This is a genomic window from Streptosporangium sp. NPDC002524 (assembly GCF_040295985.1).
Lineage (GTDB): Bacteria > Actinomycetota > Actinomycetes > Streptosporangiales > Streptosporangiaceae > Streptosporangium.
The window spans coordinates 1-115,343 of the sequence record NZ_JBEOWK010000022.1 but is presented as its reverse complement, the minus strand read 5'-3'; the positions used below and the strand labels follow the sequence as shown (position 1 = coordinate 115,343).

The following is a 115,343-nucleotide window of genomic DNA, read 5'->3' as shown; positions in this document are numbered from 1 at the left end:
TGCTGGCCCGCCACTACGTGGAGTCGCAGCCCACCGTCCACCACGCCCGCGTGGAGATCGAGGAGCACTTCTGGGACCGCGTCCCGGTGTCCGAGGACGTCGCCGGGGAGCGCGGGCGGCACTCCTTCGTCCGCTCCGGCCGGGAGACGCGCACCTGTGCCGTCCACCACGACCGGGACGGCACCACCACCGTGGTCTCCGGGCTGAAGGACCTGGTGGTGCTCAACTCGACCGACTCGGAGTTCTCCGGCTTCGTCGAGGACGAGTACACCACTCTCCCGCCCACCAAGGACCGCGTCCTCGCCACCGCCGTCTCGGCCCGCTGGCGGCACCTGCCCGGAGCGGCGGCACCGGGGACGGCGGCGGCGTCGGGGACGGCGTACGGGGAGTCGTACGACGAGGTGCGCCGCCACCTGCTCGGGGCGTTCGCCGAGACCTACAGCCTGTCGCTGCAGCAGACGCTCTACGCTATGGGCGAGCGGGTCCTGAACGCCCGCGAGGAGGTCTGCGAGGTGCGCCTGGCGATGCCGAACAAGCACCACTTCCTGGTCGACCTCACCCCGTTCGGGCTGGACAACCCCAACGAGGTGTTCCACGCGGCCGACCGTCCCTACGGGCTGATCGAGGGCAGTGTGCTCCGCGACGACGCCCCCGACGCCCGCTTCGCCTGGGAATGAATGGGAGTGACGAACATGGACTTCCTGCGACCCGCCACGTGGGCGGAGGCACTCGCCGCCAGGGCCGACCGGCCGGACGCGGTCCCCATCCAGGGCGGCACCGACATGATGGTCGAGCTCAACTTCGACGTGCGGCGGCCCGGCGCGCTGCTCGACCTGAACCGGGTCACCGAGCTCGCCGGGTGGAGCGAGGAGCCGGACGGCAGGCTCAGGGTCGGCGCGGGCGTGACGTACGCCCGGCTCATCGCCGAGCTGGGCGACCGGCTGCCCGGCCTGGCCCAGGCCTCCCGCACGGTCGGCTCGCCGCAGATCCGCAACCGGGGCACCGTGGGGGGCAACCTCGGCGCGGCCTCGCCCGCCGGTGACAGCCACCCGCCGCTGCTGGCCGGGGACGCGGTCGTCGAGGTCGAGTCCGCGGCCAGGGGCGTGCGGACGATCCCGGCCTCGGACTTCTACCTCGGGGTCAAGCGCAGCGCGCTGGAGGCCGACGAGCTGATCCGGGCGTTCTGGATGAGCCCCGCGAGCGGCCCCCAGTACTTCTCCAAGGTCGGCACCCGCAACGCCATGGTGATCGCGGTCTGCTCGTTCGCGATCGCGCTGCGCCCCGATGAGCGCCGGGTCGGCACCGGCATCGGCTCGGCCGCCCCGACCCCGCGCCGGGCCGTCGCCGCCGAGGAGTTCCTCGCCGCCGAGCTCGACTGGGAGGCGCGGCTCGACCCCGCGCTGCTCGGCCGTTTCGGCGAGCTGGCCGCCGAGGCCGCCTCGCCGATCGACGACGTGCGCGGCACCGCCGGCTACCGGCGCCACGCCATCGCGGTGATGGCGCGTCGCACCCTCACCTGGGCGTGGAACGAGTTCCGCTCCGGACACTTCGAGAGGAGGGCCGGCTGATGCGCGTCACCTTCACCGTCAACGGCCGCACGGAGACCGCCGACGACGTCTGGGAGGGCGAGAGCCTCCTGTACGTCCTGCGCGAGCGGGTCGGCCTGCCGGGTTCCAAGAACGCGTGCGAGCAGGGCGAGTGCGGCTCCTGCACGGTCTACCTCGACGGGATCCCCGTCTGCGCGTGCCTGGTCGCGGCCGGGCAGGCCGAGGGGCGCCAGGTCCGCACCGTCGAGGGGCTCGCCGACGGCGACCGGCTCGACCCGATCCAGGAGGCCTTCGTCGAGTGCGGCGCCGTCCAGTGCGGCTTCTGCACCCCCGGCCTCCTCGTCCAGGCCCACGATCTCATCGAACGGGTCGCGCGGCCGTCCGACGCGGAGATCCGCGAGGCCCTGGCGGGCAACCTGTGCCGGTGCACGGGCTACGAGAAGATCCTCGACGCCGTACGCCTCGCCGCGGCCCGGAAGGCGGAGGCCCGGTGAGCCTCACCCTGATCGGGAACGTCCGCGTGGAAGGCGGCGGTTCGTGAGTTCCGTCTTGGTCGAGAGCGTCCACGCGGAACGCGGTGGCTCGTGAGTTTTCCTCTGGTCGAGAGTGCCCGCGCGGAAGGCAGTGGCTCGTGAGTTTCCCACTGGTCGAGAGTGCTCGCGTGGAAGGCAGTGGTCCGTGAGCTTTGCCCTGATCGAGAGCGTTCGCGTGGAAGGCGGCGGCCTGTGAGTTCCACCCTGATCGAGAACGTCCACATCGCCCCGGTCGTGGGCCCGGAGATCCCGTCGGGGCACATCCACGTCGAGGGCGACAGGATCGTGGCCGTGGGCGCGGGCCCGGCGCCGGACGTCCCGGGAGCGGTCAGGGTCGACGGCACCGGCTGCCTCGCCACCCCCGGCCTGGTCAACACCCACCACCACCTCTACCAGTGGGCCTCCCAGGGGCTCGCCCAGGACGCCACCCTGTTCGAGTGGCTGACGGCGCTCTACCAGGTGTGGGCCGCGATGGACGCCGAGGTCGTCAGGGGCGCGGCGGGCGCGGGGCTGGGCTACCTGGCGCTGTCGGGCTGCACCACCTCCAGCGACCACCACTACATCTTCCCCAAGGGGCGCGGGGACCTGTTCGCCGCGGAGATCGAGGCGGCGCGGGAGGTCGGCCTGCGCTTCCACCCCGCCCGGGGCTCGATGGACCGGGGGAGGTCGCAGGGCGGCCTGCCGCCGGACGTCGTGGTCGAGCGGCTCGACGAGATCCTCGACGCGACGGCCGAGGCTGTCGACACCTACCACGACCCGTCCTTCTCCTCCATGCTCCGCGTCGCGGTCGCCCCCTGCTCGCCGTTCTCCGTCAGCGCCGAGCTGATGACCGAGGCCGCCGCGCTGGCCAGGTCCAAGGGCGTACGCCTGCACACCCACCTCGCCGAGACCCTCGACGAGGAGGAGCACTGCCTGCGGCAGGTCGGGCAGCGCCCGGTCGACTACATGGAGAAACTCGGCTGGCTCGGCCCGGACGTGTGGTTCGCCCACGCCGTTCACCTGAGCGACGGCGACATCGACGTCTTCGCCCAGACCGGTACGGGTTCGGCGCACTGCCCCAGCTCCAACGGCCGTCTCGGCGCCGGGATCGCCCGCGTCTCCGAGATGCTCCACCGGGGCGCGAACGTCGGCCTGGGGGTGGACGGCAGCGCCTCCGCCGAGCTGACCTCGCTCTCCGGCGAGATGCGGCAGGCCCTGCTGTTCCAGCGGGCCAGGTACGGGCCCACCGCGCTCACCGCCCGGCAGGCCCTGGAGATCGCCACCCTCGGCGGGGCGAGGAACCTGGGCCGCGAGGAGGAGCTCGGCTCCCTGGAGGCCGGGAAGCTCGCCGACATCGCCCTCTGGCGTACCGGGGCCTTCGCCTCCGCGGTCGCCGACCCGGTCTGCGCCCTGGTCTTCGGCACCCGGCAGCCCCCGCTGGCCCGGCTGCTGGTCGGCGGGCGGACCGTCGTCGAGGACGACGAGCTGCGTACCGTCGCCCAGGACGAGCTCGGCCGCGCGGGGGGCGAGGCGCACCGGCGCCTCATGCGCCTGGCGGCGGAGCAGGGCTTCGGGATCTCGTGACCCTCCCCGCCGGTGGCCCGGAGGCGTCACCGGGGGAGAGCCGGGCGCCCGCGGTGCCGGGAGCGCCCAAGGCACCCAAGGCATCCAAGGCACCCGAGGCACCCGAGGGGTGCGGACGTTCGGGCGGGGGGACCGGGCGTCGAGGGCGTCCGGGGACGGATGTCAAGATGGTGCTCCGTCTCACCGGGGTCCGGCATCCGCCTCCCGTCCGCTCGTACCGGCCGGGGACGCGTGCCTCCCATCCGTCACCAGGGAGCAGGGTTGTCTGAGTCGTCGGGACACGTCGTGATCGCCCCGGACAAGTTCAAGGGCTCGCTGACCGGCGCCGAGGTCGCCGCGCGGGTCGCGGCGGGCTTCGGGCCCGGCGTCACCACGCTCGCGCTGCCGGTGGCCGACGGCGGCGACGGCACCGTGGACGCCGTCGTGGCCTGCGGGTTCACCCGCGTTGAGGTCGAGGTCACCGGGCCCGTCGGCGAACCGGTCCTCGCCTCCTACGCCTGGCGCGACGCCTCCCCGGCGGAGGGAGCCGTTCCGGGAGCCGACGTGCCGACGGCGGTCGTCGAGCTGGCCGAGGCGTCCGGCCTGCGGCGGCTGCCGGCCGCCTCCGGGCCCGCCGCCCCGTCCGGATCCCCCGCGCACGAGGGCGTCGAGCCGGCCCCGCTCACCGCGACCAGCCACGGCACCGGCGAGCTGATCGCCCACGCCGTACGGCGCGGGGCCCGGCGGGTCGTGCTCGGCCTCGGCGGCAGCGCCTGCACCGACGGCGGCACGGGCATGATGCGGGCGCTCGGCGTCCGCTTCCTGGACGCCGGGGGGCGGGAGCTCCCCCTCGGGGGAGCGGCCCTCCGCGACCTGGAGAGAATCGACACCTCCGGGCTTATCCAGATCGACGGGGTCGAGTTCGTGGTCGCGGGCGACGTGGACAACCCGCTGCTCGGCCCGCACGGCGCCGCGGCCGTGTACGGACCGCAGAAGGGCGCGAGTCCCGACGACGTGAAGCTGCTCGACCGGGCCCTCGCCAGGCTCGCCGCCGTCGCCGCGCACACCCACGGCCTGGTCGGCGCCATCGAGCACGACGGCGTCGTCCGCTCGATGGGCGTGGCCGGTCAGCCGGGCGCGGGCGCCGCCGGGGGAGTGGGCTTCGCCGCGCTGGCCTTCCTGGCGGCCGACTTCCGCCCCGGCATTGACTACCTCCTGGAGCTGCTCGGCTTCCGCGAACGACTCGAGGGCGCGCGCCTCGTCGTCACCGGCGAGGGCTCCCTCGACGAGCAGACGCTGCGCGGCAAGGCGCCCGCCGGGGTCGCGAGCGCCGCCGCCAAGGCCGGGGTCCCGGTCGTCGCGGTCTGCGGGCGCCGCAGCCTCGGCGACGAGGAGCTGAACGCGGCGGGCATCACGGCCGCCTACGCGCTCACCGACATCGAGCCCGACCCGGCCGTGTGCATGTCCCAGGCGGGCCCGCTGCTGGAACGGCTCGCCCGCCGGGTCGCGGAACGGCACCTTTGACAGGCGAGGAACGGAGAGCCGATGAGCGCAAGGGCTGAGGATGTGTCGGATCTGGTCATCCGGTCCCGCCGGGTCGTGCTGCCCGGAGGAGAGGGACCGGCGGCGGTCGCCGTACGGGACGGGAGGATCGTCGGGGTGCACGCCTACGACGACCCGCCGGCCGCCGTGGAGCGGGTCGACCTCGGTGACGTCGCGCTGCTGCCCGGCCTGGTCGACACCCACGTGCACGTCAACGAGCCCGGCCGTACCCACTGGGAGGGGTTCGCCTCCGCCACCCGGGCGGCCGCGGCGGGCGGGGTGACCACGATCGTGGACATGCCGCTCAACTCGCTGCCGCCGACCGTGAACGCGGACGCCCTGGCCGTGAAGCGGAAGGCCGCCGAGGGGCAGTGCGCGGTGGACGTCGCCTTCTGGGGCGGGGCGATCCCCGGCAACGCCGGTGACCTGCGGGCGCTGCACGAGGCGGGCGTACGCGGGTTCAAGTGCTTCCTGTCGCCGTCGGGCGTGGACGAGTTCCCGCCGCTGGACGCGGACGGGCTGCGGGCCGCCATGGTGGAGATCGCCTCCTTCGACGGCCTGCTGGTCGTCCACGCGGAGGACCCCGCGCTGCTCGCCGACCCCGAGGGGCCGGGCTACCCGGAGTTCCTCGACTCCCGGCCGGGTGAGTCCGAGCGCCGCGCCGTCGAACGGGTCGCCGCGCTGGCGGGGGAGACCGGGGTACGGGCGCACATCCTGCACGTGTCGTCCGCGCTGTGCCTGGAACCGCTGGCGAAGGCCCGGCGGGAGGGGGTGCGGCTCACCGCGGAGACCTGCCCGCACTACCTCACGCTGATGGCCGAGGAGGTGCCCGAGGGCGCCACCCAGTTCAAGTGCTGCCCGCCGATCCGCTCCTCGGCCAACCGCGACGAGCTCTGGCGCGGCCTCGCCGACGGGGTCCTCGGCTACGTCGTCTCCGACCACTCGCCGTCCACCCCCGACCTGAAGGTGCCCGACTTCGCCGCCGCCTGGGGCGGGATCTCCTCCCTCCAGCTCGGCCTCACCGCCGTCTGGACCGAGGCGGCCCGGCGCGGGCACGGCCTGGGCGACGTCGTGCGCTGGATGGCGGGGAACCCGGCCGAACTGGCCGGGCTGCGCGGCAAGGGCGCGATCGCGGTGGGCGCGGACGCCGACCTGGTCGCCTTCGACGCCGACGCCGTCCACACCGTGGACGTCTCCGCCCTGCACCACAAGAACCCGGTCACGCCCTACCACGGCAGGACGCTGACGGGGGAGGTACGCACGACGTGGCTGCGCGGCCGGGCCGTGGGTAGGGAACCCCGGGGCGCCCTCCTGTAGGGCCTTCGGAGCCGTGGGGGCCGCGGAACGACCTCCGTGGAACGACCTCGACGACCGAGCGGGCTCCCCGCGAGAAAGGTTCTCTCCTTGACCGAATTCCCGGCCGATCTCCCGGCCGATCCGCCGGCCGGATTCCCGGCCGATCCGCCGGCCGGATTCCCGACCGATCCGCCGGCCGGATTCCCGACCGATCCACCGGCCGGATTCCCGACCGATCCGCCGGCCGGGTTCCCGGCCGGGTTCACCGCGCTGCCCGACCTCGCCCTGCGCACCCTCGGCGGCTCGGTCGTCGCGGCCAACGACGAGTCCTTCGCCGAGAAGGAGAGCCTCATCAGGCCGGGCCGCCCCGGCTTCATGCCGCACACCTTCGGCGCCAAGGGCCAGGTCTACGACGGCTGGGAGACCCGCAGGCGCCGCGAACCCGGCCACGACTGGGCCCTGGTCAGGCTCGGCATGCCCGGCGTGGTCAGGGGCGTCGTGATCGACACGGCCTGGTTCAAGGGCAACTATCCGCCGTACGCCTCCGTCGAGGCCGCCGAGGTCGAGGGCTACCCCACGGCCGCCGAGCTGGAGACGGCCGACTGGGTGGAGATCGTGCCCAGGAGCGACCTCAAGGGGGACGCCGAGCACCTCTTCGCGGTGTCCGGCGAGCGCCGCCACACGCACGTGCGGCTGAACATGTTCCCCGACGGGGGCATCGCCCGCCTGCGGGTGCACGGCGAGGTCAGGCCCGACCTGTCCCTGTACGACGGCCTCGGCCTGGACCTGGCCGCCCTGGAGAACGGCGCGCTCGTCACCGCCTGCTCCAACGAGTTCTACTCCTCGCCCAACAACGCCATCTCGCCCGGCCTCGCCCGTCACCAGGCCGAGGGCTGGGAGACCGCCCGCCGCCGCGACGACGGCAACGACTGGCTGGTGATCCGCCTGGCGGGCTCCGGCGTCGTCAGACTCGCCGAGATCGACACCACCAACCTGGTGTTCAACGCCCCCGCCGAGGTCTCCGTCACGGGCACCGCGGACGGCACCACCTGGTTCCCGCTGCTGCCCAGGACGCGCCTGCTGCCCGACACCCGGCACCGCTTCCGCGTCCGGGACGCGCCCGCGGCCACGTACGCCAGGGTGGACATCCACCCCGACGGAGGCCTGGCACGGATCCGCCTGCACGGCTTCCTCACCGAGGGCTGACCCCGCGGCGGCGCGGGGTCGGTGTCCCGGTCAGTACCAGATGGTGACCTCGGTGCCGGGCGGGACCTGCTGGCCGCCCGCCGGGATCTGGGCGAGCACCCTGCCCTTGCCCAGGGTGCGCTTCAGCTTCACCGTGACCCCCGCGGCGCGCAGCTCGTCCCTCGCCGCCCGGTAGTCCTTGAACACGATGTTCGGGACCACCACGACGTGCCGGCCGCCGTCGCCGGGCGGGGGCTCGCCCTCGCGCTCCCAGGGCCAGCGCCAGTCGCCGCCGCACTGCGACAGGGTGAGCCGGACCACGGCGCCCCTGTCGACCTCGGCCTTGGGCTGCGGGTCCTGGGCGATGACAGTGCACGGCTGGGCGGAGTCGGTCTGCTCGACGAACTCGGGAACGAACCCGGCCCCGCGCAGCACCTGGTCGGCCTGGTCGCGGGGCATGCCCCTGATGTCCGGCATGACCAGGCCCGCGCTCACGACCAGGTCGAGCTTGCTGTTCTCCTTGACCGGGTTTCCCACGGCGGGGATGGTCCGCATCACCTGGCCGCGCGGCACGGTCTCGCTGGCCTGCTTCCTGACGTCGTCGACGAGGAGGGACGACTCCGCCAGCTTGCTCCTGGCCTGCGGTTCGGTCATGCCCACCACGTTGGGCACCGCCACCCGCTTGGGACCCGCCGAGGCGATGAGGATCAGCTTGCTCTGCGGCTCGGCCTCGGTGCCCGCCCCGGGCTCGGTGCGCAGCACGACCCCCTTGGGCACCTTCTCGTCGTGCTCTGCCTTGCCCGTCTCGACCGTGAAGCCGCTCCGCCTCGCCTCGGTGGTGGCGGCCGTCACGTTCTTGCCCACGAGGGTGGCGGGCACCACGATGGAGGTGTTCTGCGAGAACAGCCAGCCGGTCACCCCCACCGCGATCACCATGACCAGGGCCAGCCCGATCAGGAACCAGCGGGCACCCGACCCCCTGCGCGCCCTCGGGGCGGCCTCGTGACGGTCGACGGCCGGGCCGGTGAGCAGGTCGGCGCGAGGCTGGATCAGTGTGTGGTTCGCCGGGGCGGGAGGCGCGGGCGCGGCCATCTCGTGGCCGTGCGGCGGGCCGACGGGGACCGACGGAACCGGGCCGCTCTCCCTGGGCAGCATCCGGTGCGCCTCGACGGCGGCGACCAGCAGGGCGGTGGCGTCCGCCGGACGGTTCGCGGGATCGCGGGCCGTCGCCCTGGCCACCAGGGTGTCGAGCAGCGGGGGAGAGCCGGGCAGCAGCGCCGAGGGCACGGGCACCGTGTCGTGCACGTGCCGGTAGGCCACCGACATCGGGGTCTCGCCCTCGTACGGCTGGCGGCCGGTCAGGAGCTCGAACAGCATGATGCCGGCCGCGTACACGTCGCTGCGGGCGTCGGCGCCGCCGGAGGTCACCTGCTCGGGCGACATGTAGCCGATGGTGCCGATCATGACACCGGTGCGCGTCTGGTTGCTCGCCTCGATCGCGCGGGCCAGGCCGAAGTCGACGACCTTGACCCGGCCGTCGTCGGCGAGCAGCACGTTCTCCGGCTTGACGTCGCGGTGGATGAGGCCGGACTGGTGGGCGGCGCCCAGCGCGGCGAGGACGGGGATCATGACTTCCAGCGCCTCGCGGGCGGGCAGCCTGCCCCGGGCACGGAGCACGTCGCGCAGGGTCCGCCCCGGCACGTACTCCATCGAGAGGTAGACGTTGTCGCCGTCCGTGCCCTGGTCGAACACGTGCACCACGTTGGGGTGCGACAGGCTGGCCACCGACTTGGCCTCGCCGATGAAGCGCCGCACGAAGGCGGGGTCCTCGGCGAGCGAGCGGTGCATCACCTTGACGGCGACCGTGCGGTCGAGCCGGACGTCCAGGGCCAGATAGACGGTCGCCATTCCGCCCCGGGCGATCCGGGACTCAACGCGGTAACGCCCGTCGAGGAGTTTCCCGACCAGGGGGTCCGTAAGCGTCGTGTCCACGAGGCCGAGTTTACGGGCGATTTGGCGCCGACAGGATGCCTGAATCCCAAACCGATGCCGAGACGTGGTGGTTTTCTATCGATGAACCGGGGGTGGGCCGTCGATCGAGGGGGAGGAGGCCTCCGCGTAGCGGCGCCGGGGTATCCGCCCGGCCATCCGCGCCGCCCGGCCTGCGGAGACGGCCGAGCGCATCGCCCCGGCCATCAGCTCCGGACGCCGTGCCCGGGTGACCGCGGTGGCCAGCAGGACCGCGTCGCAGCCCAGCTCCATGGCGAGCGCCGCGTCGCTGGCCGTGCCGATCCCGGCGTCCAGGATCACCGGCACGCCCGCGAACTCCACGATCAGCTCGATGTTGTGCGGGTTGCGGATGCCCAGCCCCGAGCCGATCGGCGCGCCCAGCGGCATCACCGCCGCGCAGCCCGCCTGCTCCAGCCTGCGCGCCAGCACGGGGTCGTCGCCGATGTAGGGCAGCACCGTGAACCCGTCGGCGACCAGGCGCTCCGCCGCGTCGAAGGTCTCGATGGGGTCGGGCAGCAGGGTGCGCTCGTCGGCGATGACCTCCAGCTTGACCCAGTTCGTCTCCAGCGCCTCCCTGGCCAGCCTGGCGGTCAGCACGGCCTCGCCGGAGGTGAAGCAGCCCGCGGTGTTCGGCAGCACCTTGATGTCGCGCCGGCGCAGCACGTCGAGCACCGAGCCGCGCGCGGCCGGGTCGAGCCGTCGCATCGCGACCGTGGTCAGCTCGGTGCCCGAGGCGGCGAGCGCCTGGTCGAGGACCTCCAGGGACGGGGCGCCCCCGGTGCCCATGATGAGACGCGAGGAGAACTTCTCACCACCGATGATCAGATCGTCGGCCGTGTCCATCGTGTACGCCGTGTTCATTGTGTACGCCGTGCCGGTCGTGTCCATCGTGTCCATCGTGTTCGCTGTGTCCGCCGTGTCCGCCGTGTTCGTCATCGCCGGTCAACCTCCCTGAACCGCGGTGAGCACCTCGACGCGGTCGGCCTCCGCGAGCGCCGTCGACTCCCAGGCGCCGCGCGAGACGACCTCGTCGTTCACCGCGACGGCCACCCCGCTCCGCACCCCGGTCAGCCGCTGTACGGCCTGCGCGACGGTCGCCCCCGGGGGCAGCTCGTGCGCGGCGCCGTTGATGGTCACGTTCATCGGTACTCCCGCGGTGTGTACTCCGTGTGCCCCGTGTAGCCGGTGTAGCCGGTGTAGCCGGTGTAGCCGGTGTGGCCGGTGTGTCCCGCGTGCTCCGAGGGGCGGTGTTCCCGCGGAGGGCGCTCCCGGGAGTCGTGTTCCCGGGGACCGGGCTCCTGGGGAGTGCGCTCCTGAAGGCCCCGCTCGTGGGGACCGGGCTCCCGCGAGGTGTGCTCCTGAAGGCCCCGCTCGCGGGAACCGGGCTCCCCGGCGCCGGGCTCCCGCGCGGTGTGCTCCGGGGAGCCGGGCTTACCGAAACGGAGGGGCGAGCAGATCGCGGAGAGCCCCGTACCCGTCCCGTCCGCCTCACCCGTCCCGCTCGCGCAGAGGTCGGCGGTGAGCGGCGCGAGCAGGACCCCGCCCCGGTGGTGCCCGGTGGCCAGGTGCAGACCCGGCACGATCGTGGGGCCGACCAGCGGCAGGTTGTCCGGGGTGCCGGGGCGCAGCCCCGCGGCCACCTCGGCCACCTCCAGCTCGGTCACCCCGGGGACGAGCTCCCGCGCGTCGCGCAGCAGCTCCCACAGCCCCCCGGCGGTGACGCGGGTGTCGAAGCCCATCTCCTCCTGGGTGGCGCCGAGGACCATCTCGCCGTCGCCGCGCGGCACCAGGTAGACGTGCGAGCCGTGGACGACCCCGCGCACGCACCGCCGCAGGACCGGCGCGGGGGAGCGCAGCCGCATGATCTGGCCCTTGACGGGCCGCACCGGGGGCAGCGCCTCCGGGGGCACCCCCTCCATGGCGCCCGACCAGGCTCCGGTGGCGAGGACCACCAGGTCGGCGCCGACGGTCTCGCCGCCCGCCAGGCGTACCCCGGTGGCCGTTCCCGAGGACGTGAGCAGCTCGGCCACCCGGGCGCGTACCAGGACGCCGCCCGCGCGTTCCAGGGCCGCCAGGAGTGCGGTGGTGACCCTCCGGGGGTCCACCCAGGCGTCGCCGCCCGCCAGCAGGCCGCCCCGGACGGCGGGGGCCAGCATGGGCTCCAGGCGGCGGCACTCGCGGCCGGTGAGCCGCTCGGCGGGCAGCCCCAGCCCGATGGTGAAGGCGGCGAGATCGTCCAGCGCGGCCAGGTCGTCGGTGCCGAAGGCGACGTCGAGCGTGCCGTCGGTGCGGTAGTCGAGATCGTGCCCGCTCGCGTCCGCCAGCTCGGCGGCGAAGGCGGGCCAGCGCTCCAGGGAGGCCAGGCCCAGCCGCAGCAGCGGCTCCTCGGTGTAGGTGACCTCGCTGACGGGGGCCAGCATGCCCGCCGCCGCGTGCGAGGCGCCGGAGGCCGGCGCGGGGTCGGCCACCGCCACCCTCAGTCCCCGGAGGGCGGCGCGCCACGCCACGGACAGGCCGATCACGCCCCCGCCGGCGACGAGAAGATCGAAATGGTTCGCCATACGTGCTCCGCTCCCTTCGCCGGCATGACCCGGATCAGGTTCGTGGCGGTCGAGGGCTCGCTCGCGGTCGTTCCCAGGACCTCGCTCGCCCGTGCCGTGCCCGGTCGCGCCCCGAAGCGCGTCTCCTCGCACACCACCGGCTCACAGGTCCCGCTACGGCCGCAGCCCTCCTCTCAGCCCGGTGCGTTCCGGGCTCCCGCGCGTCTTCACCCCCACCTTAAGGGTTCGGGCAACACACTTAGAGCGTCAGATGTGAGGTAAATCCCGTTTTCGTTATCAACGACCGTTGGTAGGAGTACGGGGTTCCCGCTTATGGTCGGGAAGTGTGAATCATGTCGTGGTGGTTGGCGCCGGCCTGGCCGGTGTGCGCAGCGTCGAGGCGTTACGGGCCCGTGGGTTCGGCGGCGAGATCACCTTGATCGGAGAGGAACGGCACCGGCCCTACGACCGCCCACCCCTGTCCAAGGGGGTGCTGCTCGGCGAGACCGACTCCACGGTCGTCGACTCCGACCTCGACGCCCTTGAGGTCGACTTCCGCGCGGGCGTGTCCGCCAAGGGCCTGCACCCCGGCGTGGTGGAGACCACCGAGGGCGAGCTGGCCTACGACGGCCTGGTCGTCGCCACCGGCGCCCGCCCGATCAGGCTGCGCGGCGACGGCCCCCAGCACGTGGTGCGCACCATCGACGACGCGCTCCGGCTGCGTTCGCTGCTCGGCGAGGGGACCACGGTCGCCGTGATCGGCGCGGGCTGGATCGGCGCCGAGGTGGCCACCGCCGCCCGCAGGGCGGGCTGCGCCGTGACCGTCGTCGAGGCCGCCGAGACCCCGCTGGCCGCCGCGCTCGGCCAGGTCGGCGCGCACACCGTCCCCTGGTACGCCGAGGCGGGCGTGGACCTGCGCCTGGGCACGATGGTCGCCTCCGTCGACCACGGGGGGCTCACCCTGGCCGACGGCTCGGCGGTGGAGGCCGACGTGGTCGTCACCGGCGTGGGCGTGCGGCCCGCGACCGAGTGGCTCGCCGGGTCCGGCATCAGGCTCGACAACGGCGTGGTCACCGACGAGCACCTGCGCACCTCGCTGCCCGGCGTGGTCGCGGTGGGCGACTGCGCGGCCTGGTGGTCGCGCCGCTACGGCATCCGCCTCCGCGTCGAGCACTGGGACACCGCCCTGGGCGCCCCGGACGTCGCGGCGGCCACCCTCGTCGGCGACGCCGCGGTCTACGACCCGGTCCCCTACTTCTGGTCCGAGCAGTTCGGCCACATGGTCCAGTACGCCGGCCACCACGACGGCGCCCGCCTGATCACGCGCGGCGACCCCGCGGCCGAGGGAAAGCCCAGGTGGGCGATCTGCTGGGTGACCGACGACGACCGGCTCACCGCGGTGCTCTCCGTCAACCGGCCCCGCGACCTCGTCCAGGGGCGCCGCCTCATCGAGGGCGGGCAGCGCCTCGACGTCGATCGCCTCGCCGACCCTGCGATAGCGTTGCGCGATTGTACGGTGGCGTAACCTCGCCGCCAGGTGTTTGGCGAAGGGCTCGATGTGGTAGTGGTGGATTCGTGACGCTTTCTGTTGCGCAGATCGACCGGGAAACCGACCAGCTGGTGGGCGAGTGGCTCACCCTGACCGAGGTGGCCAGAAGGCTCAACCTGAGCGCCGGTCGCGCCAAGCAACTTCTCAAGGACCGCAAGCTCATCGGAGTGCGCAGGGGCGGTGGCGAGCCACAGGTCCCCGCCGCGTTCCTCGTCGAAGGAGACGTCGTCAAGGGCCTCCCCGGCACCCTCACGGTGCTCCTGGACGCCGGATACGACGACGTCGAGTCCCTTCGCTGGCTCTTCACCCCCGACGACACGCTGCCGGGATCGCCGGTCGACGCGATCGTCGCGGGCCGCCACACCGAAGTGAAGAGACGTGCCCAAGCCCTCGGTTTCTGACGCCCGCCTGTATCTCTGTACGGACGGACGGCGTGACCGGGGAGACCTCGCGGACTTCCTCGACGCCGCCCTCGCGGGCGGGGTCGACATCGTGCAGCTGCGCGAGAAGGGTCTCGAGGCGCGCGAGGAGCTCGATCTCCTCGCCGTCTTCCGCGAGGCCTGCGACCGGCACGGCACCCTCCTGGCCGTGAACGACCGGGCCGACATCGCCTACGCGATCCGTCCCGACGTGCTCCACCTCGGCCAGGACGACCTGCCGGTGCGGGTCGCGCGGGACATGCTCGGCGACGACATCCTCATCGGGCGTTCCACTCACGCCCCCGAGGAGGCGTCCGCCGCGGCCGTCGAGCCCGGTGTCGACTACTTCTGCTGCGGCCCGATCTGGCCGACGCCCACCAAGCCCGGCAGGTTCGCCCCGGGCCCCGGCCTGCTCAGGCACGCCGCGGCCCTGGAGACCGGCCGGCCCTGGTTCGGCATCGGCGGCATCGACCTCGCCAACCTGGACGAGGTCATGTCGTACGGCGTGCGCCGGGTCGTGGTCGTGCGGGCGATCACCGAGGCCGACGACCCCAAGGCGGCGGCCGCGGAGTTCAGGCGGAGGCTGGCCGCCCCCGCCTGAAGGCCTGAAGGGTTGAGGGCCTGAAGGTTCGAAGGCCTGGGGCCCTTTCGCCCGGCCGGGACCGCGTCCCGGCAGGGGACGCGTGCCCGGCCGGGAGAGTAGGTCTGCCGGCCCGCTCACGATCCGGCGCGCCCGCGACCCGGCCTGGTCGCGGACCCGCTGTCAACGGGTCTGCTCGCACGTCTGTCGGCCGGACCTGATTCTCGCCCGGTCGGCCTTCTCGCCGGCCCGCGAGCCGACCCACCGGCCCGCCGACCGGCCTGCTCGCGGGTTCGCCGTGAGCCGGCCGGACGGGCGTCGGGCGCGCGGCCAGGTCCGCCGGTCAGATCCGCCGATCAGGTCCGTTGGCCAGATCCGTCGGTCAGGTTCGCTGGCCAGATCCGTCGGTCAGGTCCGTCGGCCAGATCCGTCGGTCAGGTCCCGAGATCAGATCCGCCGGTCAGATCCAGCCGGTCAGGTCCGGAGGTCAGGTCCGCCGGGAGGTGGCGGCCACCGCGAGGTCGGCCAGGGCCGCGCGGGCCTCGGGAAGGATCGGGGCGCCCTCCAGCGAGCCGAGGGCGTTCTCCAGGTATCCCTTGATCAGGTCCTCGCACGCCACCAGGGCCCCGGTCTCCTCGATGATCCGGCGCAGCCGGTCGATCCCCGCCTCGTCCAGGCCGGGGTCGCCCAGCGTGGCGCGTACCACCTGGGCCTGGGACTCCGAGGCCGCGGCCAGGGTGCGGGCGATGAGCATGGTCCGCTTGCCCTCGCGGAGATCGTCGCCGGCCGGTTTGCCGGTCTCGTCCGGGTCGCCGAACACGCCGAGGATGTCGTCGCGCAGCTGGAAGGCGATGCCCACGGACTGCCCGTACTCCTCGCAGAGCCGGTCGATCCACGGCTCCCTGCCCCGGGCGGCCAGCACCAGGCCGAGCCGGAGCGGCTGCTCCACGGAGTACTTGCCGCTCTTGAAGAGGGCGACCCGCAGCGCGCTGTCGAAGGTGCCCTCGCCGTGCGCCTGCTCCAGAAGATCGAAGTACTGCCCGCACATCAGCTCGGTGCGCATGTCGTCGTGGACCTTCTGCGCCGCCGCCAGCGAGTCGGCCGGCAGGCCGCTGTTCCGCCACATCTCGCCGGACCAGATGAGCATCAGGTTGCCGAGCAGGATGGCCGCCCCCTCGCCGAACTGCTCGGCCGAGCCGTGCCAGCCCGCCTTCCTGTGCAGCTCCTCGAACCTGCGGTGCGCCGAGGGCATGCCCCGGCGCAGGTCGCTGGCGTCCATCACGTCGTCGTGCACCAGGGCGCTGGCCTGGAGCAGCTCCAGCGAGGCCGCGGCGGCGAAGAGCGCGGGATCGTCACCCCCGCCCGCGCCACGCCAGCCCCAGTAGCAGAAGGCGGGTCGCAGCCTTTTGCCGCCCGCGAGGAAGTCCTCGGCCGCCGACACGAGCGGGGCCAGCTCCGGGGCGCTGACCTGCGGGCGCTGTTGTTCGACGAATCGCCGAAGGGAGCGGTCCACCTCGGCCCGGATCGTGTCCAGCGCGGCTGCAGAAGTGATCATCGAATACCTCCAGTGTGGAGACCCTGGGCTTCAGCTCTGGGGGGAAGACGCGGTACGTTGCCGTGCGTTCCGGCAGCGTGACCAGCGGTGATGACGCACCGACCACCGTACGCACGATCGACAAGATCCTCTCCGCCGGTCCGGCGAAGAGGTGGGACGCCTGTGGAGCCGATGTAGCGCACGACACCTCCGGGCTCCTTGCGACTGGCGGTGAGGCAGGAAACCCAATCTACGAAAACTGGAATCCCCCGCCTTCGACGGCGGGAGGAGGTCAGGTAATGAGATTAACGGTCCAAGGGGACATTTCGATCTAGAGGGGTGGTTGTTTTGCACGGTAATTGACACAAGGCCGTTCTACGGGGGGCAGACAAGATCCAGTGGACAAGATCTGATCGGGCACCCGAGCGGCCGGGCAAGTATCCTTGTCCTATGGCTCTGGGTCGCGCATCAATCCTCCCCGATCGTGTCGCCACCGTCCGCGAGCTCCTCGCCGCCGGTGCCCGTTCGTTCTCCTTCGAGTTCTCCCCCCCGAAGACCGACGAGGGGGAGCGTCAGCTCTGGCGCGCCGTCCGCGAGCTGGAGTCGCTGCACCCCACCTTCGTGTCGGTCACCTACGGCGCCGGCGGCAGCACCCGCGACCGCACCGTCGACATCGTCGAGCGGCTCGCCCACGAGACCACGCTCACCCCGGTCGCTCACTTCACCGCCGTCAACCACTCCGTCCGCGAGCTGCGCCACCTGATCGGCCGCTTCGCGGGAGCGGGCGTGCGCAACATCCTCGCCGTGCGGGGCGACCCGCCCGGCGACGTGACGGGCGAGTGGGTGCGCCACCCCGAGGGCGTCCTGTACGCCGAGGACCTGGTCAGGCTCATCCGCCAGTCCGGCGACTTCTGCGTGGGCGTGGCCGCCTTCCCGTACAAGCACCCCAGGTCGCGTTCGATCGAGTCCGACACCGAATACTTCGTGCGCAAGTGCCGCGCGGGCGCCGACTACGCGATCACTCAGATGTTCTTTCGCGCCGAGGACTACCTGCGGTTGCGCGACCGGGTGGCGGCCAGCGGCTGTGACACGCCGATCATCCCCGGGATCATGCCCGTCACGCAGATGAGCACCATCGCCAGGTCCGAGCAGCTCTCCGGCGCGCCGTTCCCGCCGGAGGTGGCCGCGAGGTTCGAGGCCGTCGCCGACGACCCGGCCGCCGTGCGCAGCCTGGGCATCGAGCACGCCGCCGAGCTCTGCCAGACCCTGCTCGACGAGGGCGCGCCCGGCATCCACTTCATCACCTTCAACCGCTCCAGCGCGACCCGCGAGGTCTTCCAGGCCCTCGACCACACCCCGGAGATCAGCCCGCTGCCGGTCTGACGTCCTCGCGCCGTGCCCCCGCTCCCGCCGGGGTACGGCACCCGGTGCTCCTACCGGCCTGGACGGCGTCCGGCGGCCTTGATCGGCGGACCGGTCCCGGGCCGGGATCCGGCGCGGGCGTGCCCGGTCCGGTCGCGGGTCCGGTCCTCCGGGGGAGACGTCCTGTCGTGGACCGTGGACCCGGGGTCCGGGGGCCGGAGATCTGCCCGGTGGCTCAGGCGTCCAGGCCCTCCAGCGGCAGGACGGTCCCGAGGATCGCGTAGCGCTCGTGCCCGCCGGGGAAGACGAACTGCGTGAGCAGGTCCACGAAGCCGATGCTCCGGTAGAGGTGCCGGGCCGCGGTGGGCCGGTCGCGGGTCGAGAGCACGGCGGTGCGCTCCAGGCGGCCCGCGCAGATGCCCGCGATCATCGCCCGGCCGATGCCCTTGCCCTGATAGTCGGGATGGACGTGGATCTCGGCGAGCTCCAGCGCGTCGCCCAGCCAGCCGCGGGCGCTGCCCTCGCCGTGCCTCTCCACGAGGGCCCGCCTGACCACGTCGTGCCACCACTGGCCGGGGACCCCGTGGAAGCCGTAGGCGATGCCCACCGGCGTGCCGTCGGCGCGCTCGGCGAACAGGCAGGTGAAGGCCGGATGGGTGGCGTGGTTTCCCATGATGAGCCTGCGACCGGCGATCTGGTCGGCGGGCGGGCTCATCGCCTCGGTGTAGACGTGGAGGACCGCGTCGAGCCGGAGCGTGAACTCGTCGGGGCCGATCCGTCGCAGTCCGATCACGCGTCGCACCCTAGCAGTGCGGACGTGACGCGGGTCGGCGCGTTGCGCGAGAGCGGTGCCCGGCCTGCACGGCGAGGTTTCCCGGCCTTCACCGCGCGGCTTTCCGGCCTTCACCGCGCGGTTTCCCGGCCTTCGCAGCGGGGTTCCCCGGTCGATCCCGCCCACCGGCGGGCCCGGCCGGGGAGAGGCCTGACCGGCCCCTCCCGGCTTGTGCGAGGGCGTACGAGGTCTCGGCGGCGGTAAGGCGCTCAGGTGCCGTGGGGGGCCGTCACTCGACCTCCACGGGGACCCCGCCGGTGATGCGGACGAGCTCCTCGAAGGAGGTCGGGAAGACGGTGTGCGGGTGCCCGGCGGCGGCCCAGACGACCTCGTGCTTGCTCAGCCAGGTGTCGACCAGGGTCCTGACCGGCGCGGGGTGGCCGATCGGGGCGACGCCGCCGATGGCCTGGCCGGTGGCCGCCCGTACGAAGGCGGGGTCGGCGCGCCGCACCTTCGCCACGCCGGCCGTCCTGGCGATCAGGTCGGTGTCGACCCGGTGGGCTCCGCTGGTCAGCACCAGGAGCGGCTCGCCGTCGGCGTCGAATATCAGGCTGTTGGCGATGGCGCCGACCTCGCAGCCGAGCTGCGCGGCCGCGGTGGCGGCGGTCGGGGTGGCCTCCGCGAAAACGACGATCTCGCCGGGAACGTCGTGCTCGCGCAGGACGGCGGCGACCTTCTCGATGTTCGGATGCAACTTTTCTGGCACGCGGCCACTCTAAACAGATTGACCGTTGATTGCCGCTTTATAACCGGCGGCCTGCACGGGGACCCCGTGCGCTATGGTCCCTTGACCCGATACATAGTGATAAGAGGAGTTGATTGAAAGTGGGGGTTGGACAGCGGCGGGGAGTGGCCGCGCTGATGACGGCCGGGGCCGTGCTCCTCTCTTCCGCGGGCGTCACCCTTTCCGCGGGCGCCGCCGCGGCCCAGGCCTCGGCTTCCCCCGCCGTCGCGGCCGTCGCGGCCGTCACGGCGACGGGGGCGAGCCCGTTCGCCGCACCGGGCAAGACGCTCAAGCTCGGCGCGAAGGGCGCCACGGTGAAGGTGCTCCAGACCCGGCTGGCCGCGCTCGGCTACGCCCCGGGCAGGATCGACGGCCGTTACGGCGGGGCGACCCTGGCGGCGGTCTGGGCCTTCCAGAAGGTCAACGGCGTCACGCCGACCAGCACCGTGGCGCGCCGGACCTGGGCCGCCCTGGAGGCCCCGGTGGCGCCGAAGGTGCTCGTTCCCAACGGGAAGCCGACCCGGGTGGAGGTCAACCTCGCCAAGCAGGTGATGGTCCTCTACGTCGGCGGTGCGGTGAAGCTGATCAGCCACACCTCCTCCGGCAGCGGGATCTCCTACTGCGAGACGGCCACCTGGGAGGGCAGGGCCCAGCGGTTCTGCGGTGACGCCCGCACGCCGACGGGCGACTACAAGACCACCTGGCGCAGGGACGGCTGGCACAAGTCCTACCTGGGCCAGCTCTACAACCCGATCTTCTTCAACGGGGGCATCGCCTTCCACGGCGCGCTGTCGGTGCCGCTGGCACCCGCCTCCCACGGCTGCGTACGGCTGCCCATGCACGTGGCGGAGGTCCTTCCCGGCCTGCTCGGCACGGGGGTGCCGGTGCACGTCAGGGGCAGGTTCGTCCGATAGGCAAGGACTGCTTCGTCCGGTTGGAACGGCGGAGCGGTAGAACGGTAGGACGGCGGAACGGTAGGACGGCGGAACGGTAGGACGGCGGGACCGGCGATCCGGCGGGTGTGACCCCGCCGGTCGTGAACCGGGCCCCGGGAGACGGTGGTCTCCCGGGGCCTTTCGCGTTCTCCCGCTTTTCCCGCTTTTCCCGCGCACCGATCTCCCGGCCCCCTCCGGTGTTTCCTCGCGCGCCCGTCACCCGGGCCCTTCGACGCGCCTTCGCACATCAGGCCACCGGGAACCTCCCGCGTCTCTTAGACACTCGAAGATCGAACTTTTGTTCGCCGTTTTACTTGACAGTATTGGTGATCGAATTTATGTTCGATGTGATGACACGGGGCTCGCGGCTCGTGTCCAAGGGCGGCCGATCAGGTCCACGTCGTCGGCGGAGACGATCGGGCCAGGTCAGGACGGGCGGGGAGAGGGGAAGCTCCTCGTCCGGCCGTCCGGCGGATTTGTCGGTGGGGTCTGCGAGTGTGATACCACCGGCGAAAACGCCGGAGCCGCTCGCGACCAAGGAGGCTGAAGCACTATGACCCCTCGGCTCAGCGATTCCGGTGGGCCCCGGTTGTCCCCCACGGTGCGGGCGCACCTCACAGACGCGCGCGACTGCCTCGAAGAGGCCGCCGCCGCCCGGACCTCCGCCGCGCGCTACGTCGCGGCCCACCTCGCCGCGCTCAGGGCGGCCGCTGCCGTCCTGGCGGCCCGTCCCCGTCCCATGGAGGGCCGCAGGAGGCGCAGGCTGCGCAGTGCCTGGGAGATGCTGCCCGAGGCCGAGCCCCGCCTGGCCGAGTGGGCCCCCTACTTCGAGACGAGCGCGGCCAAGCGGGCCGCGGCCGAGGCGGGCCTGACCCGCACGGTGTCCTCGCGAGACGCGGAGGAGCTCATCTCCGAGGCGGAGCGTTTCGTCACCGCCGTGGAGAAGCTGCTCGGCGTGCCGAGCCAGCCCATGCTTCCCGGCCAGGTCCCCCTAGCCGGTTAGAGCCGGCGCGGCCGCCCACCCGGGGCCGCCGCCCCGGCTCACCGGCGCCGTCCCCGTACGTCCTCGTGCCCACGGGTCCTCCCGGAAGCGCGCGGGACGTACGGGGACGTTTTTCGTGTCACCCGTCCTCGCGCGCCCGTTCGAGCGTCGTCCGTTGGAGCGTCGTCCGTCCGGGCTCCCTGCGACCGAGCGCCTTATTTCCGGATTTCCGGACTTCCGGGCGGTGCCCGCGTCCTCAGGCCGCCGTGGAGTTCTGGCGGGCGGCGCGGTGGCGCAGCAGGAGCATGGCGGCGTCGTCGCCCAGCGGCCTGCCCACGTGGCCGAGCAGGTCGGCGCGGAGGGCGTCCAGCGAGCCCTGGGGGTCGTCGCCGTCCAGCAGGTGCGCCCGCTCCAGCAGCGGGTAGAAGTCGCCCGCCGCGTCGCGCGCCTCGATCACCCCGTCGGTGTAGAAGAGGACCTGGTCGCCCGGCTCGAACGGGATGTGGTGCGGCTGCGGCTCGCTGGCCTTGAGGGCGCTCATGCCCAGCGGGAGCGCCTCGTCCGGCGGGTCGGCGAACCAGATCCCGCCCTCGGCGTCGAGCACCATGGGCGCCGGATGGCCGCAGTTGATGACGGTGATGGTGGAACCGCCGCTGATCTCGGCCAGCACGGCGGTCACGAACTGCTCGCCGGACAGCTCGCGGGTCAGGGCGTTCTCCAGACGCGCCACGACGCCCTGGAGCGTCTTCTCGTCGTGGGCCGCCTCCCGGAAGGCCCCGAGCACCACGGCGGCCGTCTCCACGGCCTCCAGGCCCTTTCCCTGGACGTCGCCCACGATGATCCGTACCCCGTGCGGGGTGGTGACGACCTCGTACAGGTCGCCGCCGATCCTCGCCTCGGCCGTGGCGGAGGTGTAGGAGACGGCGACGCCGATGCCCGGTCCCGCGCGGCGGGGCACCGGGCGCAGCAGCACCCGCTGGGCGGCCTCGGCCACCGAGCGCACGTCGGCGAGCTGGTGTTCGTGGCGCAGCCGACCGGCGCTGGCCAGCACGCTGGCCACGGTGACGCCGAGGATGGCGATGAGGGTGATGTCGGTGCGGGGCATCCAGAGGATGTCGTTGTAGACGCCGAGCGCGAAGCACAGCACCAGGGCGACGACGCCGACCACCGTGGTGCGGGCCAGGCCGCACGCCACGCTGGCGAAGGCCGGGCCGAGAGCGAGCAGCGGCAGGAGGCCGGACGTGGGACCCGAGCCGAAGTCGATCAGGGCCACCACGGCCATCACGACGAACGGCAGGAGTTTCAGGGTGTCCTGGGTCTTGGTGGTGCCGATCGAGGTCAGCAGCCGCAGGAAGGTGCGCGTCTTGGTCGATCCCAGCGACGTCATGACGTCGCGGAGACGGCTTTTCCGGCTGGCTCGAGAGTGATCGAGCCGATCATCTCCCGGAGCCATGTCCACCACATCTCGCTAAACGCATGTTTGCCTTTTCCTACCACAGTGGCGGTGGCCCGGGGCGGGACGAAGGACACGTTCTGCTGAGAGAGCAGGAATCTCTGCGGGGTGGGCACGCCGGTTCCGGCGCACCCACGACCGGTCAGGGGTCGTCAGAAGGACTCGACGGCCCGGCGGGCCTCGGGGTCCAGGACGCCCCAGCTGATGAGCTCCTCGGTGAGCTCGCTGGGGGACTTGTCATAGATCACGGCGAGGGAACGGAGGTCCTCCTGGCGGATGGACAGCACCTTGCCGTTGTAGTCGCCACGCTGGCTCTGGATGGTGGCCGCGTAACGGGCGAGCGCGCCCGCCTTCTCCTTGGGGAGCTGGGCGAGACGCTCAAGGTCGATCACAAGCTTCGGTGTCGGGCCCAGGGGGCTGGGAGCGGCACCTCCCGGCAGCAACTCCGAGACCGGCACCCCGTAGAAATCAGCCAGTTCGGCAAGCTTCTGCACGGTGACAGCACGGTCGCCACGCTCGTAGGAGCCGACGACGACCGCCTTCCAGCGCCCGCGGGACTTCTCTTCGACTCCGTGCAGGGACAGGCCCTGCTGGGTGCGAATGGCGCGGAGTCGTGCACCCAGCGACTTGGCGTACTCAGACGGCATGGTGTGGCCCCCCGGCTCTGTTATGTAGTGCTCTCAACTTGATTGTGCTACCTCGCAACTTATGCCCCGTTCACCGGGTTGGCGCCCGGGGTAGGCACCTTCGGTGACCGATGCGTCGGGGTTCACCCGATAACGCCACGAGGTGTGGTTACGGACAGTGACGGTAAAGCTGTGGGCGCCTAAGGTCAAGCTGATTGGAAAAAAGATGCCGAATCCGGTCCGGTGGGGTCCGCCTCAAACGCCGCACTTGTCCTACTCCACGCCGCGAAACCTCAGGTTTTTCCGGGACTTCAGGAGGATTTCCGCCTCTTCTCCGGGATTCGGGGGGACGTCGTTCCCGGCCTCCGCGGGAGGCGTATGATCTTGAAAGACGCGGCGGCGGGCGATACCCGGTGCGACGGTCCCGCGCGGCCGGGGGCGGGGGTCGGCGTGCCCGCGTGCCCACGTGCCGCGGTCAGGGCCGAACACTGGACATCCGGTCAGCGGACGCCCCGGTTGAGACGCGAGTGGCGGTAGCCGTAGAGGAAGTAGACGACCAGGCCGACCGCCATCCAGATCCCGAAGGCGAGCCAGGTGACGCCGGCCAGGCCGGCCATCACGACGAGGCAGAGGATCACGCCGAGGATCGGCGTGACGGGGAAGAACGGCGTCCTGAAGCCGCGGGGCAGGTCGGGGCGGGTACGGCGCAGGACGAGCACGCCCGCGTTGACGATCGCGAAGGCGAACAGGGTGCCGATGCTGGTCGCCTCGGCGAGCTGGCCCAGCGGGACGAACCCGGCGAGCACGGAGACGAAGGCGGCCACGATGAGGGTGTTGGCGACCGGTACCCGGCGGCGCGGGCTCACCCTCTCGAAGATCCTCGGGATCAGGCCGTCGCGCGCCATGGCGAACAGGATGCGGGTCTGGCCGTACAGCACGGTCAGGACCACGCTCGCGATGGCGATGGCCGCGCCGAAGGAGATGACGAGACCGGGCCAGGTGGCGCCCACGGCCTGTTTCGCGATCACGGCCAGGCCCGCCTCGGTGTTCTCCGGGTCGAAGTCCCGCCACGGCATGGCGCCGACGGCGGCGAGCGCGACCAGGACGTAGACGAGCGTGACGACGCCGAGGGACAGCATGATCGCCAGAGGGAGGTCGCGCCTGGGGTTCCTCGCCTCCTCCCCGGCGGTGGAGGCCGCGTCGAAGCCGATGTAGGAGAAGAACACCTGTGAGGCGGCGGCGGTGACGCCGGCGATCCCCATCGGGGCGAACGGCGCCAGGTTGCCCGAGTCGAACGCGGTGAACGCCACGACGCAGAAGAACGCCAGCACCGCCACCTTGACGAGCACGAAGACCGCGTTGGCGCCCGCGCTCTCGGAGGCGCCGCGCAGCAGCAGCCAGGTGGCGAGCAGGACGATCAGGATCGCGGTCAGGTTGACCACGCCGCCCCGGTCGCCGGGGGAGTGCACGAGGGCCGCGGGGAACGTCCAGCCGAGCAGGTCCCGCAGGAAGGTGTTGAGATATTCGCCCCAGCCCACCGCCACGGCCGCCACCGAGACGGCGTACTCCAGCATCAGGCACCAGCCGCACACCCACGCCACAAGCTCGCCCAGGGTGGCGTACGCGTACGAGTACGACGACCCGGAGACGGGGATCGTGCCGGCCAGTTCCGCGTACGACAGCGCGGAGAACAGGGCGGTGACGGCGGCCAGCAGGAAGGCGACCAGCACCGCGGGGCCCGCCTTGGGCACGGCCTGGCCGAGGATCACGAAGATGCCCGTGCCGAGGGTGGCGCCGACGCTGAACAGGGTCAGCTGCCACAGGGTCATGGTCCTGCGCAGCTCGCCGCCCTCGCCGTGGCCGCCCTCGGCGACGATCTCCTCGGCGGGCTTGGTGCGGAACAGCCCGCGTGCCGGCGACGTCATCCGTTCTCCCCCTCCTGCTGTGGCCCGTGTGGTGATGGTCCGCCCTGCGGGGAGGACGGACCAGACCCGTTTTCCGGAAACCGGGAGATCCGCGGGGAGATTCGTCCAGGAGATCTTCACGTGTCGCGCGGGACCCGGCCTTCCGGGCGGCGAACGGAGGGGGAGGTCAGATGCCGTCGCGTTCGAGCGGGCAGCTCATGCAGCGCGGGCCGCCCCGGCCCCGGCCGAGCTCGCTGCCCCGGATCGTGATGACCTCGATCCCGTTCTCGCGCAGGTGGTTGTTGGTGGTGGTGTTGCGCTCGTAGGCGACCACCACGCCGGGACGCAGGGCCAGCACGTTGCAGCCGTCGTCCCACTGCTCCCGCTCGGAGGCGTACACGTCCTGCGTCGCGCTGAGGACCTTGATGTCGTCCAGCCCGATCGCCCGAGCGATGGCCCGGTGCATGTCCTCCGGGGGGTGGTCGGTGATCTTGAGTTCCTTCTCGTTGTCGCCGGGCTCGACCGTGTAGGAGGGCAGCATGCCCAGCCCGGCGAACTTGGTGAAGACGCCGACGTCCACGTTGGTCATGACCGTGTCCAGGTGCATGAAGGCCCGCGCCTTCGGCATGTCCAGTGCGACGATTCTCGTCGCGGCCCCCCGCTTGAACAGGCTGCGCGCGAGCATCTCGACGGCCTGGGGCTGCGTGCGCTCGCTGATCCCCACCAGCACCGCGCCCCGGCCGATGACGAGCACGTCGCCGCCCTCGATGGTGGCGGGCGCCGCGGGGATGCCGGGCATCCAGACGTTGTAGCCGCCCTCGTCCGGCCGGTCGTAGCCGGACGCGAAGGCCGGGTGGTAGCGGTAGATCGCCTCCATGTTGACGGTCTCGCGGCGGCGGGCCTTCTTCCTCATCGCGTTGATCGAGACGCCGTCGTAGATCCAGCAGGAGGTGTCGCGGGTGAACAGGTGGTTGGGCAGCGGGGGCAGGACGAAGTCGTCCGGCCTGAGCGTGTGGAAGGCGAGGCTCTTGGGGTCGGTGCCCATCTCCACCATCTCGCGCTTGGTGATGCCGCCGGTGAGATAGCGCGGGAGCACGACGGAGTCCATCGAGTCCAGCGCGTTGCGGATCGCGTCGACGGCCATCGGGCCGAAGTAGCGCTCGTCGGCGACGCCGTCCAGGATGTGCTTGCGCGCCTCGGGGATCTCGACCGTCTCGCGGAGCAGGTCGGAGAGCATGTAGACGGTGACGCCCTGGTCGACCAGGAGCTTCTGCCACTCCTCGTGCTCCTCCACGGCGCGCTGCACCCACAGCACGTCGTCGAAGAGGAAGTCGTCCTTGTTCGACGGCGTGAGCCGTTTCAGGGCGAGTTCCGGCCTGTGCAGCAGGACCTGGTGGAGCCGGCCGACCTCGGAGTCGACGTGAAAGGCCATTTCTCTTCCTTCGCGGCTGGAGCGGCTGGTGCTTTTGGCGCTCTTGGCGCTCTTGGCGCTCTTGGCGCTTTTGGGGCGGCTGTGCTTCCCAGTGCGTTCGGTGTTTTCTGGTGCGTTCGGTGCTTTTGACGCGTCCGGTGACGAGCGCCGTGGCCTCGGCGCCGGTGGCGGGGTCGGATGGAGCCGGATGGAGCCGGATCGGGCTGGATGGGGCTGGATGGGGCCGGCCGCCGGGGCCGGTGTTCGAGGCCGCGCCCCGGCCGCCGTCCGGGGCGTGGTCGTCGTGCTTCGCTGGTACGGATGTAAAGCGCATACCCGGAAGAACCAAGGGGAAGTCAGCGAAGATCGTGATATTTATTCACTTTTGAGAAGATTGCTGGGCAGGATCTTCGGCGTTCGGAGAGCGGACCCCTGTTCGGGCGAGCCTTCGCCCGGCTGGTACCGTGAAGGCGTTGACTTCCTTTAAGACCCGTCCCGTGAGGCGGGAAAGGTGGTGTTTCTCCTTGGCCGAGGCCATTTCGCGTTCGCTCCCGCATGCGCAGGGCAACGCCCACGCCGTTCTCGAAGGGCCTGACATCAACCGGGCCCTCATCCGCATCTCCCACGAGATCCTCGAACGTACCAAGGGCGGCGAGAACGTCCTTCTCCTGGGCATCCCCACCCGCGGCGTCCACCTGGCCCGCCGCCTGGCCGCCCACATCAAGCAGTTCGAGGACCGCACGGTGCCCGTCGGCTCCCTCGACGTCACGATGTACCGCGACGACCTCCGGCTGCGCCCCGCCCGCGCGCTGGGCCGCACCGAGCTGCCCGCCGAGGGCATCGACGGCAGGGTGGTCGTCCTCGTCGACGACGTCCTCTACTCGGGCCGCACCGTCCGCGCCGCCCTCGACGCCCTCAACGACCTGGGCCGCCCGCAGGCCGTGCAGCTCGCCACCCTGGTCGACCGGGGGCACCGCGAGCTGCCCATCCGCCCCGACTACGTGGGCAAGAACCTGCCGACCGCCAAGTCGGAGAGCGTCAAGGTCTACCTGGAGGAGAACGACGGCCGCGACGCGGTCCTGCTGCTGAAGGAGGAGGACCGGTGAAGCGGCATCTCATCTCCGCGGCCGACCTGACCCGCGACGACGCCCTGCTCATCCTGGACACCGCCGACGAACTGGCGAAGATCTCGGAACGTTCCATCAAGAAGCTCCCCACCCTGCGGGGCCGCACGGTGGTGAACCTCTTCTTCGAGGACTCCACCCGGACCAGGATCTCCTTCGAGGCCGCGGCCAAGCGCCTGTCGGCCGACGTCATCAACTTCTCCGCCAAGGGCTCCAGCGTCTCCAAGGGCGAGTCGCTCAAGGACACCGCGCTCACCCTGGAGGCGATGGGCGCCGACGCCGTCGTGATCCGCCACGGCGCCTCCGGCGCGCCGTACCGGCTGGCCGGATGGGTGCGCGGCAGCGTCGTCAACGCCGGCGACGGCACCCACGAGCACCCCACCCAGGCCCTGCTCGACGCCTTCACCATGCGCCGCCGCCTGGGCGCGCTGGACGGCAGGAAGATCACCATCGTCGGCGACGTGCTGCACAGCCGGGTGGCCCGCTCCAACGTGCTGCTGCTGGCCACGCTCGGCGCCGAGGTGACCCTGGTCGCCCCGCCGACCCTGTTCCCGGTCCAGGTCGGCTCCTGGCCGTGCGAGGTCTCGTACGACCTCGACGCGGTGCTGCCCAAGTCCGACGTGGTGATGATGCTGCGCGTGCAGCGCGAGCGCATGAACGCGGCGTTCTTCCCCACCGAGCGGGAGTACAGCCGCCGCTACGGGCTCGACCGCGACCGCGTCGCCAAGATGCCCGACCACGCCATCGTGATGCACCCCGGCCCGATGAACCGGGGCATGGAGATCGCGGCCGAGGTGGCCGACTCGCCGCGCTCGACGATCGTCGAGCAGGTCGCCAACGGTGTGACCGCACGCATGGCCGTCCTGTACCTGCTGCTGGGCGGCGCCGACCTCGGGGGAGAGATCTGATGAACGACCGCATCGGGGCCACGCGTGACGGCATCGTCATCAGGGGCGCCAGGATCCTCGGCGGCGAGCCGGCCGACATCCTGATCCGCGACGGCCTGCTGGTGGAGATCGGCCAGGGGCTGACCGGCGGCGAGACCGTCGAGGCCGAGGGGCTGATCGCGCTGCCCGGCCTGGTCGACCTGCACACCCACCTGCGCGAGCCCGGCCGCGAGGACGCCGAGACCGTCGACACCGGCACCCGTGCCGCCGCGCTCGGCGGCTACACCGCCGTGCACGCCATGGCCAACACCGAGCCGGTCGCCGACACCGCGGGCGTCGTCGAGCAGGTCTGGCGCCTGGGCCAGGAGGCGGGCCACTGCGACGTGCAGCCCGTCGGCGCCGTCACCGTCGGCCTGGGCGGCGAGCGCCTCGCCGAGCTCGGCGCGATGGCCGACTCCGCCGCGCGGGTCCGGGTCTTCTCCGACGACGGCAAGTGCGTCTCCGACGCGGTGCTCATGCGCCGCGCCCTGGAGTACGTCAAGGCGTTCGACGGCGTCGTCGCCCAGCACGCCCAGGAGCCGCGCCTCACCGCGGGCGCGCAGATGAACGAGGGCGCGGTCTCCGGCAGGCTGGGCCTGACCGGGTGGCCCGCGGTCGCCGAGGAGGCGATCATCGCCCGAGACTGCCTGCTCGCCGCCCACGTCGGCTCGCGCCTGCACATCTGCCACGTCTCCACGGCCGGTTCCGTGGAGATCATCCGCTGGGCCAAGTCCAAGGGCTGGGACGTCACCGCCGAGGTGACCCCGCACCACCTGCTCCTCACCGACGACCTGGTCGAGGACTCCCCGGTCGGCTCCTACAACCCGATCTACAAGGTGAACCCGCCGCTGCGCACCCGCGCGGACGTCGAGGCGCTGCGCGAGGCCCTGGCCGACGGCACGATCGACTGCGTCGCCACCGACCACGCCCCGCACCCGGTCGAGGACAAGGAGACCGAGTGGGCCGCCGCGGCGATGGGCATGATCGGCCTGGAGACGGCGCTGGCCGTGGTCCAGGAGGCGATGGTCGACACGGGTCTGCTCGACTGGGCCGGGGTCGCCGAGCGCATGTCCCTCGCCCCGGCCAGGATCGGCAGGCTCCAGGGTCACGGGCGGCCGATCGAGGCCGGGGCCCCGGCCAACATCACCCTCTACGACCCGTCGGTACGTGCCGCGGTGGATCCCGCGGGCTACGCTTCCAAGAGCCGCAACACGCCCTACGAGGGCCTGACGCTGCCCGGCCGCGTCGTGGCGACCTTCCTGCGCGGCAGGCCGACCGTCCTGGACGGAAAGCTCACGTGAGGGTCCCCGTCCGCCGCTCCCGGGCGATCGCCGCGACCCTCGCGGCCTCCGGGACCCCGGGAACCCCGGGGATCTCCGGAACCGCCGGGGTCTCCCGGACCGCCGGACCCCCCGGGACCCTCGGGCTCTCCGGGCCCGCCGGGATCACCGGCCCCGCCGGGATCTTCGCGGGACGCGGGAGTGTCCCGCCCGGCGGGGGTACGGCGACCCAACATGCCGGATATTTCATACTTTGCGGAGCTGTAACCGAGATGATCGGGGTGTGTGAGTGACCGCAGTGCTAGTGCTGGAAGACGGCCGCGTCTTCCGCGGGACCCCCTACGGCGCCGAGGGCGAGACCTTCGGCGAGATGGTCTTCAACACCGGGATGACCGGCTACCAGGAGACGCTGACCGACCCGTCGTACCACCGCCAGATCGTCGCGATGACCGCGCCCCACATCGGGAACACCGGGGTCAACGACGAGGACCCGGAGTCGTCGCGGGTGTGGGTGGCCGGATACGTGGTCCGCGAGCCCGCCAGGACGGCCTCCAGCTGGCGCTCCAACCGTTCCCTGGACGACTACCTCAAGGAGCAGGGCGTCGTCGGCATCGCCATCACCGGCACCCGCGCCCTCACCCGACACCTGCGCGAGCGGGGGGCGATGCGGGCCGGGGTCTTCTCCGGGAAGGCCCTGGCGCCGGTCGAGGAGCTGCTGCAGCGGGTGCTGGGCAGCCCCGCGATGGAGGGCGCCGACCTGGCCGGGGAGGTCTCCACCCCCAAGCCGTACGTCGTGCCCGCGATCGGCCCTAAGCGGTTCACCGTGGCCGCCGTCGACCTCGGCATCAAGGCGATGACGCCGCACCGGATGGCCGAGCGCGGCTGCGAGGTGCACGTGCTGCCCGCCTCCGTCACCGCCGGGGAGATCCTCGCGCTCGGCCCCGACGGGGTGTTCTTCTCCAACGGCCCCGGCGACCCCGCCACCGCCGACGGCCCTGTCGAGGCGCTTCGCGGCGTCCTCGACGCGGGCGTCCCGTTCTTCGGCATCTGCTTCGGCAACCAGCTCTTCGGGCGGGCGCTGGGGCTGGGCACCTACAAGCTGCGCTACGGCCACCGGGGCGTCAACCAGCCGGTGCAGCACCGGGGCACCGGCAAGGTGGAGATCTCCGCGCACAACCACGGCTTCGCCGTGCGGGCGCCGCTGGAGGGCGTGTTCGACACGCCGTACGGACCGGCGGAGGTCAGCCACGTCAACCTCAACGACGACTGCGTCGAGGGGCTGCGGCTGCTGGACCGCCCGGCGTTCAGCGTCCAGTACCACCCCGAGGCCGCGGCGGGCCCGCACGACTCGGCCGGCCTGTTCGACGACTTCTGCGCGTTGATGGAGCGCGGGCGGGGAACGGTCGGTGGGGTCGGCACGAGCGCGAGCGTGACCACGAGCACGAGCGCGACCACAAGCACGAGCCCTGAGCGGTCGAGGGGACGAGCGGGCGAAGTGGCCGGCGAGGAGCCGACCACGACCACGAGCACGGAGGGAAGCAAGGGTGCCTAAGCGCACGGACATCCAGTCGATCATGGTGATCGGCTCAGGGCCGATCGTGATCGGCCAGGCCTGCGAGTTCGACTACTCGGGCACCCAGGCCTGCCGCGTGCTGCGCGCCGAGGGCTTCCGCGTGATCCTCGTCAACAGCAACCCGGCGACGATCATGACCGACCCCGAGTTCGCCGACGCCACCTACGTCGAGCCCATCACCCCCGACATCGTCGAGAAGATCATCGCCAAGGAGCGGCCCGACGCGCTGCTGCCCACCCTGGGCGGGCAGACCGCGCTCAACACCGCGATCTCCCTGTACGAGGCCGGGGTCCTGGAGCGCTACGAGGTCGAGCTGATCGGCGCCGACGTCGACGCCATCCAGGCGGGCGAGAACCGCGAGCTGTTCAAGGGCATCGTGGCCAAGGTCGCCGCCGAGCGCGGCCTCAACGCCGAGTCGGCGCGCTCGTTCGTCTGCCACACCATGGACGAGTGCGTGGCCGCCGCGGGCGAGCTGGGCTACCCGCTGGTGGTGCGGCCCTCCTTCACTATGGGCGGGGTCGGCTCGGGCTTCGCGCACGACGAGGAGGGGCTGCGCCGCATCGCCGGGGCGGGCCTCGACGCCTCGCCGACCACCGAGGTGCTCCTGGAGGAGTCCATCCTCGGCTGGAAGGAGTACGAGCTGGAGGTCATGCGCGACCGGGCCGACAACGTGGTGATCGTCTGCTCGATCGAGAACATCGACCCGATGGGCGTGCACACCGGCGACAGCGTCACCGTGGCCCCCGCCCTGACGCTCACCGACCGCGAGTACCAGAACATGCGCGACGTGGCCATCGCGGTCATCCGCGAGGTCGGCGTCGACACCGGCGGCTGCAACATCCAGTTCGCCGTCGACCCGCGCACCGGCCGCATGGTCGTCATCGAGATGAACCCCCGCGTCTCGCGCTCCTCGGCGCTCGCGTCCAAGGCCACCGGCTTCCCGATCGCGAAGATCGCCGCCAAGCTGGCCATCGGCTACACCCTGGACGAGATCCCCAACGACATCACCAAGGAGACCCCGGCGTCGTTCGAGCCCTCGCTCGACTACATCGTGGTCAAGGTGCCGAGGTTCGCGTTCGAGAAGTTCGCCGGGGCCGACCAGACCCTCACCACCCACATGAAGTCGGTCGGCGAGGCGATGGCGATCGGCAGGTCCTTCCCCGAGGCCCTGCAGAAGGCGCTGCGCTCGCTGGAGAAGAAGGGCGCCTCCTTCACCTGGGCCGGGGAGCCGGGCGCCAAGGACGAGCTCCTGGCCGCCTGCCGGGTCCCGCACGACGGGCGCCTGTTCACCATGCAGCAGGCCATCCGCGCCGGGGCCACGATCGGGGAGCTGTCGGAGGCCACCTCCGTCGACCCCTGGTTCCTCGACCAGCTCTTCGAGATCGACGAGGTGGCCGCCGAGCTGCGCGACGCGCCGCAGCTGACCGCCGAGGTGCTGACCCGGGTCAAGCGGTACGGCTTCAGCGACGCGCAGATCGCCGAGCTGCGCGGCGTGACCGAGCCGAGGGTGCGCGACCTGCGCCACGCGCTCGGCGTCCGCCCGGTCTACAACACCGTCGACACCTGCGCCGCCGAGTTCGCCGCCCAGACCCCCTACCTGTACTCCACCTACGACGAGGAGACCGAGGTCCCCTACGGGGAGCGCCCCAAGGTCCTCATCCTCGGCTCGGGGCCCAACAGGATCGGCCAGGGCATCGAGTTCGACTACGCGTGCGTGCACGCCTCCTTCGAGCTGTCGGCGGCCGGATACGAGACCGTCATGGTCAACTGCAACCCCGAGACGGTCTCCACCGACTACGACACCTCCGACCGCCTCTACTTCGAGCCGCTCACCCTGGAGGACGTCCTGGAGGTCGTCCACGCCGAGCAGCAGACCGGTCCCGTGGTGGGCGTCATCGTCCAGCTCGGCGGCCAGACCCCGCTCGGCCTGGCCCAGTCGCTCAAGGACGCGGGCGTCCCGATCGTCGGCACCTCGCCCGAGTCGATCCACCTCGCCGAGGAGCGCGGCGCGTTCGGCAGAGTTCTCGCCGAGGCGGGCCTGCCCGCGCCCAAGCACGGCGTCGCGGTGACGGAGGACGAAGCGCTGGCCATCGCCGCCGAGATCGGCTACCCGGTGCTGGTGCGCCCCTCGTACGTGCTGGGCGGCGCCGGGATGGCCATCGTCTACGACGACGACACCCTCACCGCCTACATGGCCAAGGCGGGCGCGGCCAGCGACCACCCGGTGCTGGTCGACAAGTTCCTCGACGAGGCCGTGGAGATCGACGTCGACGCCCTGTTCGACGGCGAGGAGCTCTACCTCGGCGGCGTGATGGAGCACATCGAGGAGGCCGGGATCCACTCCGGCGACTCGGCGTGCTCGCTGCCCCCGATGACGCTGGGCGGCTACGACATCAAGCGCATCCGCGCCGCCACCGAGGCCATCGCCAGGGGGGTGGGCGTGCGCGGCCTGCTCAACGTGCAGTACGCCATGTCGGCCAACATCCTGTACGTGCTGGAGGCCAACCCCCGCGCCAGCCGTACGGTCCCGTTCGTCTCCAAGGCCACGGCGGTGCCGCTGGCCAAGGCGGCGGCCAGGGTGATGATGGGCGCCACGGTGGCGGAGCTGCGCGCCGAGGGCCTGCTGCCCGCGACCGGCGACGGCGGCACCATGCCGCTGGACGCGCCCATCGCGGTCAAGGAGGCCGTGCTGCCGTTCAACCGCTTCCGCGGCGTAGACATCGTGCTCAGCCCCGAGATGCGCTCCACCGGCGAGGTGATGGGCATCGACGAGTTCTTCGGCACCGCCTACGCCAAGTCGCAGGCCGCCGCGTACGGCTCGCTGCCCACCAAGGGGCGGGCGTTCGTCTCGGTGGCCAACCGCGACAAACGCGCGATGATCTTCCCGGTGAAGGCCCTCGCCGACCTCGGGTTCGAGATCCTCGCCACCGAGGGCACCGCCGAAGTACTGCGCCGCAACGGCGTCCGTGCCAAGATCGTGCGCAAGCACAGCGAGGGGACCGGCCCCGAGGGCGAGCAGACCATCGTCCGGCGCATCCTGGACGGGGAGGTGGACCTCATCGTCAACACCCCGTTCGGCAGTCCCGGCCAGTCGGGGCCGCGCCTGGACGGCTACGAGATCCGCACCGCCGCCGTGCTGCGCGCCATCCCCTGCATCACCACCGTCCAGGGACTCGCCGCGGCCGTACAGGGCATCCAGGCGATCGTCCGCGGCGACATCGGCGTACGGTCCCTCCAGGAGCACGCGAAGCGTTTGCGGAGCGGCTGAGGAGCGGGCCGGTGCCTTAGCGGAGGTGAGGGAGACGCCTGTTACCCCGGTGCAGGTGACCGGCACGGTGCTGACGACGCGCCGCGTCGACGCCTACCATGCGCTGACGGTGGTGGCGCCCGGCATCGCCGAGCGCTTCCGCCCCGGCCACTTCGTCGGGGTGGCCGTCGGCGGGGCGCGGACGTCGATGCTGACGCGCCGCGCCTTCTTCGTCCACGACGTCAAGCCCGACTACGGGGGCACGGTCGAGTTCGTCTTCTCCGTAAGGGGTCCGGGCACGGCCTGGCTGGCCGAGCGCCGGGCCCGCGACACCCTCGACCTGGTGGGCCCGCTCGGCCGCCCGTTCCCGCTGCCCAGGGACCCGGTGACCTGCGTCCTGGTCGGCGCCGAGCACAGCTCGGCGACGCTGTTCACCGTGGCCGACGCCCTCCAGGGGCGCGGCTGCCGCGTCGACTTCGTCCTCGGCGGGGTCTCCGCCGACCGGGTGTTCGGCGCCCTGCGCGCCAGGAGGATGGGGGAGACCACCACGCTGACCACCGAGGACGGCTCCCTGGGTATGCGCGGCCGGGTGACCGACGTGCTGCCCGGGGTGATCGCCGACGTGCGGGCCGACGCCGTCTACGCCTGCGGCCCGATGCCGGTGCTGCGCGGCGTCACCGCGGTGGCGGTCGAGTTCGACATCCCCGTCCAGGTGGCCGTCGAGGAGGGGATGGCGTGCGGGATCGGCGTGTGCATGACGTGCGTGCTCCCGGTCATCGGCGACGACGGTGTAACCCGGATGGTGCGCTCGTGCGTCGAAGGACCGGTCTTCAGGGGCGAGCGCGTCCGCTTCGACGACGTCGGGACGATCCCGTTCGACGCGCTGGGAGCGCCCGGTGGGGGAACGCGGAATGCCGGTTGACATGCGGACGTACCTGGGGCACGTGGAGCTGGTCAACCCCGTCACCACGGCCGCCGGGTGCGCGGCGTCGGGCTCGGAGCTGGCCCAGTTCTTCGACCTCGCCAGGATCGGCGCGCTGACCACCCGGTCGATCACGATGGCCCCCAGGGCGGGCCGCCCGACCCCCAGGATGGCCGAGACGCCCTCGGGGATGCTCAACGCCGTCGGGCTCCAGGGGCCGGGCGTGGACGCCTTCCTGGAGCGCGAGCTGCCCTGGCTGGCCCAGCGGGGGGTGCGGACCGTGGTGTCCATCGGCGGCGGCACCGTGGCCGAGTACACCGCGCTGGCCCGCAGGCTCACCGACGCGCCCGGGGTGACCGCGGTGGAGGTGAACCTGTCCTGCCCCAACATCGAGGACCGGGGCCGGGTCTTCGCCCGCGACGGCGCGGCCTCCGCCGAGGTGATCGCCTCGGTGCGGTCGGTCATGCGCTACGACGTGCCCGTGGTGGCCAAGCTCTCCCCGGACGTCGTGGACATCGTGAGCGTCGCCCGCGCGTGCGTGGACGGCGGCGCCGACGCGCTCTCGATGATCAACAACCCGCTCGGCATGAGCATCGACACCGAGGCCATGCGTCCCGCGCTCGCGGCCGTCACAGGCGGCCTGTCGGGACCGGCCATCCGGCCGCTGGCCGTACGCTGCGTGTGGCAGGTCCACGCGGCCCTGCCCAGCGTGCCCATCATCGGCATGGGCGGCGTGCTGACCGGCAGGGACGCCTTCGAGCTCATCCTCGCCGGAGCCTGCGTCGTCGCCGTGGGGACGGCGCTGTTCCACGACCCCTACGCCTGCCTGCGCATCCTCCGCGAGCTGGAGGAGCTCCTGGCGGCCCGGGGGTTCCACCGGCTGGCCGACGCGGTCGGACTGGCCCACCGCCCGCCGGGGGCGTCCTCCCGGCACCGGATAGATCTTGAGGAGAGTTCCCTGTGACGCCCGCACCCATCGCCGTCGCCCTGGACGCGCCGGACCTCGAGACGGCGGCCCACTGGGCGAGCCTGGTGACCCCGCACGTCACCACTGTCAAGGTCGGGCTGGAACTCTATCTCCGCTACGGCCCCGACGTGATCGCCTCCGTCAGGGGCGCCAGCGGGGTGCGGGTCTTCCTCGACCTGAAGCTCCACGACATCCCCAACACCGTCGCGGGCGCCGCCAGGGCCGTGGCCCGCCTCAAGCCCGCGATCCTGACCGTGCACGCCGCCGGCGGCCCCGCGATGATCCGGGCGGCCGTGGAGGCCATGCCCAACACCCAGATCGCGGCGGTGACGTTGCTCACCTCGCTCTCGGAGGCCGACCTGGAGCAGATGGGCGTCAACGGGCCCTCTGAGGACGCCGTACGCCGCCTGTCGGCCCTCGCCGTCGCCGCGGGCGCCCAGGCCCTCGTCTGCTCGCCGCGCGAGGTCGCCGCGGTGCGCGCCGAGGTCGGGCCCGGCATCACCCTCATCACCCCCGGCGTCCGCCCCGCCGGCGCCGCGAGCCAGGACCAGGCAAGGGTGGCGACCCCCGAGCAGGCGCTGGCCGACGGGGCCGACCTTCTCGTGATCGGCCGCCCGATCACCGGCTCCGCCGACCCGGGCGCGACGGCCGCGGGCATCGCCGCCGCCCTCCGGCGCGTCGCCGCCTCCACGGGACGCGGCGCGTAACCACCGCCGGGGAGGCCGCCTGGCGCGGCGTTTGGCACGGTCCCAAGGAGCCGTGGGGCGTCGCGTCCGGCATGGTCCCGGAGAGCTTCGGCAGGTCCCGGGGAGCCGCGGGGCGCCGCGTCCGGCGTGGTCCCGGGGAGTCGCCGGGCGTCGCGTCCGGCATGGCTCCGGGGAGCCGCAGGGTGTCGCGGGCGCCCTGTCCGGCGTGGTCCCGAGGAGTCGCGAGGTGTGGCTGGGCGTCGCGTCCGGCACGGTCCCCGGGGAGCTGCGGGGCGTCGCGTCGGGCATGGCTCCGGGGAGCTGCGGGGTGTCGCGTCCGGCACGGTCCGCGAGGAGCCGCCGGGTGCCGGGGGTGATCCGTCGTACGGCGCGTTTGGCACGGTCCGGAAACCGGCCGGAGTCGCGGGAGGCACGGTCGGGAAACCCGCCGGCGTCATGAGCGAGGGGCCGGAGAGCCGTCGGGCGTCGCGGGTGGGGTAACGCCGGAAAGCACCCGGTTTCGCGTGTGCGGGGACTCCGGGGACCGCCGGGCGTCGCGGGTGGGACAACCCCTGAAAACTCGGCGTCGAGGGCAGTTTCGTTGACGCAGGGCGACACGGCGATCACGGAAAGTCACGAAGTAGATTTTCTAGGGGGATAAAGTGGCCTTGACGTTGCTTGAAGCGCCATGACCAGCTAGTTTCCCTTCCCGTCCGAGTACATCGACAGGAAATTCGAGGTGACCCGGCGTGGCTCTTCCTCCCCTTACCCCTGAGCAGCGCGCCGCAGCCCTAGAGAAGGCTGCCAAGGCCCGCCGAGAGCGTGCCGAGGTGAAGAACCGCCTGAAGCACGGTGCGGTCTCTCTGGCTGAGGTGCTCAAAGACGGGCAGGCCGACGACGTCATCGGCAAGATGAAGGTTTCGGCCCTTCTCGAGTCGCTTCCCGGCGTGGGCAAGGTCCGCGCCAAGCAGCTCATGGAGCGGCTTGGAATCGCAGAGTCCCGCCGCGTGCGGGGCCTGGGTACGAACCAGCGAGCTTCGCTCGAGCGTGAGTTCGGCGGGGCCGAGAGCTAGTCTCGGTTCATACGACCACGCTCACCCCGCATGGGGGACGGCATCACGGGGGGTTTGGAGTGACCGGAACGTCGTGGTCCGACGAGAGTCGGACCCCGGAGGCAACCGCCGAGGGCGGGGCCGGTCGCTTCACATCCCCAGCCGGAGGTCCGGAGGGGGCGCGAGCCTTCCCCGGCCCCTCGGCCGGTAAGCGCCTGACGGTCCTGTCCGGGCCGTCGGGCGTCGGCAAGTCCACGGTCGTCGCCGAGCTTCGGCGGGCACACCCGGAGGTGTGGCTGTCGGTCTCGGTGACCACCAGGAAACCCCGCCCGGGGGAGACCCACGGGATCGAATACTTCTTCGCCGACGACGAGGAGTTCGACCGCCTCATCGCCTCGGGCGAGCTGCTGGAGTGGGCCGAGTTCGCCGGTAACCGGTACGGAACCCCGCGCGGCCCCGTGCTCGAGAAGCTCGACGCCGGGGTGCCCACGCTGCTGGAGATCGACCTCCAGGGCGCCAGGCAGGTCCGCGCGACCATGCCCGAGGCGCTGCTGGTCTTCCTCGCCCCCCCGACCTGGGGAGAGCTGGAGAAGCGGCTGCGCGGCCGGGGCACCGAGCCCGAGGACGTCATCGCCCGCCGCCTGGCGGCCGGCCGGATCGAGATGGCGGCCGAGCAGGAGTTCGACCTGACACTCGTCAACACGTCCGTCCAGGGCGTATGCCATCGGCTGATAGCCTTATTGGCTGATGCTCCCGAGGATTCGCGCCTCGGACGTTCACCTAGCTAGGGGAAATCACACGTGGCAACCAGCGCCGCCTACTCCGAAGGCATCACCAACCCGTCGATCGACGCCCTGCTCGACATCGTCGACAGCAAGTACAGTCTCGTGATCTTCGGCTCCAAGCGGGCGCGTCAGATCAACGCCTACTACTCCCAGCTCGGCGAGGGCCTGCTCGAGTACGTCGGCCCGCTCGTCGAGACCCACGCGCAGGAGAAGCCGCTGTCCATCGCGCTGCGCGAGGTCAGCGAGGGCCTGCTCACCTCCGAGCCGATCGAGGGCTGAACCACCCCGTGCGGACCCCACTCGTGCGGACCCCGGAGGAAGCCGGGTCTCCCGGCAGGCCCAGGGTCGTCCTCGGTGTGAGCGCGGGCATCGCCGCCTACAAGGCGTGCGAGCTGCTGCGCCTGTTCACCGAGTCGGGCCACGACGTGCGCGTGGTCCCGACCAGGGAGGCGCTCCGCTTCGTCGGCGAGCCGACCTGGGCCGCGCTGTCGGGCAACCCGGTCACGACCGACGTCTGGGAGTCCGTGCACGAGGTGCCGCACGTCCGCATCGGGCAGGGCGCCGACCTGGTGGTCGTCGCGCCGGCCACCGCCGACGTGCTCGCCAAGGCCGCCCACGGGCTGGCGGGCGACCTGCTGACCAACACCCTGCTCACCGCGCGCTGCCCGGTGGTGTTCGCCCCGGCGATGCACACCGAGATGTGGGAGCACCCCGCGACCCGCGCCAACGTGGCCACGCTCCGCGAGCGCGGCTCGATCGTCGTCGACCCCGCCGTGGGCCGCCTGACCGGCGCCGACACCGGCCCCGGCCGGCTGCCGGACCCGAAGGAGATCTTCGAGGTCTGCCGCCGCGTCATCGCCGGACGCCCCGCCGACCTGGCGGGGCGCCACCTGGTGATCTCCGCCGGGGGCACCCGCGAGGCCATCGACCCGGTCCGCTTCATCGGCAACCGCTCCTCGGGCCTGCAGGGCTACGCGCTGGCCCGCACGGCCGTCGCCCGCGGGGCCGAGGTCACCCTGGTGGCCGCCAACGTCGGCCTGCCCGACCCGGCGGGGGCGAGGGTCGTCCGGGTCGAGTCGGCCCTGGAGCTGCGCGCCGCCGTGCTCGACGCGGTGGAGGGCGCCGACGCCGTGGTCATGGCCGCCGCCGTCGCCGACTTCCGGCCCTCGGCGCGGAGCGGCTCGAAGATCAAGAAGACCGCCGGCGAGCCTGACGCCATCCATCTCCTGAAAAATCCCGACATCCTGGCCGAGCTGGGTGAGCGGCGCCGCGAGGGTCTCAAGCCGTACCCGCGGGTGATCGCGGGATTCGCGGCCGAGACCGACGACGTGCTCGCCAACGGGCGGGCCAAGCTCGCCCGCAAGGGCTGTGACCTGCTCGTCGTCAACCAGGTCGGCGACGGCCTCGCCTTCGGCACGCCCGACAACGCGGCCGTGGTCCTGACCGCGGACGGGGAGCAGGTCGAGATCCCCCGCGGCCCCAAGGAGGCCCTCGCCGACACGGTCTGGGACCTCGTCGCCGCGCGCCTGACCTGACCGCCCGCCGTGGACGCCGTGGACGCGCCCGGCCCGGCCGCCTGTCGTGGACCGTATCGCGGCGGGTCCGGCCGTCTGTCGTAGATCGTGTTCCGGTGGATCTGCCCGCTTGGCGTGGATCGCATCGCGGTGGGTCCTACCGCCCGTCGTAGGTCGTATCGCGGCCGGTCCGGTCGCCTGTCGTGGACCGCATTGCGGCGGGTTACGACGACCTGCCACCGGCCGTTCCCGGTGGATCCCGCCCGCCTGTCGTAGATCATCTTCCGGTGGATCCCGGCCCCTTGCCGTGGACCGTTCCCCGATGGATCCCGGCCTCTTGCCGTCGGGCACCTCCCGGCGGATACTGCCTCCGAGATGACCTGCGTTGTCGCGGCTGGGAGGGGTTCCGATCATGCCGGTCGCCGCCGCCGTCAGGGCCCGATGCCGGGCGCTGCTCCCCCCGGGTGAGGAGATCCACTACGTCCTGCCCGCGCTGTCGGTGGGCACCCCGGTCATGGCGACCTTCCTCATTGTGGTCACCGACCGCACCATCTGCGTGATGTCCACCAAGTTCTTCGACCGTGACGCGCCGACCTCGGTGTACGCCACCCACTCCCGGCGCACCCGGCTCGGCCCGCTGGAGTTCTCCGCGGGCGCGGCCATCGAGCTCGGCGGCATGGTGTTCGAGATCGACGAGGAGTACGCCGCGGTGGTCGCCGCCGCCGACGCCGAGGTCTTCGCCCCGGAGACGCTTCCCCCCGACCCGCTGCCCGATCTGTGAGCCGGACACCGCTCCGGCGGGCTTCCGCTCGTGCCGCGATCGAGTCCCGCTCGCGTCGCGGTCGCGCACCGTTCCAGATCCGGGCCGCGGTGAGCCGGGGCTCTTTCCCGTACACGATCTGAGACTTTAGGGTGACATGATCTGAGACGGTTTCGCGGCTCCACATCAGGTGGGGCTAGAATTCGCCGGAGCGCTACTGGTGTCCGCCGACGCCAGAGCCCCCAGACGCCAGCAGCCGCTGCATGAGGAGCCACTGACTTGTCCCGTCGCCTTTTCACCTCCGAGTCGGTCACAGAGGGCCACCCGGACAAGATCGCCGACCAGATCAGTGACGCGATTCTCGACGCCATGCTCAAGGGTGACCCCAAGAGCCGTGTCGCGGTCGAGACACTGATCACCACCGGTCAGGTCCACGTCGCCGGAGAGGTGACGACGGAGACCTACGTCGACATTCCCGGGCTCATCCGGGAGAAGATCCTCGAAATCGGTTACGACGCCTCGCACAAGGGCTTCGACGGCGCCTCCTGCGGCGTGTCGGTGTCCATCGGGGCGCAGTCGCCCGACATCGCCCAGGGCGTCGACGACGCCTACGAGAACCGCGAGGGCGAGGCTGGCGACGACCTCGACCGCCAGGGCGCCGGCGACCAGGGCCTGATGTTCGGCTACGCCTGCCGCGAGACCCCCGAGCTGATGCCGCTCCCGATCCAGCTGGCGCACCGCCTCGCCGAGCGCCTGTCGCAGGTCCGCAAGGACGGCACGGTCCCCTACCTGCGTCCCGACGGCAAGACCCAGGTCACCGTCGAGTACGACGGCGACACGCCCGTCCGGCTCGACACCGTGGTGGTCTCCACCCAGCACGCGGCCGAGATCGACCTCAAGGAGATGCTCGCTCCCGACATCAAGGAGCACGTGGTCGACCCGGTCCTCGCCGGCCTGGAGATCGCGACCGAGGGCTACCGCCTCCTGGTCAACCCGACCGGCCGCTTCGAGATCGGCGGCCCCATGGGCGACGCCGGCCTGACCGGCCGCAAGATCATCGTCGACACCTACGGCGGCATGTCCCGCCACGGTGGCGGCGCCTTCTCCGGCAAGGACCCGTCCAAGGTCGACCGCTCGGCCGCCTACGCCATGCGCTGGGTCGCCAAGAACATCGTGGCCGCCGGTCTGGCCGACCGCGCCGAGGTCCAGGTCGCCTACGCCATCGGCAAGGCCCACCCGGTCGGCGTGTTCGTCGAGACCTTCGGCACCGAGAAGACCGACGTCGAGAAGATCCAGCAGGCCGTGCTGGAGGTCTTCGACCTGCGCCCGGCCGCGATCATCCGCGACCTCGACCTGCTCCGCCCGATCTACTCGGGCACCTCCGCCTACGGCCACTTCGGCCGCGACGGCTTCTCCTGGGAGTCCACCGACCGCTCCGCCGCCCTGCGCAGCGCCGCCGGTCTCTGACCCGCACCGCCTTTCCCGTACGGCCCTCGTGATCTCTTTCGCGGGGGCCGTACGCGTCCCCGGGTCCGTCCCGCCGGGCGGGATGCCGGATCACGGTCGCGAGGTCGACGGCTTATCGCGTTCGAACCGGGCCCAGACGGCGTGGCCGTGGGACTGGGTGCCCTGGCAGCCGACCCGGGAGGCCAGGGCGGTGACGAGGGAGAGGCCTCGGCCGCTCTCGCCGAGGAGAGTGGGGTGGGCGAGGGCGGGGACGGGTCCCTGACCGGAGTCATAGACCGTCACGCGGGTGACCTCGGGCCTGCGGACGACCTCGACGACGAAGGTGCCGTACGGCCGCCCGCTCGCGGTGTGGCGGACGGCGTTGGCGGCGAGTTCGGCGACGACCTGTTCCGCCTCCTGGCCGAATGGGGAGTCGGCCAGGAGGAATCGTACGAAGCGTCGAGCCTCGGGAACCTGGCAGGGACGGCCGGGGAAGGTCCGCCGCCAGGTCATGCCGCCGGGGCGGAGCCGGACCATCGCGTCGATCAACTCCGGGGCCACGCCGTCGTGGGTAGCGGTCATGTGGTCTCTCCTGGTCGGCGGGAATCGTCAGGAGAACGGTGACCTGGTCTTCCGGGGTCGTGAACCTCCGGGTCGCCGACGGTGGATTACCCCACCCGTACCGCCTCTGACCTGCGTGAACGCCTGCTTCGACGGTTGGAGATCTCCACTTCTCCACTGAACTGTCATTCTCTGTGACCATATGAATACGATCCGTGTGTGTCCGAAGGGGTTCGAAGAGGGAGTGAGCGTGCCCGGAGAGGGATATCGGATTCTGCTGGGATGCAGGCGGCGCAGCGAGGCGTTGCGTGCCTGTTCCCTCACGTTCGACCAGATCGCCGACGTGTTCGCTCTGGACCACGCGGTCAGCCCGCTGCGCCTGTACCGCTACGCCCACGGCCGCACGGCGGGTGACGTGGTGGCCGCCTACAACGACCTCGACCCGGCGGGTACCGCCACCCTGCGTGCCCCGCGCTTCTACGACTACGAGGCGTGGCCGCAGGCCGGGCGGCGTCCCGGCGCCGGGACCGTCGCCGTCTTCGCCCGCATCTACCAGACCACGGCGCGGAGTCTGCTCACCGACGAGGTCTACGCCTCCTACGGCGTACGCGACCGGGACCTGCTCGACCGGGCCGACCATCGTCACCTCGACGCGAACCACTCTCGCCAGGTGTCCGCACCGGCCGTCCCGGGCACCAAGGGAACGAAGGCACTTCCCCCACTCGTTCCCGCGCCCGCCCGCTGTGCCGACCTGCTGCGCGCGGTCGGCGCAGAGGAGGCCGACGTGAAACGCCGCGAGCTGCTCTTCGAACTGGCCCTGCTGCTGGGCGGGACACCGGCCCTGGGGCTGCTGCGCCACCTCACCCCGCCGGAACGGGAACGCCTTGCCACGGCCGCCCGGCATCAGGGCCCGATCGACGCGGCCACCCTCGACGTGCTGGAACGGCTCACCGCCCGCCTGTGGGCCATGGACGAATCAACGGGCCCCCTGCGGGTCCTGCCGGTCGCGGAAGCCAAGCGCGCGATGGTCGACGACCTCCTCAAACGAGGCTCCCTCACCCCGGCCCTGCGCGAGCGCCTGCTCCGCGTGTACTGGAGCCTCAGTCACATGACGGGCTGGTGTCACTACGACCTGATGGACTACACGAATGCCGCCCGTCGCTACGGAGAGGGGCTGGTGGCGGGTCATGAGCTGGGTGATCCCGCTCTCCTCGCCCATCTGCACGGGCTGATGGCCGACATGGCGATTTATCAAGCCAAGCCGACCGTGGCAATGGACCATGCTTTCGCGGCCGAGGGGTGGGCCAAGAACAGCGGAAACGGCCTGCAGCAGGCGGCGACCTTCTCCATCGTCGCCCGGGTGCTCTCAAACACGCGGCGCGACGGGGAAGGGCTTCGGATGCTCGACCGTGCCGTCAGGCTGGCGGATGGAAGCCGGAACGGAGCCGAACTCCGACACCTTTTCTGGCTCGAACCGGATCGCATCGCTCGCCACGCCGTGTTCTGCTTCATCAAGGCCGGGCAGTTCGATCGGGCGATAACCGAGGTGGAGCAAAGGCTCGCGAGGATGAGACCCGGTTTCGTCCTGGGCAAAAGCATGCTTCAGCTCGAATGCGCGACCGCGCTGATCAAAAAGCAGGAGATTCCGGCAGCCACCGTCATGATTGACAAGGCCGCGCAGTTCGTCGTGGGGCACAGTTCCGCCCGTCTGGTCCACTCCGTACGGGAGACTCGTGCTCGGCTTCAGCCGTGGGAGGGCAACAAGCACGTCCGGGATCTGGACGAACGGTTGCGGTCGCTGTCCATCCCTGTTTGACATGTTCCGGCACTCTTCCCGGCAGTCGCTTGATTGTCGGACATCATTGAACCTGGGCAAGGTTGGCCGACGTGAACGGAGAGTTCCGCGATGCATCCTGCTTCCGCTCGTGTCGGATCAGCTGTGATCGCCGTTTTGGGGATGTTGACTCTGGGCGCGTGTTCCTCCGATCCTCCAGGGCCGACGGCGGCTCAGGCAGAGGCGACGTTGAAGACCGACGTCGACTGGCTGATGAAGTTGCTCCCTGCGAAAGACGTCAAAGTGACGGATGAGGGGGGAAGGGACATCCCCTGCGGAGAAGGGAAGGTGAAGAGGACCTACGCCGTTACCGGTGTCAACACTTCTGGAGTGGACGGTTCGGTCAACACGCTCAACATGCTGGCCGGTGGTCTGGGCAGGAGGGGCTACAAGGTTTCTTCCGTTGACTGGAGCGCGCCGAGAGATGAGCTGGTGAAGAAGGAGTCGTACGTCAAAATAGTTGCTACATCTTCCCGTGAAAAAGATTTCACTCTTTCAGGGGAAACGGAATGTCTGAGGATGAGTTGACACTGAATTCATCCGAACGGGACGGGTGTGTTCTGGGTTTTGTCCTTGGCGCCTCCGAAAGAAATGTCGAGCAGCGTCGCCGCTCCTCCGGCGGTGCTCAAGTCGCCGCTCCCGGATCCGTTGCGGATAAGCCAGTCGGCGAGGTTCTTCAGCGCCTTCGGGTCCTTGGCCAGCTTGTCGAAGGGGAGCAGGTTGCCGTCCTTGCCGGTGATGGGAGGTTGGCCGAAGGCCGGATCGTTCGGTGGCACCGGGTAGGAGAACCCGTAGCGCTTCAATTCGTGGAAGATCCAGTATTCACGTCCAAGGGTGGCCAGGCGATTACGCTCCTTGAGAGTGTCCAGGCGGGTCTTGTCGAGGTCCTTGTACGAGTCGACGGTCTCGCTCGCGGACTTGCCGATCAGCAACCAGATCAGCTCGCCGGCCGGTTCGAACGCCATGCTCGCGCCCGAGGCGTCCAGCGTGGCGGCGGCCCACTGCGAGATGCCGAATCCCGCGAAGTCGACTCCCAATCCCATGAGGAGGAAGAGTCGATCCCTCATCTCCTGGTCATACTCATCCATTTTCCCCTGGACCTCGTTCGCCGCGGCGAACTGCATGCCGGAGACGTAACCCAGGCTCGCGAAGGTTCTTCCGAGGTGTTTGATGCCCTCCCCGCGGTCCTTGGCGCCCGCCGCGTCCATGAGATGCCTGGAGAAGCGGCCCATTCCCGCGTCGAACGGTTTCATCCGCTCCACCGAGTCGGCGAAGGTCTTGATGAAACGGTAGGTGTCGCCGGGGCTGAGGCGGAACTTCGGATGCAGGCCGGCGGTGAGCGAGGCGGTTTTCTCGAACGCGCTGTCCTTCGTCCGGTTGGCGTCCCCGGCGTCGGCGCCCTCGATGATCTCGGCGGCGTAGGCGCCCGCGAGCATCGACATGAAGATTCTGGCGCCCTTCGCCACCTCCATCGGCCGCCCCTCCGGGTTGCGGAAGTCCGCTGCGGTTCGAAGGTCGCCCATGGTCGTCATGGTGTTGAAGGCGAATCGCACCGCCTCGGGGCCGGGGGAGCGCCTCTCGAAGACGCCGGATCCGGCGGCGAGCATCCGGCCGAACTCCTTCTCCAGATCGAAGGCGATCGCGTCATGCTCGTTGGGATAGAGCGAGACCTGCTCGTTGAGTCCGGAGAAAAGATCCCTGAGATCTCCGGGAGACAGGTCGTTGAACAGTGTCCTGGCCGTTTCCGGGTTGTTGGCCAGAGCGGACAGGAAGTGGCTCAGGTCGGCGGTCCAGCGTGCCGGGTCTCTGCCCTCGGAGGCCTTCTGGACGCGGGGACGGACCACCTCGGTGAACCACCCCGATGGAAACCTTCCGTGGCCGAGCACCAGGCCCAGGTCGGATCCCTGCGTCTTTCCGAGATTCTCCGGCTCCCAGGCCGGGCCGAGTGTTTTCGGTCGCCGGGCCACCGCCGTGGCAAGAGCCTCCCCCATGGTCTTCCAGTGTTTTTGAGCGGATTCTCCGTGATAGTGATTGAGCTTCCGAAGCGCGGCGGCCGCGCCCTTCGGACCGAGGGCGGCGAAGAATCCCGCGGTGAAGTCGGCGTCCTTCCGCCTGTCGGCGAGCCGGTCGAAGATCCCGTCATGGAAGTTTCCCGACGAGTACGGAGTCGGGTGCCCCGAAGCGATGAGGGTCTTCGCGAGCTTTTCACCCTCGTCGGTGGCGAGGGTGCGCGCCGTGAGGGCCTTCTCGTCGAAGGCCGTGAACCCTCCGCCCCCGGGTCGCGGCGGACTCGTTCCTGTCAGGTCCACGGTCCAGTCCTCCAGGAGGTCGGGCTCCTGGATCAGCTGGTTGCGCCTGCGTAGCCGCGGGATCTCCTGATCCAGCCAGCCCTCGATCTCGCGGATCCGCAGGGCCGCTGACCGGTCGACGTCCACCGAGGAAAGCATCCTGAGGATTTCCGAGATCTCCTCGCCCACGACTTTCCGCGCCTGCTCCAGCGACGCGATGAATCGCTCCATCAACTCCGGATTGATTCCTGAGTATTCATCCGGAGATGACCCGTTTCCCGATGATGCGGGCGGCGTTGGCCTCATGCGGAGAGTCTCCTACCGAAGGCTCGAAGGCGAACCACGACTTCACCATAGGCACCGGGATCGCAGCCGGATAGGAGTCCGATTGTTTTGGGGCGTCGTGAAGGGGCGCTAGATGGTCTGGGTTTCTCCGTCGAGGATTTTCCTGATTTCCGTCCTGACACGGAAAGACGCTCGGGATCGTCCCGGGCGGCGAGTCGCCGGTCGGCGTGGTCCCCGGCGCGCTCGGCGCGCCGGTCCCGCTCCGGCCGCTCGTCCGAGGCGGTCGCGGCGGCACGCGGCCCCGGCCCTGGTCCCGCTCCGGCCGCTCGCCCGGAGCGGTCGCGGTGGCATGCGGCCCCGGCCCCGGCCCCGGCCCCGGTCCCGGTTCCGCCGGGCGTGGGCCTGGGTGCTCCGCTCCCTCGCGCGGGGCCGCCGGGCCGCCTAGGGTCTGCCTCATGTCCTCACCGTCCCCTCGCCTGCTGCTGCGCGACGCGCGGCTGGGTCCCGGCGGCCCGCTCCGCCATGTCCTGATCGTCGGCGGCCGGGTCGCGGAGGTGGCCGAGGAGCCGCCCCCCTGCGACGAGTCGGCCGACGTCGGCGGCGGCACCCTCCTGCCGGGCCTGTGGGACGCGCACGTGCACTCCGCGCAGTGGGCGCAGGCCCGGCGCAGGATCGACCTGACCTCGGCGCGGTCGGCGCGGGAGGCGGTCGATCTCGTCGTCCCGCGGGCGAGTGTGTCCGGGTTCACGGTCGGGTACGGCTTCCGCGACGGCCTGTGGCCGGACGCGCCGCACAAGTCGCTGCTCCAGGCGGCGGCGCCCGGCCGTGCGATCGTCTTGGTCAGCAACGACCTGCACACCGCCTGGTTCAGCCCGGCCGCGCTGGCGGCGGTCGGCAGGGGCGAGCACCCGACGGGGGTGCTGCGCGAGCGCGACTGCTACGACGCGATGGCGGAGATGCCCCCGCCGCCCCTGGACGAGCTGGACCGCTGGGTGGCCGATGCCACCACCGCCGCCGCGGCCAGGGGTGTCGTCGGCGTGCTGGACTTCGAGTTCGCCGACAACGTCACCGACTGGACCAGGCGGGTCCGGTCGGAGCGGATCGACGTCCGGGTCGCCTGCTCGATCCCGGTGAACCGGCTGGAGGAGGCGATCGGCCGCGGGCTGCGCACCGGCGAGCCCGTCGCCGGTGCGGGGGACCTGCTGGAGGTCGGGCCGGTCAAGACGTTCGTGGACGGGTCGCTGAACACCAGGACCGCCTACTGCGAGGACCCGTACCCCGGCGGCGACACGCGCGGGCTGCTGGAGACGGCGCCCGAGGAGCTGTACGGCGTGATGGCCCTCGCCGCCGCGCACGGGATCGACCCGGCGGTGCACGCGATCGGCGACCTGGCGGTGGACATCGCGCTGGACGCGTTCGAGCGGGCCGGCTGCCCGGGGAGGATCGAGCACGCGCAACTGGTCCGCCCGGAGGACTTCGGGAGGTTCGCCCGGCCCGGCCTGGTCGCGGGCGTGCAGCCCGCCCACGCGCCCGACGACCGCGACGTGGCCGACCTGCACTGGCCGGGACGGACCGGCAGGGCCTTCGCCTACGCCGACCTGCTCGCGGCCGGGGCCGTCATCGAGCTGGGCTCCGACGCCCCGGTCGCGCCGCTCGACCCGTGGGACGGGATCGCCTCGGCGGTGGCCAGGACCGACGACGAGCGGCCGCCGTGGCACCCGGAGCAGGCGATCCCGCTGCCGGTCGCGCTCGCGGCGGCGGCGAGGGGACGCGCCGGAGTGCGTCCCGGCGACCCCGCCGACCTGGTGATCACCGAGTACGACCCGGCCGGGCTGGACGGCGACGGCCTGCGCCGCATGCCGATCCTCGGCACCCTGCTCGGCGGCCGCTGGACCCACCGCCGCTCCATCTGATCCGGCTGATCCGGTGATCTCGTCGTCCGGGCCCGCCGCTGCTCCAGCTGTTCCGTCTGATCCGTTTGATCGGCTGCCGAGGGCGATCTCGTCTGGATCTACCTTCGCCCCATCCGATCCGGTGGGCTCATCGCCGTTCCATCCGCTCCGTCCCACCGGCTCCCGGCGGCGACCTCGGCGTCGCCGCGAACGCGGCCTTGGAACTCCGCCTGATCCATCCGGTCCGTCCCCGGCGGCGGTCCCGCCCGGCCCGCCTTCGTCTTCCCGGGCCGGGAGCGGCTCACCTTCCCGGCCGTCGTCTGGGTGGGTGCCCGGGTCTGGTAGGACAGGTGGGTGACCCACGCCAGCCCCTCGCCGGACGACGACGCCCTGCTGCCGCTCGACGCCGTCCGTGAGCGACCCGCGCCCGGCGGTCCGGCACGGGCGCGGGGCGCGGCCGTCAGGAGCGCCAGGACCACCAAAAGCGCCAAGAGCGCCGGGGCCGGCAGGGTCGTCGGGGCGGCGGGGATGGCCAGGGCTGCCGGGGTGGCCGAGCCGGTCAAGGGGGTGCCGGAGCCGGCCGCCGAGCTGCCGGTCGCCCGGGTCGTCGTCGACACACCACTGCCGCACCTCGACCGGTTGTTCGACTATCTCGTCCCCGCGCCCCTGGACGCGGCAGCCGTGCCGGGGACCCGGGTCCGCGTCCGGTTCGCGGGCAAGCTCGTCGACGGCTTCCTGCTGGAACGGGCCGAGGACACCGAGCACGAGGGCAAACTGACCCGCCTGGAGCGGGTCGTCTCCGCCGAGCCCGTGCTCACCCCGGAGATCGTCGCGCTGGCCCGCGCCGTGGCCGACCACTACGCCGGGACCCTGGCCGACGTCCTGCGCCTCGCCGTCCCGCCCCGCCACGCCAGGGTCGAGGCCGAGGCCCCCGCCCCGGTCCCCGCCGCCCAGGAGCAGGCCCAGAGGCAGGCCCAGGAGCAGGCTCAGGGACCGGCTCAAGAACAGGCTCAGGGGCCGGCGGGGGGTGACGCGGGACCGTGGACGGACTATCCGGAAGGGGAGGCTTTCCTCGCCGCCCTCGCGAAGGGAGGCTCCCCCCGCGCGGTGTGGACCGCCCTGCCGGGAACCGGGGAGAGCGGGCCGGGGTGGCCGGAGGCGGTCGCGGTTGCCGTACGGGAGACCCTGCGCGGGGGCAGGGGCGCCCTCGTGGTGCTTCCCGACGGGAAGGACGTGGCCCTGCTCGACGCGGCCCTGAGCGCCGTCCTGGAGCCCGGCGCGCACGTGGCGCTCACGGCCGACCTCGGGCCCGCCGAGCGCTACCGGCGGTGGCTGCGGGTGGCCAGGGGACAGGTGCGGGTCGCGGCCGGGACCAGGGGCGCGGCGTTCGCCCCGGTCAGGGACCTCGGGCTCGCGGTCGTCTGGGACGACGGCGACGACCTGCACTCCGAGCGGCTCGCCCCCTACCCGCACGCCAGGGAGGTCCTCGCCCTGCGCGCCCACCAGGCGCGGGCGGGCCTGCTCATCGGGGGGTACGCCCGCACGGCCGAGGCCACCCAGCTCATCGCGGTGGGCTGGGCCGGGCCCATCGCCGCGGCCCGCGGGACGGTCAGGACCAGGGCGCCGAGGGTCCGCCCGGCGGGGGAGGACGCGGAGCTGGCCAGGGACGAGGCCGCGAGGGCCGCCCGGCTGCCCAGCCTCGCCTGGCGGACCCTGCGCGCCGGGCTGGAGAGCGGCCCCGTGCTGGTGCAGGTCCCCCGGCGGGGCTACCTGCCCGCGCTGGCCTGCCAGGGCTGCCGGGCACCCGCCCGCTGCGGGCACTGCGGGGGCCCGTTCGCGCTGCGCGCCGGCCACGTGGCCCCGTACTGCCGCTGGTGCGGCCGGATCGCGGGGGAGTGGCGCTGCCCGTCCTGCGGCGGCGCACGGGTGCGGGCCCTGGTGATCGGCGCCCGGCGCACCGCCGAGGAGCTGGGGCGGGCCTTCCCCTCGGTGCCGGTCAGGACGTCGGGCAGGGACGGGGTGCTCGCCACGGTCGGCGCGGGGCGTGCCCTGGTGGTGGCCACCCCGGGGGCCGAGCCGGTGCCCGAGGGGGGGTACGCCGCCGCGGTGCTGCTGGACGGCTGGGCGCTGCTCGGCCGGCCCGACCTGCGCGCCGCCGAGGAGACGCTGCGCCGGTGGATGAACGCGGCGGCCCTGCTGCGGCCCTCGGCCGAGCTGGTCGTGCTGGCCGACTCCTCGCTGGCCGCCGTGCAGGCTCTGCTGCGCTGGGATCCGGTCACCCATGCCGAGAGGGAACTAGCTGACAGGACAGAACTCGGTTTCCCCCCGGCGGTGAAAATGGCGACGCTCACCGGATCTCCGGCGGCGGTGCGGGAAATGCTCGGGGAGATGACCCTGCCCCCCGAGGCGCAGGTGCTCGGTCCCGTCCCGGTGGCCGCTCCCAAGGGGGATCAAGTGCGGGAACGCGCCATGGTGCGGATCGCGCGGGGCTCCGGATCGGCGCTGGCCGCGGTGCTGAAAGGGGCCGCCGGAGTACGCTCCGCGCGCAAGGCTCCGGAGGTGGTCAAGGTATGCATTGACCCCCTAGATGTGATTTGAGTAGTTTCCCCGATTCGCGGTGCTGGCAGTAAGCCGTTAATTTTCCCCTGTGTCGATCGAATGGGTGAATCGGGCCGTAGACGACCTGCGCGCGTGGGGGCGTGCGCACGGCCTCGACGTTGACGTGGACGAGGTGCGGCTGCTCTGCGACTACGCGAGCGACTACCTGGACGTGAACGAGCTGGGCGACTTCACCCCCGTCGCCTTCGAGGAACTGCTGCTCAACATCTATCCGCGCAAGGTCATCGCCCCCCCGGAGAGTGCCCCCGAGACCGTCGCCGCCGCCCGTACCCTGGTCGACTTCCTGCTCGCCACCGAGGAGATCGGCGGCAAGATGGCGGTCCGGATGAGGAGCGTCCTCGACCGCATTGAGCCCGAGATGCCCATCGCCCTCGCCGACACCTCCCGGTTCGGCATGGCCAAGAGCCTCTTCAGCGCGATGGGCGCCGACTCGCTGGAGCGGGCCCCCGAGAGCACTGAGAGCGGTTTCCTCTCCGTCTCGGCGGTGCAGGAGGAGCCCGCCGTCGACCACTGCGACTGCCCCGGCTGCTCGCCGCTGCCCGCCGTGCGCCTGGCGCCCCGCGAGGCGCTCGCCACGAACGCCCTGCGGGTACCGCTGCTCACCGACGCGCGCAGGCTGGTCCAGTGGATGCTCGCCGGGGGCCGCACCCCGACCGTGAAGGGCCGGCTCAGGGTCCGCGACGCCGCCGAGGCGACCGCCCAGCTCTCGGTGGCCGACCCCGGCCTGCTGTGGGAGCTCGCGGTGCACACCGGCCTGGTCACGGTCGAGGGCACCGCCATCTTCGACGGCGAGGACTTCGACCCGCTCGACATCTGGGCCGCGACGGTCGAGTTCGTCGTCGAGAAGGAGACCGGCGGCGCCGTGACGGGCGACGTCTCCCTCGACGAGGAGCTCTACGGCCTGTGCGACATGCTCTACCGCCTCCAGGCGCCCGTGCCGATCTCCCTCGTCAGGGAGTACCTGGTGGAGATCGGCCTCGTCGAGGAGGGCGAGATCGACATCCCCGAGGCCGTCAGGCGGCTCGCCTACTGCGGGATGGCCGAGCCGGGCGACGAGCTGCTGGAGCTCACCCCGCTCGCCCTGTGGGGACTGCACGAGCTCTACACCGACCTGGGCATGGAGGCGCCCGAGGCGCCCGACCTGACCACCGCCGACGCGCCCGAGCTCATCGAGGGGCTGCTCTCCGGCATGCCCGCCGAGATGGCCGAGGCCGACATCGGGGGCTGGCTGGAGAACAGGACCCCGGCGCAGGCGGTCACCGAGCTGCTCGGCTCCGTCTCCGGCGCGCCATCGGTCGCGAGGGGCGTCGCGGTGACGATCGTCGACCGCCTCGGCCCCGACGCCGAGGAGGCGGTGCGCGCCTTCCTGGAGGAGCCGGAGCTGCGCCCGCACGCCATCCACTGGCTGAGCACGCGAGGGCTCGCGGCCCCCGCGCTCACCCAGGAGGAGGTGCTCTGGATGAGCGTGGACATGCTCGCCCTGGCCATGCCCGCCGCCGAGGAGGATCCGGAGACGTTCGCCGAGAACATGTCCGCCTCCGGCCCCCCGTCACACGTGATCGAGGAGATGTGGCGGGTCGACCATCCCGAGGTCGTCGACGTCCTTGAGCTGCTCGGACGCTCCCTGAGAGATCACGGAGCGGCCAAGGCGGCCCGCAAGGCGGCTTTCAAGGCACGTTCCCGCGCCATCGGCTGAGCCGTGTATGCGTGAGGCGCGAGTGCAGTAAGTTTCACGGGTGGCAAAGAGCGGGAACAGTGGGAACGTCTTCGACATCGGCGAACTGCGCAGGCTGGTCGACGAGCTGGGAACGGCACCACGCGAGCTGCGGGCGGCCGTCCTGGAGGAGTCCGTCACCGCCACGGGCCGCGGCTGCCCCCCGCGCGGCGACGCGCTGAGCTTCCCCCCTGTCGACCTCGCCGCCGACGCGGAGCTGGCCGCGTACGTGCCGCACGTGCCGCTGGTGATCGACGCCCAGCGCCTGGCCGCCTGGACCGGCGCCCGCCAGGTGACCCCCGAGGGCCTGCTGCCCGACCCGTTCGCGCCGTGCGCCGAGCTCGGCCTGCCGGGTCCCGGCCGCCTGCACCTGCTCTGGGTGGTCGCCGTCAACACCGGCATGCTCCGCATCTCCCGGGGCCAGGTGACGCCCGGCCCGCTCGTGCTCTCCCCGGACCTGCCGCCCCGCGCGCTGCTGGGGTTCTGGGACGGCGTGGTCATGGACGTCCTCGACCGTGCCGACGACGACCTGACCGGCTCCCCGGTGATCGACGACCACCTGGCCGAGATGCTCGCCACGCTGTACGCCGTGCGCGAGGGGCTGACCACCGCGACCCTGGTGAAGGGCATCCTGCAGTCGCACCAGGTGGCCTGCGGGGCCCGCCAGGCGGAGATGCGGGTGCTGGCCCGCGAGCTCCCGGCCCGGCTGGAGTCGGCCCTGTCGCTCCTGGGCTACTGCGGGCTCGTCGAGACCTCGCGGGCGGGCCGGCCCCGGCTCACCCCGCTCGGCATGTGGGCCGTCCGCCAGGACCTGATGCGGGAGGGCCACGACGCGCCGACGGGCGCCGAGGTCGCCGTCTTCACCGACCTCGGCGCGGCCGAGCTGGTCGAGGCGATCATGGAGGGCTCCGCCGCGCCCAGCGCCGTCACCGTGTGGCTGGAGTCCCGCCACCCCGAGGCCGCCGCCCGCGAGCTGGTCAAGGTCGCCGCCTCGGGCACGGCCAGCCGCCGGGGCGCCGCGGGCACGATCCTGGAGGAGCTCGGCCCCGAGGCCGAGGCCCCGCTCAGGGAGGCGCTCTCCGAGCCCGCCATGTGGCGCTACGCCGCCTCCTGGCTGCACATCCGCGACCTGCCCGCGCCCGCCCTCACGCCCGCCGACAACACCTGGCTCGCGGTCGACTCGCTCGCCTCGCTCCTGGAGCGCGGCGACGCCTCCGAGGCGATCTGCGAGTTCGACGCGCTGGAGCCCGGCGAGGACCTCGTCCGCGTGATCGAGGAGATGTCCCTGGTGGACCACCCCGACACCTTCGCCGTCCTGGACCTGCTGGGTTCCCGCCACGGCGACGCGGCGGTGGCCAAGTCCGCCCGCAAGGCCGCGATGAAGGCCCGCTCCCGCTGACCTTCTACCGCTCCCGCTGACCCGCTCCCGCTGACCTGCCACCGCTCCCGCTGACCCGCTCCCGCTGACCCGCGCTCGCTGATCCGCGCCCGGTCCGGGAGAAGGTCCCGTGCCGGTCCGGGAGAAGGCCCGGGGGAGGCGGCCGCCGCCCTTAGACTGGGGCAATCCCCTGGAGCGTGAGGAGATCCCTGTTGGCCATTCAGCCGATCCGCCTTTTCGGCGACCCGGTGCTGCGCACTCCGGCCGAGCCGGTCAAGGACTTCGACAAGGAGCTGCGCAAGCTCGTCAAAGACCTCACCGACACGATGATGGACGCGCCGGGAGCCGGTCTGGCGGCGCCGCAGATCGGAGTCGGGCTGCGGGTCTTCACCTATTACGTGGACGACCGGCTCGGGCACCTGATCAACCCCAACCTCGACCTGTCCGACGACAAGGACGAGGAGGGGGAGGAGGGCTGCCTGTCGTTCCCCGGCCTGTCCTTCCCCACGCCCCGGTCGATCCGGGCCGTGGCGACCGGTTTCGACATGCACGGCGAGCCGGTGACCCTGGAGGGCACCGACCTGATGGCCCGCTGCTTCCAGCACGAGACCGACCACCTGGACGGCGTGCTGTTCATCGACCGGATGGACCTCAAGCAGCGCAAACTCGCCATGAAGGCGATCCGCGAGGCCGACTGGAACGGGCTGTCGGCCCCCGCGTTCAAGATCTCCCCGCACGCCACCCAAGGGAAGGCTCTGTAGGAACCTTGCGCCTGGTCTTCGCCGGAACCCCGGACACCGCCCTGCCCTCGCTTCGGGCCCTGATCGACTCGCCTCGCCACGAGGTCGTCGCCGTCGTCACGCGCCCGGACGCCCAGTCGGGCCGGGGCCGCAAGGTCCACCCGAGCCCCGTCGCCGAGCTCGCCGAGGAGGCGGGCATCGAGGTGCTCAGGCCGCCCAAGGCGGGCGACCCGGCCTTCCTCGACCGGCTCGGGGAGCTCGCCCCCGACTGCTGCCCGGTGGTCGCCTACGGCGCGCTCCTGCCGCAGGCCACCCTGGACATCCCCCGGTACGGCTGGGTCAACCTGCACTTCTCGCTGCTGCCGGCCTGGCGCGGCGCGGCACCGGTGCAGCACGCCGTGCTCCACGGCGACGCGATCACCGGCGCGGCCACCTTCCAGATCGTCAAGGAGCTGGACGCGGGCCCGGTCTACGGCGTGGTCACCGAGGAGATCCGCCCCGCCGACACCAGCGGGGAGCTGCTCGCCCGGCTCGCCGAGTCCGGTGCCGGGCTGCTCGCCGCCACCCTCGACGGGATCGAGGACGGCAAGCTGGAGGCCGTTCCGCAGCCCGCGGAGGGGGTGAGCCTCGCCCCGAAGATCGGCGTCGACGACGCCAGGGTCGACTGGGCCGCGCCCGCCATGCGGGTCGACCGCCTGATCCGCGCCTGCACCCCGGCCCCGGGGGCGTGGAGCGAGTTCCGCGGCCAGCGCGTCAAGCTCGGTCCGGTGCGACCGGCTCCCGACGCCTCCGGCCTGGCCCCCGGCCAGATCGCGGCGTCCAAGAACTCCGTCCTGGTGGGCACCGCCACCTACCCAGTCGAGCTGGGCGAGGTGCAGCCGCAGGGCAAGCGCCTGATGGGCGCGGGGGAGTGGGCCCGCGGCGTGCGGCCCACCGACGAGGATCGGCTGGCCTGAAGATCATGAGCAGTGGTAACGGCCGTAACGTCCCGCGCGGCGGAAGCCGCGGCTCGGCGAACCGCCCGCGCGGCGCCGGGGGCGGGGGCAGGGGCGGACGCCCGCCCAAGCCGGTCCGCGACGAGGCGCGCAACGCCGCGTACGACCTGATGCGCGCCGTCGACGAGCGCGACGCCTACGCCAACCTGCTGATGCCCGCGCTGCTGCGCGAGCGCCGCCTGTCGGGGCGCGACGCGGGGCTGGCCACCGAGCTGGCCTACGGCACCCTGCGCGGCCTCGGCACCTACGACGAGATCATCGCGGCCTGCAGCGACCGGGCGCCGGAGGACGTCGACCCGCCGCTGCTCGACGCCGTCCGCCTGGGCGTGCACCAGCTGCTCAAGACGCGGGTCCCCCCGCACGCCGCCGTCGGCACCACGGTCGACCTGGTGCGGCTGCGGGTGGGCATCGGCGCCTCCAAGTACGCCAACGCCGTGCTGCGCAAGGTCTCCACCCGCTCGCTGGAGCAGTGGATCCCGATCGTGGCGCCCGACCCGGCCGCCGACCCGGTGGGGCACCTGGCGGTGGCGCACAGCCACCCCAGGTGGATCGTCGACGCCCTGCGCGACGCCGTGGGCGGAGACTTCGACGAGACGGCCGCCCTGCTCGCGGCCGACAACGAGCGTCCCAAGGTGACCCTGGTCGCCCGTCCCGGCCGCTCGTCGGTGAAGGAGCTCCTCGACGCGGGCGCCGAACCCGCCAGATACTCCCCGTACGCGGCCTACCTGTCCGAGGGCGACCCCGGGGCGGTCCTCGCCGTGGCCGAGTCGCGCGCGGCCGTCCAGGACGAGGCCAGCCAGCTCGTCGCGCTGGCCCTGACGCGGGTCCCGGTGGAGGGCTCCGACTCCCGCTGGCTCGACCTGTGCGCGGGTCCCGGGGGCAAGGCGGGCCTGCTCGACGCCATCGCGACCCGCGGCGACGAGGCGGCCCTGGGCGGCCCCGGTCCCGGCTCCGGTGCCGGTGCCGGTGCCGGTGCCGGTGCCGGTGAGCCCGTATCGGCCGCGGCGCCCGCCTCGGCCGCGGGCACGGTGTCAGGCGCGGGTCCGGTCGTGGGTACGGCTTCGGGCGCGGTCCCGATCTCGGGCGTGGGTTCCGGGTCGGGCGCCGGGCCGGTGGCCTTTCCCGGCGGGGCGCGGCTGCTCGCCGCCGAGCTGCAGTACCACCGGGCGCGGCTGGTGTGGCAGACGACCCGGCAGGCCGCGGTGATCACCGCGGACGGCACCGCGCCCGCCTGGCGGCCGGGGTCCTTCGACCGGGTCATGCTCGACGCCCCCTGCACCGGCCTGGGCGCGCTGCGCCGCCGCCCCGAGGCCCGCTGGCGCCGCGACCCCCGGAGCCTCCCCGAGCTGGGCAGGCTCCAGCGCGCCCTGCTCGACTCGGCGATCGACGCGGTCCGGCCCGGCGGCGTCGTCGCGTACGTGACCTGCTCGCCGCACCTGGCCGAGACCGTCACCGTGGTCGGCGACCTCCTGCGCCGCCGCGACGACGTCGAGGCGCTGGACGCCCGCGACTACCTCCCCGAGGTGGAGGGGCTGGGCGAGGGGCCGTACGCGCGGTTCTGGCCGCACCGGCACGGCACCGACGCCATGTTCCTGGCCCTGCTGCGCCGCCGCTGAACGAGGCGGCCGGGGGGCGCCAGGGGGCGCCAGAGGGCATCGTCGCAGCTCAGGACGTACGACCTGGGCATATATGGGCGCCGCGCGCTGTTCGACTGGATATAACTGCTTCCGACGGGACACGGGGGTGTCCAGATGTGCGGAATCTGTGGATGGGTGGACTTCGAGCGCGATCTCCGGGAGTCACGGGCCACCGCGCAGGCCATGACCGACACCATGGCCTGCCGGGGACCCGACGACGAGGGGCTGTGGATCGCCCCGCACGCCGCGATGGGGCACCGGCGTCTGGCCATCATCGACATCGAGGGCGGGCGCCAGCCGATGATCGCCGACGAGGACGGGCAACCGCTCGCCGTCCTCACCTACAGCGGCGAGATCTACAACTTCGTCGAGCTGCGCGCGGACCTGGCCGCTCGCGGTCATCGCTTCCTCACCCAGAGTGACACCGAGGTCCTGCTGCGGGCCTACGTCGAATGGGGCGAGGGTCTCGCCGAACGGCTGAACGGCATGTTCGCCTTCGGGATCTGGGACACCCGCCGCGAGGAGTTGCTGCTCGTCCGGGACCGGATGGGCATCAAGCCGCTGTACTACTACCCGCTGCCGAACGGCGTGCTGTTCGGCTCCGAGCCCAAGGCGATCCTCGCCAACCCCGTCATCGCGACGCCCACGGTCGACGCGGACGGCCTGCGCGAGCTGATCGCCTTCGTCAAGACCCCGGAACGCGCCGTCTACCAGGGCATGTACGAGGTCCGCCCCGGCCACACCGTCCGGGTGACCCGCGACTTCCTGTGCCGCCGTCCCTACTGGCGGCTGGAGTCCCACGAGCATCCCGACGATCTCGCCACCACCGTCGGGACGGTGAGGGAGCTGCTGGACGACATCGTCACCCGCCAGCTCATCTCCGACGTGCCGCTGTGCACCCTGCTCTCCGGCGGCCTCGACTCCAGCACCGTCACGGCGCTCGCCGCGCTCGGCCTGGAGGACCAGGGGGCCGGGAAGGTCCGGTCGTTCTCCGTCGACTTCACCGGGTACAGCGAGAACTTCAAGCCCGACGAGATGCGCGACACTCCCGACACGCCGTACGTGCACGACGTCGTACGGCACATCGGCGCCGACCACACCGACATCGTCCTGGACTCCTCCGACCTCATGGACCCCGCGGTGCGCGCCGCGGTCCTGAGGGCGCGTGACCTGCCGATCGGCATCGGGGACATGGACACCTCCCTCTACCTGCTGTTCCGCGCCATCCGGGGCCGTTCCACGGTGGCGCTGTCCGGCGAGTCGGCCGACGAGGTCTTCGGCGGCTACCGGTGGTTCTTCGACCCCGAGGCGGTCGCCGCCGACACCTTCCCGTGGCTGGTGTCTCCCGGGTTCGGGCGGTTCGCCGGGGTGGGGGCCCTCCTCGACGAGGACCTGACCCACAAGCTGGACATTCCCGGCTACCGCGCGGACAGCTACCGGCAGGCGATCGACGAGGTGCCCCGGCTGCCCGGCGAGGAGGGCCTGGAGCGGCGCATGCGGGAGATCTCGTACCTGCACCTCACCCGGTTCGTGCAGATCCTGCTGGACCGCAAGGACCGGATGAGCATGGCCGTCGGGCTGGAGGTCCGGGTGCCGTTCTGCGACCACCGGCTGGTGGAGTACGTCTTCAACGCCCCCTGGGCGATGAAGACCTTCGACGGGCAGGAGAAGAGCCTGCTGCGCGCCGCCGCCGCGGACGTCCTGCCGCCCTCGGTCGTCGGGCGCCGCAAGAGCCCCTACCCCTCGACGCAGGACCCCTCCTACGAGGAGGCCGTCCGCGCGGAGGCCTCCCGGCTGATCGCCGACGGGAACATGGCCGCCGCGTCGCTGATCGACCCGGCGAAGGTACGGGGCCTGATCGACCGGCCCGAGTCGGCCGGTGGGCCTTCGGGCACCCGGGCGTCGCTGGAGGGGCTGCTGCAGTTCAACGCCTGGCTGGAGAGGTACCGCGTCCGGGTCGACATCTGACCCGCGCGGCCCGCGCCGCCGTGCCTCTGGCCCGCCTCGGTTCCGGGCTTCCGGGTCCCGGGGTCTGGGCCCGGGGGCCGGGGTTTGGCAGGGGAGACCCCGTCGAAAGGAGAGCGTCCCATGGCCGACCTGGGACTGTCCGAGCTGCTCATCATCGTGGCGGTGTTCGTCCTGCTGTTCGGCTCCGCGAGGCTGCCCGGCGTGGACAGATCGGTGGGCCGCTCCCTGCGGGTCTTCAAGGCCGAGGTGAACAGGCCGGACGACCCCCCATCGCCCCCGGGAGAGACCCGCGGGAGCGACGGGAGCGACGGACGGGACGAGCCGCCGCCCGTTCCGCCCGCCTCCCCACGATGATTCGAGGCGACCCCGGCCGTCAGCGCGGCCGGGGGATGTAGAGAAGTCTCATCCCGTCCCGGCCGGCGGAGCCGTCCCTGGCCAGGTCGGTGAGGATCCGGCCGTGGAGGTCCATCACGCTCGCCGCGTGCCCCTCGCCGTGGCGGCGCCACACCAGCAGACGGTCCTCGTCGTACCAGCGGATCGGATACCGCAGGCTCGTCTCGATCCGGACGAGCGGGGTCCGGGCTTGGCCCACAGGGACGACGGACGGCGGCCGGGCTTCGGTCCCGCAGGGGCGACGGACGGTGGCCGGGCTTCGCCCTACGGGGCGGACGGGTGGCGGGCCCTCGCCGCTAGAATCGGCCAATCATGGCCGTACAGATCTCGCCCAGCATCCTGTCCGCCGACTTCGCCCGCCTCGCCGAGGCGGCCGCGGCGGTGCCCAACGCCGACTGGCTGCACGTGGACGTCATGGACAACCACTTCGTGCCCAACCTGACCCTCGGGCTGCCGGTCGTCGAGTCCCTGCTCAAGGCGACCTCGACGCCACTCGACTGCCACCTCATGATCGAAGACCCGGATCGCTGGGCCCCCTCGTACGCCGAGGCCGGGGCCGGGAGCGTCACCGTCCACGTGGAGGCGGCCAAGGCCCCGGTCCGCACGCTGCGCCAGATCCGTCAGGCAGGCGCCCGCGCGGGCCTGGCACTGAACCCCGCCACCCCCGTCGAGCCGTACGAGGACCTGCTCGGCGAGCTCGACATGCTGCTGCTGATGACCGTCGACCCCGGGTTCGGCGGGCAGAGGTTCCTCGACATGGTGCTGCCCAAGATCCGCAGGACCCGCGAGCTCGTCGACCGGCACGGCGGCCAGGTGTGGCTCCAGGTGGACGGCGGCGTCTCCGACGCGACGATCGAGCGCTGCGCGGAGGCGGGCGCCGACGTCTTCGTGGCGGGCAACGCCGTCTACGGCGCCGAGGACCCGGCCCGCGCGGTCGACGCCCTGCGCGCCCTGGCCACCGGGCGCTGACCGGCCGACCGAAAAACCCGAAAAAACCGGAAAAACCCGAAGAACCGGCTGACCCGAAGAAACTGGACAACCGGAGAACCGGCCGGCCGGTGGGGGGCGGTTCTCCGGGCGGGACCAGCCGTCCGGCCGTGAGAGCGGCCGACCGACGAAGGGCGGGCCCCACGTGGGGCCCGCCCTTCGCCGTCCGAAATCCACCGAGGCCCCCCGAAATCCACCGAGATCCACCGAGGCCCGCCGAGCCCCGCCGCGATCCTCGGGAGGCCGTGATCGGCCACGGCGGACCGGGACGCTGCCGGGACGACGGGAGACGGAGGCAGGGGAACGAAGACCGGGGGAACCGGGGAAGGGGCGGCGCGGTCAGCCCTGCAGGGCCGGGTCCAGCACCACGTCCTGGCCGTGCACGGTCGGCTGCTCGGGGAAGTGGCAGGCGGTCAGGTGACCCTCCTTGTTCCCCTCCAGCCTGACCAGCGGGGGCTCCTCGGTCGCGCACTTGTCCTGGGCCTTCCAGCAGCGGGTGCGGAAGCGGCAGCCGGACGGCGGGTTGATCGGGGAGGGCACGTCCCCGGCCAGGCGGATGCGTTCGCGCGGCTCCCCGTCCTCCAGCACCTCGGGCACCGCCGACAGCAGCGCGTGGGTGTAGGGGTGGCGGGGGCGCTCGTACAGGGAGGCGCGGTCGGCGACCTCGACGATCTTGCCGAGATACATGACCGCGACCCGCTGGGAGAAGTGCCGCACGATCGCGAGGTCGTGCGCGATGAACAGGAACGCGATGCCCATGTCCCGCTGGAGCTGCTGGAGCAGGTTGACGACCTGCGCCTGGATGGAGACGTCGAGGGCGGAGACCGGCTCGTCCGCGATGATCAGCTTGGGGTTCAGGGAGAGCGCGCGGGCCACCCCGATGCGCTGCCGCTGACCGCCGGAGAACTCGTGCGGGAAGCGGTTGAAGTGCTCGGGGTTGAGCCCGACGATCTCCAGGAGCTCCCGCACCCGGTTGTCCCTGCCGCCCGGGGGGTTGATGCCGTTGATCTCCATCGGGCCGCCGACGATGGTGCCCACCGTGTGCCGGGGGTTCAGCGACGAGTACGGGTCCTGGAAGATCATCTGGATCTCGGCCCGGATCGGCTTCAGCTCCCTGCGCTTGGCGTGGCCGATCTCCCGCCCGGCGTACTTGATGCTGCCCGCGGTGGGCTCCAGCAGCCGGGAGGCGAGCCGCCCGGCGGTGGACTTGCCGCAGCCGGACTCGCCGACCAGGCCGAGCGTCTCACCGGCGTGCACGGTCAGGTCGATGCCGTCCACCGCGTGGACCTTGCCGACCTGGTGCTTGAAGATGACACCGCCCATCACCGGGAAGTGCTTCTTCAGGCCGGACAGCTCCAGCAGCGCCTCGCCGCGGGGTTCACCGGTTGTCTCGCTCACTTTTGGATCTCCCTCTTCTGGGCGAGGGTCAGGTAGCACGCGTCGCCGTGGCCGCGGTGCGGGGACAGTTCGGGCCGCTCGGAGCGGCACAGCCCGGGACCGGCCAGCTCCATGAAGTCGCACCGGGGGTGGAAGGGGCAGCCGGACGGGACGTTGATCAGGCTCGGCGGGGTGCCGCGGACCGGCCGGAGAGGCACGTCCACCGGGGCGTTCAGGCGGGGCATGGAGGCGAGCAGACCCCAGGTGTAGGGGTGGCGGGGCTCGTGGAGGACCTCCCTGACGGTCCCGCGCTCGACCGCCCGCCCGGCGTACATCACCAGCACGTCGTGCGCGGTGTTGGCGACCACGCCGAGGTCGTGGGTGATCAGGATGATCGAGGCCCCCGTCTGGTCCTGGAGCTCCTTGAGCAGGTCCAGGATCTGGGCCTGCACGGTGACGTCCAGGGCGGTGGTGGGCTCGTCGGCGATCAGCAGGTCCGGGTCGCACACCAGCGCCATCGCGATCATCGCGCGCTGCCGCATGCCGCCGGAGAACTGGTGGGGGTAGTCGTCCACCCTCGTCTTCGGCTGGGGGATGCCGACCCGCGTCAGCATCTCGATCGCGCGGTCCCTGGCCTCGGAGCGGCTCGCGCCGGTGTGCTTGCGGTAGACCTCGGAGATCTGCTTGCCGATGGTGTGGTACGGGGAGAGCGAGGTCAGCGGGTCCTGGAAGATCATCGCGACCTTGTTGCCGCGGAGCTTCTCCATGGTGGACCGGGAGGCGCCGATCAGCTCCTCGCCGTCCAGCCGGATCTCCCCGCCGATCTTGGTGGTCTCCGGGTTGTGCAGGCCGAGCACGGTCAGGTTGGTCACCGACTTGCCCGAGCCGGACTCGCCGACGATGCCCAGCGTGGTGCCCTTCTCCACGTCGAAGGAGAGCCCGTCCACCGCGTGGACGACGCCGTCCTCGGTGTGGAAGTCGACGGTCAGGTCACGGACCGAGAGGAACGGAGTTGACACTTTCTTCAAGGCTCCTAGCTCAGCCGCACGCGGGGGTCGATGAAGGCGTACATGATGTCGACGACGATGTTGAAGACGACGATCGCGGCGGCCGCGACGAGCACCGTCGCCATCAGCATGGGCAGGTCGGAGTTGGTGACCGCCTTGACCGACAGCTGGCCGAGCCCCTGGAGGCCGAAGGTCTGCTCGGTGATGATCGCGCCGCCGATCAGCGCGCCGAGGTCCACACCGAAGATCGTGATGATGGGCGTCAGCGTGCCGCGCATCGCGAAGCGCATCACGACGCTGCGGCCGGACATGCCCTTGGCCCGCGCGGTGCGCACGTAGTCCTCGCTGAGCTGCTCCACCATCGTCGAGCGGGTCATGCGGGTGTAGTTGGCGGTGAAGATGATCGCCAGCACCAGCCACGGCAGCAGCAGGCCGGTGGCCCAGCCGACCGGGTCCTGGGTGAACTCCACGTACTTGGGACGCCAGAAGATCTGGTTCTGGTAGACGAGGAAGTACAGGGCGAGGGTGCCGATGAAGTAGATCTGCACGGAGGCGCCGATGAGGGACGACACGCTGGCGATCTTGTCCAGCGGCTTGCCCTGCCGGAGCGCCGCGATGATGCCGGTGGCCACGCCGAAGGTGAGGAAGACGACCGCGGCCCCGATGGTGAGCGAGATGGTCAGCGGGAGCCGGTCCAGGATCGTCTCGAACACCGGCGCGCGGTTGACGAAGGAGAAGCCGAGGCAGGGGGCGGGACAGTCGCCCAGGCCCCCGTAGTCGCGGCCGACGAAGATTCCGGCCAGCCAGGCCACGAACTGGGCGAACAGGGGCTGATCCAGTCCCAGGTTGTGCCGCGCCTGCTCCAGCAGCTCCGGCGGGCAGACCTTGCCGCAGGCGAGTCTCGCCGGGTCGGCGGGCACGGCGAAGAAGAGGAAGAACGTGACCGCGGAGATGATCACGAGTGTGACCGCGGCGCCGAGCATGCGGCGAGTGATGAATGGAAGCATTGCCTGTTTTCCCGAGGTGGCTGGGACCGCTGGGGCCGGTGAGGCCCCTGGCCGTGGCCCGGCGAGGATGTCGTCATCCCCGCCGGGCCACGGCCGTCGGTTCTCCTACGGTTTCGTGAGCCGTTACTGCTTCACGAAGATGCTGTTGGGCGAGACGACCCATGACTGCGGGTCGATCTCGGCGCCACCGACCTTGGAGCCGTGGAGGGTGTTGGCGATCCGGTTCTCGGCGACGACCAGCGGGGTGATCGTCTCCTGGATCTTCTTGTCCAGCGCCATCCACGCCTTGTTCTGGGCGTCGATGTCGGTGAGGGCGGTGATCTCCTCCATCTCCTTGGTGACGGCCTCGTCCTTCAGGTGCGAGTAGTTCGGCGCACCGTCGGCGATCGGGCCGAAGATGACGGGCAGGACCGTCGTGCCGGACGGCCAGTCGGCGCCCCAGCCACCCCAGTACAGGTCGAACTCGTTCTTCACCTTGCCGATGGAGTCGTAGTAGGTCTTACGGTCCAGGGGCTTGGCCACGACCTTGATGCCGGTCTTCTCCAGGGCGTTCTTGATCACGACGGTGATCTGCTCCTGGAGCGGCGTCTGGTTGTAGGCGTAGACGATGGTCGGCGTCGGGTTGGTCGACTCGGCGAGCAGCTGCTTGGCCTTCTCGACGTCGCCCTCGGGCTTGGTCTCCTTGCCGAACAGGTCGTAGGACTCGTAGCCGACCGTGGTGTTCTCGTTCAGGATCGTGGTGGGCAGCGCCGCCGCGGCCGGGCCGCCGTAGACCTGCTGGATCTGCTTGGACGGCCACGCGTGGTTGATGGCCTGGCGGATCTTGGGGTCCTTCACCCGGTCAAGGTTGAAGTAGTAGTAGTTGCCGTACGGCGAGGGGCTCTTCATCAGGCGGGGGGCCAGGCTGGCGTCGCCGAGCACCTGCTGCAGACGCTCCGGCGGGACGGTCGCGTAGAAGGTGAACGCGGTCTGGTCCGGGCCGGTGTCGGCGATCAGGCGGTCGGTGATCTGCAGGTTCTCCTGGCCGAACTCCAGACGCCAGGCGTCGGGGTAGGCGCCGCGGATCGGGTCGGTGGCGGGGTCCCAGTTGGGGTTGCGCGCCAGCTCCATCGACTTGTCGACGACGTGGCTCTTGATGATGTACGGGCCGCTGGAGACGGGCTTCTTGTCGTACTGCTCCTTGGTGTCCTTCTCCTTCGGCACGATGCCGTAGCCGCCCATGGCGAAGGCGTAGTTGGCGTCGGCGTGCGGGGACTTGAACTTGTAGACGATCGTCTTGTCGTCCGGCGTCTCGATGCTGTCAAGGCGCTTGCCGTCGTACGGGCCCTGGTAGGCCTTCTTGTGGTCGACCTCGGTCAGCCACTGCTGGATGTAGGTCGGGCCCTGGGTGACGAACGAGGCGAACGTCCGCTCCATGCTCCACTTCACGTCCTCGGACGTGATCGGGGTGCCGTCCTCCCACTTCACGCCGTCCTTGAGGGTGAAGGTCCAGGTCTTGCCGCCCTCGGAGGAGGTGCCCGAGTCGGTGGCGAGGTCGCCGACCAGCTTGTAGTCGCCGGGGCCGACGCGCTTGTAGCCGGTCAGGGTACGGCCGATGAGCAGGCCGAAGTTCGACATCGTGTTGACGTAGACCTGGGCGGGGTCGAGGTGGCCGATGTCGTCACGGTCGATCATCGTGACGGTGCCGCCCTTGACGACGCCCTCGGGCTCGATCGCCGGGCCCTTGGAGTCGTCGGCCGTGCCGACGGTGATCGTCGGCGGCTTGTAGGACGGGGCGGCGGCGGGAGCTCCCTCGCTGGGCGCGCCGGACGCGCCGCTGGGGGCCGCGGGCGCGCCCTGGTTGCCCTGGGCGCAGGCACCGGTGAGTGCGAGTGCGCCTATGGCGAGTACGGCCATCGCTGACCGCGTACGGACTTTCATCTTTCTCCTATTTCCGAACTAGCGCTTGAGCTTGGGGTCGAAGGCATCGCGAACCGAGTCACCCAGGAGGTTGAACGCGATCACGAAGATCAGGAGGGCGACACCGGGGAAGATCAGGTAGGTGATGTCGTTCTGGTAGATCTCGGTGCCGCGGCGGAACATGCGGCCCCAGTCGGGAATGGGCTCGATCATGCCGACGCCCAGGAAGGACAGCGCCGCCTCCGCCGTCACCAGCGCGGGGAGCAGCAGCGTCGACTGGATCAGGATCGGGGTCCAGAGGTTCGGCAGCAGTTCCTTGAAGACGATCCTGGCGGGGGAGGCTCCGGTGACCTTCGCGGCCTCGACGAACTCCCGCTCGCGCAGGGAGAGCACCTGGCCGCGCAGCAGGCGGGCGAGGCCGGCCCACTGGAACACCGTCAGCGCGATCACGAGGGTGACCGCCCGCAGCCAGATCGGCGTCTCCTCGTCCGGCCTGACGAACAGGTTCTCCACGACCGGCATGAACGCGATGATGAAGAGCACCGAGGGGAACGACAGGACGATGTCGATCAGGCGGCCGATGAAGTAGTCGGTCTTGCCCCCGGCGTACCCGGCGACGATGCCCATCACGATGCCGATCGCCGTCGCGATGATCGTCGCGGTCACCGCGATCGACAGGGAGGTCCTGATCCCGTAGACGAGCTGGGTGAACACGTCACGGCCCAGGCCGGGCTCGATGCCGAACCAGAACTCCGAGCTGATGCCGCCGTTGGGCAGGATCGGGTAGCCGTAGTCGTTCAGCAGGCCCGGCGTGTCCTGGCCGTACAGGACGTAGGGGTCCTTGCCGTACAGCCAGGCGATGACCGGCGCGAGGAGCGCGACCAGGAAGAAGAAGATCACCACCACGGCCGAGGCGATGCCGGTACGGTCACGCCGGAAGCGCAGCCACATCAGCTGCCCGGGGGAGCGGCCCACCGTCTCCGGTGTCTTCGCCGCCAGTACCTCCCCGGTCGTGGTCGTGGCTGGTGCAGGGATGGTCATCGTGCGGGGGCTCCCAACGAGCATGACTGAGCGGGATCCCTGGAACCATTGCAAAGCCGCCCATGACAATCAATGGGCTGGTCATTACTCATTTTTTTGTTGTATAACGTCCACCTGTTTGTGGCTGCAATTCCGTTGACGTGGATAGGGGGTGACGTGGGAAGATAGGGCTCCCGAAGGCCGGTTTTCACGGATTTGTGACACATTCATGACGTGTCCGTGACGGCTTTGTCCGGGTATGGACCTGCTTGTGTCACAAGCCCGATACAGTGTTACAGGCTCAAGACACGGGGTGTGCCGGGCCGCTTCGCGGGGTAACCCTCCTCTTGCCGCGAGGCCGGGAGGTGTAGAGCATGGATCACGGCCTGTTCGGACCCGATTCGGTGACCTGGAAGGTTATGGGCGAGCGGATCCTGCTCGTCGCGGGCTTCCGCGCGCTGCTCATGCAGGGCCTGCACCCCCGGGCGATGCGCGGGGTCGCGCAGAACTCCGCGCTGATGGACCCGGCCGAGGCCTGGTCCCGCTTCGTGCGCACCACCGAGTTCGTCCGGGTGCGCATCTACGGCACGACCGAGGAGGTCGCCCGCGCCGGGGCCAGGGTGAGGAAGATCCACGCGAGCCTCACCGCCCTCGACCTCGACACCGGCGAGCGGTTCCGCCTCGACGACCCCGACGCGCTGCTCTGGGTCCACGTCGGCGAGGTCGACTCCTACCTGTCGGTCGCCCGGCGCGCCGGGGTGCGGCTGACGGACGAGGAGGCCGACAGGTTCGTCGCCGAGTGGCGCCGCGCGGCCGAGGTGGTCGGCCTGCGCGCCGAGGACGTGCCCGGCTCGGTCGGCGAGATGGACGACTACATCCGGGCCCGCCGCCCCGGCCTCTACTTCGTCCCCGAGGTGGCCCACCCGCTCCTGCGGTCGCTCAACGCGCCGCTCCCGGCCCGCCTCACCCCGCTCAAGCCGATGTTCCCCATGCTCACCGTGCTCGCCTTCGCGACCCTGCCGCGCTGGGCCCGCAGGCTGTACGGCCTGCCCGCGACCCCGCTGGGCGACCTGTGGGCGACGGCCTCCCTGCGGACCCTGCAGACCGGGATCGGCCTGGTGCCCGAGCCGGTGCGCTACTCCCCGGACGCGCGGAGGGCGCGCAGGGCGGTGGCCGAGCGCGCGGCATGACCGTCGCGTGACCACTGGGTAACCGCGGCGGCGTAACCATGGCGGCGTGAGTGCACCAAGTGCTCGGTCGTTCCACATCATGGAAGGTGTGCCGCCCGGTTTTCCGGACATGGCACACTGGTAGTGGTAGTGGAGGGCGAATCGCCCGCGGTGCGCCCTCCGCGAGAACAAGAAGCAGAGCAGCGTGCTCCGGGGTCGGTGAAATTCCGAGCCGGCGGTTACAGTCCGCGACCCGGTCGAAGCCATCGACCGGTTGACCTGGTGAAACTCCAGGACCGACGGTTAAAGTCCGGATGGGAGGAAGCGCGCGAGCGGAGAGTGTCTTCGGGCACCCTCCGCTGATCGGGTGTATGCACCCGTTGATCCCCCGGGGCCCGCCGTGGCAAAAAGCTACTGGCGAGTAGGAGACCTCGGGTGACTGATCCGGCGCGGACGCGCCAAGTGGCCGGGCGCGCCCCTCACGGGCGCGGCGCCGTCGGCCCCTGCCGTTTTTCGTGTTACCTACGTTCCCCGTCCGGCCGTGTCCGGCCCCGACGTGGCGACATATCCCCTTTATTCCCCATATCCCCCTTTTTCGGCCTCTTTTCCGGCGCGCCCCGCCTCCCGGAGGCACGCCCTTCCCGACCCCGCCTGTCCGGGCTCCGCACGCCCGGATCCCGCACGCCCGGATCCCGTACGCCCGGATCCCGCATGTCCGGATCCCGCGCGCCCGGATCCCTGCCGTCCGGGCTCCGCGCCTCCGGGCTCCGCGCCTCCGGGCTCCGCGCCTCCGGACCCCGTACCTCCGGGTCCCGCACGTCCGGATCCCGTACCTCCGGACCCCGGACGACCTTCCCGTGCCCGGCCGTCCGGGCGGTCCCCCAGAAGGAGCTGTGAATGTTCACCGGAATCGTCGAAGAACTGGGAGAGATCGCCGGGATCGAGCCGCTGAGCGACGCGGCCCGGCTGTCGATCCGCGGCAAGACGGTCACCTCGGACGCCGGGCACGGTGACTCGATCGCCGTCAACGGCGTCTGCCTGACCGTGGTGGACGTCGAGGGCGAGGTGTTCACCGCCGACGTGATGAAGGAGACCCTCGACCGCAGCTCCCTCGGCGCGCTGGGCCCCGGCTCCCCGGTCAACCTGGAGCGCGCGGTCCGCGCCGACCAGCGGCTGGGCGGGCACATCGTGCAGGGCCACGTGGACGGGACGGGTGTCCTGCTCTCGCGGGAGCCCGCCGAGCACTGGGAGGTCGTGCGGATCTCCCTCCCGCCGGAGCTCGACCGCTACGTGGTCGAGAAGGGCTCGATCGCGGTCGACGGCATCAGCCTGACCGTCATGGGCGTGGGCTCCGGCGGCTTCGCGGTCAGCCTGATCCCCACCACCCTCGGCCTGACCACCCTCGGCGCGAAGCGGCCGGGCGACCCGGTGAACCTGGAGGTCGACGTGATCGCCAAGCACGTGGAGAAACTCGTCGGCGCGTACACCACGACAGAGCAGGCAGAGCAGGCAGGGCAGGTGGAAAGGCCGTGAACCACCTCCAAACAGAACCCGAGGCCGCCGGGACCGGGAGCCCGCGGCGAGACCCGGCCGGAGGTGCCGGAGACACCGGCCGGATTCGGCGACCGGCCCAAGGAGCGGCGGCCGCAGGCCGTGCCCCCCACCGAGGAGACCCCGTGATCAAGCTGGACCCGGTCGAGCGGGCGATCGCCGACATCCGCGAGGGCAGGGCCGTCGTGGTCGTCGACGACGAGAACCGCGAGAACGAGGGCGACATCATCTTCGCCGCGTCCAAGGCCACCCCTGAGCTGCTCGCCTTCACCATCCGGCACAGCAGCGGCGTGGTCTGCGTGCCGATGCGCGGCGAGGACCTCGACCGGCTCGGCCTGCCGCTGATGGTCTACGACAACAAGGAGCGCCTGCGCACCGCGTACACGATCAGCGTGGACGCCAGGGACGGGGTGAGCACCGGCATCTCCGCCGCCGACAGGGCCCGCACGATCCGCGCCCTGGCCGACTCCGCGACCGAGCCGTCTGAGCTGGTGCGGCCGGGGCACGTCTTCCCGCTCCGCTACCGCGAGGGCGGCGTCCTAGCCCGGCGCGGCCACACCGAGGCGTCCGTGGACCTCGCCAGGCTCGCCGGGCTGAGCGAGGCGGGCGTGCTCGCCGAGGTCGTCAACGACGACGGCACCATGATGCGGCTGCCGGAGCTGCGCGACTTCTGCGACGAGCACGACCTCGCGCTCGTCTCGATCGAGCAGCTGGTCGAGTTCAGGCGCAGGACCGAGCGGATGGTGACCAGGGTTGCCGAGACGCGGCTGCCGAACAGGTACGGCGAGTGGCGGGCCTACGGCTTCGCGAGCGCGCTGGACGGCGGCGAGCACCTGGCCCTCGTCCTCGGCGACATCGACGACGGCGAGAATGTCATGGTCCGGGCGCACTCCGAGTGCCTGACCGGCGACGTGCTCGGGTCGCTGCGGTGCGACTGCGGGGTGCAGCTCGACCACGCCATGGCACGGATCGCCGAGGAGGGGCGGGGCGTGGTCGTCTACCTGCGCGGGCACGAGGGACGCGGGATCGGCCTGCTGGCCAAGCTGAGGGCGTACAGCCTGCAGGACGCCGGCAGCGACACCGTCGACGCCAACCTGGAGCTCGGGCTGCCGGTGGACGCCCGGGAGTTCTCCAACGCCGGGCAGATTCTCGCCGACCTGGGCGTGAAGTCGATCCGGCTGCTCACCAACAACCCGGCCAAGCTGCGCGGCATGGACGGCTACGGCATCAAGGTGCTCGGCCGCGAGCCCATGCCGGTGGCGATGAACCCGTACAACGAGAAATACCTGTCGGCCAAGCGCGACCGCCTCGGCCACGAGATTCCCAGGGAAGAAGAAGCATGAGCGAACGAGCAGGCCGGGCGAGCGGGCGCGGGGTGATCGCGTGAGCGGCGAGGGGCGGCCGGTGGCCGGGGCCGTCGAGGCGAGGGGGCTGACCGTCGGCGTCGTCGCGGCCCGCTGGCACGAGAAGATCACCGATCAGCTCGTGGCGCGGGCCGAGCGGGCCGGGGGCGACAGCGGCGCGGAGGTGACCGTGGTGCGGGTGGCCGGGTCGCTGGAGATCCCGGTCGTGGCGCAGGCCCTGGCCAGGAAGTACGACGCGGTCGTCGCCCTCGGGGTCGTGATCCGCGGTGAGACCCCCCACTTCGACTACGTGTGCGACTCCGTCACCTCGGGCCTGACCCGGGTCTCCCTCGACGAGGAGGTCCCGGTCGGCAACGGCGTGCTGACCTGCGAGTCCCTCGACCAGGCCCTCGACAGGGCGGGGCTGCCCGGCAGCCACGAGGACAAGGGCTACGAGGCCACCGTCGCCGCCCTGGGGACGGCGCTGCTGCTGCGGGAACTCCGCTCCTAGTCCCGCCTCGCGGGACCGCCCCGCCGTGCCTCGTGATCGGCCCGGCGGGGCCGTGCGGTAGGTTTCCCTCGGCACCGTGACCAGCCGTCACAGCCGTTCCGACCGGTGGTTTCCCGAAGGATCGTGATCTGAGAGTGAGCCCGGAGAGCGTCTCCCCGCCCCCGCTGCCCGTCGTGTGGCGGCCCAGGAAGGGGCGGATCGCGGCCTACGGCTTCGCGGGCCTGATCATGTTCGGCGCGGTGCTGATGGCGGTCTTCCTGTCCGAGCCGTTCACCCTGGCCGACAGGATCGCGATGATCGGGCTGGGCGGGGTGGTCGCCTGGGTCCTGCACCTGCTGGGGCGGGTCCGGGTGGAGGCCGACGAGGAGGGCGTCACCGTCGTCAACCCGCTGCGGACGCACCGCTACGAGTGGCCCGAGGTGCTGGGGGTCACCCTCGTCGACCACGAGCCCTGGGCGAAGATCGACTTCACCGACGGGGCCACGGTCGGCGCGATGGGCCTGCAGGGGTCGGAGAAGGACCGCACGGTCCGCCAGGTCCGCGAGCTCGCCGCCCTCATCAGGGAGCGCGGAGAGGCGTCGGAGACCCGCTGAGCCGCCGTACGAGGGCCCGGGGCCCGGATCCCGGCTCCGCGCCGGACGGCGCCGGACGAGGGCCCAGGGGCCGGATTCCGGCCCGCGCCGGACGAACCGGGCCCGCCGGTGATCGAGCCGCCGCCGCGTGAGCGCCCGGGGCCGGGGCCGGGATCCCGCGCTCAGGTCTCCTCGGCGAACCGCTCGGCCTTGTCGGTGTCGCCCGCCACGAGCAGGGTGTCGCCGCTCTGGATCACCGTCTCCGAGGTGGCGTACGTGAACTTGCCGCCGGGTTTCTTGACCCCGACCACGGTGACCCCGTACTTGCTGCGGACGCCCAGGGCGCCCAGGCTCTTGCCGTCCGCCCACCGGGGCGCCATGGTCTTGATCATGGCGTAGTCCTCGTCGACCTCCACGTAGTCGAGCATCCGCCCGGTGACCAGGTGCGCGACCCGCTCGCCCATGTCGTGCTCGGGCTGCACCACGTGGTGCGCGCCGACCCGCTGCAGGATCCGGCTGTGCTGCAGGCTGATCGACTTGGCCCAGATGTCGGCCACCCCCAGGTCGGCCAGGATCGAGGTGGTCAGGATGCTCGCCTCGATGTCGGTCCCGATGCCGACCACGGCCCGGCCGAACTCGCCGATGCCCAGCTGGTCGAGCGCGTCGGGATCGGTGGAGTCGGCGCACACCACGTGGGTGAGCCGCCCGGAGAACTGCTGCACGTTCTTGGCGTCGCTGTCGACGCCGAGCACCTCGACGTCGCGGCCCACCAGCTCCACCGCGAGCGCGCCGCCGAACCGGCCGAGACCGATCACCACGACCGCGTCGCCGCGGTCTCTCTTGTCAACCAACGAGGGGACGCTCCTCCGGGTATCGGAACCGACGGGTCTGGACGTGCAGCGCCAGCGCGGCGCCGAGGGTCACCGGGCCGAGCCGCCCGACGAACATCAGGAGGGTCAGGATCAGGTGCCCCATGGTGCCGACGTCGGCGGTGATCCCGGTCGACAGCCCCACCGTGCCGAAGGCCGAGATCACCTCGAAGAGTACGCGGTCCAGCTTGAACGGGGTCACCGTCATCAGCGCGAACGTGCCCACGGCGACCGACGCCACGCTCAGCAGGGCGATCGTCAGCGCCTGCCGCTGGAGCTGCTCGGGGATGCGGCGGCGGCCCGCCGAGACGTCGGGCTCGCCGCGCAGCTCGGCGATGATCACGAACCCGAGGAGCGCGAACGTCGTCACCTTGATGCCGCCGCCGGTGCTCGCGCTGCCCGCCCCGATGAACATCAGCACGTCGCTGATCAGCCAGGAGTTCTCGCTCATCTGGGAGGTGTCCACGGAGTTCAGGCCACCGCTCCGGGTCATCGCGCTGTGGAAGAACCCGGCCATGATCCGCAGTCCGGGGGAGAGGCCGCCCATCGTGCCGGGGTTGTTCCACTCGGTGACGGTGACGGCCACCGCCCCGCCGAACAGCAGGACGGCGGTCATGCCCAGCGTGATCTTGGCGTGCAGCGTCCAGCGGGCCGGGCGGCGCCAGTTCTGCCGCAGCACGGCGTAGACGGGGAAGCCGAGCCCTCCGGCGACCACCGCCAGGATGAGCGGGAGACAGATCCACGGATCGGTGACGAACCGCATCATGCTGTCGGGCCAGAGCGCGAACCCGGCATTGGTGAACGCCGAGATCGCATGAAAAATCCCGTAATAGACGGCGCGGCCGACCGGTTCCCCGTACCCGATCACGAAGCGGGCGGCGAGCACCGCGGCGGTCAGCGCCTCGGCGACCAGCGTGACCTTGGCGACCCCCACGATCACCCGCCGCACGTCGCCGGGACCGAGGGTCTTGGTCTCGGCCTGGGTGTTGAGACGGGCGCGCAGGCCGAGCTTGCCGGAGACGACCACCGCGAGGATCGAGGAGAGCGTCATGATCCCGAAGCCGCCGATCTGCATCAGCACCAGGAGCACGATCTCGCCGAAGAACGACCAGTGCGCCGCGGTGTCGTGCACGGCGAGCCCGGTCACGCACACCGCGGAGGTGGCGGTGAACAGGGCCGACGTCCACGAGGCGCTCTGGTCCCCCTCGACCGCGACCGGCAGCGACAGCAGCCCCGTGCCGGTGAGGACCACCGCCAGGAACGCCACCACGACGACTCTGGACGGGGTGTTGATCTGGTCGAGCAGGTTCTTCACAGGGGGTGACAATACTTCTTTCCGGGAGGGCGGCAGTATGCCCTCCGGCTCGCCGGTCTCCGAGATCTCGGCGAACCCCCGCCGCGTGACCGGCGCGCCACCGGGTTCCCGGCGATTGCCGGATCCGGGGGCGGCGTGATCACACGAGGACCCGGCCGCCGGGCGTAGCCTGAGGTGGTGGTGAGGCGGACAATCGAGGCATCTGATGTGGAGTCGCCCGCGCAGCTGGCGGAGCTGCTCGACGAGCGGTCGTACCTGGCCGGTACGGGGCTCGTCACGGCGGCCTTCCTCGCGCTGCGGATGGGCCGCCCGCTGCTGCTCGAAGGCGAGGCGGGAGTCGGCAAGACCGAGCTGGCCAGGACCCTGGCCGAGGTGCTCGGGGCGCCGCTGATCCGCCTGCAGTGCTACGAGGGGCTCGACGCCTCCCAGGCGCTCTACGACTGGGACTTCGCCCGCCAGCTGCTGCACCTGAAGGCGGCGGAGGCGGGCGGTGTCACCGACGCCGCCCGGCTGGAGGGCGAGGTCTACGACCGGAGGTTCCTGATCGCCAGGCCGCTGCTGAAGGCGATCGAGACCCAGCCCGCGGTGCTGCTCATCGACGAGGTCGACCGGGCCGACGTGGAGTTCGAGGCGATCCTGCTGGAGGTGCTCTCGGACTTCGCGATCTCCGTCCCCGAGCTCGGCACCATCCGCGCCGCCCGGCCGCCGGTGGTCGTGCTCACCTCCAACCGCACCCGCGAGGTGCACGACGCGCTGAAGCGGCGCTGCCTCTACCACTGGCTGGAGCACCCCTCCTTCGACAGGGAGGTGGCGATCCTGCGCAGGCGGCTCCCCGAGTGCTCGGGGAGCCTGGCCGAGCAGGTGGCCACGGCGACGGGACGGCTCCGCGAGGCCGATCTGATCAAGCCGCCGGGGATCGCCGAGACCCTCGACTGGACCGAGGCGCTCCTCGCCCTCGGCGCCCGCGAGCTCGACCCCGACCTGGCGGCGGCCTCGCTGGGCGCCCTGCTCAAGCACAGGGAGGACCACGAGACGGTGCTCGGGAACGGATTCTTCGGTGCGTCCCGGCGCTGACGACCCGCCCCCCGCGAAGGTTCCCCCCGACGCGGGGACCCCACCCGTCACCGGGGCCCCGTCCCCTGCCCTCCGGACCTCCCCGCTCTCCCCGGCCTCCCGGACTTCCCCGACCGGAACCGAGACCGGGGCGGGGGCCGAGGCCGGGGAGGACCTGGTGGCGGTCATGACCGGTTTCGCGAGGACCCTGCGCGCCGCCGGGGTGCCCGCCGACCACGAGCGCACCCAGAACCTGCTGCGCGCGCTCTCCCACCTGGACGCCTCCAGGCCCGACGACGTCTACTGGGCGGGCCGGATCACGCTGTGCGCCTCGGCCGACGACCTGCCCCGCTACGACCGGGTCTTCCGGGCCTACTTCGGGGGACTGCGCGCGGGCCGCGCGAGAGCCGCGGCGATCACCGTCACCCGGCACACCGCGGCGCGGCCGGGGGTGCGCGCCGACCGGGGGGAGAGCGGTGAGCCCCCGGCCCTCGCGGCGACCGCGAGCGCGACGGAGGTGCTGCGCACCCGCGACGTGGCCGGGATGACGGCCGCGGAGCTCGCCGAGGCGCACCGGCTGCTCGCCCTGCTGCGGGCGGGCAGGGAGCGGCGCCCGTCGCGGCGTTTCCGGCCCTCGCGCCGGGGGCGGCTGGACGGCAGGGCGACCATCCGCGAGACCCTGCGCAGGGGCGGGGAGACCGCCGGGCTGCGCTACCGCGCGCACCGGACCAGGCCCCGCAGGGTCGTGCTGCTGATCGACGTCAGCGGCTCCATGACCCCGTACGCGGACACGCTGCTCCGGCTCGCCCACGCGCTGGTCAGGGCGGAGCCGAGGGCCACGGAGGTGTTCAGCGCGGGTACCCGGCTCACCCGGCTCACCTCCGAGCTGCGCCACCGCGACCCGGCGGCCGCGATGGCCGCCGTCTCCCGGGCCATTCCCGACTGGAGCGGCGGCACCCGCCTGGGGGAGGAGCTCCGGCGGTTCCTGGCGCTGAGCGACGCGGCGGGAGCGGTGGTGGTGATCGCCTCCGACGGCTGGGAACGCGGCGACGTCTCGCCGCTGGGGGCGGAGATGGCCCGGCTGTCCAGGACGGCCCACCGGGTGATCTGGGTGAACCCGCACAAGGGCAAGGAGGGCTACGAGCCGCTCACCGCCGGGATGCGGGCCGCGCTTCCCCACATCGACGACTTCGTGGCCGGGCACAGCCTGGCCGCGTTCGAGGAACTCGCGAGGCTGCTGGGAGGCACGCATGCGTGACGTCTTGTCACAGATCCTGAGGTGGTGGGAGGCGGGGGAGACGTTCGGCCTCGCCACCGTGGTCGACACCTTCCGCAGCGCGCCCCGCCCGCCGGGGGCGTCCATGGCGGTGCTCGGCGACGAGGCCGAGGGCAGCGTCTCCGGCGGCTGCGTCGAGGGCGCCGTCTACGAACTGGCCAAAGAGGTGGTCTCCTCGGGCGCGCCCGTCCTGCAGCGGTACGGCGTGAGCGACGACGAGGCCTTCTCCGTCGGCCTGACCTGCGGCGGCATCCTGGATATCCTCGTCGAGCCCGTCTCGAAGGAGACCTTCCCCGAGCTGGGGGCGGTCGCCGCCTCGGTGCTGCGGCGCGAGCCGGTGGCGGTGGCGACCGTCCTGTCGGGGCCGGGCGTGGTCGGCACCCGCCGGGTCGTCTGGCCCGACCGCTCCTCCGGCTCCCTGGGCGTGACCCGGCTGGACGACGCGGTGGACGACGACGTCCGGGGCATGCTGGCACAGGGGCTGACGGGCGTGCGCAGGTACGGGGCCCGGGGGCAGCGGCGGCTCGACGAGCTTTCGGTCTTCGTGCAGTCCTTCGCGCCGCCGCCCCGGATGCTGGTCTTCGGCGCGATCGACTTCGCCGCCGCGGTCGCCAGGGTCGGCAAGTTCCTCGGCTACCACGTGGTCGTGTGCGACGCCCGGCCGGTCTTCACCACGGCCAAGCGCTTCCCCGAGGCCGACGAGGTGATCGTCAAGTGGCCGCACGACTATCTCACCTCGACCGTCGTGGACGAGCGGACCGCGATCTGCGTGCTCACCCACGACCCCAAGTTCGACGTACCCCTTCTCGAGGTCGCCCTGCGCACGTCGGCCGGATACGTCGGCGCGATGGGCTCGCGCCGCACCCACGAGGACCGGCTGGCCAGGCTCGCCCAGGCTGGGCTGGGCGAGGCCGAGCTGAAGCGGCTCCGCTCGCCGATCGGGCTGGACCTGGGCGCGCGTACGCCCGAGGAGACGGCGATCTCCATCGCCGCCGAACTGATCCAGCTGCGCTGGGGCGGTTCCGGCCGGCCGCTGACCGACGGTTCCGGCAGGATCCACGGCGAGGGACCGGGCGGCGCGTGAACGAGGACGCGGAAACCCCGGCGGGAATCCCGGCGGGAACCTCGGAGGGGCCCGAGGCGGGACCTCCTCGGGAGGCGTTCGCCAAGGGCGCTGCCGAGGGCACTGCCGGGGACACGACAGGGGACACGGCCGGGGAGACGGCCGAGGACACAGCCGAGGACACGGCGGGGGAGCCCCGGGGCCCGGCGGGCGGGCGGCCGGTGAGCGCCGGGCTGCTGCTGGCCGCCGGGTCGGGCTCGCGGCTCGGCACTCCCAAGGCGCTGGTGGAGTTCCACGGGGAGCGGCTGGTGGACCGGGGGGTGCGGGCGCTCCACGACGGAGGCTGCCGTCCCGTGGTCGTGGTGCTCGGCGCGGCCTCCGTACGGGTGCGGGGAGCGGTGACCGTCCACAACCCGCACTGGGACTCGGGGATGGGTTCCTCGCTCAGGGCCGGCCTGGACGCGATCCCCGCGACCGCCGGGCACGTGGTGATCGCCCTGGTGGACCAGCCGTTCGTCGGCCCGCGGGCGGTGCGGCGGCTCGTCGACGCGGCGGCGGAGGGCGCCTCGGTCGCCGTCGCCACCTACGGCGGCGCGCGGCGGAATCCGGTGCTGATCGCCAGGGAGCACTTCGAGGAGGTCGCGAGGCTCGCGACCGGCGACGCCGGTGCCCGCCCGTTCCTGAGGGCCCACCCCGAGCTGGTGGTCGCGGTCCCCTGCGACGACGTCGCCGACCCCGCCGACATCGACACCCCGGCCGACCTGTCCGCACTCCGGGCCCGCCCGGACCCCGCCACCTGAACCACCTCAAGCCACGCGAGCCGTGTGAGCCGCCGAGCCGGGTGAGCCGTCGGATCCGTTGAGCCCGAGACGATCCTGGCCCGAGCCCTCAAAGCGTGTGAGCCGTCGGACCCGCCAAGCCTGAAACGGTCCCGGCCCGAGCCGTCCCGGACATCGAGGTCACCCTCGCCCGTGCCGTCCGGACCTCCCGGACCTCCCGAACCCCCGGTCTCCTAGGCCGCCAGGCGCAGTGAGGCGACGGCGGCGCGGTGGTCGCTGCCCGCGGCCCGCTCGACGCCCGCCCTGGTGGCGATCATGCCTCGGTAGAGGATGTGGTCGGGCCGGGTGACGGGGAAGGACGCGGGCCAGGTGAAGCCGAAACCCGTACCGGCCTCCTGCTGGGCGTCCGACAGCGGCGGCACCAGGCCGGAGCGCTTGCGGTCGGTGGTGGCGGTGTTGAGGTCGCCGAGCAGCAGCAGGTGCTCGCTGTCGTCCTTGTCGATCATCCTGCGGGCGTAGGAGAGGGTCTCGTCGCGCTGGGCGGTCTGGCCGGGGCGGGCGGAGGCGAGGTGCATGACGTACACGGTGAGCCTGCCCTTGGGGGTGACGACCACCGCGCGCAGCGCCCGTGCCCAGTCGAGGCCGATGTCGGCCTTGCGGGACTCGGCGATCGGGAAGCGGCTCCACAGGCCGACCGTGGCGATCCGGTAGCGGTAGGGGAAGCGGTCGTTGAGGACCTTCGCGGCCGGGCCGCCGACGGTCAGCTCCTGCACCGCGACCAGGTCGCGGTCCTTGGAGACGGACCGTATGGCGTCGGCCGAGTCGGCGTTGGTCGCGCCGACGTTGAGCGTGGCGACCGACAGGTCGCTGGGCCCGCCCGGCGGGCTGCGCAGCAGCGTCGGGCCGAACATGAGGCCCCACACGGTCGCCGGGACCAGCGCGGCGAGGATCACCTGCCAGGAGCGGGTGGCCAGCGCGCAGACCAGCAGGACCGGCACGGCGACCCCGAGCCAGGGGAGCAGGCTCTCCAGCACGGGTGTGAAACCGCCCAGCTCAGGCAGGAGCCGGTGCCCCCCGAGAATCAGGGCGAGCGTTCCCGCCGTCACGACGATCGACTGCCTCAGCACACCGCTCCTCGTCCACCCTCCGAGGGGCATCCGCCCCCGGAACGTCCGCCCCTCCGGGGTCCCCTACCCCGGAATGCGTAGGCTACCGGCCCGGCGGCGACGGCGCGGGGCTTGGTGCTTCGGCGGTGAGTCGATAACCTTTGTCGCCGAGACAACGGAACAACATTCGGTTTCGTCGGCACCGCGGAAGGACGATCTCACGATGCGCATCGGTATGGCCCTGAACTACTCGGGGGGCTTCAAGGAGACGGTGGCCGAGCTGGCCGACTACGAGAAGGCCGGTCTCGACATCGTCTTCGTCGCCGAGGCCTACAGCTTCGACGCGGTGAGCCAGCTGGGCTACATCGCCGCGAGGACCGAGAGGCTGCAGATCGCCTCCGGCATCCTGCCGATCTACTCCCGCACCCCCGCCCTGCTGGCCATGACCGCCGCGGGCCTGGACTACGTCTCCGACGGCCGCTTCACCCTCGGCCTGGGCGCCTCGGGCCCGCAGGTCGTCGAGGGCTTCCACGGCGTCCCGTACACCGCGCCGCTCGGCCGCACCCGCGAGGTTATCGAGATCTGCCGCCAGGTCTGGCGGCGCGAGCGCCTGACCTACGAGGGCAGGCACTACACCGTCCCGCTCCCCGCCGGGGAGGGGACCGGCCTGGGCAAGCCGCTGAAGCTCATCAACCACCCGGTCCGCGAGCGCATCCCCGTCGTGATCGCCGCCATCGGGCCCAAGAACGTCGAGCTGTCCGCCGAGCTGGCCGAGGGCTGGGAGCCGATCTTCTACGTCCCGGAGAAGGCCGCCGACGTGTGGGGCGCCTCCCTGGCGGCGGGCAGGGCCAGGCGGGACCCGGCGCTGGGCGAGCTGGACGTGATCGCCCAGGCCTCGCTCGCCATCGGCGACGACGTCTCGGGCTGGCTGGAGCTGGGCCGCCCGATGGCGGCCCTCTACATCGGCGGCATGGGCGCCAGGGGCAGGAACTTCTACAACGACCTCGCCCGCAGGTACGGCTACGAGAAGGAGGCCGAGCAGATCCAGAACCTCTACCTGGACGGCAAGAAGGACGAGGCCGCCGCGCTCGTGCCGTACGAGCTGCTGGAGAAGATGTCCCTGATCGGCCCCGAGGGGCACGTCCGCGAGCGCCTGCAGGCCATGCGCGAGTCGGGCGTCACGACCGTCAACGTCACCCCGCTGGCCGGCACGCACGAGGAGCGCGTCCGGCTCATCGAGAGGGTCAGGGAACTCGCCTCCTGATCTCCGTTCCCCCTGGCCGGTGGGCGGACACACATCCGTCTTCCCGTTCCCCCGTCTCTCGGCGGACGGGTAAGCGACCGGCGCGGACACCCGGCCAGCGGGGCGACATCCGGTCAAAGTGGTTAATAGCATGCGTGCCATGACCGCCACCCACAACCGTCGCCGCGCGAACCTCGCGGCCCTGCTGCCCGCTCACGAGGCGGACGCGATCCTGGTCACCGGCGGCGTGAACGTGCGCTACCTGACCGGGCTGGCCAGCTCCAACGCGGCCGTCCTGGTCAGGGCGGACGCCACCGCCACGCTGGCCACCGACTCCCGCTACATCGGGGCCGCCCGGCGCGTCTGCGCCGACATCGAGGTGATCGAGGAGTCCGACGTCGCCGGGGCCCTGCTGCCGGAGAGCGGCCGGACGGGCATCGAGGCCGACCACATGTCCGTCGCCGACTACTTCCGGCTGGGCGGGGAGCCCCTGCGCCTGTCCAAGGTGGTCGAGTCGGTGCGCATGGTCAAGGACGACGCCGAGCTCGGCCTCATCCGTACCGCGTGCGAGCTCACCGACCGCGCCTTCGCCGAGGTCCTGCCCGAGCTGCGTCCCGGGCTCACCGAGAAGGAGGTCGCCAGGGCGCTGGAGCGCCGCATGGTCGAACTGGGCGCGGACGGGCTCGCCTTCGACTCGATCGTCGCGAGCGGGCCCAACGGCGCGGTCCCGCACCACTCGCCCTCGGACCGGCCGCTGGAGCGCGGGGACCTGGTCACCATGGACTTCGGGGCCCTCTACCGGGGCTACCACGCCGACATGACCAGGACCGTGGCGATCGGCGAGCCCGCGGGGTGGCAGCGCGAGCTGTACGACCTCGTCCGCGCCGCCCAGCGGGCCGGCCGCCTGGCCGCGAGGGCCGGCGCCGCGCTCCACGAGGTGGACGCCGCCGCCCGGGACCTGATCAAGGAGGCGGGGTACGGGGAGTTCTTCAAGCACGGTCTCGGCCACGGCGTCGGGCTGCAGATCCACGAGGAGCCGTTCCTGTCCCCGAGAAAACCGGAGGACACCGCGGAAAGGCCGGAGGACCTCGGGGAGCCGGGACGATCTTCACGAGAGCCGGAGCGCGACCATGAGCACGCTAGACTAGAGGATCGAGTTCCGGTAACCGTTGAACCCGGGGTTTACCTTCCCGGCAGGGGCGGCGTCCGCATCGAGGACACGCTCGTGGTGCGCGACGGCGGGCCGGAACTTCTCACACGGACGACCAAAGAGCTGCTCGTCCTTTAAGAGCGGCCGTACGCAGGAGAGACTAGTGGCGACGACGAACGACCTCAAGAACGGCCTGGTGCTCAAGCTCGACGGCGGTGAGCTCTGGGCCGTCGTGGAGTTCCAGCACGTCAAGCCCGGCAAGGGCGGCGCGTTCGTCCGTACCAAGCTCAAGAACGTGCTATCGGGCAAGGTCGTCGACAAGACCTTCAACGCGGGCGTCAAGGTCGAGGTGGCCAACGTCGACAAGCGCGAGATGCAGTTCTCCTACATGGACGGTGACGACTACGTCTTCATGGACACCGAGAACTACGACATGCTCCACGTCACCAGGGTGGCGGTCGGCGACTCGGCCAACTACCTCCTGGAGAACATGCTGGCCACCGTGGCGATCAACGAGGGCAACGTCCTCTACGTCGACCTGCCCGCGGCCGTCGAGCTGATCGTCGCCGAGACCGAGCCCGGCCTCCAGGGCGACCGCTCCACCGGTGGCACCAAGCCCGCCACGCTGGAGACCGGCGCCGAGATCAAGGTGCCGCTCTTCATCACCACCGGCGAGAAGGTCAAGGTCGACACCCGCACCGGCGATTATCTCGGCCGCGCCTGATGTCGGCACGAGGTAAGGCGCGCAGGCGCGCGCTGGACATCCTCTTCGAGGCCGAGGCGCGTGGCGAGGACCCGCTCAGCGTCCTCGCCGAGCGTCTCCAGCGGGCCGAGCCGCCCGTGAACGAGTACACCACGACGATCGTCGAGGGCGTGTGCAGGCACCGGGCGCGCATCGACGAGCTGATCACCACCTACTCCGAGGGCTGGACGCTCGACCGCATGCCGGCGGTCGACCGCAACCTCCTGCGCGGCGGCACCTACGAGCTGCTGTGGATGCCCGACGTCCCCGAGGGCGTCGTCATCAGCGAGTGGGTCAGCCTGGCCTCCGAGCTGTCGACCGACGAGTCGCCGCAGTTCGTCAACGGGCTGATGGCCCGTTTCAAGCAGCTCAAGCCCTCCCTGGCGCTCTAGCTCTAGCTCTAGCCGCCCCGCTCCGGCCGCCGTCACGGGGAGCCCGGACCTCCGGTCTCCCCGCCCGGCGCCCCCGTCCCCGCCCCGGCGCGCCGCCGCCCCCGCCTCCGCCCCGGCGCGCTCCCGTCTCGCCTTCACCGGAAGCACCCCCTTCCCCGCCGGTTTCGTCCGCGGGGCTCCGCCGTGCTTACCCGCGGGACCGGTCCTCTTTCCTCCCGGCTTGCCCGCGGGACCGGACCGCGCCCGGAAAAAGACTCGATCAAGCGCGAGTATGGATGGTCCTTGGGCCGCGCCGGGGGGCGCGCGACGTAGGCTGGGCTTGTCGTTGGACATTCGGGGCGAACACCCTGTCCTCCGGGCAAGAAGGAAAGCCTTCTCGCCCTGTCGGTTCAACCCGTTAGGGTTGGGGTGTCCCGCGGCAGCCATGCGGGACCTGTGGTTTCGAACGCGGCAGGGCGTGCCGTGTCTGCGCGGGGAGGCTCGGGGTGACCCGGGCCGCAGAACCGCGAACCGACAGACCCGACCGGCGGTCGGGTGCTGAAATCCGTGGCTCCGGCCGCGGAGGACGTCAACGTACGAGGAGGCGATCTGAAGTTGCACGCCGTAGGCATCTCACGGCAGGCGGGCACTCCCGCGGTCCGCACGGCGGTCGTGTGGGACGTCCTGAGTGCCGTGCTGGCCGAGCGGGTGGCCGCGACAGGCCGTGAGCGGCTCGACATCGTCGACGCCGGAGGCGGCACGGGGGGTTTCGCCGTTCCCCTGGCCGACCTCGGGCACGCCGTGACGGTCGTCGACCCCAGTCCCGACTCGCTCGCCGCGCTGGAGCGCCGCGCGGCGGAGGCGGGGGTGGAGGTCCGAGCACTGCAGGGCGACGCCGCGGACCTGCAGGAGCTGCTCCCCGCCGGCGGCGCCGACCTGGTGCTCTGCCACAGCGTGCTCGAGTACGTGGAGGATCCGGCCGGCGCGATGAAGGCGATGGCCGGCCTGCTGCGCGAGGGCGGCGTGATCAGCGTCCTCGCCGCCAACCCGCTCGCCGCCGCGCTCCACCGCTCCATCGCGGGCAGGTTCGACGAGGCCCGCCAGGTCCTGGACGACCCCGAGGGCCGGTGGGGAGATCGCGACCCCACGCCCAGGCGGTTCACCCGCGAGGCCCTGGAGCGGCTGCTCGCCGTGACGGGCTTCGCGCCCGGCGAGGTCCACGGCGTGCGGGTCTTCGCCGACCTGGTGCCCAGCAGGCTGCTCGACGGCGAGCCCGGGGCCGCCCGCGCCCTGGTCGCCCTGGAGCAGGCGGCGGCCGCGCACCCGGTGCTCCGCGACATCGCCACCCAACTACACGTCCTTGGCCACCGGTGAACGCCGCGTCGAACGCCTGTTCCCGTAGAATGACGCCGTGTCGAGAAAGCAGCAGATACCGCGTCCGGGTTCCGATCTGGGGACGGACGACACCGGCTGCCCGATCCTCCACGTCGACATGGACGCCTTCTACGCGGGCGTCGAGCTGCGCGACCGTCCCGACCTTCGGGGCACCCCCGTCATCATCGGCGCGCCCGGGGCGCGCGGGGTGGTGCTCAGCGCCACCTACGAGGCCCGGAGGTTCGGGGTGCACTCGGCCATGCCCATGACCCGGGCCCGGCGGCTCTGCCCCCAGGCGGTGATCATCCCGCCCAGCCGGGGCAAATACTCGGAGGTCTCCCGGCGCGTCATGGAGATCTTCCAGACCTTCACCCCCGAGGTCGAGCCGATCGCCTCCGACGAGGCGTTCCTCGACGTCGGCGGGGCCCGCAAGCGTCTCGGCCCGCCGGCGGCGATCGCCCGGATGATCCGCGAGCAGGTCGAGCGCGAGCAGGGCATCACCTGCTCCGTCGGGGTCGCCGGCAGCAAGTTCGTGGCGAAGCTCGCCTCCCAGCACTGCAAGCCCGACGGCCTGTTCGTGGTGCCCGCCGACCGGGTGGTCGACTTCCTGCACCCGCTCCCCGTGGCGGCCCTGTGGGGCGTCGGGGAGCGCACCGAGGGGTCACTGGCCCGCCTGGGCATCAGGACCGTCGGAGACCTCGCCCACGTCCCGGTGGACACGCTCCAGCGGGAGCTGGGCCAGGCGGCGGGCGCGCACCTGGCGGCACTCGCCTGGGGGCGCGACGAGCGCCCGGTGACCCCCGACGTCCCCGACAAGAGCATCGGCGCGGAAGAGACTTTCGCCACAGACATCGCCGACCCCGCGGAGATCCGCAGGGAGCTGCTCCGGCTGTCGGAGCGGGTCGCCGCGAGGCTCAGGCGGGGCGGCAGCGTCGGCCGCACGGTCAGCGTCAAGCTCCGCCGGGCCGACTTCACCACCATCTCCCGGTCGCGGAGCCTGCGCGAGCCCACCGACGTCGCCAAGATCCTGTACGACGTCTCCTGCGCCCTCTACACCGCCTCCGGCCTGGAGAACGTCCGTCTGAGGCTGGTCGGCGTACGGGTGGAGAACCTCAGCCCGGCGGCCGGCGCGACCCGGCAGCTCGGCCTCGGAGAGCGCGAGACGGGCTGGCGGGAGGCCGAGCAGGCGATGGACAGGGCGGCCCGCAGATTCGGTCAGGACGCAGTCCTTCCGGCCTCCCTTGTTCGCCCTCCGTTTGATGGAATAGATCCATGAATCCGCCTCCGGTTTGGACTACGTTGGACGTTTTCTTTCGTCTACGTCTACAGCCTCGTATTCTGGGGATAACCGACCGCGAGGTTCGGACACCCCGTGTCGTCCGTCACCGTCTTCCCCGTCCTGGGGCTGTCCTTGGGAGGCGCCGTGCCGCTCTCTGAGCACGAGCAGCGCTTGCTCGACCAGATCGAGCAGGCCCTCTACGCCGAGGACCCGAAGTGGGCCAATACCGTCAGGATCAGTGATCCCCGCAGCCACTACAGGCGTCGCCTGGTGAAGGCCTTCATCGGCTTCATCCTGGGTGTCGTCCTGCTGATGGTCGGCGTCGTGATCAACAACGTCCCGCTCGGCATCCCGCTCGGCGTCGGCGGTTTCGTGGTCATGCTCGCCGCATGCCTATGGGGTCTGTCCAGCTGGAAGCGTATGAACGGTTTCGGCGAGGCCAACGCGGCCACGCCGGCCGATCAGCCGCGAGGCAAGGGAGGGCGCCGGGCCGGCTCCCGCCAGAGCTTCATGGAGCGGATGGAGGAGCGCTGGCGCCGTCGACACGACGAACGCTAGCCCGGCAGGGTCCGCCGCCGTCCACGGCGGCTCTCCCTGACGGATCCCCCCTGTGACGACGGGCCACTCCCGGTACGGGAGCGGCCCGTGTCATCCACCGGGTCCGCCCGCATGCCCCGGCGACCCGGTTTCGCCGTTCCTTTTCGCAGGTGGGGCCCCTCCGGGCGAAGGCCCACCGGCCGGACACGAGCGGGGTCGGCCATCCCCCTCAACGATCGAGGTCCGCTCCCACCCGCGCTCCCCGAGCCGTCGTCTCACGCTTCCGGAGCACCCGCGCCCCACGGATCCCGTTGCCCTACACCTCTGAGGGCCGGGGTCCGTCGTCCCGGGCCCCGGCGACCCGGAGGCGGACACCCGGCTTTTGAACGATCTACCCGGGCCCGCCGCCCCATCCTGAAGGTTACTGTTCCGTACCTCCCGGCGGCCTCACAGACCTCCAGCGGCCGGGGATCCCGGCCCGCGCACCCGGCCGCCGTCCCCTCGATGATCGGGACGCGGTCGTGCGCGTCCCGATCACCGAGGGGCGCTAGGCGCCCTTCCTGACCGGCCTGCGGAGCCGGATGTTCTCCAGGCGGTCGAAACCGTCCAGCACCCGCCCGCCCAGCGCCCGCATCCGCAGGAGCGTGGAGGGCGGCAGCAGCACGGCCCTGATCCGCCTGCCGCGGGTCACGGTGGCCGCCAGCGCCCGCCGCACGCTCCGCATGTCCTCGCGGAGGGTACCGATCTCGCCCGGGGTCCTGGCGTAGAGCGTCCGCTCCACCGCCGAGGCGATCCTCGCCAGCGCGGCGGCCGCCTCCGGCTCGAACCGGTACTGCTCGGCCAGCCGCCCGGCCAGCGCGCGCGGGCTCTCGCTCGCCTGCCGGGACATCCCGTAGTCGCACAGGGCGTCGTCGAGCTCGGCCCACGCGACCGTCACCGCCGGCTCCCGGCGGATCTCCCTGACGGCCGCGGGGGAGGCGGCGCCGCCGGGATCCGGGACGGCCGGACCCCCGCCCGCGGGGTCCGCGGCCCGCCGGGTGTAGGACCTGCCGCGGCGGACCCGCAGCTGCCAGCGGACCAGCGCGGGGATCAGCGCGACCAGCAGCGCGATCGCGACCCCGATGCCGATCTTCGCGGCGAGCGGCGTTCCCTCGTCCACCGGGGTCAGCGCGCCGCCGAACTCCCTGTCGAGGATCTCGTCGCGGCGGTCGTTCGCCGGTCCGGTCGGCGAGTCGGATCCGGTGGGACCCGACGACGGCGCCGCGCTCGGCTCGTCGGGGGCGTCCGGCGCCACCTCGGGCAGGGTGTAGGACGGCACCGTCGCGCTGCCCTGGCCCGCCCCGCCCGCCGGGGTGGGCTCGAAGCGGAGCCACCCGGTGCCCTCGAAGTACAGCTCGGGCCAGGCGTGCGAGTCGTGGGTGCGCACCTGCCACCCGTCGGAGGTGACGCTGCCCCCGGTGTAGCCGATGGCGACCCGGGAGGGGATGCCCAGGACGCGCGCCAGCACCGCCATGGAGGCGGCGAACTGCTCGCAGTAGCCGGTCCTGTTGCGGATCAGGAAGTCCGTCAGCGCCGGCCCGTTGTGCCCCTGGGTGGCCAGGCTGTAGGTGAACCCGCCGCTCTCGGTGAAGAACTCCTGCAGCTGGATCGCCTGCTCGTACGGGCTGGCACCCCGCTCGGTCTCCTGGAGGGCGAGCTGCCTGATCTCGTCCGGCAGGTTCTCCGGCAGCGCCAGGTACCGTTCCCTGATCGCCGCCGCGGGCGGGGCCGCCGCCTTGAGCCGGTCCACGGTGGGCTTGGGCTCGGCGGTGACGGCCTGGTACGTCAGGCCCCCCGCGGTGTTCCGCGTGGAGAAGACCATGAGCGTGTCGCGGTCGGGACGCCAGTCGCCCGCCACCGTGACCCTGGACACCGGGTAGGGCAGGGGCAGGAAGCTCAGCCTCCTGACCTGGTCGCTCACCGTGACGGTGAGGTTCGCGGGCGTGACGGGCACGCTGGAGCTCTGGCCGGGGGGCGAGGGCATCGGCGCGTCGGAGGTCCGGTCCTCGGGACGGCCCCTGGGCTCCGACATCGTCCACTGCTCGCCGTCGAAGATGTCGAGCGAGTACATCCTCAGGTAGCGCGGCGTGCTGTCGCTGGCCCGGTAGGTCAGGACGGTGGAGTTCTCCGGCAGCGACAGCTGGCCGCGCAGGTTGACCATGGGGTTCGGGATGCTGATCGAGTTGCCGCCGCCCCTGCCGTTGCCCACGCCGAAGCTGAACAGCGGGTTGGGCTCCATGGTGGGCAGCAGCGCGGGCAGCAGGACGGCGAGCGCGATCGCGGTGAAGCCGATACGCCTGCCGGAGAGCCGCAGGGCCCCGCTGTCGGAGGGCGTGGGCCGGGTGACGGTGAAGGACGACGTGCGGCGCACCAGCACCGCGCGGCCCCAGTGGCTGACCCGCTCCCGCCCGTCGGCGACGAGGATCCCCAGGTAGCCCAGGGCCCCGATGATGAACGCCGGCCAGCTGATCGGCTCGGCGACCACCGCCGCCGGGACCGTGAACAGCGCCAGCAGCGGCAGCCCGGTGAGGGCCGCCCTGCGCAGCCGCGCGGCCAGCAGGTCCACCAGGACGGCGATCAGGCCGACGCCGCCGCAGGTGAGCAGGACGATGCCGGTGCTGTCGGGAACCGGGGCGGCGAACCGCTGGATGTCGGCGAAGCCCGTCGTGAGCAGCCTGTCGAGCCTGGCGACCGAGTCCCAGGTGGGGACCACCCGCGCCCACGCCTCGTCCCCGGCGAACGTCGCCGTCAGGTAGATCCACACGGCCAGCACCTGCGCGGGCGGCGCGAGCCAGCCGGGCAGCGTGTAGTGGCCGGCCAGCGCGCCGATCCCGGTCACGACCAGGATGGCGCCCAGGCTCGACCAGAACCAGGCGCCGCCCTGGAAGAGCGGGTAGAGCGCGATCGCGACCGCTCCGGTCGCCACACCCGACGCGATGGAAAGTCTCATGAGCCACCCCTGCTCGCCGCGAACCGTCCGCGTTGCGCGACGTCCGGCCACACGCTCGCGACCGACGCGCCGGCGGGCAGCCGCACGACGCGCCAGCCCGTCCCGGTGAACACCGACCGCGCCGCCTGGAACTCCTCGTCCTCGCCCAGCTCGGGACGCTCCCACGCCTCCACGTCCAGCATCACGGCCACGCCGGTCACGTTGCCGTGCCTGGCCCTGGACAGCTCCTGGGCCTGGTCGAGGTCCATCTTGCCGAGCACGGCCACGATCAGGCCGTCGCCGCCGCCCTGCCGCAGCGCGCCGACGCCGTACTCCAGCGACCGCGCCGTGCTGGCCCGTACGACGGCCAGGGTGTCCAGCAGCGACAGGCTGAGCCCGCTGTCGGTGAGGTGCTCGGCGCCCTGGTCGGTGACCAGGCGCAGGCCGAGACCCTCGTGGGCGAGGTGCACGCCGATGGAGGCCGCGGCCGAGACCGCCGCCTCGAACGACGAGCGCGGGCCCTCGCCCCGGTGGGCGTAGCGCCGGGTGTCCAGCAGCAGCGCGCCCCTGCTCTGCCACTGCTGTTCCTCGCGCCGCACCATCAGCTCGCCGTGCCTGGCGGTCGAGCGCCAGTGCACCCGCCGCAGGTCGTCGCCCTGGCGGTACTCGCGCGGCGCGACGTCGTCGTCCCCGGCCGCCGCTACGCTCCTGGTACGGCTGTCGCCCCCGCCCGTCCACTCGCCCGCCAGGCGGACGTGGGGCAGGGCCACCACCTGGGGCGTCACCATCAGCGTGTCGCTGATGGTGAACGACCTGGTCAGCTCGACCAGGCCGAAGGGGTCGCTGATCCGGATGGAGAGCGGCCCGATGCCGAACCGCCCGCGCAGGTCGGAGCGGACCCGGTAGTCGATCTCCCGGATCCCCTGCGCCTCCACCCGGTCCAGGACGAACCTGGGCCGGGCGCCGAGGGCGTAGGGGACGGTGTCCTCGATCATCAGCAGGCCGGTCGGCAGCCGGGTGACGTTCTCCAGCCGCAGCGTCACGGTGGCCTCGCTGCCCACCTCGGCCCTGGGCGGGTCCAGGCGCCGGGCGCAGCTCAGCCGGTAGCGGGTGCGGGCGACCACCATGGCCGCCAGCAGCGGCAGCGAGACGATCAGCACGCCGATCCTGAGCAGGTCGTGCTCGCCGAGGATGAAGGCGCACAGCAGCGCCGCGACGCCGGACGCGAGGAAGGACCGGCCGCGGGCGGTGAGCGCCTTGAGGCCGGAGGTCACCGGGCCTGGGCCTCGGGCACGGGCACCCGGCGGACCAGGTCGGCGATCACCTGCTCGGGCGGGCGGCGCTGCCCCTGGGCCTCGATGCTGGGCAGCAGCCGGTGCGCCAGGACGGGGACGCACAATTCCTGCAGGTCGTCGGGGATGACGTAGTCGCGGCCCGCGAGCGCGGCGTGCGCCCGCGCGGCCCTGACCAGCTGCAGGGTCGACCGGGGGGAGGCGCCCAGCCGCAGGTCGGGGGACTGGCGGGTGGCGGTCACCAGGTCGATCGCGTACTTCTTGATCGGCTGGGAGACGTAGACGCCGCGCACCGCCTCGATCAGCGCCTTCACCTGCTCGGTGGTGGCCACCGGCTCCAGCTTGTCCAGCGGGGAGGCGGCGCCGTGCACGTCGAGCATCTCCAGCTCCGCGGAGGGCGCGGGGTAGCCCATCGCGATCCGGGCGGTGAACCGGTCGCGCTGCGCCTCGGGAAGGGGGTAGGTGCCCTCCATCTCGATCGGGTTCTGCGTCGCGATCACCATGAAGGGGGAGTCGAGCCGGTAGGTCGCGCCGTCGACGGTGACCTGGTGCTCCTCCATGCACTCCAGCAACGCCGACTGGGTCTTCGGCGACGCCCGGTTGATCTCGTCACCCACCACGATGTTGGCGAAGACCGGGCCGGGCTTGAACTCGAACTCCCTGGTCTGCTGGTTGTAGGCGCTCACTCCGGTGATGTCGCTCGGCAGCAGGTCGGGGGTGAACTGCACGCGGCGCACCGGGCAGTCGATGGACCGCGCCAGCGCCTTGGCGAGCATGGTCTTGCCGACTCCCGGCACGTCCTCGATGAGGAGGTGCCCCTCGGCGAGCAGTACGGTCAAGGTCAGGCGGACGACGTCGCTCTTGCCCTCGATCACCGATTCGATCGACTGGCGGATCCGGTGCGCGGTGACGACAAGATCATCGAGCTGTGGTGAGACGTCATGGGTTACTGCCACCAGGCCTCCATGAGGATGCGGCGGTTGCGCGCCGGGGGGTTGCCGTTGCGGAATCTTTGCGATCCCGTTACTCATTCTGCTTACCGACACTACGGCGCCGTACGTTCCCTCGGCGACTTTATGTGGTCATCAGGGCGGATTCCGGGTAAACAGCCCTGGTGTGCGCGGCGACTGTCGCGATCCTGTACGGGCGGTGTGCCGACCCGGTGACGAGGCGGTGATCCGCCTTCCATCATTCTTCACCGCTCTCCGGTTTATTTCATGATCTTTAGCCTATTCGGCGCCCTTACCCGACACGCCCACGGTGCACGAGGGGCCGCTTACCCCCTCCACTCCGCACCACCCCATTTGAACTGGGGAAATGGCGGCGAAACCCGTCGTGAAGAGGCGTGGAATCAGTTGACGGTGGAGAGAAGTGGAGTATGGTGGTGCGCAGTGGAGGGCAGGGCTGCGACGCCTGGCGCTCCGCTGGGCACGGGAGGTGAGGCCGGTGTTCCTCGGCACCCACCACCCGCGTCTCGATGACAAGGGACGGCTGTTCCTGCCGGCGAAGTACCGCGAGGAGCTGGCGGAGGGTCTGGTGATCACCAAAGGCCAGGAGCGCTGCCTCTACGTCTTTCCCGTAGAGGAGTTCCAGCGCATAACCGAGGCTCTGCGCACCGCGCCGGTCACCGCCAAGGCGGTCCGTGACTACAGCCGCGTCCTCTTCGCCAGCGCCTCCGACGAGGTCGCCGACAAGCAGGGCCGGATCACCGTTCCACAGGCTCTGCGCGAGTACGCCAGCCTGCGCCGCGACTGCGTCGTCATCGGGGCCAACACCCGGCTGGAGATCTGGGCCGCGGACGCCTGGAGCGCCTATCTGGCCGACCAAGAGCAGGCTTTTGCCGATCTGTCGGAGGAGGTGCTGCCAGGGATTCTGTGACTCCACGGTCGACTCATCGGTAAAACGTCGTTCGGCGAGGTCTCCACCCGCAACCACCTGCCCGTCAGCTGATGCACCTTCCCCGGTGTCAGGTGACGGGCGGACACGCGGGTGCGGATGGGGACCTGGCCGGACGGCCCCGGGGGTGGGGGCCAGTTTCAAGACACCGGTGAGCGTCCGCCGCGCGTCCACGGGACGAGGCGGGAAAGAGGGGGGTTGCGCGTCATGCGCGCCGAAAATCACGACCATGATCTCCAGACGTCTGGGGGTCACGTCCCCGTCATGCTCGACCGGGTGCTGGAGTTGCTCGCTCCGGCGCTGGCCCGCCCCGCTCCCGTCCTCGTCGACGCCAACCTCGGCCTCGGCGGCCACGCGGAGGCGCTGCTCGCCGCGCACCCCGCGCTCCACCTGATCGGGATCGACCGCGACTCCACCGCCATCGAGCGCTCCACCGCCAGGCTCGCCCCGTACGCCGATCGGACCACGCTGGTCCGCGCGGTCTCCGACGAGCTTCCCGAGGTGCTCGCCGAGGTGGGGCACCCCCGCGTCGACGCCGCGCTGTTCGACCTGGGCGTCTCCTCCCCGCAGCTGGACGAGGCCGAGCGTGGTTTCGCCTACTCCTACGACGCGCCGCTGGACATGCGGATGGACCGCGACGAGGAGCTGACGGCCGAGGTCGTGGTCAACACCTACCCGGCCGCCGCGCTGATCCGGATCCTGCGGGATTACGGAGAAGAACGATTCGCCCCGCGTGTCGCGCACTTAATCATCAAGGAAAGGGCCAGAGAGGCCATAACGTCTACCAAGCGGCTTGCGGAGATCGTCAGGACGGCGATCCCGGCCGCTACTCGCAGGACCGGGGGAAACCCCGCCAAAAGGACTTTCCAGGCGTTGCGAATCGAGGTGAACGCGGAGTTGACGGCGCTGGAACGCGCGCTCCCGGCCGCGCTCGACGCATTGACGCTGGGCGGGCGCGTCGTCGTGCTCGCGTACCACTCCCTTGAGGACCGGCTGACGAAGCAGGTCATCACCGCGCGGACCAGGGAAACCGGCCCTCCCGGCCTGCCGGTCCCGCTGCCGGCTCACCAGCCGCGGTTCGCGCTCCTGACGAGGGGGGCCGAGCTTCCGAGCGAAGAGGAGGTGGCCCGCAACCCGCGGGCGGCCTCCGCCCGGTGTCGGGCGGCAGAGAGGATCCGTGAGGCAGTTGACGAGGAGTGAGACAGACGTCCGTCGCGCCGCGCCCAGCCGCGGCGCGCGCCCTGTGCGCGTCCCCCGCGCGGTGCCGCAGGGATACGGGACCAGGCCTGCGAGACCGGCCGGGCCTGCGCCCGCAGCCGCTCCGGCCGCGCAGCTCAAGGCGCCCGCGGCGCCCCGCCGCTCCCGGCCGCCGAGGGCTCCCTTCCTGCTGCTCGTGGTCGGCCTGCTCTGCGGCGGCCTGGTCAGCCTGCTGCTGCTGAACGCCGTGCTCGCCCAGGACTCCTTCAGGGCCAACGGGCTGCGCAAGGAGATCAGCGACCTGCGCATCCAGCAGGAGAGCAAGAAGAGCGCGATCATGAAGCAGGAGATGCCCGAGGCGGTGGCGAGGAACAACGAGCTCCAGGGGCTGGGGTCCGACTGGGACACCTTGCGTGTCATCGATCCCGACAAGCCCGCCGTCGGCGTCGCCGGTGACGTCCGGACGCCCGCGGGGCAGGAGCGAGTGCCGGGCACGGGCCGGTGAGGGAGAGCGGCGGACCGGGTCCCGGACAGGGCCGCGGTGGTTCCGCCGGAGGGCCGGCCGGAGGTTCGGGCCGCCGCTCTCCCGGCGGTCCCGGCCGTACGGCCAGGCCCGGCGGTTCCCCGGACGTTCCCGGCAGGCCGGGTAAGCCGGGCAGGCCGGGTTCCGGCGACGCCGGGCCCTCCGGGGCTCCCGGCGTGCCCGACCCCCCGGGGCCCGCGTCCCCGCGCAGGTCTCCCGGCTCGGGGAGGCCCGCTCCGGGCGGCTCCGGCCGCGCGGGTTCCCCGGGCGGCGCCCGGGAGGCCGACGGGCCGGGCAGGGCCGGTCCCGGCCGTGCGGGGGGTCCTCCCGCGGAGCCGGGCAGGCCGTCCGCCGGTTCCGGCAGGGGCGGTTCTTCCGCCAGGGGGCAGGGGGCCGACGGGCCGGGCAGGCCGGGTGCCTCCAGGGGACGGCCGTCCCCGGCCGACGGCCCCGGCAAGGGCAGGCCGGGCTCGGCCGGGAGACCGCCCGCCCAGGGCGGTTCCGGCAGGCCACCGGCCCCGGAGGGCTCCGGCAGGCCCGACAGATCTGACAAATCCGATAAATACGACAAGTCGGCTAGGCCGGGCAGGCCGGGCTCGGCGGCGAGGCCGCCGGCCGCGGGCCCGTCCGGCAGGTCCGGCTCCCCGGGCAGGCCGGGCCCGGCGGGCAGGTCCGGTCCCGGCGCGCGGCCGCCCGACCCGCTGGGCTGGGTGCGGTCCGTGCCGAGGCGCGGGGGCGAGCGGCCCGGGGACCACGATCACACCCGCACAATGACACGTGGTGGCGGCGGCAGGCCGCCCCGTCCTCCGGCGCGCCCGTCCGCGGTGCTGCGCCTGGGCAATCCCCGCAGGCGCATCGGCATCGGCCTGATGGCGATGACCTTCGTGCTGTCCATCTTCGCGGGACGGCTCATCCAGCTCCAGGGCCTCGACTCGAAGGTCTACACGGCGGAGGCGGCCAAGCAGCGCGTGCAGGGCGAGAAGCTGCCCGCCAGGCGGGGGTCGATCACCGACGTCAACGGCCACGAGCTCGCGCTCACCCTGGAGGCCCGCGAGATCTTCGTGGACCCGTCGGAGGTCTCCGCCGCGCAGCGCGACCGGGTGGCGACGATCCTGGCCAAGGAGCTGGGCACGCCCAAGGAGCCGATCGCCGCCAAGCTGGCCCAGAGCACCAGCCACTACCAGCAGCTCGCGGCGGCCGTCGACCCGGCGCTCGCCCAGCGGATCATGGCGTACGACCTCAAGGGGGTCGGCAGCAAGCACCGCTACCGGCGCGACTACCCGGGCGGTGACCTGGCGGGCACCCTGCTGGGGTTCGTCGGCACCGACGGCACCGGGCTGGCCGGGCTGGAGAGCACCTACGACAAGCTGCTCGCGGGCCGCGACGGCGAGCAGATCATCGAGACGGGCGCCAGGGGGCAGCGCATCCCGATGACCCGCAGCACCGTCCGGGCGCCCGTCGAGGGCAGGGACGTGCGGCTCACCATCGACCGCGACGTCCAGTGGGCCGCGCAGAAGGCGATCGGCGAGCAGGTCAAGGCGACCGGGGCGCGCACCGGCAGCGCCATCGTGATGGACACGCGGACCGGCCGGGTGCTCGCGATGGCCAACGCGCCCGAGCTCGACCTGAGGAACTGGATGAACGCCCCCGACACCGACCGGGTCAACCGGTCGGTCACGGACGTCTTCGAGCCGGGCAGCACCAACAAGGTCATCACCGCCGCGGCGGCGCTGGAGTCGGGGGCCGTGCGGCCGGAGAGCCTGTTCACGGTCGCCGACGAGATCAGGTGCGCCGACCGGGTGCTGAAGGACTCCCACCCACACCCCACCGAGCGCCTGACCTTCTCCGGCATCGTGGCGACCTCCAGCAACGTGGGCACGATCCTCGCGACCCAGAAGATCGGCGACGAGAAGCTCCACTCGATGCTCCAGCGCTTCGGGTTCGGCGCGAAGCCCGGCACCGGGCTGCCGGGGGAGGAGGCCGGGCTCCTGCCCGACTGGAAGAGCTGGTCGGGCAGCCAGCGCTGCACGATCGCGTACGGCCAGGGGGTCTCGGTGACGGCGCTGCAGACGGCGAGCGTCTACCAGACCATCGCCAACGGCGGGGTGCGCGTCACCCCGCAGGTCGTGGCCGGCACCACGGGGGAGAACGGCGCGTTCACGCCGTCGCCGCCGGGCAAGCGGACCCGGGTGGTCGGCGAGCGCACCGCGCGGGAGGTCGCCACCATGCTGGAGGCCGCGGTGAGCGAGGAGGGCACCGGCAACCTCGCCGCGATCGACGGCTACCGGGTGGCGGGCAAGACGGGCACCGCGATGCGCTACGACACCAGATGCCAGGGCTACTGCGGATACACCGCGACGTTCGTCGGCTTCGCCCCCGCGGACAAGCCCCGGCTCGTCGTCCTGGCGGTGCTCCAGGACCCCCAGGAGGGCCACTACGGCGGGGAGATCGCCGCGCCGGTCTTCAAGCAGGTGATGACGTTCGCGTTGAAGAGCGGGAAGATCCCGCCGACCGGAACCACTCCGTCCCCGGTGCGGATACGCGCCGGAGAGTGACGAGTGAAGGTACGCTCTCGCCGTGCATCCCCCGTCGTCAATGCGACCCTCAACCAGTTCACCCCGTCCGCTCTCGGGGCTGGCGAGCCTCATCGGCGCGCCCTCGGGCACGTCGCGAGCCCCGCTGGCCGCGGTGTCGGGGATCACCATCGACTCGCGCCAGGTGTGCCGGGGAGATCTCTACGTCGCGCTGCCGGGGGCCACGGCCCACGGGGCCGACTTCTCCGCCCAGGCCCTCGCCGCGGGCGCCAGCGCGATCCTGACCGACGAGGCGGGCAGGCGGGCCGCGGTCGCGACCGGCCTGCCGGTCCTCGTCGTGCCCGATCCGCGCGCCCTGCTCGGGCAGGTCTCCGCCTGGGTGTACGGCAACCCGGTGGCGGACGTGATGGTCGTCGGGGTCACCGGCACCAGCGGCAAGTCCACCGTCTCCTTCATGCTGGAGGCCGGGCTGCGGGCCGCGGGGCACAGTCCCGGGCTCGTCGGGGGCGTGGAGATCCACGTCGGTGAGCTGCGCCTCACGCCGAGGCTCACCACGCCGGAGGCGAGCGACCTGCAGGGCCTGTTCGCCCTGATGCGCGAGCGGGGCGTCACCGCCGCGGCGATGGAGGTCTCCAGCCACGCGCTGGCGCTCGGCCGGGTCGACGGGGTGTTCTACGACGTGGCGCTGTTCACCAACCTGTCCCAGGACCACCTCGACTTCCACCGCGACCTCGACGACTACTTCGCGACGAAGGCCCGGCTGTTCACCCCCGAGATGAGCCGCGTGGGGGTCGTCAACGTCGACGACGCCCACGGGCGGGAGCTCCTGGGCATCGCGAAGATCCCGATGACCACCTTCTCCGCCGAGGGCGCCGTCGAGGCCGACTGGCGGGCCGTGGACGTGCGCCTGGGCCCCGAGGGCAGCGCCTTCACGGTCGTGGGCCCCGGAGGCGTCGAGGAGGCCGCGTCGGTCGCCCTGCCCGGCCCCTTCAACGTGGCCAACGCGCTGGGCGCGATCGTCGCGCTGGTGGAGGCGGGTGTGCCGCTGCGGGCCGCGGTGGCGGGCGTCGGTACGCTGGCGGGGGTCCCCGGCCGGATGGAGCGGGTGCCCGGCGGCGAGGACTTCCAGGCCATCGTCGACTACTCGCACAAGCCCGGCGCGGTCGAGTCGGTCCTGCGCTCGCTGCGCGAGGTCACCGAGGGCAGGCTCGTCATCGTGCTCGGCTGCGGAGGTGACCGTGACCGTGGTAAACGCCCAATGATGGGAGAAGCCGCCGCAAGACTGGCAGATGTGGCTATTCTCACCAGCGACAACCCCCGCTCTGAGGACCCCCTGCGGATCCTCGCGGAGATGATGGACGGAGTTCTCGGCGTGTCCCAGGACGGGCGCGCACATGTGATCATTGAGCCGGACCGCGCCGCGGCCATCGACCTGGCCATCGGCCGGGCGGGTCTCGGTGACGTCGTCGTCGTGGCCGGCAAGGGCCACGAGCAGGGCCAGTACATCGGAGACCAGGTGCTTCCCTTCGACGACAGGCAGGTCGTGGCCGACGCGATCGCCAGGCGCAGGGACCGCACCGGGCGCCGAAGCACGTATGGAGAGTAGGGAAGACGCATCATGATCCCGTTGCCGCTGGCCAGGATCGCCGAGATCACCTCGGGGGCCCTCGCGGGCATGGCCGATCCACGCGCGGTGGTGCGCGGCCCGGTCGTCACCGACTCCCGCGCCGTCGAACCGGGGTCGCTGTTCGTCGCGATCAAGGGCGAACGGGTCGACGGGCACGACTTCGCCGCCCAGGCCGTCGCGGCCGGGGCGGTCGCCGTGCTCGCCTCCCGGCCCGTCGACGCGCCCGCCGTCATCGTGGGCGACACCGTGGCCGCCATGACGGTCCTGGCCACCGCGGTCTGCGCGGCCCTGCCCGCGGCCACGGTGATCGGCCTCACCGGCTCCGCGGGCAAGACCACCACCAAGGACCTGCTGGCCAGGCTCACCGCGAGGATCGGCCCGACGGTCGCCACGTCCGGCTCGTTCAACAACGAGATCGGCCACCCGCTGACCGTGCTGAAGTCCGGCGAGGACACCCGCTACCTGGTGCTGGAACTCGGCGCGAGGAGCGCGGGGCACATCACCCACCTCACCCGCGTCGCCCCGCCGAGGATCGGCGTGGTCCTCAACGTCGGCACCGCCCACCTGGGCGTCTTCGGCGGCAAGGAGGAGATCGCCAGGGCCAAGGGCGAGCTGGTCGAGGCGCTGCCCGCCGAGGGCGTGGCCGTGCTCAACGCCGACGACCCGCTGGTGGCCGCGATGGCCGCCCGCACCGGCGCCCGCGTCACCTGGTACGGCCGGGCCGAGGGCGCGACCGTGCGGGCCGAGAACGTCACCGTCGACGAGCGGGGACGCGCCTCCTTCACGCTGCGCACCCCCTCCGGCGCCGCCCCGGTCGTCCTGCGCCTGTACGGCGAGCACGCGGTGGAGAACGCGCTCGCCGCCGCCGCGGCCGCCTACGAGCTCGGCCTGCCGGTCGCCACCATCGCCGAGGAGCTGTCGGAGGCCGAGCCCCGCAGCCGCTGGCGGATGGAGGTCACCGACCGCGCGGACGGCGTGACCGTGATCAACGACGCCTACAACGCCAACCCCGACTCCATGCGGGCCGCCTTCGGCACGCTGGACGCGCTCGCGGGCGACCGCCGCCGCTTCGCGGTCGTCGCCGCGCTGCGCGAGCTGGGTGACGAGAGCGCCGCGCTCAACGAGGGCCTGGGGCGCCTGGCCGGGGGCGCGGGCCTCACGGGCCTGTTCGTCGTCGGGCCCGACGCGGACCCGGTCCTGGCCGGGGCGAGGGCCGCCGTACGGGACGCGGGCCGCGTGCCGGCCGTCTCCGGCGCGCACGCCGGGCCGCACCACGGGACGGGGGGACCGCCGGGCGCCGGCCCGGACGGCGGCCCCTCGCCCGTCGCCGCGTTCGGCGAGGACCTGGGGGCCGGTGGCGGCGTCCCGGCCGCCACCCGGGTCTCGCACGCCGCCGACGCCGCCCAGGCGGGCGCGGAGCTGGCGGCGATGCTGGCGCCCGGCGACGTCGTGCTGGTGAAGGGGCCGCGCGCGGCGGGGCTCGAACGCGTGGCCGCGGCGCTGCTCGGGGGTGACCGCCGATGAGGGAGATCCTCGTCGCGGCCGCGGTCAGCCTGCTGCTGTCCATGCTGGGCACGCCGCTGGCGATCCGCCTGTTCTCCCGGCGCGGCTACGGGCAGAGCATCCGGGAGGAGGGACCCTCCGGCCACCACGACAAGCGCGGCACCCCCACCATGGGCGGCACCGTGATCGTGATCGCCGCGCTGGTCGGCTTCGCCTGCGCCCACCTGTACAGCTTCACGCCCCCCACGGTCTCCGCCGTCCTCGTGCTGTTCCTGATGACGGGACTGGGCGCGGTCGGCTTCCTCGACGACTTCATCAAGATCTACAAGCAGCGCAGCCTCGGCCTGCGCAGCGGTGCCAAGGCACTGGGCCAGCTCATCGTCGGCGCGGTCTTCGCGGTCCTGGTGACCCGCTTCCCCAACGCGTACCTGATCACCCCGGCCGAGACGCGCCTGTCGTTCCTGAGGGACTTCGGCCCCTCCATCGGCCTCATCGGGTTCACCATCTGGGTGCTGGTCATGATCGTCGGGTTCTCCAACGCGGTGAACCTCACCGACGGCCTCGACGGCCTGGCCAGCGGCGCCACCGGCGTGGTGCTCGCCTCGTACGTGCTGATCGGCAACTGGCAGCTGCGCAACAGCTGCACCACCCAGCTCGGGCCCAACTGCTACTGGGTGCGCGACCCGCTGGACCTGGCCGTGGTCGCCGCCGCGGTGCTCGGCGCGCTGGTCGGGTTCCTGTGGTGGAACGCCCCGCCCGCGAAGATCTTCATGGGCGACACCGGCTCGCTCGCCCTGGGCGGCGTGCTCGCCGGGCTGGCCATCACCACCAGGACCCAGATCCTGCTGATCATCCTCGCCGGGATGTGCGTGCTCATCACCATGTCGGTGATCATCCAGGTCGGGTTCTTCAAGATGACCGGAAAACGGGTCTTCAGGATGGCCCCGCTCCAGCACCACTTCGAGCTGAAGGGCTGGGCCGAGACGACCATCGTGGTCCGCTTCTGGCTGATCGCCGCCCTGTGCGCCGCGGCCGGGCTGGGGATCTTCTACGTGGAATGGATGCCCAGGCTGTGAACGGTCGGACGAGGCTGGCACGGCCGGCGGGCGCGGCCGGGGAGGGCGCGTGATCTGCGTCGCGGGCCTGGGGGTCTCGGGCGTCGCCGTGGCCCGCACGATGGCCGGGCGCGGCGAGAAGGTCGTCGTCCTGGAGGGCCGCGACGGCGAGCGGGCCAGGGCGACCGCCGCCGAGCTGACCGCGCTCGGCGTCGAGGTCCGCTTCGGCGAGCCCGCCGAGCCCCCCGCGGGCACCTCCCTGATCGTCACCACCGGCTGGCCGCCGCACCACCCGCTGCTCGCCGCCGCCGCCGCGGCCGGGATCGAGGTGATCGGCGAGGTCGAGCTGGCCTGGCGGCTCCGCCCCGAGGGCGCCGCCCCCTGGCTCGCGCTGACCGGCACCAACGGCAAGACCACCGCGGTGCGGATGCTCACCTCGATGCTCCTGGCCGCGGGCCACCGGGCGCTCGCCGTCGGCAACGTCGGCACCCCGGTGGTGGAGGCCGTCACCGGGCCCTCGGACGTGCTCGCGGTGGAGCTGTCCAGCTTCCAGCTGCACCGCGCGCCGGGCATCGCCCCGTACGCGGCCGCGGTGCTCAACGTGGCGCCCGACCACCTCGACTGGCACGGCTCCATGGAGGAGTACGCCCGCGTCAAGGGGGAGATCTTCGCCAGGGCCGCGACGGTCGTGCACAACGCCGACGACGAGTGGGCGGCCCGGCTCGCCGCGCCGTACGGGAGCACCGGGGTGGCGCGGAGCGTGGGCTTCACCCTCGGGGTGCCCCGGCCCGGCCAGCTGGGCGTGGTCGAGGACCTGCTGGTGGACCGGGCGTTCGTGGCCGAGCCGGAGCGCAACGCCGAGGAGCTCGCCTCGCTCGCCGACGTCCGCCCGTTCGCCCCGCACAACGTGGCCAACGCGCTCGCCGCCGCCGCCCTGGCCAGGGCCTACGGGGTGCCCGCCGCCGCCGTCCGTCAGGGGCTGCTGGACTTCGTGCCCGACCCGCACCGGATCGCGCACGTGGCGAGGGTCGCCGAGGTCGACTACGTCGACGACTCCAAGGCCACCAACCCGCACGCCGCCGCCGCCTCGCTGGCCGCCTACCCCTCGATCGTCTGGGTCGCCGGGGGGCAGCTCAAGGGCGCCGACGTCGGCGAGCTGGTACGCCGCGCCGCCCCCCGGCTGCGCGGCGCGGTGCTCCTGGGCGCCGACCGCGAGCGAATTCGCGAGGCTCTGGCGCGACACGCCGGGAATGTTCCGGTGGTGGAGGTCGCGGGGCAAGACACTGGGGTCATGGACCGTGTCGTCACCGAAGCCGCCAGGCTCGCCGCCCCCGGAGACACCGTGCTGCTGGCCCCGGCCGGCGCCTCTCTGGACATGTTCGCCGGTTACCCCGCCCGAGGGGAGGCGTTCGCCCGGGCCGTGCACCGTCTCGCCGAGGGGCACGACGGGGGAGCGGCGTGAGCGCGACCACCCAGGAGGGGGCGCCCGCCCACAAGGGAGCGCCGGCCCCCAAGGGAGCGCCCGCGCGGGAGGGCGCGCCCGCGCGGCCCGACGGGTTCCGCGAGCACCTGCTCGCCTTCCGCGAGCTGCTCAACCGGCCGCTGACCTCGTACTACCTGATCCTGGGGTGCAGCGCGCTGCTGCTCACCCTCGGCCTGATGATGGTGCTGTCGGCCTCCAGCATCGAGGCGCTGCAGGAGACGGGCGACCCCTTCTACTGGTTCTTCAAGCAGTCGATCTCGGCGGCGCTCGGGCTCCCGCTGATGTGGATCTGCGCGCAGCTGCCGCCGAGGTTCTTCAGGCTCGCCGGCCTGCCGCTGATGGCGCTGTCGATCCTCGGCCTGGTGCTGGTGCTGTTCGTCGGCACCTCCCACCTCGGCGCCCAGCGCTGGATCGACCTCGGCCCCATCTACCTGCAGCCGTCGGAGCCCGCCAAGCTCGGGCTGATGCTCTGGGGCGCCGACCTGCTGGCCCGCAAGGCGCGCAACGGCACGATCGAGTGGCGCAGCCTGTTCATCCCGCTGATGCCGGGCACCGCCATCCTGGCCGTCATGGTCATGCTGGGCAGCGACCTGGGCACCACGCTGATGCTGATGCTGATCTTCCTGTCGCTGCTGTGGGTGGTGGGGGCGCCGCTGAAGCTGTTCGGCGGGATCCTCGCGGTGGCCGCGCTCGCGGCCATCGTCATGATCAGCACCGAGGGCTACCGCTCGGACCGGATCACCGGCTGGCTCGACCCCTGGGGCAACGCCCGGGACACCGGCTACCAGGCCGTGCAGGGGCAGATCGCGATGGGCAGCGGCGGCTGGTTCGGGCTGGGCCTGGGCTCCAGCAGGCAGAAGTGGAGCTGGATCCCGCACTCGGAGAGCGACTTCATCTTCTCCATCCTCGGCGAGGAGCTCGGCCTGATGGGCACGCTCGTCGTGGTCGCCCTGTTCGGGCTGCTCGGCTACGCGGGACTGCGGGTGGCGACCAGGGTCAAGGACCCGTTCGTCCGGCTCGCCTCCGCCGCCGCGGTCGCCTGGATCACCGGCCAGGCGATCGTCAACATCGGCGCGGTCATCGGCGTGCTGCCCATCACCGGCATCCCGTTGCCGCTGGTCTCCTACGGTGGATCGGCCCTGCTGCCCACCCTCGCCGCCCTGGGCATGCTCCTGTCGTTCGCCAAGCAGGAACCCGGCGCCCGCGAGGCTCTCGCGGCCCATGGCCCCGGACCGGTGGCGCGGGGCCTAAGCTGGCTTGGCCTGGGTGGTCCGGCCGGGAGACGACGGCCGGGCCGCGGAAGACGATAAGCGAAAGGACCGACATGAGGGTGGTCCTCGCCGGTGGCGGGACGGCCGGTCATATCGAACCGGCGCTGGCCCTGGCCGACGCGTTGCGCCAATTCGACCCGAACATCGGGATCACCTGCCTCGGCACCGAGCGCGGTCTGGAGACCAGGCTGGTGCCCGCCCGGGGATACGACCTGCAACTGGTCCCCGCGGTGCCGCTGCCCAGGGCCCTGACGCCCCAGCTGCTGAGCGTGCCCGGCCGCCTGGCGGGCGCCATCAACGCGGCCGCCGGCATCATGGACCAGGTCAAGGCGGACGTCCTGGTCGGCTTCGGCGGCTACGTGGCGACCCCCGCCTACCTCGCGGCGCGGCGGCGCGGCGTGCCGATCGTGGTGCACGAGGCCAACCCGCGCCCCGGCCTCGCCAACCGGCTGGGTGCGCGCCTCACCGAGCACGTGTTCACCGGCCACCCGGACACCCCCCTGAACCGCGCCGAGCACATCGGGATCCCGCTCCGCAGGGAGATCGTCAACCTGGACCGGCTGTCCATGGGCGACAAGGCCCGGTCCTGGTTCGGCCTGGAGGCCGACCTGCCCACGCTGCTGGTCACCGGCGGCTCCCAGGGGGCCCGCTCGCTCAACCGGGCGGCCCTCGCCGCCGCCCCCGCGCTGCGCAGGGCCGGGGTGCAGGTGCTGCACGTCATCGGCCCGAAGAACACCCTGGAGGAGGAGCCGCCGCCGGGCGACCCGCAGTACGTCGTGCTGCAGTACGTCGACCGGATGGACCTGGCCTACGCCGCGGCCGACTTCGCCCTGTGCCGCAGCGGCGCGATGACCTGCGCCGAGCTGACGGCCGTGGGGCTGCCGGCCGCGTACATCCCGCTGCCGCACGGCAACGGCGAGCAGCGGCTCAACGCGACCCCGATCGTGCGGGGCGGCGGCGGCCTGATGATCGACGACGCGGAGCTGTCGGCGGAGTGGATCGTCGGGAACGTGCTGCCCATCCTGTCCGACCCCGAGCGCGTGGTCGCCATGTCGGACGCGGCCTCCAGGATGGGCAGGAAGGACGCCGACGTGACGCTGGCGCGCAGGGTGTTGCAGATCGCGGCGCTGGGGAGGGGCTGAATGGGCACCGGAGGGATCACAGCGGAGATCACCGAGCGGGTCGCGGAGCGGCCCCGGCGCGGCGGGCGCGAGACCGCCGGAGGCGGACGAGGACCTGACGCGGGGCGGACGCCCCCGCGCGGCGAACGAGGAGGGGTGAGCGGCCGATGAGCCTGGTCAAGCTGGTGGATCCGGTCGCGGCCGGCGACCTGGGACGGGTCCATTTCATCGGGATCGGCGGTTCCGGCATGTCCGGGATCGCGCGCATCCTGCTCAAGCGGGGCGTGCCGGTCTCCGGCAGCGACGCGCGGGGCTCGGACATGGTGACGGAGCTGCGCGACCTGGGGGCCAGGGTCAACATCGGCCACGCCGCCTCGCACGTCAAGCACGTCGACACCGTCGTGGTCTCCACCGCGATCCGCGACTCCAACCCCGAGCTGGGCGAGGCGCTCCGCCAGGGCCTGCGGGTCATCCCCAGGGCCGCGGCGCTCGCGTCCGTCATGGCGGGCAAGACCGGCGTCGCGCTCGCCGGCACCCACGGCAAGACCACCACGACCTCGATGCTCACCGTGGCGCTGCAGAAGTGCGGCATCGACCCCTCGTACTGCGTGGGCGGGCAGCTGGTGACGACGGGCCTGGGCGCCGACGAGGGCTCGGGCGGGGTGTTCGTCGCCGAGGCCGACGAGAGCGACGGCTCCTTCCTGATGCTCGCCCCCGACATCGCCGTGGTGACCAACGTCGAGCCCGACCACCTGGACAACTACGGCGATCCGCGCGCGGTCCACGACAGCTTCGCCAGGTTCGTCGAGCGCGTCACCGGCACCATGGTCCTCTGCGCCGACGACCCCGGCTCCGCCGCGCTGATCCCGATCGCCCGCGCCCGCGGCCTGAAGGTGATCACGTACGGCGAGGCGGAGGACGCCGGCCTGAGAGTGAGCGGGATCGTTCCCGAGGGGCTGGGCATCACCTTCACGATCGCGGGGCGCGGGGAGGTCAGGCTCGCGGTGCCCGGCCGCCACAACGCGCTCAACGCCGCCTCCGCCATCGCCGTGGCCGAGGAGCTGGGCGTCTCCTTCGACGAGATCCGCGACGGCCTGGCGGCCTTCACCGGTGCCAAGCGCCGCTTCGAGGCGAAGGGGGAGGCGGGCGGGGTGGCGGTCTTCGACAGCTACGCCCACCACCCGACCGAGCTCGCCGCCGACCTGCGCGCGGCGCGGGACGTGGTGGCGTCCTTCTCCGGGGACGGCAGGGTCATCGCGGTCTTCCAGCCGCACCTGTACTCGCGCACGCGGTTCTTCGCCGACGAGTTCGGCGCCGCGCTCGGGCTGGCCGACGAGGTCGTCGTCCTGGACGTCTACGGGGCCCGCGAGGACCCCGAGCCCGGCGTGTCGGGGGCGCTGGTGGCGGGCAAGGTGCCGCTGCCCGCGGAGCGGGTGGCCTACGCCCCCCACCGCGACGGCGTGCCCGCCCTGGTGGCGGGCCGGGCCAGGCCCGGTGACATCGTCCTGACCATGGGCGCGGGCGACGTGACGGAGCTGGGCCCCAGGATCGTGGCGGAGCTGGCCGCGCGGTGACCCACGTCGGCGGGCGCCGGTCGCCCGAGGGGGAGTGGCGATGAACGGGGTGTGGCGGTCGGCCTTCCTCGCCCTGCTCACCGTGGGGGTGGTGGGCATCGCCGCGTGGCTGGTGTTCTTCTCCCCGGTGCTCGGGGTGCGGGAGATCCAGGTGGCCGGCAACGCGGGCCTGTCCGCGGAGCAGATCCGGCGGGCGGCCGAGGTGGCCGCGGACATGCCCCTCGCCACCGTCGACGTGGCCGAGGTCGAGGGCAGGATCGGCAGGATCCCGCAGGTCGAGTCGGTGACGGTGAGCCGCGCCTGGCCGGGCACCCTGCGCGTCGAGGTCGTGGAGCGCTCGCCGGTGGCGGTGGTGCCGGTCGGCGAGCGATCCGCGCTGATGGACCGCCACGGGATGGTCACCGAGGTCAAGGACGTCGCGCCCCCGGCGCTGCCCGTGCTGCGGGTGTCCCGCCCCGGACCCGCGGATCCGGCGACCGTGGCGGCGCTCACCGTCCTCACCGCGCTGCCCGACAATCTCGCCCGCAAGGTCGCCGAGGTGCTCGCGCCGTCGGCGGAGACGGTCTCGCTGCGCCTCAAGGACGGCCGCGCGGTCGTGTGGGGCGGCGGCGACCGTCCAGCCGACAAGGCGCGGATCCTTGTTACGCTGCTCAAGCGTCCGGCCGACACCTATGACGTCAGTTCGCCTGACGTCGTGACGGTCAGGTGATCTCATCGGATGGCGGGCGTTCCCGGAGCGTTCCCGGAAAAGGACGGCCCGCGACACGCTGAACGCGCTGCGGCGCGGTTAGTTGACCCGCCAGGAGCGCAACTCCTACTGTCCGTATCACTCCTCAGGTTGACATAAAGCTAAATCTCAACTTGAGGGTGAGGGTTTTGGAAACGACGGCACGGGCCCCGTGCCGCATGAAATTGCAAGTCAACGAGCGGAAAGGCCCCTCGTCGTGGCAGCACCGCAGAACTACCTCGCGGTCATCAAGGTTGTAGGAATCGGCGGAGGCGGAGTCAACGCCGTCAACCGGATGATCGAGGAGGGACTCAAGGGCGTCGAGTTCATCGCCATCAATACCGACGCCCAGGCGCTGCTGATGAGTGACGCCGACGTCAAGCTCGACGTCGGGCGCGAGCTCACCCGCGGCCTCGGCGCGGGGGCCAACCCCGAAGTCGGGCGCAAGGCGGCCGAGGACCACCGCGAGGAGATCGAGGAGGTCCTCAAGGGGGCCGACATGGTTTTCGTCACGGCCGGTGAGGGCGGCGGCACGGGCACCGGAGGCGCCCCGGTGGTGGCCAACATCGCCCGTACGCTCGGCGCGCTGACCATCGGTGTGGTGACCCGGCCCTTCAGCTTCGAGGGACGGCGCAGGGCGATGCAGGCCGACGCCGGCATCGAGACCCTCCGCGAGGAGGTCGACACCCTCATCGTGATCCCGAACGACCGGCTGCTGTCGATCTCCGACCGGCAGGTGAGCGTGCTGGACGCCTTCAAGGCGGCCGACCAGGTGCTGCTCTCCGGTGTCCAGGGCATCACCGACCTGATCACCACCCCCGGCCTGATCAACCTCGACTTCGCCGACGTGAAGTCGGTCATGTCCGGGGCGGGCTCCGCCCTGATGGGCATCGGCCACGCCCGCGGCGACGACCGCTCGGTCGCGGCGGCCGAGATGGCCGTCTCCAGCCCGCTGCTGGAGGCCAGCATCGACGGCGCGCACGGCGTGCTGCTCTCGATCGCCGGTGGCTCCGACCTCGGCCTGTTCGAGATCAACGAGGCGGCCCAGCTCGTCTCCACCGCCGCCGCGCCGGACGCCAACATCATCTTCGGCACGGTCATCGACGACGCCCTCGGCGACGAGGTGCGCGTCACCGTGATCGCGGCCGGGTTCGACGAGCCCGCTCCCGAGCCCAAGCCGGTCCCGCAGCCGGCCGCGCGCCCGCAGTCCGTCTCGCGCCCGGCCCAGCCGTCCTCGGCGGCCCCGGTCCGCCCGCTGGCGCCCACGGTCAAGGCCGAGCCCCGTCCCGAGCCCCGCCCCGAGCCCAGGGTGGAGCACGCGCCGCCCCCGCCGATGCGGCCGGTCTCCAGCCCGCAGTCCTCGCAGGCGGAGCCGGCGCCCCAGCCGCAGCAGATCTACCCGGTCCAGCAGGCGCAGCCGTCGGCGGAGCACGCCGAGCCGCACCGGATGGAGGAGCCGCACTCCCCGCCGCTGTCGATCCCGCGCCCGGCTCCCGAGCCCTCGCAGCCGACGCCGATCTCGGCGAGGGCCACCGACCCGGCCCGGCGCCGGCCGGTGATCTTCGAGGAGCAGGAAGAGGAGCTGGACGTCCCCGATTTCCTGAAGTGACATCTCTCACGGCGGGGGCGGTGACGGACCGCCCGGCCGTGCCGGGAAGAATGGGCTCCGCCGGTTTGCCAGTGTCCGAGCGGCGGAGATGTGACGGAAACAACACGACGTGACGAGATCGCGGCCGGGCTGGCCCGGGTCGAGGCGGAGATCGCCGAGGCCTGCCGGGCCGCCGGCCGTCACCGCGAGGAGATCACCCTCATCGCGGTGAGCAAGACCTACCCCGCCTCCGACGTGCGGTTCCTCGCCGAACTCGGGATCACCGACGTCGGGGAGAACCGCGACCAGGAGGCCGCCGCCAAGGCGCGCGAATGCGCCGGGCTCGGCCTGCGCTGGCACTTCGTCGGTCAGCTGCAGACCAACAAGGCCCGCTCGGTGGCCGGCTACGCGGACGTCGTCCACTCGGTCGACCGCCCGCGCCTGGTCACCGCGCTCAGCAGGGAGGCGCTCGGCGCGGGACGCCCGCTCACCTGCCTGGTGCAGGTCGCGCTCGACGGCGACCCCGCGCGGGGCGGGGCGAGACCCGAGGAGGTCGAGGCCCTGGCCGACGCCGTCGCCGGGGCCGAGGGCCTCGAACTGGGCGGGGTGATGGCGGTCGCGCCGCTGGGCGAGGAGGCGGGCGGGGCGTTCGCGAGGCTGCGGGAGATCGCGCTGTCGGTGCGGAAGACCCACCCGGGCGCCGGTGTCATCTCGGCGGGAATGAGCGGGGACATGTCCCAGGCGATCGCCAACGGCGCGACACACCTGCGTGTTGGTACGGCGTTGCTCGGTCGCAGGAAGCCCTTCGTCAGGTAATGTCCCTTCAAGTGGACCTTGGCGTCCGCGATCCGGACAGCGGTCGAACGGTGGTGAGCTCAAGGCGGTCGGGCTGGCCCCTCGGGCACATCTGAAGTAAGACGGAGGAAGAAGTAGCGATGGCCGGCGCGATGCGCAAGATGGCGGTCTACCTCGGTCTTGTTGAGGACGACCGCTACGAGAGATACGACAGCTACCCCGACGACGAGTACGAGGAGTTCGACGACGCGCGCCGCGAGGGCGACGAGCGCCCTGGCACGGTCCACGACCTCCAGGACGACACCGACCCCGGCGTGCCCGCTCCGAGGCCCGCGACGGCCCTCCTGGAGCGCCGCACGACCGATCTGGCGCGCATCACCACGCTTCACCCGCGCACGTACAACGAGGCGCGGACCATCGGCGAGCACTTCCGCGACGGCACCCCGGTCATCATGAACCTGACCGAGATGGTTGACAGCGACGCCAAGCGCCTCGTCGATTTCGCGGCAGGTCTCGTCTTTGGCCTACACGGCAGCATCGAACGTGTTACCAACAAGGTGTTCCTGTTGTCCCCAGCCAATGTCGAGGTGACCGCCGAGGACAAGGCCCGAATCGCGGAACGCGGATTCTTCAACCAGAGCTAGAGTTCCACCATGAACAGTGACCGGCCCGACAGGTCCCGACAGGACAGTGGACGGCAGAGCGGAGTGGAGGCGGGTACGGACCGTGGGGATCGTTAGCGGGATCTTGGTCTTCGTCCTGTCCATCTACCTCATCCTGCTGATCGGCAGAATGATCTTCGAGACGGTGCAGGCGTTCGCACGTCAGTGGCGCCCCACCGGCATCGTCCTGGTGCTGGCGGAAGCCGTATACACGGTGACCGATCCACCTCTCAAGTTCCTCCGCCGTTTCATTCCACCACTCCGGTTGGGTACGGTGGCCTTTGACCTAAGCTTCACAGTGCTGTTCATTGTGGTCTTGGTCTTGATCCAACTCGTGTCCGCGCTTTGATCGGGTACCGTCCCCCCGGACAGACTCCAAGCGCGCCAAGGAGACCGAAATGCCGCTGACGCCCGCCGACGTGCGGAACAAGCAATTCAGTACGACCCGACTCAGGCCGGGTTACGACGAGGAAGAGGTAGACGCCTTCCTCGATGAGGTCGAGTCCGAGTTGGACCGTCTCATACAGGAGAACGAGGAGCTCCGCGCCAAACTGGCGGAGTGCCTGCGGGGCAAGGTCCCCGGCGGTATGGGCATGGCCATGGCGCCCGCCCCCATCGCCGAGCCCAAGCCCGAGATGATGATGCAGCAGCCGGAGCCGATGCGCGCTCCCGAGCCGGTGCAGCATCAGCAGCCCGTTCCCGTCGGAATGGGGATGCCTCCGGCCGAGGACAACATGGACACCGCGGCCCGGGTGCTCGCCCTCGCGCAGCAGACCGCCGACCAGGCCATCGCCGACGCCCGCCGCGAGGCGGACGAGACGGTGACCCGGGCGCGCCGCGAGGCCGACGACATCCTCGGCAAGGCACGTCGCCAGGCCGAGCAGGTCATCGGCGACGCGCGCGCACGGGCGGAGACGCTGGAGCGCGACGCGCAGGAGCGGCACCGTCAGGCCATGGGCTCCCTGGTGCAGACCCGCGACGAGCTGGAGCGCAAGGTCGAGGAGCTTCGCAGCTTCGAGCGCGAGTACCGCAGCCGTCTGAAGCTGTACCTGGAGAACCAGCTCGCCGAGCTGAACGTCGCGGCCGAGGGCAGCGGCGGGTTCCCGATCGTGAGCGGGCCTCCGGCCATGTCCCACGCGGTGGCTCAGGGCGGTCAGCCGACCCTCCAGAGCGCGCCCAACCCGTTCGGCGGCGATCCCTCGCAGCATTCCGGCGCCTTCCAGGGCGTTGACGGTCCTCACAACGACCGCCGCTAAGGTGTCGGGTCATCCTCTTGACCCGCATCCGGGAGTCTCTCTGTGATCCTCATCAGCGCCGGTTTGGTACTCACGGCCATCGTCCTGCTCATCGCGGGGTTCGTGCTGGCCAAGCCGTTTCTGGTCATCTGGTCGATCGCGGTCAGCATGCTGTCCGCAGTCTTCCTGGTGATCGGGGCGTTGCTGCGCCGCCACGAGTTGTTCCCCGGCGGGGACGCCGGGGCCTCTCAGCCCCTTCCCCCGAAGGGACCGATGCCGGCCGGGCCGCTCCCCGCGCCGCACGGCATGCCGGCTCAGGCGCACGGCATGCCGGTCCAGCCACACGGCATGCCGGCACATATGCCGAACCAGCCCTCCGCGCCACAGCAGATGATGGTGCGGCCCGGGACGCAACAGGTGCCCGCCGCTCCGACCCAGCCGCGACGCGGTCCGGTGGCCGCGCCGGCCACCGCCGCCGCGGCGAGGCGGGGCGCCCTGGACCCCGAGGCGATCGTGCTGGTCATCCCCGGACGCAAGCGCTACCACGTCGCGGGATGCCGCCAGCTGACCGGTAGGGAGCACGAGGAGCTCACCTACGAGGAGGCGCGGGAGGAGGGCTTCACGCCCTGCACCACGTGCCTGCCCGCGGACCCCGTCTCCGGTGCCCCCGGCACCTCCGGGACCCAGCCGCGCGAGACCTCGGCCGGGGTACGCACGATCGAGGCGCCGCTGAGCGTCTCGCACGAGTCCGGTTCCCCCGGCGACGCCCGCGAGCCGGCCCCCCAGGAGGCCACGGCCCGCTTCACCGCCCCGTACCGCCCCGCGCGGCCCGCGACCCCGTCCGGCGGTCAGCAGGCCCCCGGAACGCGTCCCGAGTCCCAGCGTCCCGAGTCTTCGCGGCCTGAATCCCAGCGCCTCGAGTCCCAGCGGTCCGAGTCTTCGCGAGTTGAATCTCAGCGGCCTGAGTCTCGGCGGCCCGAGTCTCAGCGGTCCGGGGCCGAGAGCCCGCAGGCTCGCTTCGAGGCCTCGCAGACCAGGTCTGAGCCGTCGCCGTCGTCGCCGTCGTCGGCGTTCCCCAATTCTTCGGTGACCCCGGTCTCTCCTGGGTCTCCGGCGGCGGGACGCGACGCCGCGCCCGCCACCGGGCCGGAAGGCTCCGGGACCGGGCGCGAGAGCACCGCGTCCCGCCAGGAGGCCGCGTCGCGGCAGGAGGCCCGGCGGTCCCCGCAGGAGCCCGTCGTCCCGGTCGCCCGGCCCTACATCCAGTCTCCCGAGCCGCGGTCGCGGCCCCAGGAGCCCGCGAGCTCCTCGGCCCGCCCGGCGGAGCAGCCGACCCGCCCGGCCGGGATCCAGCTGCCGAAGATCCCCGAGATCCCGCACGCCGCGTCCGAGGCCACCAGCTGGTTCAGCCGCGACGTGGTCGCGCAGGCCTCCGAGCAGGAGGGCCGGAAGGCCTCCGCCGGATCCGCGGGCACCTCCACCACGTCCGGCTCCGCGAAGGCCGGGCCCGAGACCGGCCCGTCGGCGGCCTCCCGGCCCGCCGGGAGCGAGCCCGGCGCCTCAAGCTCCCCGCCCTCCTCCGGTACGTCCGCCACGGCCGCCTCCGCGAGCCGGGCCGAGGCGCCCGGGACCGCCGAGCCGGAGACCTCCGCGCGTACGAAGTCCGAGGCCACCGAGCACGGCGAGGCCGAGCAGACCAGGCCCGCCACGGCCAGGCCGGTCGCGAAGACGGAGCCGGCGAAGGCCGGGCCCACCGGGAGCGGCCCCGCCAAGGCGGGGTCCGCCGCCGCCGAGCCCGCGAGGTCCGAGCCCGCCGACGGGAAGGCCGGCGCAGCGGCCGTGTCCGCGGGCGAGACCTCGTCCAGGAAGCCGGAGTCCAAGGAAGCGGAAGCCTCCACCACGAAGGCGGAGACCGCGACCGCCGGGCGGGACGCCTCCCCGGAGCCCTCGGGTTCCGGGCGGGAGGCCACCGCCGAGGGCGACACCCCCGAGCCGGTGGAGCCGGCCGAGACCGCACCCGGGCGCGCCGGGCGGCAGGTAGCGGCCGACTCCACCTCCGCGAAACCCGTTCCGGCACCCGAGGCCACCGCGTCTCGTGACGAGCGCGCCGAGCGCGACGGCCACGACGACCGTGGCGACGACGCCTCTCCCGGCGGCACCCCCGCGACCGAGGACCGTCCCGTGGCCCAGGGGCGGGAGGCGGACGGCGAGACCGTCACGGTCATCGTCGGCACCCGCCGCTTCCACGACTCCGACTGCCCGCTCGTCAAGGGCGCCAGCGTGGGCGGCAGCGGCATCGAGACCACGTCCCGGGCCGAGGCCGAGAAGGCCGGTCTGAGCAACTGCCCGATCTGCCGGATCGACCGCCGCACCTGAGCCGACCGGGCACCGGGCTGACCGGGCACCGGCCCGGTCACCTTTCGAGTCACCCGGTCGTCAGGCCCGTCACCGTCGTGAGCCGGAAGCCGTGAACGAGAAGCCGTGAACGAGAAGCCCTGCACCAATCTCATGCTCGTCTCGATGACGTTGACCCGGTTGAAGCGCGTCGTGTGTTCGCAGATGCCCAGCGCCTCCTCCTCGGTGATGATCAGCGCGGCCCG

The 115,343-nt window shown here is 72.0% G+C and carries 97 protein-coding genes, 1 pseudogene and 1 riboswitch (1 of these 99 running past the window's edge); of the genes and pseudogenes, 73 read left to right on the top strand and 25 right to left on the bottom strand.

The window, feature by feature from the left end:
* The 7 genes from pucL to alc form a co-directional block, all read left to right on the top strand.
* On the top strand, positions 1-677 hold the 3' portion of the coding sequence (gene pucL / locus ABT053_RS32030) for a factor-independent urate hydroxylase (protein ID WP_350974074.1). Its footprint begins 244 nt before the window's first position; only the last 677 of its 921 coding nucleotides appear in the window; its start codon lies beyond the left edge, outside the window; its stop codon occupies positions 675-677.
* A gap of 15 nt (positions 678-692) precedes the next feature.
* Positions 693-1,568, top strand: a complete 876-nt coding sequence (locus ABT053_RS32025; protein ID WP_350974073.1) for an FAD binding domain-containing protein — start codon at positions 693-695, stop codon at positions 1,566-1,568.
* Positions 1,568-2,041: a (2Fe-2S)-binding protein gene (locus tag ABT053_RS32020; protein ID WP_344745015.1), complete on the top strand. Its 474-nt coding sequence runs from the start codon at positions 1,568-1,570 to the stop codon at positions 2,039-2,041. The genes ABT053_RS32025 and ABT053_RS32020 overlap by 1 nt, the downstream gene beginning before the upstream one ends.
* Before the next feature lie 231 nt (positions 2,042-2,272).
* Positions 2,273-3,643 (top strand): 8-oxoguanine deaminase, encoded by a 1,371-nt coding sequence (locus tag ABT053_RS32015; protein ID WP_350974071.1) that lies wholly within the window; start codon positions 2,273-2,275, stop codon positions 3,641-3,643.
* A 261-nt stretch (positions 3,644-3,904) separates the two neighbouring features.
* A complete protein-coding gene (locus tag ABT053_RS32010) occupies positions 3,905-5,146 on the top strand; it encodes a glycerate kinase (RefSeq protein WP_350974069.1) in 1,242 nt (413 codons plus the stop codon).
* 21 nt (positions 5,147-5,167) lie between these two features.
* On the top strand, positions 5,168-6,481 hold the full coding sequence (gene allB / locus ABT053_RS32005) for an allantoinase AllB (RefSeq protein WP_350974067.1): 1,314 nt from the start codon (positions 5,168-5,170) through the stop codon (positions 6,479-6,481).
* Between the two features lie 87 nt (positions 6,482-6,568).
* The gene (alc, locus tag ABT053_RS32000) at positions 6,569-7,666 is read left to right on the top strand and encodes an allantoicase (protein ID WP_350974065.1); all 1,098 of its coding nucleotides are present in this window, start codon (positions 6,569-6,571) and stop codon (positions 7,664-7,666) included.
* A 30-nt stretch (positions 7,667-7,696) separates the two neighbouring features.
* Here alc and pknB read toward each other — a convergent pair whose 3' ends face one another.
* The 4 genes and pseudogenes from pknB to thiO all read right to left on the bottom strand — a co-directional run.
* Positions 7,697-9,637, bottom strand: a complete 1,941-nt coding sequence (gene pknB, locus ABT053_RS31995; RefSeq protein WP_350974064.1) for a Stk1 family PASTA domain-containing Ser/Thr kinase — start codon at positions 9,635-9,637, stop codon at positions 7,697-7,699.
* A gap of 75 nt (positions 9,638-9,712) precedes the next feature.
* On the bottom strand, positions 9,713-10,516 hold the full coding sequence (locus ABT053_RS31990; protein ID WP_502991914.1) for a thiazole synthase: 804 nt from the start codon (positions 10,514-10,516) through the stop codon (positions 9,713-9,715).
* 81 nt (positions 10,517-10,597) lie between these two features.
* Complete coding sequence (gene thiS, locus ABT053_RS31985) at positions 10,598-10,798, bottom strand: sulfur carrier protein ThiS (protein ID WP_344745009.1); 201 nt, start codon at positions 10,796-10,798, stop codon at positions 10,598-10,600.
* A 293-nt stretch (positions 10,799-11,091) separates the two neighbouring features.
* Positions 11,092-12,216: pseudogene (gene thiO, locus ABT053_RS31980) on the bottom strand (glycine oxidase ThiO); the annotation flags it as partial.
* A 325-nt stretch (positions 12,217-12,541) separates the two neighbouring features.
* Between thiO and ABT053_RS31975 the strand changes: the two are divergent.
* Genes ABT053_RS31975 through thiE form a run of 3 tightly spaced genes read left to right on the top strand, consistent with a single transcriptional unit; the run spans position 12,542 to position 14,764 of the window.
* A complete protein-coding gene (locus ABT053_RS31975) occupies positions 12,542-13,720 on the top strand; it encodes an NAD(P)/FAD-dependent oxidoreductase (protein WP_350974061.1) in 1,179 nt (392 codons plus the stop codon).
* Between the two features lie 50 nt (positions 13,721-13,770).
* Positions 13,771-14,145 (top strand): Rv2175c family DNA-binding protein, encoded by a 375-nt coding sequence (locus ABT053_RS31970; protein ID WP_344745006.1) that lies wholly within the window; start codon positions 13,771-13,773, stop codon positions 14,143-14,145.
* Positions 14,123-14,764: a thiamine phosphate synthase gene (thiE, locus tag ABT053_RS31965; protein ID WP_350974059.1), complete on the top strand. Its 642-nt coding sequence runs from the start codon at positions 14,123-14,125 to the stop codon at positions 14,762-14,764. The genes ABT053_RS31970 and thiE overlap by 23 nt, the downstream gene beginning before the upstream one ends.
* Positions 14,765-15,230: 466 nt before the next feature.
* Here thiE and ABT053_RS31960 read toward each other — a convergent pair whose 3' ends face one another.
* The gene (locus ABT053_RS31960) at positions 15,231-16,298 is read right to left on the bottom strand and encodes a polyprenyl synthetase family protein (RefSeq protein WP_350974058.1); all 1,068 of its coding nucleotides are present in this window, start codon (positions 16,296-16,298) and stop codon (positions 15,231-15,233) included.
* Between the two features lie 429 nt (positions 16,299-16,727).
* Here ABT053_RS31960 and metF point away from each other — a divergent pair, with 429 nt between their 5' ends.
* Entirely contained in the window at positions 16,728-17,660 is a 933-nt protein-coding gene (metF, locus tag ABT053_RS31955) for a methylenetetrahydrofolate reductase [NAD(P)H] (RefSeq protein WP_350974057.1), read from the top strand.
* A 214-nt stretch (positions 17,661-17,874) separates the two neighbouring features.
* Here metF and ABT053_RS31950 read toward each other — a convergent pair whose 3' ends face one another.
* Both ABT053_RS31950 and ABT053_RS31945 read right to left on the bottom strand, forming a co-directional pair.
* On the bottom strand, positions 17,875-18,432 hold the full coding sequence (locus ABT053_RS31950; protein WP_350974056.1) for a GNAT family N-acetyltransferase: 558 nt from the start codon (positions 18,430-18,432) through the stop codon (positions 17,875-17,877).
* A gap of 268 nt (positions 18,433-18,700) precedes the next feature.
* Positions 18,701-19,177 (bottom strand): YbaK/EbsC family protein, encoded by a 477-nt coding sequence (locus ABT053_RS31945; protein WP_350974055.1) that lies wholly within the window; start codon positions 19,175-19,177, stop codon positions 18,701-18,703.
* A 119-nt stretch (positions 19,178-19,296) separates the two neighbouring features.
* On the opposite strand from ABT053_RS31945, the gene ABT053_RS31940 reads away from it, so the two are divergent.
* Entirely contained in the window at positions 19,297-20,109 is an 813-nt protein-coding gene (locus tag ABT053_RS31940) for a L,D-transpeptidase family protein (RefSeq protein ID WP_350974053.1), read from the top strand.
* A 574-nt stretch (positions 20,110-20,683) separates the two neighbouring features.
* A complete protein-coding gene (locus ABT053_RS31935; RefSeq protein ID WP_350974051.1) occupies positions 20,684-21,133 on the top strand; it encodes an SAV_6107 family HEPN domain-containing protein in 450 nt (149 codons plus the stop codon).
* A gap of 235 nt (positions 21,134-21,368) precedes the next feature.
* Here ABT053_RS31935 and ABT053_RS31930 read toward each other — a convergent pair whose 3' ends face one another.
* From ABT053_RS31930 to ABT053_RS31915, 4 genes are all read right to left on the bottom strand, one after another.
* A complete protein-coding gene (locus tag ABT053_RS31930) occupies positions 21,369-22,499 on the bottom strand; it encodes a PP2C family protein-serine/threonine phosphatase (protein WP_350974049.1) in 1,131 nt (376 codons plus the stop codon).
* 218 nt (positions 22,500-22,717) lie between these two features.
* Complete coding sequence (gene bldD / locus ABT053_RS31925; protein ID WP_329424589.1) at positions 22,718-23,212, bottom strand: transcriptional regulator BldD; 495 nt, start codon at positions 23,210-23,212, stop codon at positions 22,718-22,720.
* A 479-nt stretch (positions 23,213-23,691) separates the two neighbouring features.
* Positions 23,692-25,116 carry an amino acid permease gene (locus tag ABT053_RS31920; protein ID WP_350974047.1) on the bottom strand — a complete coding sequence of 475 codons (1,425 nt, stop codon included), beginning with the start codon at positions 25,114-25,116 and terminating at the stop codon, positions 23,692-23,694.
* 166 nt (positions 25,117-25,282) lie between these two features.
* Positions 25,283-26,527: an arginine deiminase gene (locus tag ABT053_RS31915; RefSeq protein ID WP_350974045.1), complete on the bottom strand. Its 1,245-nt coding sequence runs from the start codon at positions 26,525-26,527 to the stop codon at positions 25,283-25,285.
* 503 nt (positions 26,528-27,030) lie between these two features.
* On the opposite strand from ABT053_RS31915, the gene pyrR reads away from it, so the two are divergent.
* From pyrR to metK, 14 genes are all read left to right on the top strand, one after another.
* Complete coding sequence (gene pyrR / locus ABT053_RS31910; protein ID WP_350974043.1) at positions 27,031-27,612, top strand: bifunctional pyr operon transcriptional regulator/uracil phosphoribosyltransferase PyrR; 582 nt, start codon at positions 27,031-27,033, stop codon at positions 27,610-27,612.
* Complete coding sequence (locus tag ABT053_RS31905) at positions 27,609-28,538, top strand: aspartate carbamoyltransferase catalytic subunit (protein WP_350974041.1); 930 nt, start codon at positions 27,609-27,611, stop codon at positions 28,536-28,538. Before pyrR ends, ABT053_RS31905 begins: the two co-directional genes overlap by 4 nt.
* Positions 28,538-29,857, top strand: coding sequence for a dihydroorotase (locus ABT053_RS31900; protein WP_350974039.1), 1,320 nt, complete (start codon positions 28,538-28,540; stop codon positions 29,855-29,857). The genes ABT053_RS31905 and ABT053_RS31900 overlap by 1 nt, the downstream gene beginning before the upstream one ends.
* A 268-nt stretch (positions 29,858-30,125) precedes the next feature.
* Entirely contained in the window at positions 30,126-31,388 is a 1,263-nt protein-coding gene (carA, locus tag ABT053_RS31895; RefSeq protein WP_350974036.1) for a glutamine-hydrolyzing carbamoyl-phosphate synthase small subunit, read from the top strand.
* On the top strand, positions 31,381-34,677 hold the full coding sequence (gene carB, locus ABT053_RS31890; RefSeq protein WP_350974033.1) for a carbamoyl-phosphate synthase large subunit: 3,297 nt from the start codon (positions 31,381-31,383) through the stop codon (positions 34,675-34,677). The genes carA and carB overlap by 8 nt, the downstream gene beginning before the upstream one ends.
* Before the next feature lie 49 nt (positions 34,678-34,726).
* Positions 34,727-35,578, top strand: coding sequence for a dihydroorotate dehydrogenase electron transfer subunit (locus ABT053_RS31885; RefSeq protein ID WP_350974136.1), 852 nt, complete (start codon positions 34,727-34,729; stop codon positions 35,576-35,578).
* Positions 35,568-36,542, top strand: coding sequence for a dihydroorotate dehydrogenase (locus ABT053_RS31880; protein ID WP_344749601.1), 975 nt, complete (start codon positions 35,568-35,570; stop codon positions 36,540-36,542). The genes ABT053_RS31885 and ABT053_RS31880 overlap by 11 nt, the downstream gene beginning before the upstream one ends.
* Positions 36,539-37,252, top strand: coding sequence for an orotidine-5'-phosphate decarboxylase (gene pyrF, locus ABT053_RS31875; RefSeq protein WP_350974030.1), 714 nt, complete (start codon positions 36,539-36,541; stop codon positions 37,250-37,252). Before ABT053_RS31880 ends, pyrF begins: the two co-directional genes overlap by 4 nt.
* A gap of 728 nt (positions 37,253-37,980) precedes the next feature.
* A complete protein-coding gene (mihF, locus tag ABT053_RS31870; protein WP_030909986.1) occupies positions 37,981-38,304 on the top strand; it encodes an integration host factor, actinobacterial type in 324 nt (107 codons plus the stop codon).
* Positions 38,305-38,498: 194 nt separating this feature from the next.
* Positions 38,499-39,071 (top strand): guanylate kinase, encoded by a 573-nt coding sequence (gene gmk, locus ABT053_RS31865; RefSeq protein ID WP_350974135.1) that lies wholly within the window; start codon positions 38,499-38,501, stop codon positions 39,069-39,071.
* 12 nt (positions 39,072-39,083) lie between these two features.
* A complete protein-coding gene (gene rpoZ, locus ABT053_RS31860) occupies positions 39,084-39,347 on the top strand; it encodes a DNA-directed RNA polymerase subunit omega (RefSeq protein ID WP_030909981.1) in 264 nt (87 codons plus the stop codon).
* A gap of 8 nt (positions 39,348-39,355) precedes the next feature.
* The gene (gene coaBC / locus ABT053_RS31855; protein WP_350974028.1) at positions 39,356-40,603 is read left to right on the top strand and encodes a bifunctional phosphopantothenoylcysteine decarboxylase/phosphopantothenate--cysteine ligase CoaBC; all 1,248 of its coding nucleotides are present in this window, start codon (positions 39,356-39,358) and stop codon (positions 40,601-40,603) included.
* A 391-nt stretch (positions 40,604-40,994) separates the two neighbouring features.
* Positions 40,995-41,363, top strand: coding sequence for a hypothetical protein (locus ABT053_RS31850; protein WP_350974026.1), 369 nt, complete (start codon positions 40,995-40,997; stop codon positions 41,361-41,363).
* Positions 41,364-41,621: 258 nt separating this feature from the next.
* A complete protein-coding gene (gene metK, locus ABT053_RS31845; RefSeq protein WP_350974024.1) occupies positions 41,622-42,809 on the top strand; it encodes a methionine adenosyltransferase in 1,188 nt (395 codons plus the stop codon).
* A gap of 90 nt (positions 42,810-42,899) precedes the next feature.
* On the opposite strand, the gene ABT053_RS31840 is transcribed toward metK, so the two are convergent.
* Entirely contained in the window at positions 42,900-43,370 is a 471-nt protein-coding gene (locus ABT053_RS31840; RefSeq protein ID WP_350974021.1) for an ATP-binding protein, read from the bottom strand.
* 229 nt (positions 43,371-43,599) lie between these two features.
* Here ABT053_RS31840 and ABT053_RS31835 point away from each other — a divergent pair, with 229 nt between their 5' ends.
* Both ABT053_RS31835 and ABT053_RS31830 read left to right on the top strand, forming a co-directional pair.
* Complete coding sequence (locus ABT053_RS31835) at positions 43,600-45,165, top strand: NsdA family TPR-like regulatory protein (RefSeq protein WP_350974019.1); 1,566 nt, start codon at positions 43,600-43,602, stop codon at positions 45,163-45,165.
* Between the two features lie 123 nt (positions 45,166-45,288).
* Positions 45,289-45,711, top strand: coding sequence for a hypothetical protein (locus ABT053_RS31830; protein ID WP_350974017.1), 423 nt, complete (start codon positions 45,289-45,291; stop codon positions 45,709-45,711).
* An 8-nt stretch (positions 45,712-45,719) separates the two neighbouring features.
* On the opposite strand, the gene ABT053_RS31825 is transcribed toward ABT053_RS31830, so the two are convergent.
* Entirely contained in the window at positions 45,720-47,702 is a 1,983-nt protein-coding gene (locus ABT053_RS31825; RefSeq protein WP_350974015.1) for a hypothetical protein, read from the bottom strand.
* Between the two features lie 509 nt (positions 47,703-48,211).
* On the opposite strand from ABT053_RS31825, the gene ABT053_RS31820 reads away from it, so the two are divergent.
* From ABT053_RS31820 to ABT053_RS31780, 9 genes are all read left to right on the top strand, one after another.
* Positions 48,212-49,669 (top strand): amidohydrolase, encoded by a 1,458-nt coding sequence (locus tag ABT053_RS31820; RefSeq protein ID WP_350974013.1) that lies wholly within the window; start codon positions 48,212-48,214, stop codon positions 49,667-49,669.
* Positions 49,670-50,002: 333 nt separating this feature from the next.
* Positions 50,003-52,246 carry a primosomal protein N' gene (locus ABT053_RS31815; protein ID WP_502991909.1) on the top strand — a complete coding sequence of 748 codons (2,244 nt, stop codon included), beginning with the start codon at positions 50,003-50,005 and terminating at the stop codon, positions 52,244-52,246.
* 49 nt (positions 52,247-52,295) lie between these two features.
* Positions 52,296-53,963 carry a hypothetical protein gene (locus ABT053_RS31810; RefSeq protein WP_350974011.1) on the top strand — a complete coding sequence of 556 codons (1,668 nt, stop codon included), beginning with the start codon at positions 52,296-52,298 and terminating at the stop codon, positions 53,961-53,963.
* Between the two features lie 40 nt (positions 53,964-54,003).
* The gene (locus ABT053_RS31805) at positions 54,004-55,380 is read left to right on the top strand and encodes a hypothetical protein (RefSeq protein WP_350974009.1); all 1,377 of its coding nucleotides are present in this window, start codon (positions 54,004-54,006) and stop codon (positions 55,378-55,380) included.
* A 191-nt stretch (positions 55,381-55,571) separates the two neighbouring features.
* Positions 55,572-56,120: a peptide deformylase gene (def, locus tag ABT053_RS31800; protein ID WP_350974007.1), complete on the top strand. Its 549-nt coding sequence runs from the start codon at positions 55,572-55,574 to the stop codon at positions 56,118-56,120.
* A 5-nt stretch (positions 56,121-56,125) separates the two neighbouring features.
* Positions 56,126-57,055, top strand: coding sequence for a methionyl-tRNA formyltransferase (gene fmt, locus ABT053_RS31795; RefSeq protein WP_350974005.1), 930 nt, complete (start codon positions 56,126-56,128; stop codon positions 57,053-57,055).
* A 5-nt stretch (positions 57,056-57,060) separates the two neighbouring features.
* The gene (locus ABT053_RS31790; protein ID WP_350974003.1) at positions 57,061-58,710 is read left to right on the top strand and encodes an RsmB/NOP family class I SAM-dependent RNA methyltransferase; all 1,650 of its coding nucleotides are present in this window, start codon (positions 57,061-57,063) and stop codon (positions 58,708-58,710) included.
* Between the two features lie 135 nt (positions 58,711-58,845).
* Positions 58,846-60,699 carry an asparagine synthase (glutamine-hydrolyzing) gene (asnB, locus tag ABT053_RS31785; RefSeq protein ID WP_350974001.1) on the top strand — a complete coding sequence of 618 codons (1,854 nt, stop codon included), beginning with the start codon at positions 58,846-58,848 and terminating at the stop codon, positions 60,697-60,699.
* 120 nt (positions 60,700-60,819) lie between these two features.
* Entirely contained in the window at positions 60,820-61,053 is a 234-nt protein-coding gene (locus tag ABT053_RS31780) for a twin-arginine translocase TatA/TatE family subunit (protein ID WP_350973999.1), read from the top strand.
* Between the two features lie 19 nt (positions 61,054-61,072).
* On the opposite strand, the gene ABT053_RS31775 is transcribed toward ABT053_RS31780, so the two are convergent.
* The gene (locus ABT053_RS31775; protein ID WP_350973997.1) at positions 61,073-61,291 is read right to left on the bottom strand and encodes a hypothetical protein; all 219 of its coding nucleotides are present in this window, start codon (positions 61,289-61,291) and stop codon (positions 61,073-61,075) included.
* A gap of 113 nt (positions 61,292-61,404) precedes the next feature.
* Between ABT053_RS31775 and rpe the strand changes: the two genes are divergently transcribed.
* On the top strand, positions 61,405-62,061 hold the full coding sequence (gene rpe, locus ABT053_RS31770) for a ribulose-phosphate 3-epimerase (RefSeq protein WP_350973995.1): 657 nt from the start codon (positions 61,405-61,407) through the stop codon (positions 62,059-62,061).
* Positions 62,062-62,418: 357 nt separating this feature from the next.
* Here rpe and ABT053_RS31765 read toward each other — a convergent pair whose 3' ends face one another.
* The 5 genes from ABT053_RS31765 to ABT053_RS31745 all read right to left on the bottom strand — a co-directional run bounded on the left by ABT053_RS31765 (position 62,419) and on the right by ABT053_RS31745 (position 68,410).
* Positions 62,419-63,402, bottom strand: coding sequence for an ABC transporter ATP-binding protein (locus ABT053_RS31765; protein ID WP_350974132.1), 984 nt, complete (start codon positions 63,400-63,402; stop codon positions 62,419-62,421).
* A gap of 71 nt (positions 63,403-63,473) precedes the next feature.
* Positions 63,474-64,475 (bottom strand): ABC transporter ATP-binding protein, encoded by a 1,002-nt coding sequence (locus tag ABT053_RS31760; RefSeq protein WP_350973993.1) that lies wholly within the window; start codon positions 64,473-64,475, stop codon positions 63,474-63,476.
* A 14-nt stretch (positions 64,476-64,489) separates the two neighbouring features.
* Positions 64,490-65,470, bottom strand: coding sequence for an ABC transporter permease (locus ABT053_RS31755; RefSeq protein ID WP_350973991.1), 981 nt, complete (start codon positions 65,468-65,470; stop codon positions 64,490-64,492).
* Positions 65,471-65,593: 123 nt separating this feature from the next.
* Complete coding sequence (locus ABT053_RS31750) at positions 65,594-67,390, bottom strand: ABC transporter substrate-binding protein (protein ID WP_350973989.1); 1,797 nt, start codon at positions 67,388-67,390, stop codon at positions 65,594-65,596.
* 18 nt (positions 67,391-67,408) lie between these two features.
* Positions 67,409-68,410, bottom strand: a complete 1,002-nt coding sequence (locus ABT053_RS31745) for an ABC transporter permease (RefSeq protein ID WP_350973987.1) — start codon at positions 68,408-68,410, stop codon at positions 67,409-67,411.
* A gap of 353 nt (positions 68,411-68,763) precedes the next feature.
* On the opposite strand from ABT053_RS31745, the gene ABT053_RS31740 reads away from it, so the two are divergent.
* The 5 genes from ABT053_RS31740 (at position 68,764) to ABT053_RS31720 (ending at position 73,556) form a co-directional block, all read left to right on the top strand.
* Entirely contained in the window at positions 68,764-69,579 is an 816-nt protein-coding gene (locus ABT053_RS31740; protein WP_350973984.1) for an oxygenase MpaB family protein, read from the top strand.
* Positions 69,580-69,759: 180 nt separating this feature from the next.
* A riboswitch (FMN riboswitch) is annotated at positions 69,760-69,890 on the top strand.
* Positions 69,891-70,455: 565 nt separating this feature from the next.
* Positions 70,456-71,091 (top strand): riboflavin synthase, encoded by a 636-nt coding sequence (locus ABT053_RS31735; protein ID WP_350973982.1) that lies wholly within the window; start codon positions 70,456-70,458, stop codon positions 71,089-71,091.
* Positions 71,092-71,234: 143 nt separating this feature from the next.
* Positions 71,235-72,452 (top strand): bifunctional 3,4-dihydroxy-2-butanone-4-phosphate synthase/GTP cyclohydrolase II, encoded by a 1,218-nt coding sequence (locus ABT053_RS31730; RefSeq protein ID WP_350973980.1) that lies wholly within the window; start codon positions 71,235-71,237, stop codon positions 72,450-72,452.
* Positions 72,453-72,492: 40 nt separating this feature from the next.
* Positions 72,493-72,963, top strand: coding sequence for a 6,7-dimethyl-8-ribityllumazine synthase (gene ribH, locus ABT053_RS31725; protein WP_350973978.1), 471 nt, complete (start codon positions 72,493-72,495; stop codon positions 72,961-72,963).
* A 134-nt stretch (positions 72,964-73,097) separates the two neighbouring features.
* Positions 73,098-73,556 carry a PH domain-containing protein gene (locus tag ABT053_RS31720; RefSeq protein WP_350973977.1) on the top strand — a complete coding sequence of 153 codons (459 nt, stop codon included), beginning with the start codon at positions 73,098-73,100 and terminating at the stop codon, positions 73,554-73,556.
* Positions 73,557-73,717: 161 nt separating this feature from the next.
* Here ABT053_RS31720 and ABT053_RS31715 read toward each other — a convergent pair whose 3' ends face one another.
* Entirely contained in the window at positions 73,718-74,386 is a 669-nt protein-coding gene (locus tag ABT053_RS31715) for a potassium channel family protein (RefSeq protein ID WP_350973975.1), read from the bottom strand.
* The gene (locus tag ABT053_RS31710; protein WP_350973974.1) at positions 74,379-75,719 is read right to left on the bottom strand and encodes a TrkH family potassium uptake protein; all 1,341 of its coding nucleotides are present in this window, start codon (positions 75,717-75,719) and stop codon (positions 74,379-74,381) included. Before ABT053_RS31710 ends, ABT053_RS31715 begins: the two co-directional genes overlap by 8 nt.
* A 177-nt stretch (positions 75,720-75,896) precedes the next feature.
* On the opposite strand from ABT053_RS31710, the gene ABT053_RS31705 reads away from it, so the two are divergent.
* The 4 genes from ABT053_RS31705 to ABT053_RS31690 all read left to right on the top strand — a co-directional run bounded on the left by ABT053_RS31705 (position 75,897) and on the right by ABT053_RS31690 (position 79,911).
* Entirely contained in the window at positions 75,897-76,793 is an 897-nt protein-coding gene (locus ABT053_RS31705; RefSeq protein ID WP_350973972.1) for an AAA family ATPase, read from the top strand.
* A gap of 166 nt (positions 76,794-76,959) precedes the next feature.
* Positions 76,960-78,030, top strand: a complete 1,071-nt coding sequence (locus tag ABT053_RS31700; RefSeq protein ID WP_350974130.1) for a vWA domain-containing protein — start codon at positions 76,960-76,962, stop codon at positions 78,028-78,030.
* On the top strand, positions 78,023-79,132 hold the full coding sequence (locus ABT053_RS31695) for an XdhC family protein (protein ID WP_350973971.1): 1,110 nt from the start codon (positions 78,023-78,025) through the stop codon (positions 79,130-79,132). The genes ABT053_RS31700 and ABT053_RS31695 overlap by 8 nt, the downstream gene beginning before the upstream one ends.
* Before the next feature lie 200 nt (positions 79,133-79,332).
* Positions 79,333-79,911, top strand: a complete 579-nt coding sequence (locus tag ABT053_RS31690; RefSeq protein ID WP_350974127.1) for a nucleotidyltransferase family protein — start codon at positions 79,333-79,335, stop codon at positions 79,909-79,911.
* 212 nt (positions 79,912-80,123) lie between these two features.
* On the opposite strand, the gene ABT053_RS31685 is transcribed toward ABT053_RS31690, so the two are convergent.
* Entirely contained in the window at positions 80,124-81,017 is an 894-nt protein-coding gene (locus tag ABT053_RS31685) for an endonuclease/exonuclease/phosphatase family protein (protein WP_350973970.1), read from the bottom strand.
* 202 nt (positions 81,018-81,219) lie between these two features.
* Here ABT053_RS31685 and ABT053_RS31680 point away from each other — a divergent pair, with 202 nt between their 5' ends.
* From ABT053_RS31680 to ABT053_RS31650, 7 genes are all read left to right on the top strand, one after another.
* On the top strand, positions 81,220-82,260 hold the full coding sequence (locus tag ABT053_RS31680; protein ID WP_350973967.1) for an LLM class F420-dependent oxidoreductase: 1,041 nt from the start codon (positions 81,220-81,222) through the stop codon (positions 82,258-82,260).
* Positions 82,261-82,390: 130 nt separating this feature from the next.
* Entirely contained in the window at positions 82,391-83,527 is a 1,137-nt protein-coding gene (locus tag ABT053_RS31675; protein WP_502991906.1) for a M24 family metallopeptidase, read from the top strand.
* A 25-nt stretch (positions 83,528-83,552) separates the two neighbouring features.
* A complete protein-coding gene (gene efp / locus ABT053_RS31670; RefSeq protein ID WP_344747378.1) occupies positions 83,553-84,113 on the top strand; it encodes an elongation factor P in 561 nt (186 codons plus the stop codon).
* On the top strand, positions 84,113-84,523 hold the full coding sequence (nusB, locus tag ABT053_RS31665; RefSeq protein WP_344747379.1) for a transcription antitermination factor NusB: 411 nt from the start codon (positions 84,113-84,115) through the stop codon (positions 84,521-84,523). Before efp ends, nusB begins: the two co-directional genes overlap by 1 nt.
* 594 nt (positions 84,524-85,117) lie before the next feature.
* The gene (locus ABT053_RS31660; RefSeq protein ID WP_350973964.1) at positions 85,118-85,876 is read left to right on the top strand and encodes a class I SAM-dependent methyltransferase; all 759 of its coding nucleotides are present in this window, start codon (positions 85,118-85,120) and stop codon (positions 85,874-85,876) included.
* Positions 85,877-85,913: 37 nt separating this feature from the next.
* Positions 85,914-87,152, top strand: a complete 1,239-nt coding sequence (locus ABT053_RS31655; protein ID WP_350973963.1) for a DNA polymerase IV — start codon at positions 85,914-85,916, stop codon at positions 87,150-87,152.
* 147 nt (positions 87,153-87,299) lie between these two features.
* Positions 87,300-87,713, top strand: a complete 414-nt coding sequence (locus tag ABT053_RS31650; protein ID WP_344747391.1) for an SCO2097 family morphological protein — start codon at positions 87,300-87,302, stop codon at positions 87,711-87,713.
* 526 nt (positions 87,714-88,239) lie between these two features.
* Here ABT053_RS31650 and ABT053_RS31645 read toward each other — a convergent pair.
* Genes ABT053_RS31645 through ABT053_RS31635 form a run of 3 tightly spaced genes read right to left on the bottom strand, consistent with a single transcriptional unit; the run spans position 88,240 to position 92,908 of the window.
* Positions 88,240-90,681 carry a transglutaminase TgpA family protein gene (locus tag ABT053_RS31645; protein WP_350973961.1) on the bottom strand — a complete coding sequence of 814 codons (2,442 nt, stop codon included), beginning with the start codon at positions 90,679-90,681 and terminating at the stop codon, positions 88,240-88,242.
* Positions 90,678-91,934 carry a DUF58 domain-containing protein gene (locus tag ABT053_RS31640; RefSeq protein WP_350973959.1) on the bottom strand — a complete coding sequence of 419 codons (1,257 nt, stop codon included), beginning with the start codon at positions 91,932-91,934 and terminating at the stop codon, positions 90,678-90,680. The genes ABT053_RS31645 and ABT053_RS31640 overlap by 4 nt, the downstream gene beginning before the upstream one ends.
* Positions 91,931-92,908, bottom strand: coding sequence for an AAA family ATPase (locus tag ABT053_RS31635; RefSeq protein WP_350973957.1), 978 nt, complete (start codon positions 92,906-92,908; stop codon positions 91,931-91,933). Before ABT053_RS31635 ends, ABT053_RS31640 begins: the two co-directional genes overlap by 4 nt.
* 490 nt (positions 92,909-93,398) lie before the next feature.
* On the opposite strand from ABT053_RS31635, the gene mraZ reads away from it, so the two are divergent.
* The 18 genes from mraZ to ABT053_RS31545 all read left to right on the top strand — a co-directional run bounded on the left by mraZ (position 93,399) and on the right by ABT053_RS31545 (position 115,119).
* Positions 93,399-93,830 (top strand): division/cell wall cluster transcriptional repressor MraZ, encoded by a 432-nt coding sequence (mraZ, locus tag ABT053_RS31630; RefSeq protein WP_344747384.1) that lies wholly within the window; start codon positions 93,399-93,401, stop codon positions 93,828-93,830.
* A 225-nt stretch (positions 93,831-94,055) separates the two neighbouring features.
* On the top strand, positions 94,056-95,048 hold the full coding sequence (gene rsmH / locus ABT053_RS31625) for a 16S rRNA (cytosine(1402)-N(4))-methyltransferase RsmH (RefSeq protein ID WP_350973956.1): 993 nt from the start codon (positions 94,056-94,058) through the stop codon (positions 95,046-95,048).
* Positions 95,049-95,091: 43 nt separating this feature from the next.
* A complete protein-coding gene (locus tag ABT053_RS31620; RefSeq protein WP_350973954.1) occupies positions 95,092-95,550 on the top strand; it encodes a hypothetical protein in 459 nt (152 codons plus the stop codon).
* Positions 95,551-96,392: 842 nt separating this feature from the next.
* Positions 96,393-98,123 (top strand): peptidoglycan D,D-transpeptidase FtsI family protein, encoded by a 1,731-nt coding sequence (locus tag ABT053_RS31615; protein ID WP_502991913.1) that lies wholly within the window; start codon positions 96,393-96,395, stop codon positions 98,121-98,123.
* Between the two features lie 40 nt (positions 98,124-98,163).
* Positions 98,164-99,708, top strand: a complete 1,545-nt coding sequence (locus tag ABT053_RS31610; protein ID WP_350973950.1) for a UDP-N-acetylmuramoyl-L-alanyl-D-glutamate--2,6-diaminopimelate ligase — start codon at positions 98,164-98,166, stop codon at positions 99,706-99,708.
* A gap of 12 nt (positions 99,709-99,720) precedes the next feature.
* Positions 99,721-101,253: a UDP-N-acetylmuramoyl-tripeptide--D-alanyl-D-alanine ligase gene (locus ABT053_RS31605; protein ID WP_350973948.1), complete on the top strand. Its 1,533-nt coding sequence runs from the start codon at positions 99,721-99,723 to the stop codon at positions 101,251-101,253.
* The gene (gene mraY, locus ABT053_RS31600; RefSeq protein WP_350973947.1) at positions 101,250-102,308 is read left to right on the top strand and encodes a phospho-N-acetylmuramoyl-pentapeptide-transferase; all 1,059 of its coding nucleotides are present in this window, start codon (positions 101,250-101,252) and stop codon (positions 102,306-102,308) included. Before ABT053_RS31605 ends, mraY begins: the two co-directional genes overlap by 4 nt.
* Positions 102,309-102,357: 49 nt before the next feature.
* Complete coding sequence (gene murD / locus ABT053_RS31595) at positions 102,358-103,749, top strand: UDP-N-acetylmuramoyl-L-alanine--D-glutamate ligase (RefSeq protein WP_350973946.1); 1,392 nt, start codon at positions 102,358-102,360, stop codon at positions 103,747-103,749.
* Positions 103,746-105,080 (top strand): putative lipid II flippase FtsW, encoded by a 1,335-nt coding sequence (gene ftsW, locus ABT053_RS31590; RefSeq protein ID WP_350973944.1) that lies wholly within the window; start codon positions 103,746-103,748, stop codon positions 105,078-105,080. Before murD ends, ftsW begins: the two co-directional genes overlap by 4 nt.
* Positions 105,081-105,094: 14 nt before the next feature.
* Positions 105,095-106,183 carry an undecaprenyldiphospho-muramoylpentapeptide beta-N-acetylglucosaminyltransferase gene (gene murG / locus ABT053_RS31585; RefSeq protein WP_350973943.1) on the top strand — a complete coding sequence of 363 codons (1,089 nt, stop codon included), beginning with the start codon at positions 105,095-105,097 and terminating at the stop codon, positions 106,181-106,183.
* A gap of 146 nt (positions 106,184-106,329) precedes the next feature.
* Positions 106,330-107,736: a UDP-N-acetylmuramate--L-alanine ligase gene (murC, locus tag ABT053_RS31580; RefSeq protein ID WP_350973940.1), complete on the top strand. Its 1,407-nt coding sequence runs from the start codon at positions 106,330-106,332 to the stop codon at positions 107,734-107,736.
* 40 nt (positions 107,737-107,776) lie between these two features.
* Positions 107,777-108,445, top strand: a complete 669-nt coding sequence (locus tag ABT053_RS31575; RefSeq protein ID WP_350973939.1) for a cell division protein FtsQ/DivIB — start codon at positions 107,777-107,779, stop codon at positions 108,443-108,445.
* Positions 108,446-108,680: 235 nt separating this feature from the next.
* Complete coding sequence (gene ftsZ / locus ABT053_RS31570) at positions 108,681-110,072, top strand: cell division protein FtsZ (protein ID WP_350973937.1); 1,392 nt, start codon at positions 108,681-108,683, stop codon at positions 110,070-110,072.
* Positions 110,073-110,162: 90 nt separating this feature from the next.
* On the top strand, positions 110,163-110,867 hold the full coding sequence (locus ABT053_RS31565) for a YggS family pyridoxal phosphate-dependent enzyme (RefSeq protein WP_350973936.1): 705 nt from the start codon (positions 110,163-110,165) through the stop codon (positions 110,865-110,867).
* A 119-nt stretch (positions 110,868-110,986) separates the two neighbouring features.
* Positions 110,987-111,490 (top strand): cell division protein SepF, encoded by a 504-nt coding sequence (locus ABT053_RS31560; protein ID WP_329093101.1) that lies wholly within the window; start codon positions 110,987-110,989, stop codon positions 111,488-111,490.
* Positions 111,491-111,572: 82 nt separating this feature from the next.
* Positions 111,573-111,857 carry a YggT family protein gene (locus tag ABT053_RS31555; RefSeq protein ID WP_350973934.1) on the top strand — a complete coding sequence of 95 codons (285 nt, stop codon included), beginning with the start codon at positions 111,573-111,575 and terminating at the stop codon, positions 111,855-111,857.
* A gap of 49 nt (positions 111,858-111,906) precedes the next feature.
* Positions 111,907-112,764 carry a DivIVA domain-containing protein gene (locus tag ABT053_RS31550; protein ID WP_350973933.1) on the top strand — a complete coding sequence of 286 codons (858 nt, stop codon included), beginning with the start codon at positions 111,907-111,909 and terminating at the stop codon, positions 112,762-112,764.
* Between the two features lie 42 nt (positions 112,765-112,806).
* Positions 112,807-115,119, top strand: a complete 2,313-nt coding sequence (locus ABT053_RS31545; protein WP_350973932.1) for a hypothetical protein — start codon at positions 112,807-112,809, stop codon at positions 115,117-115,119.
* The last annotated feature ends 224 nt before the right edge of the window (positions 115,120-115,343 follow it).

Bases quoted from the DNA above. Each gene is read 5' to 3' on its own strand.
- ABT053_RS32025 (WP_350974073.1), top strand. From the start codon at position 693: ATGGACTTCCTGCGACCCGCCACGTGGGCGGAGGCACTCGCCGCCAGG.
- ABT053_RS32020 (WP_344745015.1), top strand. From the start codon at position 1,568: ATGCGCGTCACCTTCACCGTCAACGGCCGCACGGAGACCGCCGACGAC.
- allB (WP_350974067.1), top strand. From the start codon at position 5,168: ATGAGCGCAAGGGCTGAGGATGTGTCGGATCTGGTCATCCGGTCCCGC.
- ABT053_RS31990 (WP_502991914.1), bottom strand. From the start codon at position 10,516: ATGAACACGGCGTACACGATGGACACGGCCGACGATCTGATCATCGGT.
- thiS (WP_344745009.1), bottom strand. From the start codon at position 10,798: ATGAACGTGACCATCAACGGCGCCGCGCACGAGCTGCCCCCGGGGGCG.
- ABT053_RS31960 (WP_350974058.1), bottom strand. From the start codon at position 16,298: ATGATCACTTCTGCAGCCGCGCTGGACACGATCCGGGCCGAGGTGGAC.
- metF (WP_350974057.1), top strand. From the start codon at position 16,728: ATGGCTCTGGGTCGCGCATCAATCCTCCCCGATCGTGTCGCCACCGTC.
- ABT053_RS31935 (WP_350974051.1), top strand. From the start codon at position 20,684: ATGACCCCTCGGCTCAGCGATTCCGGTGGGCCCCGGTTGTCCCCCACG.
- ABT053_RS31930 (WP_350974049.1), bottom strand. From the start codon at position 22,499: ATGACGTCGCTGGGATCGACCAAGACGCGCACCTTCCTGCGGCTGCTG.
- bldD (WP_329424589.1), bottom strand. From the start codon at position 23,212: ATGCCGTCTGAGTACGCCAAGTCGCTGGGTGCACGACTCCGCGCCATT.
- ABT053_RS31920 (WP_350974047.1), bottom strand. From the start codon at position 25,116: ATGACGTCGCCGGCACGCGGGCTGTTCCGCACCAAGCCCGCCGAGGAG.
- ABT053_RS31915 (WP_350974045.1), bottom strand. From the start codon at position 26,527: ATGGCCTTTCACGTCGACTCCGAGGTCGGCCGGCTCCACCAGGTCCTG.
- ABT053_RS31900 (WP_350974039.1), top strand. From the start codon at position 28,538: ATGAACGACCGCATCGGGGCCACGCGTGACGGCATCGTCATCAGGGGC.
- ABT053_RS31880 (WP_344749601.1), top strand. From the start codon at position 35,568: ATGCCGGTTGACATGCGGACGTACCTGGGGCACGTGGAGCTGGTCAAC.
- ABT053_RS31850 (WP_350974026.1), top strand. From the start codon at position 40,995: ATGCCGGTCGCCGCCGCCGTCAGGGCCCGATGCCGGGCGCTGCTCCCC.
- ABT053_RS31840 (WP_350974021.1), bottom strand. From the start codon at position 43,370: ATGACCGCTACCCACGACGGCGTGGCCCCGGAGTTGATCGACGCGATG.
- ABT053_RS31825 (WP_350974015.1), bottom strand. From the start codon at position 47,702: ATGGAGCGATTCATCGCGTCGCTGGAGCAGGCGCGGAAAGTCGTGGGC.
- ABT053_RS31820 (WP_350974013.1), top strand. From the start codon at position 48,212: ATGTCCTCACCGTCCCCTCGCCTGCTGCTGCGCGACGCGCGGCTGGGT.
- ABT053_RS31790 (WP_350974003.1), top strand. From the start codon at position 57,061: ATGAGCAGTGGTAACGGCCGTAACGTCCCGCGCGGCGGAAGCCGCGGC.
- asnB (WP_350974001.1), top strand. From the start codon at position 58,846: ATGTGCGGAATCTGTGGATGGGTGGACTTCGAGCGCGATCTCCGGGAG.
- ABT053_RS31780 (WP_350973999.1), top strand. From the start codon at position 60,820: ATGGCCGACCTGGGACTGTCCGAGCTGCTCATCATCGTGGCGGTGTTC.
- rpe (WP_350973995.1), top strand. From the start codon at position 61,405: ATGGCCGTACAGATCTCGCCCAGCATCCTGTCCGCCGACTTCGCCCGC.
- ABT053_RS31765 (WP_350974132.1), bottom strand. From the start codon at position 63,402: ATGGGCGGTGTCATCTTCAAGCACCAGGTCGGCAAGGTCCACGCGGTG.
- ABT053_RS31755 (WP_350973991.1), bottom strand. From the start codon at position 65,470: ATGCTTCCATTCATCACTCGCCGCATGCTCGGCGCCGCGGTCACACTC.
- ABT053_RS31750 (WP_350973989.1), bottom strand. From the start codon at position 67,390: ATGAAAGTCCGTACGCGGTCAGCGATGGCCGTACTCGCCATAGGCGCA.
- ABT053_RS31745 (WP_350973987.1), bottom strand. From the start codon at position 68,410: ATGACCATCCCTGCACCAGCCACGACCACGACCGGGGAGGTACTGGCG.
- ABT053_RS31740 (WP_350973984.1), top strand. From the start codon at position 68,764: ATGGATCACGGCCTGTTCGGACCCGATTCGGTGACCTGGAAGGTTATG.
- ABT053_RS31735 (WP_350973982.1), top strand. From the start codon at position 70,456: ATGTTCACCGGAATCGTCGAAGAACTGGGAGAGATCGCCGGGATCGAG.
- ABT053_RS31700 (WP_350974130.1), top strand. From the start codon at position 76,960: ATGACCGGTTTCGCGAGGACCCTGCGCGCCGCCGGGGTGCCCGCCGAC.
- ABT053_RS31695 (WP_350973971.1), top strand. From the start codon at position 78,023: ATGCGTGACGTCTTGTCACAGATCCTGAGGTGGTGGGAGGCGGGGGAG.
- ABT053_RS31680 (WP_350973967.1), top strand. From the start codon at position 81,220: ATGCGCATCGGTATGGCCCTGAACTACTCGGGGGGCTTCAAGGAGACG.
- ABT053_RS31675 (WP_502991906.1), top strand. From the start codon at position 82,391: ATGCGTGCCATGACCGCCACCCACAACCGTCGCCGCGCGAACCTCGCG.
- nusB (WP_344747379.1), top strand. From the start codon at position 84,113: ATGTCGGCACGAGGTAAGGCGCGCAGGCGCGCGCTGGACATCCTCTTC.
- ABT053_RS31645 (WP_350973961.1), bottom strand. From the start codon at position 90,681: ATGAGACTTTCCATCGCGTCGGGTGTGGCGACCGGAGCGGTCGCGATC.
- rsmH (WP_350973956.1), top strand. From the start codon at position 94,056: ATGCGCGCCGAAAATCACGACCATGATCTCCAGACGTCTGGGGGTCAC.
- ABT053_RS31610 (WP_350973950.1), top strand. From the start codon at position 98,164: ATGCGACCCTCAACCAGTTCACCCCGTCCGCTCTCGGGGCTGGCGAGC.
- ABT053_RS31605 (WP_350973948.1), top strand. From the start codon at position 99,721: ATGATCCCGTTGCCGCTGGCCAGGATCGCCGAGATCACCTCGGGGGCC.
- mraY (WP_350973947.1), top strand. From the start codon at position 101,250: ATGAGGGAGATCCTCGTCGCGGCCGCGGTCAGCCTGCTGCTGTCCATG.
- murG (WP_350973943.1), top strand. From the start codon at position 105,095: ATGAGGGTGGTCCTCGCCGGTGGCGGGACGGCCGGTCATATCGAACCG.
- murC (WP_350973940.1), top strand. From the start codon at position 106,330: ATGAGCCTGGTCAAGCTGGTGGATCCGGTCGCGGCCGGCGACCTGGGA.
- ABT053_RS31575 (WP_350973939.1), top strand. From the start codon at position 107,777: ATGAACGGGGTGTGGCGGTCGGCCTTCCTCGCCCTGCTCACCGTGGGG.
- ABT053_RS31560 (WP_329093101.1), top strand. From the start codon at position 110,987: ATGGCCGGCGCGATGCGCAAGATGGCGGTCTACCTCGGTCTTGTTGAG.
- ABT053_RS31550 (WP_350973933.1), top strand. From the start codon at position 111,907: ATGCCGCTGACGCCCGCCGACGTGCGGAACAAGCAATTCAGTACGACC.